Genomic DNA, 115343 nt, shown 5'->3' with positions numbered 1-115343 from the left:
CTCGCGGCCTTGGTCTCGGCGGAGTCGGAGTCGTCGTCGGATATCAGCGCGCCCACGGAGGGCAGGTCGGGCAGGGAGATCGACACCGGCGGCTTGCCGGTGTTCGCGCTGGCCATGCCGCCCGCGCCGACCGCGGCTATGACGCCGACGCCGAGAACGGTGGAGCTGCGGGCGAGTCCGCCGCCGCGCTGCTTGGAGACACGATGCCGGCCGCGTACGGGACGGATGGACTCCGCGGTGGGGTTCCACTCCTCCCACGGGCCCTCGTCGGTGCGCGGTGCGCCGTACACGAACGTGTCGGTGCTGTCGGCGGTGCGCTGGCCAGGCACGGACGGGGCTTGTGGGGCAGGCCGGTTGGACGCCACGTGGGCGTACTCCTTTCCTTCCTTCTCGCCTACCGGGTTAGCTGACGGGTTCGGAGCAGGAAGGTCTCCTACGCGCGTAAACCAGCCGTACTGCTACGGCGGCATACGCCCGATTCACCCCAAGGTGGTGGTTCCCCGGTTCCCTTGTGTGGCCGGTGAGGGCCCCGCGCGGGATTCGGCGCGTGCGCACGGAGCCGCCTCTTGTGACGGCTGGGACGACCGCGCTGTGTTATCGGACGTTAATAGAACCGAGGCCTGATTTCCAAGCCGTTCCGCTTGATCATTAACGTTTTCTGCCGGGACGTACAGGCCATGAACGGCGAAAATCGGGCGAGTTGACCGGCGTTCAGGACCGTAATCGCATCTGACTGTGTGTCAGTTGTTATGCGGAGGGCGTTTGCTCGCTCACCCCTGGTGACGGGCGTCGGCGGTAAACGACTCGGGGCCGGAATCCATGATCTGGATTCCGGCCCCGGGCCTTCAGTAGCGGGGACAGGATTTGAACCTGCGACCTCTGGGTTATGAGCCCAGCGAGCTACCGAGCTGCTCCACCCCGCGTCGGTGTGTCACCAGTGTACGCCATGCGCGGGGCCGGACGCGCCACAGCTTCCGTCCGCCCCGCTGACCAGCGATTTCCAGCCGCTCGGGGACCACCCGATCGAGCCGTGGCCGGTCGCCCGGGTCGGGCGTTCCTTATGAAGAAAGAACGGCTCGGAGACCGAACAGGAGCCCCTCCGTATGATCCAGATCGCGGGACGGACCGAGTTGCCCGAGCCGCTGGTCGCGCTGCTCGTCCACCACCTCGACGTGCCGGTGAGCCGGAGCCGGGTGACCTCGGAGGCCACCTTCGAGAGTCTCGGCATGGACTCGCTGGCCCTGAGGGAACTCGTCGTGGCCGCCGAGGAGGAGTTCGGCGTCGTACTGCCCGACGCGGCGCTGGACCTCTCCCCCGCCTCCACCCTCGGTGAAGCCGCGCGGGCCTTCTGCGATGCGTGCTGCTGCGGCCCTATGTCCTCGGCCGTAGGTCCCCGGCCCTCATTCCCCGGCCCGTCAAGATCAGCCAATGGGCCGATGTCGCCGTTCGGACGTGGGAGCCACGATGTCGGTGGAGGCCTGCCGGAAGGAGTCGGTGCAGGCCTGCCGAAGGGAGCGCATCATGTCGTACCCGGAACACCTCGAGTACCCGGAGCCCCGCTACCGCGGCGACAAGGGTGAAGTGAACGCGGTCTTCCGCCCGGCCGGCACCCCGCCGGACGTCTCCTCACCCGGCGGCTCGACGCACTACCTCGCCACCCATGAGTCGACCGGCGGCGAATTCGGTCTGTACAAGGTGGAGTTGGGTGCACGATCCGCCGGGGCAAAGACCCACTTCCACCGGGCGATGTCGGAGTCCTTCTACATCCTCTCGGGCGAACTGGAGCTCTACAACGGCGAGAAGTGGGTCACGGGCCGCGCGGGCGACTTCCTGTACGTACCGGTCGGCGGCCTGCACGCCTTCAAGAACGTGACCGACGAGCCCATGTCCATGCTTCTGCTCTTCTCCCCGGGCGCCCCCCGCGAGGAGTACTTCGAGCGGGTCGCCGAGATGGCGCAGCGCGGTGGCGAGGAACTCAAGCAGTTCCGCATCCGGCACGACAGCTACTTCGTGGAGGACTTCGAACCCGGGGCCGAGTAGTCCCGGGGCGGAGCAGTGCCGGACCCGAGCACCCCGCTCACCCCGCGTTCAGCTCCGCCAGCGGCAGGGTGTGCTGGGTCTGGAGGACCTTGGCGCGCAGGTAGCGGACGTTGTGGGCGGTCGTGAAGACGCCGGTGGGGACGCGGTCGTGGACGGTGATGCCGAGGCCGCGGAGCTGGTCGGCCTTGTCGGGGTTGTTGGACAGCAGGTCCAGGTCCGTGATGGACAGGGCGCGGAGCATCTGGGCGGCCGCCGTGTAGTCGCGGGCGTCCTCCGGGAGGCCGAGCGCGGCATTCGCCTCGTACGTGTCGAGGCCCTGGTCCTGAAGGGCGTACGCGTCGAGCTTGTTGTAGAGGCCGATGCCGCGCCCCTCCTGGCGGAGGTAGAGCAGCACGCCGCCGCGGGCCGCGATGCGCTCGACCGCCTCGCGCAGCTGGGGGCCGCAGTCGCAGCGGGCGGAGCCGAAGACGTCGCCGGTGAGGCATTCGGAGTGCAGGCGTACGAGGGGGCGGGGGCCGGGATCGCCGAGGACGACGGCGACGTGTTCCTGGCCGTCGGTCAGGCCGTGGAAGGTGACCAGGTCGGCGTCGACGCTGTAGCCGTCGTGGAAGCGCAGCGGTACCCGGACGCGGGCGCGCGGCGCGGCGGCAGGGAAGTCGGGCATACGGGTCTCCGGGGTCATGTGTTTCAGTTTTGAAGCAGCCCTTCGATCGGAGACCCTACGCCATGCTTTAAAGTTGAAGCAACATTTTTATGACCCACCTCATGGGGCCCCATCAGCCGCCCTCACGAGCACGGCGACGACCGCCGCCGCCACGGCACATCCCCCGCCGCGCTGCGCCCCTCATCCCCTTGCAGGGCCTGCGCGATCCCGGTGAAGATCTCCTCCAACTGCCCCACCTGCTCCGGGCTCAGATGATCGAACAACGTCGCGCGCACCGTCTCCACATGCCCCGGCGCCAGCCGCTCCACCACGGCCATCCCCTCGTCCGTCAGCGCGGCCACGCTGCCCCGCTTGTCCCAGCGGCACTCCTCGCGCCGTACCAGCCCGTCCTTCTCCAGCCGGGTGACGGCGTACGTCAGCCGGCTGCGGGTGATCTTCAGCTTCTCCGCGAGATCGGTCATCCGGAGGCGGCGTTCCGGGGTCTCGGAGAGGTTGGCGAGGATGGAGTAGTACAGGTGCGGCATGCCGGCCTCCTGCTGGAGCTGCCGGTCGAGCGCGTCCTCCAGGAGGAGGGTGGCTCCCATGTACGCGCGCCAGGCGCGCTGCTCCTCCGGGGTGAGCCAGCGAGTCGTCATGGCACCAGTGTAGATTTGCTTAAAACTTGAACCAAGCCCGCCGGTCCTCCCCGGTCCACCGGCCCCGAGGTGGAGTGCGCCCATGCCCTACCCCTACGTCCTCCTGTCCGCCGCCGTCTCCCTCGACGGCTACCTGGACGACACCGGCCCCGAACGCCTCCTCCTGTCCAGCCCGGCCGACTTCGACCGGGTCGACGAGGTCCGCGCGTCCGTCGACGCGATCCTCGTCGGCGCCGGCACGATCCGCGCCGACAACCCCCGGCTGCTGGTCAACTCCCCCGAGCGACGGGCGGCCCGGGTGGCGGCGGGGAAGCCGGAGTACCCCTTGAAGGTCACGGTCAGCGGCTCCGGCGACCTGGACCCGACCGCCAACTTCTGGCACACGGGCGGCGAAAGGGTCGTCTGTACGACGACGGAGGGCGCCCTGCGCCTCAAGGAGACGCCCGTCGCGGCGGACGTCGTCGCGCTCGGCGACACCCTCGACTGGCGGGCGCTGCTCGCGCATCTGCACGACGTACGCGGCGTCCACCGCCTGATGGTGGAGGGCGGCGGCACGATCCACACCCAACTCCTCCTGGAGGGCCTGGCCGACGAACTCCAACTCGTCCTCGCCCCCCTCTTCGTCGGCGACCCGTCCGCCCCCCGCCTCTTCGGCCCGGGCCACTACCAGTCCGGACGCCTGCGCCTGGTCGAGACACGGCCCATCGAAGACGTCGTCCTCATGCGCTACGAGCCCACCGCCCCCGGTGCCGGACGGCTGGCCGCGGCGGCCGACCGCCGCTGGCTGGCCCTGGCGTGCGAGCTGGCGGCGCTGTGCCCGCCGTCGGAGACGGCGTTCAGCGTGGGCGCGGTGGTCGTGGCGGAGGACGGTACGGAGCTGGCGCGCGGCCACTCGCGGGAGGGCGGCGACCCGGTCGTGCACGCGGAGGAGGCGGCGCTCGCGAAGATCGCGCCCGGCGACCCCCGGCTGCCCGGCGCCACGGTGTACACCAGCCTGGAGCCCTGCACCCGGCGGGCCTCCCGGCCCCGGCCCTGCGCGCGGTTGATCCTCGACGCCGGGGTGGGGCGGGTGGTGACGGCCTGGCGCGAACCGGACACGTTCGTGGCGGGGGCCGACGGGAGCGGGGTGTTGGCGGGGGCGGGGGTGGATGTGGTGGTGCTGGCCGAGTACGAGGGGGCGGCCAAGGGGCCGAATCGGCATCTGGTGGGGTGAGGAGTGTCGCTCGCATGCTTCGGCCTTCACCGAAACGCCGCGAGCCTAGCGTTCGAGGCATGACAACTGGCACAACGGGCACGCCCGACAGCACTCGTACGACGGGCACGACCGACACGACTCGTACAACTGGCACGCACCGCGTGATCCGCCCCAGCATCCTCTACTTCGGAACCCCGGTGGTCCTGCTCACCACCGAGAACGAGGACGGATCCGTCAACCTCGCTCCGATCTCGTCCGCCTGGGCGCTGGGGCAGCGCGTCGTCCTGGGGCTGGGCAGCGAGAGCCAGACGGTACGCAATCTCGGGGCGCGCCCGGAGCTGGTGATCAGTGTCGCCTCCCCGGAGTTGTGGGAGCGGGTGGAGCGCCTCGCACCGCTCACCGGGGCCGACCCCGTGCCGCCCGGCAAGAGGGCGGTGTACCGGTACGAGCGTGACAAGTTCGCCGCGGCCGGGCTCACGCCGGTGGACTCCGACGTCGTACGGCCGCCCCGGGTCGCCGAGTGCGGGCTGCACCTGGAGGCGAGGGCGGTCGCGCTCACGGCGGGCGGGGAGGGCCGGTTCCACAGCGTCGAGTGCGAGGTGCTGCGCGTGCACGCCGCCGAACACATCGTCGTACCGGGCACGCACCACATCGACCCGGCAGTGTGGAGCCCGCTCATCTACAACTTCCGGCACTATCACGGGCTCGCTCCCGAGCTGGGGCACGGCTTTCGGTCGGAGACGGCGGGGCCGGGGACGGGGCCGGGGATGCGACCGTGCGGCCGGAGCTCCGCGCGCGCCCCCGAATGAGCCCGAACTCCCGCCGGGCGCCCCCGAGTTCCCCGGAGGGGTCCCTGTCCTCCGTGCGTAAAACAAGCGACGCTGCCACCTCAGCGACCCCGCGACGCAGCCGTCGCCGCAGGCAGCGTCCGAGGAGCAAGGAGCAGGGGACGACATGAGATTCCTGGACCGTGAGCGCGCGGCCCTCACCAGGCTGCTGCCGGGGCTCGACGACAGTCTGCGCGCCGTGCCGCTGATGACCCTCGAAGGGCCCGACAGCCCCGGAATCGGGCTGTTCCGCAAGAGCGGAGGTCCCGGGCTGCTCGCACCGGCGGCGCTCCAGGGCCGGGGGGCCTCGGCGCTGGAGGCCGTACGGGTACAGCGCGCGCTCGGCAGCCGCTCTCCCTCGCTCGCCGTGGCGACGACCATGCACCACTTCTCGATGGCCACCCTGGTGGGGCTGAGCGGCACCGGTGAGGGCCTGGAGTGGATGCTCGTGCAGGCCGTCGCCACCGACGACCTGCTGATGGCGTCCGGATTCGCCGAGGGGCGCAGCGGGCACGGCATCCTGTCGCCGACGATGACGGCGACACCGACCCCCGAGGGCCTGCGTGTCAGCGGGGTGAAACGGCCCTGCAGCCTGGCCCGTTCCATGGACCTGCTCACGGCCAGCGTGCTCGTACCGCGCGCGGACGGCGAGGGGGACGAACTGGCCGTGGCGCTGATCCCCGCCGACAGCGAGGGCCTCACCGTGAGCGGCTTCTGGTCCAGCCGCTTCCTGGCCGGAGCGGAGAGCGAGCAGGTGACCCTGGACGGCGTCCTCGTGCCGCCGGACCTGCTGGTGCGGACGGCGTGCCCGCCGGGCGAACGGCTCGACGCGGTGCAGACGCTCGGTCTGGTCTGGTTCGAGCTGCTGATGACCGGGAGCTATCTGGGCGCCGCGAGCGCGCTGGTGGAGCGGGTGCTGCTGAACGATCGGGTGCCGGAGAGCGAGCGGGTCGCGCTGCTGGTCGCGGTCGAGTCGGCTGCGGCGTCGGTCGAGGGACTGGCCCGCCGGGTGGACCGGGGCATGCCGGACGGGGCGTGGTGCGACGGGTCCTCGTCCGACCGGTTGTCGGGCGACGGGTCCTCGTCCGACCGGTCGTCGGGCGACGGGTCTGCGTCCGACCGGTCGTCGGGCGACGGGTCTGCGTCCGACCGGTCGTCGTCCGGCGGTCCCTCGTCCGACCGGTCCTCGTCCGGCAGTTCTGCGTCCGGCGGTTCTGCGTTCGACCGGTCCTCGACCGACGGATCCTCGTCCGACCGGTCCTCGTCCGGCGGTTCTGCGACCGACCGGTCCTCGTCCGGCGGTTCTGCGTCCGGCAGCTCCATGGCCGGTACGTCCGGGAGCTCCACGCCCGACCGCGCCCCCCTCGACGACTCCGCCCTCGCCGAGTCCCTCTACGTCCGCTACGGCGTCCAGGACGCCCTCGCCCGGATCGTGCCGCGGGCGGTCGAACTGCTCGGCGGGCTGAACTTCATGAGTTCCGACGAGATCGGCCACCTCGCCGCCTGCACCCACGGCCTGGCCCTGCACCCGCCGTCCCGCTCCCGGATGACCGGCCCGCTGGCCGCGTACCTGGCCGGCGGCCCACTGACCGTCGCCTGACCGCAGCGACAGCCCGACACAGCCCTGTCCTGCTTCCTTCGCCCCTGTGCCCCTTTGCCCCTTCACCCCCCATTCATCCGACCGAGGGGATCCTTCGCATGCCCGCATCCGACACACTCGACGCACCCAACCGCCCCACCCTCCTCCTCACCGGCGCCTCCGGCGTCCTGGGCCGGGCCCTGATCGAGGAGCTGGCGCCCCGCTACCGCATCGTCTGCCTGCGCCACCGTTCCCGCGTGGCCGACCCACGCGTCGAGGAGGTCCGCGCCGACCTGACGCAGCCGGGCCTCGGCCTGGTCCCGTCCGACCTGGCGCGGCTGACGGCGGACGTGGACGTGGTCGTGCACTCGGCAGCCGCCACCAACTGGAAGGCGGCGCCCGAGGCGATCTGGCGGGCCAACCTGAACGGCACCGCCGCCGTGCTCGACCTCGCCGCCCGCGCCGACGCGCCCGTCCACCACATCAGCACCGCCTTCGTGGCCAACCCGCTCGCCCCGGAGGAGCAGCGGCGCTTCCCGGGCGCCGCCGCCTACCTGGCCTCCAAGACGGCGGCCGAGCAGGTGGTGCGCGAGGCCGCGGTGCCGACGACGATCCTGCGCCCGTCGGTGGTGATGGGCGACTCCCGCACCGGCCGGATCGCGGGCGCCCAGGGACTGACCCGGGCACTGGGCGCGATCGTCAAGGGCCAGGTGCCCGTACTGCCGGGGGCGCCGGACGCCCGGATCGACATGGTGCCGCAGGACGTCGTGGCGCATGCCGTGGGCGAGTTGCTGCGTGCCGGGGTGACCGGCGGCGAGTACTGGCTGACGGCCGGCGACCAGGCGCTGTCGCAGGGCGAGGTCGTCGACGTCTGCCTGGAGTTCGCCGAGCGGTACGGGCCCCGGCCGCATCCGCCCCGGCTGATCCCGCTGGAGTCGGTGCACCGGCTGCTGCTGCCGCTGATCGAGGGGCCGTCGTTCCCGGAGTCACTGCGCCGCCGCTTCCACACCTACGCCGAGTTACTGCTGGTGTTCCAGCGGGCCCTGCCGTTCGACTCCTCGCTGGGCGACGCGCACTGCGGTACGGCCGTGTCCCGGGACGACCTGCGCCGGGCGCTCGTACGCAACCTCGCCGCCTGGTCGGCGGGCCCGGGCGGGCCGCGCCGGGCGCCGCGCGTGTCGTACGGGGCGTCCGCCGCGCGGAGGCTGGCGTCATGACCGTCACCCCGGTCGGCGAAGCGGCCGTGGCGGACCCCTCGTACGTCGCCCGGCTCTACCGCGAGCATCTGGCCGCGGGCCGGGCCGTGCTCGGCGAGCTGCTGGGCGGCATGGTGGAGACGGCGTCCGAGGGCGCCTGGGTGCACACCTCCGACGGCCGCCGCTACCTCGACTTCGGCGGCTACGGCGTGTTCATCCTGGGCCACCGCCATCCGGCCGTCACCGAAGCGGTGCACCGGCAGATCGACGCCCATCCGCTGGCCACCCGGGTCTTCCTGGAGCCGGTCGCGGGCCGCGCCGCCGAGGCGCTGGCCGCCCACACCCCGGCGGGCCTGGACCGGGTGCACTTCGTCAACTCCGGAGCGGAGGCCACCGAGGCTGCGCTCAAGCTGGCCCGCGTCCACGGGCACACCGCGCTGATCAGCACCACCGGCGGCTACCACGGCAAGACGCTCGGCGCGCTCAGTGCCACCGCCAACCCCCTCTACCAGGACCCGTTCCGGCCGCTGCTGCCCGACTCCGTGTCCGTGCCGTACGGCGACACCGAGGCGCTGGCCGAGGCCCTCGCCCGGTTCGGGCCGCGCGCCTGCCTGATCGTCGAACCGGTGCAGGGCGAGGGCGGGGTGCGGATCCCGCCGCCCGGCTATCTCGCCGACGCGGGCCGGCTGTGCCGCACCCACGGCGCCTTCCTGATCGTCGACGAGATCCAGACCGGGCTCGGCCGGCTCGGCTCCTGGTGGGGCGTGGACACCGAGCGGGTCAGCCCCGACGTCCTGCTCGTCGGCAAGGGCCTGAGCGGCGGGGTGGTGCCCGTCGCGGCGATGGTGGCCACCGAGCGGGCGTACGCCCCCTTCTCCCGCGACCCCTACCTGCACACCTCCACCTTCGCCGCCTCGCCGCTGGCCTGCGCCGCCGCGCTGGCCGCCGTACAGACCCTGGACCGGGAGGACGTCGTCACGCGGGCCCGGGCGCTGGGGCTGCGGCTGCTGCACGGCGTGCGCGCCGCCTGCACGCCGTACACCGGCGGCCTGGTCCGGGACGTGCGCGGACGCGGCCTGCTGATCGGGCTGGAGCTGGGCGCCGAGCGGGCGGTGGGCGAGCTGATCCTGGAACTGGTCGGCCGCGGAGTCCTGGTGAACCACTCCCTCAACGCGGGCCGGGTGCTGCGCCTGACCCCGCCGGCCGTCGTCACCGACGCGGAGCTGGGGCTGTTCCGCACGGCTCTGTCCGAGTCGCTGCGGGCGGTGGCCGACCGGCTCGGCTGACCGCTTTCTCTTCGCACGAGCGTTCGAGCCGTCCCGGTGGCGGCGGAAAGGTAACCCCCTATGCGTCATGTGACCGTCACGATGACCGCCCACGACGTCGAGCCCGAGACCGCCTACGAGCGGATCCGGGACTTCCGGCGCTACCCGGACGCCACCGAGACCGTCCGCGAGGTGGTGGTGCACCCGCCCGGCGCCGACGGCACGGTCGTGTCCGACTGGACCGTCCGCTTCCGCAACGGCCTGATGCGCTGGTCGGAACGGGACGCCTTCCACCCCGAGACCCTCACCCTCGGCTTCACCCAGCTCCGCGGCGACTTCGAGGTGTTCGAGGGCACGTGGCGGTGCGCGCCGGGCGAGCGCGGTACGGCCGTCACCTTCGACGCCGTGTTCGACCTCGGCATCCCCACGCTGGCCGACCTCCTCGACCCGGTGGCCGAGTCGACGCTGCGCGGCAACATCGAGCTGATCGCCTGCGGCTTGCTCGGCCGGGTCACGGCCCTGCCGACGGCCACCCCCGTCCATGGCTGAGCGGGTGGCGGCGGCCTCGTCCGTGGTGGGGCCGGTGACCGGGCTCCCGCCCGAGACCGAGCCGGTCACCGGACCCGCGCGCATCGCCGAGCCGGTGACCACACTCCCGTCCAGCACCGAGCCGATCACCGTACCCCCGCCCGAGACCGAGCCGGTCACCACACCCGCGCCCATCGCCGAGCCGGTGACCACGCGCCCGCCCATGACCGAGCCAGTGACCGCACCCTCGTCCATGACCGAGCCAGCCACCACACCCCCGCCCATGCCCCAGCCAGCCACCCCACCCCAGTCGCCAGGCGGTCCGATCGGGCTCGGCTGGGATGCGCTGCGCGATGAGCCCGGCCCCGACACCACGCGTTGTCTCGGGCTGTACGCCAGGCTGGCGGGCGGTGTCGCCGTGGTCACCGCGCTTGACGCGCACGGCGGCCCGACCGGGATGACCGTCTCGGCCCTGACCTCCCTCTCCGCCCGGCCGCCCCTGCTGCTGGCCTGCCTGCGCGGCGGCTCGCGCACCCTGGCCGCGCTGCGGTGGCGCGGCGCCTTCGCCGTCAGCCTGCTGGCGGAGCACCAGCGCGCGGTGGCCGAGCGGTTCGCCGACCCGGCCCTGCCGCCCGCCGCGCGCTGCACCGGCGTACCGCTGCGGCAGGTGCTCGGCCTGCCGGTGCTGGACGAGGCGGTCGGCTGGACGGTGTGCCTGGTCGAGGACGTCCGCCGGTACGGCGACCACCACACCGTCGTCGGCCGCCTCCGCGCCGTCGGCCTCGGCGGCGGCAGGCCACTGGTGTGGCACGACCGTTCCTTCCACACCCTCGACCACGATTCCGTCCACACCCTCGACCACGACTGACTGACGCGACCGACACCCCCTCCCGCAGGACGCCCGGCCCTCAGCACTGCGGCCGGGCGTCCTGCCGCATCCGACGAGTCAGCCCGCCCGTGTCCTGCGAACCCTGAGGAGGCCGTATGTCCCTGCCCCCGCTGCCCCCACTGCCCGGAGTGAACGACGACGACGCGCGGACGGAGATCACCCGCATCCCCGAACGACTGGCCGGTCACGGTACGGCCGCGGGCCACCGGTTCGCCGCCGCCATCGATCCGGCCCCCGCCGAGGACGACTGGGGCCGGCCGCCGGACCCCGAACACCCGTACCCGGTCGTCCTCGCGCACGGCACCCTCGGCGCCCGCGACTCCGTCTGGCGGCAGGCGGTACCGGCGCTGCGGGCGGCCGGCCACCGCGTCTTCCGCCTCAACTACGGCGCACTGCGCGCCCTGCCCGGGCACTACGGACTCGCCGACATCCGGGCCTCCGCCCGCGAACTGGCCGATTTCATCGACCGGGTACTGGCCGACACGGGAGCCGCGCGCGTGAACGTCGTCGGACACTCGCAGGGCGGCATGCTGCCGCACTACTGCGCGAAGTACCTCGGCGCCGCGGCGAAGCTGCACCACGTCGTCGGGATCGCGCCCAGCAACCACGGCGTCACCGTCGCGGGCCTGACCGCGCTGGTCCGGGGGCTGCCCGGGGTGCGGGACACCGTGGAGGCCGAGGTGCTGTTCCGGATCAGCCCGGCGTTCACGCAGCTGCTGCACGACTCGGAGTTGATCCGCGAACTGACCGCCGGCGGCGACACGGTCGCCGGCGTGCGCCACACCGTCCTGTGGTCCACCCGGGACGAGGTGGTGCAGCCGCCCGCCTCCCAGCAGCTCACCCCCGCGGAGCCCGGTCACGAGGTGACCAACCTGTGCCTGCAGGACCTCGACCCGGCCAACCGGGCCACGCATCTGGCGATGCCGTACGACCCCGTCGTCCTCCGGGAGGTGCTCCGGGCGCTGGAGCACTGAGCCCCTGACACGGCACGACACGGCGGTGGGGTGAGACCCGTACGAGGCCTCACCCCACCGCCGTCCCGTAGCCGGGGATCACCGGTCCGTGGCGTCGGTCAGTACGCCGTACACCTGCCCTTCTCGCCGTTCCAGAAGCACACCTGGCCGGTCACGTCGAAGCCGGCGACGCCGTCGGGGTCGATCTTGTCGAAGCGGGGCAGGGGGATCTGCAGGCCGTTGATGCCGTCCCCGGCGAGCGGGCCGGAGGTCACCTGACGGTCCGGCACCGGGCTGCCTTTCCTCAGCTCGCCGTTGAAGTACAGGCCGCCGGCCTCGCCGGTGTTCCAGGTGCCGGTGCCGGTGCCCTCCACGGAGAACGTCGGCACCGGCACGGCGCCGAACCGGCCGACGCCCGTGACGTGGAAGACGATGTCGGTCAGCTGCGGTGCCGCGCCGTTCGGGGAGCGGCAGTCGTGGTAGCCGATGTGGCCGTCGACCGCCGCCTGGCGGACCAGAACGCCGAGCGGCGGGGTGAAGTTCACCTCGGCGTCGAGGCGACACACCAGGTCGGGCACCGGGGCCGCGTGGGCGCTCCGCGCGGGGGCGAGCAGGGCGAGGGCGGCGAGCACGGTGGTGGCGGAGAGCAGGGCACGGCGCTTCAGCGGTGTCTTCATGAGGGGACTCCCTTTCGGGTGGGGATCACGGTGACGGGCCCGGGGCCCAGGCCCCGGGCTCAGGCGGTGGCGGGCCGGGCCCCTGGGCTCAGGTGATGGCGGGCCGGGCCCCTGGGCTCAGGCGGTGACCGGCCGGGCCCCTGGGCTCAGGCGGTGACGGGCCGGGCCCCTGGGCTCAGGCGGTGACCGGCCGGGCCCCTGGGCTCAGGCGGTGACGGGCCGGGCCCCTGGGCTCAGGCGGTGACGGGCCGGGCCCCTGGGCTCAGGCGGTGACCGGCCGGGCCCCCGGGGCTCAGGCGCGACCGGCCGGAGCCCCCGGCTCAGGCGGTGACGGTGCCCTTGCGCAGTACCTCGCTCGCCGTGCCGAGATGGCGGGCGAGGTCGCGGTAGGACTCCAGGACTCCGGTCTCGGTGTACGGGACGCCGCGCTCGGCGCAGAACGCCTTGACGATGGGGTAGGCGTGGCGCAGCGCGGAGCGCGGCATACCCGGGAACAGGTGGTGCTCGATCTGGTAGTTGAGGCCGCCGTAGAAGAAGTCGCCGACCAGCCCGGTGGGCAGGGTGCGCGAGGTGAGGACCTGGCGCTCCAGCCAGCTCCACTCGCCGCCGACCCGGGTGGGCAGCCCCTTGTGGTTGACGGCGAAGGCCAGCCCGAGCAGATAGCCGAGCAGGCCCTGGTGCACGACGAGGAACAGCAGCACGCTCGTCCAGGGCAGCAGCCACAGCAGCGCGCCGAAGAACAGCACCGCGTGCACGGCCATCAGACCACCCTCCAGCCACGGCCGGCGCACCGCCCGCCGACGCAGCGCGATGATCCCGGCGATCCGCAGCACGACCGCCTCCAGGCCCAGCAGCGGGAAGAAGAGATGGCGCTGGTGCGCGGCGAGGAAGCGGGCGAGTCCCTTGCGCTGCTGGGCCTGCTCGGGGGCGAAGACGGCCACGCGGCGCAGGATGTCGGGATCCAGTTCCAGGTGGTTGGGGTGGTTGTGGTGCCGGTTGTGGTGCTGGACCCACCAGCCGAAGCACACGCCGAGCATCAGGTTGCCGTGGATCAGGCCGAGCGCGCGGATGGTCTGCTGCGAGCGGCTGATCTGGCGGTGCCCGGCGTCGTGCAGCAGGAAGGCGAGCTGCTCGTGCCAGATCGCGAGCCAGACGGCCGCGAGCAGCACCTGCCACCAGGTACCGCCGGACAACGCCAGCCCCGCCCAGCCGACGGCGTTCATCAGCCACACCGCCACGATCGCGGCGGCGTACTGACCCTTGCGGGGCCGCATCAGCCCGGCGTCGGTGACGCGCCGGGTCAGTTCGCGGAAATCCTCCTCCGCCGCGCCAGGTTCACGCGGGGCGGAGCCGACAGCCGACAGGTCGGTCATCGCGGTGCCCTTTCACACTCGGAGCCATCGGGAACGCGGGCGTGGGAGGGGCTCACGGCGCCAGCCCCATGTCGGCGAGCCGTGCCCGCTGCGTGGTGTGCGCCCATTCCGCGGCGGTGCGCATCCGTTCCTCCGCCGTGGTGTCGACGAGCCGGCGGCCGGGCCACACCTCGTAGTCGCCCGCGAGGTCCCGGTGCTGTTCGAGGCCCTGCTGGTAGAGCTGCTCACGCCGGAAGGTCAGGTCCTGGACGGGCAGTTGGGCCCACAGCCGGGTGCCGCGCTCGATGAGTGCGGCGATACGGTCGCGTTCGTGCGGGTACCGGCGCAGATGACGGCGGACGATGGTGGTGCCGACCGACAGGTGGCGGATCTCGTCGATGCCGGCGGCGCGTTCGATCTCAGCGGCGGCCGGATCGAAGGGCCGCCACTTGCGCTCGCTCAGCTCCGCCGTGGGGGCGAGGACCCCCTCGACCAGGACGGTGAGCGTGATGACCCCGCCGATGTAGTCCCGCCCGTCGCGCAGCACCTCCAGCCCGAACTCCTCCAGCGGAGTGAGTACGGCGTCCCGGTCGGGGCCCGCCAGGTCCTCCATGGTGCCCTCCACATCGGCTTCCAGGACGCCGAGTTCGAGGAGATGGCCGCGGAAGGCGTAGGCGTGGCGGGCCTCGTCCATCAGCTGGGTGGTGTAGAAGTCCATCCCGGCGAGGTCGGGGGCGTGCGCGACCAGGTGGGAGATCGCGCGGGCCGCCTTCTCCTCGGCCATGGAGCGGAAGGCCAGCTCCTGCATGACCGCCTGCCGCAGCGGGCCCTCGCGCAGCATGTGCTCGGGTACGGCCACGTCCGGGCTGCGGCCCATCGGGTGCCCGCCGAGGGTGCCCTCGGGCACGGCGCGGAACCAGTAGCCGAGGTCGCAGCCCTCCGGCGTCAGCTCGGCGTGCAGCGCGCCGTCGAGCAGGCTGGGGGCGCGGCGCCGGTCGGCCTCCGCAGGAATCTCGGGGGACTCGGCGGTCTCGGCGGGAACGGCGGTCTCGGCGGGAACGGCGGGAACGGACGTACGGTCGACGGATGTGGTCATCTCTGCCTTTCTGATCACGATCGGTACGGGAGTCCCGGCAGCGCTCACACGGCCCTGGTCAGCCGCATCAGCCGCCACACGGCGCCGGGCGTCACCCCGCCCTGGAAGGCGAGGTACTCGGGTTCGATCAGCTGGGGCCGCCACTTGAGCTTGAAGGACTCCTGCGAGGCGGCCGGGTAGATCGCCCGCCCCTTGGCAGCGACCAGCTCCAGACACCGCCGCAGCGCCCTGCTGCTGCGCGCGCCGGCGACATCGTCGGCGAAGTCGCAGGCGTCCGGCCGCAGTTGGACGAACGGCGTGAACCCCAGGTGAAGCCAGCCGCACTCCTCGTCCTGGAACCGGCGCAGGGCGGTGGCGAAGACCAGCTCCACCGTGCCGGGCGGGGCATCGGGCCGACGCCGGGTCAGGTCGTACAGCCATCCCGAACGCTCCCCGAAAACGGGCGAGTACGACACGTAGGCGACGGTCCGTCCGGCGTGCCGGGCGGTGAACAGCCGCCGGTACGGGGCGCCGGGGCCGCCCCGCTCGCCGATGAGGAAGTCCAGCTCCTTCACATGGCGGCCCTTGTCGCGCAGCCACGCCTGGTCCACGCCGTCCAGAGCCTCGGTCACCAGTGGGCTGTCCCACTCCGCGGGCGCCACCTCCCTGACGGTCACGCCCTCGCGGCGGGCCCGGTTGACCATGTTGCGGACCTTGACCATGCGCTGCCCGCCGAGGCCGTAGCCGTCCAGGTGGATGCTGAAGGAGGCGCCGAACTGGTTGACGGTGAACCCGTGACCGGCGTGCAGTGCGGCGGCGGCACGCGGCAGTTGGACCCCGGCCACCCGGCGCCCCTCGTCCGCGGCCCGCGCCAGCAGGGCGCCCAGCAGCCGCTCCCGGTCGGCGGCCGCGCACACGGGCCCGCCCAGCTCGAACAGATGCCGGCGGCCGCCCTCCCGGTAGGGGACGAAGCCGTCGACGCCGTCCGCGCGGAAGCGGCGGTTGCCCGCGTTCAGGGCGAGGAAGGCGCTGCTGTGCCCGGCGTGGCGGCGCAGCAGCTCGTACGCCTGCTCGTCGGTGAGGGACGGGGCGGCCTCGCGGACGCCGCTCACCGGGCCGCCGCCCGGTACCAGGGCACCGTCGCGAAGTCCCGCAGCGCGGACTGGACGGCGGGATGCGGGCGGGGCTCGAAGGACACCGTGAAGGGTTTGACGAAGTTGCCGAACAGGGCGCGGTCGCCGAACAGATGGATCGGCAGCACCAGCAGCGCCCACTCCCAGCCGCTCACCAGCACCCACGCGCCGAGCACGGCGCCCTGCACGGCCAGGCTGTGCATGGTGTTGTACAGCACGTAGTAGACGCGGGAGATGCGCCGGTCGGGGTTGCGGTGGTAGGCGAGGGCGCCGGGCAGGTAGCCGATGACGTCGACGTACAGAAAGAGCAGGGCGGCGACCCACCAGCGCACCTCGTGCAGATGTGCCAGGAAGAACCCGGCGGCCACGAGCAGCCCGCACAGGTACTCCAGGCGCAGCAGCCGGTAGGTGGTCGGCGTCTGGCACAGGTTCCGTCCGTCCACGCCGGTCACCGCCCGCCGGCCGGCCGGGCCGCGGTCACCAGGATCATGCTCCGGGTCTCCAGGCCGGGGTGGGCGGCGAGATGGGGCGCGAAGCGGGCCACGGCGTACGGCAGTCCGAGCAGGTCGGCGACCCGCGCCTGCCAGTCCCGCTCGCCCCACCACTTCTCGGCGTCGGCCAGGTGCCACACCCAGGGCGTGCCGGAGCCGGACAGGGCCTCCAGCCAGGGCCGTACGAAGGGCGAGTCGGCGGCGTCGGCGTTCAGGCACTCCGCGCCGAGGGTGCTGCCGGGCGCGGACAGCTCACCCGTGACGGCGACGAGCCGGTCCACGGCCTCGGGCGGCAGATAGAACAGCAGCCCCTCGCACAGCCAGGCGGTGGGCTGCCCGGCGTCGAACCCGGCGGCGCACAGGGCGCCGCCCCAGTCGGCGAGCAGATCGGCGGCGACAGGCGCGCGCCGCGCGGCGGTGGGGGTACGGCCCTGAAGCACCTGCTCCTTGAACGCGTGCACGGCCGGCAGGTCGACCTCGAAGACCTGCACGCCGTCGGGCCACTTCAACCGGTACGCGCGGGTGTCCAGTCCGGCGCCGAGCAGCACGACCTGACGGATGCCGCGGGCGCGGGTCGCGTCGAGGAGGTGGTCGTCGAAGAAGCGGGTGCGTACGGCGAGCCAGTCCGGCAGCACCTGCTGCAGCAGCCCGGCGCCTGGCGGGGTCCCGGCGTCCCGCGCCCGGGTCAGGAACTCGGCCGCCAGCGGATCGTGGAACAGCGCGTCGGGCCGCTCGGACTCCTGCGCCCGCATCCGGACGGTCCAGAGCGCGGTGGCGGAGACGCCGGGCAGGCCGGTGGGGGTGTTGCCGGTGGGGGTGTTGCCGGTGGGGGTGTTGCCGGTGGGGGTGTTGTCGTCGTACGGGAGGGGCTGGGGCATGGGTGAGGCCCTTCGGAAATGTGGAGGTGAAAACCGGAGGAGCGGGGATCCCGACCCGGATGTGGCGAGGTCGGCTGTGGCGGATCCCGATCCGGATGTGGCGAGGTCGGGGCTGTCGCGCAGCCGCTGATCAGCGCGGCGGCCGGCGTCGGTCGAACAGCAGGGCCGCCGCACCCAGCGCCATCAGCACGGGCGACGGCTTCCAGGCGCGCTGGCCGCCCATCGCGGCCGGGGTGTACGGCTCCTGGACCTGGAGGGCGAAACGGCGGTTCGCGGCGTCGGCGAGCAGCCCGCGCCACTGCTCCGGTCCCGTCGTCACGGCCGCCAGCAGGTCCATCGTGTTGCGGGCGGCCTGGTCGAGGGAGAAGTACTCGCGCAGCAGGGCGACGATGATGCCGCGGGCCTCCGCCTTGAAGACCTCCGCGAGGGCAATGTCCGGGGCCAGGCAGCGCACCGAACCCTCCAGGTTCGCGAAGGACTTGCCGAGCAGGGAGATCGACGGCGCGGAGCCGATGCCGCGTCGGGTCGCCTTCTCCAGGACGGTGGTCAGCGACACCCCGAAGTTGATGTCCTCCAGGGAGGCCGTGGCGACCTTGGGCACGAGTGCGGCCATGTCGGAGGCGAACGCGGGCAGATTGGACCAGGCCGTGACCCGGCCCATCTCGGCCCACGCCCAGGCCAGTCCATGGCCGTCGTTCTGCGCGATGGACATCAGCAGGGGCAGCAGGCGCAGGCTGGTGCGGCGGTCGAGCCGGCCGACCATGCCCCAGTCGATGAGGGTGGCGGGGCCGCCGGGCAGCGCGAAGACGTTGCCGGCGTGCGGGTCGGCGTGGAACATCCGGTCGACGAAGTAGCCCCGGTACATGAACCGCAGCAGATCCTTGCCGATCTCCGTGCGCTCGCGGTCACTGAACGCGCGGCGGTCGAGGTGGCGTACGGAGGCGCCGGGCGCCAGCGACTGCACCAGCACCTTGGGGGTGGCGTGCACCACGCGGGGCACGTCGAGGGTGGGATAGCGGCGGATGTTCTCGCGGGCCTCGTCCATGTTGCGGGCCTCGCCGGTGAAGTCGAGCTCGGGCTCCATCGCGTCGAAGATCGAGTCGAGCATGGCCTCGACGTCGATGACCTCGTTGAAGCGGGGTGCGGTGCGGGCGACGATCCGGGACGCCTTGCGCATCAGGGCCATGTCGGCGCGGACGGTGTCACGGATGCCGGGCCGCTGCACCTTCACCACGGCGGGGCGTCCGCCGGGCAACTGAACCCGGTAGACCTGGGCGAGGGAGGCGGCGCCGAGCGGGCTGGTGGTGTCGACGTCGTCGAAGCACAGCTTCCAGTCCGGACCGAGTTCCTGCGCCAGCACCGGCTCGAACACGGAGAACGGCTGGACATCGACCCGGTCGTGCAGATTCTGCAGCTCGGCGATCATCACCGGCGGCACCATGTCGGGCCGGGTGGACAGGATCTGCCCGAGCTTCACATAGAACGGGCCGAGACTCTCCAACGCCTTCCGCACGGCCCGCGCCCGCCGGACACCGTCCCCTGCGGAGGGGGTCGTCGGAGGCGGAGCGCCCGGATCCTGCCCGGCCCGCCGACGAACCCGCGCCACGTGCCCGACCTCGTCCGCGACGAGGCCACCCAGCACCTTGACCACCAGCCGCAGCCGGTTCCCGAGCGGCGCACTCATGTGCGGCGACCTCCTGAATCGTGACGTTGTGTGGTCGGTCCGACAGGTCCCCGGGGGCCCATCCCGCAGGGACGGCACCGACCGGTTGGGGCGCGGCCGCCACCCGTCACGGCGGCCGCGGAACGTACGGGGTGTACGGGACGGGGTGTGGTGTACGGGACGGGATGTACCGGACGGGATGTACGGCGCGGCTACGTCGCCTTGCGCGCCGCAGGTGTGCGGCCACCGCCGGTGACGGCGCCGGTGACCTGCTGGACGTTCTCCAGCACCTGCACCAGGTTGGCGACCAGCTCGGTGAGCTGGGAGAGCTGACGGGGCAGTTGGGTCAGGCCCTCGGCCATGTCCGTCGCCCCCGACACGGCCGAGGCGGCACCGCCGGCCACCTGCCCGAGCGCCCCGAGCGGCCCCCCGCCGGCGAGGGCGGCCACCGGGTTCGCGGCACCTGCGGCGCCGGTGAGCGCGGCGAGCGGATTACCGACCCCGGCTGCCCCGGCCGCCCCGGTGAGCGCGGCCAGCGGATTCGCGGCCCCGGCCGCTCCGGTGACCGCCGCGAGCGGGTTGCCCGCGGCGCCGGTCAGTGCGGCCAGTGGATTGCCGGCGCCGCCGTGCGCCGCGGCGTTCGCGGCGTTGGCGAGGGCGGCCACCGGGTTGGCGACCCCGCCCAGGGCGGACAGCGCGCTGACGGTGCGCAGCACGTCACCGGGCAGCCCGGTCAGCGCCTGCACGGACTGCGCCGGGCCGAGCCATTCCAGGCCGTCCCGGTTGTCGCTCTTCCGGTCGAGAATTTCATCGAAGGCCTTCTTGGTGCTGTCGGCGATGTCGCCGATGAGATCCTTGATGGTGTCCTGCGTGTTGTTCTTCCCCACGCCCATTGCCTTTCGTCTCGCCAGTCTGCCAACAATTCGAGACAGCCCCTCGCGGAACTTGCGAAACTCACGGAACTCCCGAGCGAGAATTCCATGAAATCCGCTAGGCCGCCGCCCCGTCCAGCGCACGCGCACACACCAGCCGCAACCGCGCCCGGCCCCGAGTAAACGCACCCTCGGCCGCCTTGACCGAAATTCGATGCATACGCGCGAATTCCAGGGTGGAGATGCCCTGTGCCCGGGCGAGCACCACCTGCCGCTCCCGCCCGCGCAGCAGGTCCACCTGCCCGAGGAGCCAGCGCCCGAAGTCCTTGTCGCACACGCCCTCGTCGGGCAGCTCGGGCACCCCCACCTGTACGGCCCGGCGCAGCAGCCGGTGGCGCCGTTCCTGCTCGCGGTAGTGGTCGGCGCACAGCCGCAGCGCGACCGCGGTGAGAAACGGCCCGATCCGCTCGCGGTCCAGGTTGCCGTGCGCGGCGGCCCGCACCATGGCCTCCTGGACGCAGTCCTCGGCGTCCTGCGCATTCGGCAGCCGGCGCCGGACCAGCCGCAGGAGCCGTTCCCGGTGGCCGGCGATCTCGACCCAGGACAATTCCCGACCGGCGTCCTTGTCCTTGCCGTTGTCCTTGGACACCGAAAAACCAGGTGAACGGTGAAATTCTCTGGAGCAATTCACGAAATCCCCTCCGCCCATCACCCGAAAACTGTCCGGCCGACCCCGGGGACAAACGGGCGCATTGGACGTCCACTCATCCGCATGAACCCCATCGAACGCCCCCACACAGGGCCCCACTTCATGCTAAAAATCGAGAACCGAAGCACCTGACGACCCGTTTTCTCAACAGGTTGGCCAACCGCTTATCACTGCGGAAACGTGCCGCCGCCACACAGAAACGTGCCATCACTGGTCAGAGCCTCACCGCGGCTGTGCTGCGGCCCGTGATCAGGAGGACCTGGCCGTCCACAGCCGCGCACACCTGAACGCCGTCGCCGCCGAACCGAACAGCAGGCCCGGCAAGACGCTCGCCCGGGAAACACCGGTCCAGCTCGTCCTCGAGACACCGTTCACCCTCACAGACGCCTCGGGCCACCAGGCCCTTCTGACGCCGGCCACCGGACGCACCCTGACCCTCGGCTTCGACGACGGCACTCGGCTCGCCGGTGCTCGGGGTGATGGGGAGTAGCGTGGTCAGAGGCATCAGAGGCGAGGCGCGTCCCGTGTTCGCTGCCGGATCCCGAACGGGTGGTCCTCATGACCGACTCCGACACATCCCCTGGTCCCCGGCATCTGCCGAGCGGCATCCGTCAGACGGTACGGCCGGGGTGTGCACTGCTCCGGCTGGAAACGACGGCGTCGCGCGAAGGGGTTCTCGACGGGGCGTGGTGGCCGAGGTCCCATGACATCGGTGCGGAGTTGCCGGCGCTGCTGGACGCGCTCGCGGAGCACCTCGGCCCCCTGAGCCGGGTCGGGCTGGACGCCACGGCCTGGGAGGGGCTCCCGACGCGGATCGTCATCGATGACTGCGTGGTGCACGTGGACTCCTTCCCGGTGGGTGATGACACCATCTTGATCACCCGGGGCGACAGGGACCACTTCTCGCTACTGGTCATCCCGCCGGAGGCGACACCCGAGGCCGCTCACGCGGCGATGGCCCAAGCCGTCCTGGCCGGCAATGTCAGCTCTGCGGAGCAGATCCTCATCAATACAGGAGGCGGACAGACGGCGTCGGGCTGATGAGCCGCCCCGTACCGGAGCAGGCTCGGCGGTCCGGTCAACCGCGCCACTCCACCAGGAGCAGCGTCGCATCGTCCGTGGTCTGTCCGCCCCGCGCCCGCTTGAGTGTGTGCGACAGCGCACGCGCCACCGCCCGGACCCCGCGGCCGGTCCTCTCCAGCCCGTTCACCCAGTCGATCAACTGCTCCTCCCCGAACTGCTCCTCGCCCGCCGTGTGCTCCTCGATCAGCCCGTCGGTGAAGCACAGGACGCGATCTCCCCGTTCCAACCGCAGCTCACTGACCTCCGGCTCCGCACCACCAAGGCCCACGGGGAGAGTCGTCGGGCCGACGAGTCGGCGCGTGACACGGTGGTCGCGGACGAGTATCGGCGCGGGGTGTCCGGCGTTGACCCACTGCAGGTCGCCCGTTGTCGTGTCCAGCCGCATCATCTGCGCGGTGACGAAGTGGTCGGCGCCGAACTGTTTCGCCACGGCGTCGTCCATGAAGGCGTAGATCTCCGTCAGGCCGGTGCTCAGGCGGCGGGCGTAGCGGTAGGCGCCGATGGCCACGGTGGCCATCGTGGCCGCGCCGAGGCCGTGCCCCATCGCGTCGATCATGGCCAGGTGGAGGACGTCGCCGTTGAGCGCGTAGTCGAAGCTGTCCCCCGCCACGTCGTACGCGGGCTCCAGGACTCCGGCCAGGGCGACGCGCGGCATGATCATGGCCAGGGGCGGCAGCAGCGCCCACTGGATCTCGGCGGCCACGCTCATCGGTTCACGGCGTCGGGTACGGAAGAACAGGTCGGTATATCCGTGCTTGGTCACCAGCAGGTCGGCCACCAGAGCGGAGAGCCGGCGCAGCATGCGGCGGTCGTCGTCGTCGACCCGGTCCAGCGTCACGGCCAGGACGCCCACCTGGTCGCCGCCGTCGAGCAGCGGCAGGTGGACGCGTACACCGTCGCCCTCGGGCAGCTCGACAGGCAACGCACCGAGAAAGCAGCGGCCCGCGGCGGAATCGTCGATCGCCTGCGGGTCCCCGCCCGCCAGGCCCTCGCCGGGCAGGGGTACGAGCAGGAGTTGGCCGTAGTCCTGCAGCAGGATCTGCGGACGGCGGCCCCCCAGCCGCTCCATCATGTCGGCGACCAGTGGGCCAACGAGGTGGGGCGGAAGCTCATGCGCGCGATCGAGAACCGTCCCCAGGAGCGCTTCCCCGAAGCTCTCGGAGCGGTCCGTGCGCGGTTCGGCCGTCATCCGCTCACCCGACGTGATCTATGCGGACACGGGCGGCGGTGGCCGACGAAAGAGCTGCCTGTCCCATCAGTCCATCATGGGCTGTTCCGCTCCCTGGCGCTCTCCTGGCCGAAGCCGTTCTCGACGCGTGCCAGGATGCGCTGAGCCGACTGCGTGTTCCAGGGATCGGCGGCGGCCGTCAGCAGCCGACCGGCCGTTCCCGCCGGCTCGTCGGGCGGGACGACCAGCAGCTCCCAGCGTCCCACGGTGCCGCACTCCAGGGTGACGGCATGCGCTTCGTCGGCGGCGTCGCTCAGGACGACCTCGATCACGTGGTCGGGCGCCGACACCGTTCCCGGGGCGTCAGGCCACGCAGCAGCACCCACCATGACGCGGGTGACCGTACCGTGGCCGGGGTCCAACGAGCCCACGAGGGCGGGCAACTCCAACTCCAGGACGTCACACCGCGGCCACCATGCTCCGTCGAGCGGGCCGTGGCTGGACTCCGGGGTGAGGCTCAACCGCGCCAGCGGCATCCGGTACGTGTGCTCGTCATCCGGTGGCGTACCTTCGGCGGGCCGTGTGAGGGAGTCCATCGTGTGATCCCGTCCCGGGCAGCGAAGGTGCTGCCCTCGTTCGTCACTCGCCGGGAACGTCGCCGCCAGATCGTGCGCCCGACATGCTCTCGGTGTCTCCCAGGCTACGCCCGGCCTGGGTCCAAGGCCCGAGGCGCCGGTACCGGCCCGTTCTCCGGGAACAGGACCAGCACGCAGGGCGCGCCCAGACCGGGCAGCCCCACCATCTCCCCGCAATTTCGCCAGCCCCAGGACTCGAAGACGGCCTGGCCGGCCTGGTCTGCCGGACGAATCAGGGCGACTCCGAGCGCGGTGTGCCGGTCGGCCAGCAGACGCTGTTGCAGACGGCGACCGATGTCTCGGCGCTGGGCGTGGTGATGCGCCACGACCTGGGTGAGGAGCAGGAACCGGGCACAGCCAGTGAGCCGCTGGACGCTCTCCTGCAACCCCCGCTCCGAACGGGCACCGGGGCCCACCGGGAATCCGAAGGCGCACCCCACCAGCACCGTCGTTTCGGCAACCAGCAACGCAAAGCCGGGCCGCCGGGCGCTGACGGCAAGCCGCCCCAAGAAGTCGCCCCGCTCCCGGTCCGCGTTCGCTGACAAGCCCGCGACGGGTTCCACGGCCAGGTCGGCGATGTCCTCGCTCATGTCCTCCGCCTGCCAGCGGGTCAGGCGGCGGAGACGGATCCCGTCCTTCCCTACTGGTGCACTGGCAGGGTCGCCGCCGCCCTGCTGCTCATCGGCCGACGGAGACGCATCCGGCAACTCACTGAGCAGGGAGGCGGAGCCGGTGACGGCGAGAAGTCGGGTGATCTGCGCGCACGGATGGTGCAGCCGCACGAAAGCATGCACCCGGTCCGCGTGTTGCGACGCCGTCAGGAAAACGTCCAGGCCCTTGGAGTCACAGGAGCCGACGGTGGTGAGATCGACGTCGATGCCGGTCACGCCGTCGCGCAGGCACTTCTCCAGCGCGGCCCGCAGCAAGGGAGCCGTGGCCGGTCCGATCGCGCCGGCGAGCGTGACGAGGGCCCGCTCTCCCCGGTCACGCCGGTGGATGTCCAGGCGCTGCACGACCGTCACGCCGCCCCTCGGCAGGGAAGGGCGATAACCGGGAAGCGTCGCGGAGTTGCTGTGATCGCGGTGGCCATGATGCCGACCCGTCTCCGCGCCGTCCGCTCGGGCGGCCCGGGTTTCGTCTCTCGCCGAGGACGACCCGACAGGAGAGTCGGAGTGCGTGATGCCCTCGGTACTTTCACCGTACGTCGCCGGCAACCGGGATGTGGCGCTGGGCAGACTCATCCGAGCCGAGCACACAGCCGACCCGAGCGCTGCGTAGCAGGTCAGAGGGCGTATCCCTCCCCCGCAACCGGTAGGCCCTGTGGGACTCGAATCCACGACCAATGGAGGACAGCACCCATGCGCATCTCCAGCATCGCCAAGAGCATCGTCGCCGGGGTCGCGGCCGGCACCACCGCCGCCGTCACGGCCGTGCAGGACAACGTCCTGACGACCGGCGAGGGCGTCACCATCGTCCTCGCCGTCCTCGGCGCCTGGGGCATCACCTGGGCCGTGCCGAACGGTCAGGCCAGAAAGGCTGATGACGACGCCCGACCCGGGCGTGTACATCAGCCCAGCGCAGATGTACCAGGAGGTGAGGGGACTGGCGGAAGCGGTCGGCCGGATCGAGACGAAAATCGACGGCATCCTGAACGAGACCAAGGACATCCGCACCGACCTCGCCGACCACGAGACCCGACTCCGCGCCCTGGAAGCCATGCCGAAGACCACCGACATCGAACCCCGCGTCACCACCCTGGAGAAGGGCCGCTGGCCACTGCCCACCATCGGCGTCCTCGGCGGCGTCGCCGGGGCAGCCACCGGCGCCATCGACCTCTTCGTCCGCTGACACCGCGGCCCGCTCTCCTTCGGGAGGGCGGGCCGCTTTCGTCATGCCCGGACCCACTTGTTGGCGCACGCTCTCGCGCTGCTCCGGCGGCGTACCGTGACAACGTGGCAAATGAAGACCTCGGGCGCACCCTCCGTCGCCTGCGCCGGCTGGCCTCCCTGACCCAAGAGGAACTGGCCGCCCGCTCGGGCGTATCTGTCGACGTGATCCGTCAGCTTGAGCAACGCCGCAAGCACTCAGCGCGGCTGCCCACGCTGCACGCCTTGGCCAACGGACTGGGAGTGGAACTGACCACGCTCCTGGGCGATCCGCCCGCAGTCTCCTCAACTGGCGAGAACGATGGACCACGGTTTGTGGCCGTGCGCCGGGCCATCATGCCCGTGCTCTGGGGGCCGGAACCGGAGCCACCAGGGCCAGACTTCACCCTGGACAAGCTTCGAGGGCAGATCGCAGACGGCTGGACGCAGTACCACGCCGCCGAGTTCGACACAGTGATGAAGGCCCTCCCGGACTTGATCTCTGACGCGCGCACCGCCACAGCGTGGGGCGAAGACCACGAGCGCAGCGCGGGTTTCGCAGCCCTGGGCAAAGCACTTCAGCTCGCCGGACACGTCGCGGTGCGTATGGGGAAGACGGACCTTGCGCTGACGAGCCTGGAACGGGGCATAGATGCCGCTCGGCAGTCGTCCGACCCCCTTCTGCTGCCGATGATCGTCAACTCCACGGCATGGGCCTACCAGCGACAAGGTCGCCTGGAGGACGCATTGAGCATCGCTCTCCGCGCCGCCGCCGACATGGTTGCAGCTGGTCATGACGGAACCGCAGACGGGTTGAAGGTTTGGGGTGCGCTCACCATGAGTGCCGCCACGTCGGCCGCACGGAGCGGCGACTACGACCGAGCAGCGGCGATGATGGAGACAGCGGAGAAGGAGGCCGCTCGCCTCTCGGAGCTTCCCGAGGGCGGCGACAACCGCATGGTCAGCGTGTTCAGCCCTTCGTCGGTCCGTATCGAACGCGTCCGACTCGCTGTCCAATACGGGCACCCGCACGACGCGCTGGCGCTCGCCAAGGGGATGCGACTCAGTAAGGACACCCCTCCGTCCTGGCGGACGTGGCTGCTGCTGGATGTCGCCCGCGCCCACACGGACATCGGGGACGCGGCCGGGGCAGTGAAGGCCCTGGAATCCCTGCGCCGGGTGGCACCAACCTGGATGCAGCACCACACATTGGCCGTGGCGATCGTGCGTGATCTGTGGGCGCTCCCCAACCACCCGCCGGGGCTCGGGGCGTTGGCGCAGTTCCTGGGGGTCAACGAATAGCGTCGCAAAACTGGGACGCACCGTCCCTGTCACTCTGTGTAGCTCGACGATTCCATAGCCGGACAGCGCCCCGGCGACCGCGTGAACGGCCCCGGGGCTTGGCCGACTGGTTGGAGTCGACATGGCGCACGGTACCGTCCCCGCCCGCAAACTGTCCGCAGTGCAGCCGCTGGAGCCTGAGCCCGGCGTACTCGTACACCCCGCTTCTGACCGGCGACTGGCCGTCGAGCACTGGTTGCTGTCGACGAAGCCTCGCGAGCGTCACAGCCAGATCCGCGCCGAGTGGAATGAGTACGGCGTAGCCCTGCTTCCCCTCGGCACCCTGTTCTCTGCAGTCCGCCTCCCCGGCGCCCTCATCCAGGCACTGGTCGCGAGCCGCAAGTCGCAGGACATCGACCTGTTCCTTGAGGAGGCCCTCCAGGGCCCGGTCATCTGCGATCCTCGCGGCTCCCGCTACTACGCCCTGGTGCCGGCCAGTGTGCCCCGCACGTGGCGGCAAGCCGTCGACGACTGGCGCGCCCATGCCGTGGATTGCCTGGGCCGTGACGCCTACCTGGGCGTCCCGCGAGTGGACGCCGTCGAGCCGCGCCCCTACGAGTCCTACTGGTCCGTGCCGATGCCGTCGGCGGCCTCGCTGTGCGCGCCGCTGTCGGTCGCGCGAGTCATTGCTGCGGGCGTTCACCGGCTTGCCGAGCTGGCGGCCGCGAGCGACGCGGCGCCCGGCATGTCGCCCTCAGACCACTCCTAGACTGGCGCGGTCCCCGCCACCCCTGCGAGAGGAAGCACCTCATGCGTCCCGAACGGTTCCAGGCCTTCACCCTCGACACGCTCAAGAACACGCCCGGAACCGTCCAGGTGCGCACCCTCGCGGACGCCGGAGACACCAAGCATCCGTTCGTGCGAGCTAACGATCACTACGGCCCCAGAAATGCCGTGAGCCCCAGTCCAGATGCCGTCAGAACTGGGGCTCCGTCGTAGGCCCTGTGGGACTCGAACCCACAACCAATGGATTAAAAGCGGGATCGAATCCTTGCCGGGTGGTACTTGGCCATGCCGCGTGGCGCTGTTCTGCTTGATCAGCGCCACGCGGTATGGGGGCAAGAACCGGCGTGTGATGGCACGTCTCACGCCGTCCGCTCACGCATCGCTCACGCGTGAGGGACGTTCTTACCTGCGGCGGAGGGTCACAGGTAGATCCGTGATCCGTAGCCAGTTGTGCTGGTGGTACTCGGGGCCGACGTACTTGTCGATGGCGGTCAGGTCCTTCTTCACCATGAGCTGCTTGTTGTACGCCGCGACCAGCCGCTTGTTGTACGCGGTCTGCCACCTCGGCCCCGGCGCCTCCGTCCGCGGCCGGCTCTCCGTCGAGAACATGTCGTTGCCGTTCACGGAAGTCTCGGGCACGTCCTGCTCCGCGCCCCATTGCTCGGCGATCTTCCCGCCCTGGAACCGGAAGATGTCGAAGACCGCCTTGCCCCGTTCACCCGGCGTCATGACGACGTTCGAGTGGACGATCACCAGGTCGCCCTCGGACATCACCCGCTTGATGTCGTACTTGACGTCCGGGAACTTCTGGTGGAGGGCCGTACCGAGGTTCTTCAGCGCCTTGGCGCCATCGGGCGCGAGCGGGTTGTGCTGGATGAGGTCCGGGCGGACGTAACGGTCGACGACCTTGGTGTCGCCCCGCTCGAACAGACCCTTGAGGAGGCGTACGGTGACGGCCTTCTGGTAGCTGAGGCGCTCCGCCGCATGCAGCATCGCCCCTGGACCCTTGACGGGCTCTTCGCGCAGACCGGGCTTCAGCTCTCCGGGCAGACAGCCGTCCCTGGCATCACCCGTTGAAGATCAGGAGTCGCGCTGTCCCGCCGCCGCTGTCGACTACTCGGAGGGCTCAGAGGGCGCGGGTTGGCGTGCGGCGTCGTAGCGTTGCTGGGCCACGGTGATCTGCGGTAGCGCGTCTTCCAGTAGCTCGATCACGTCGATCAGCCGGTCGGCGACCTGGGTGCCCAGCGGGGTGAGGCTGTACTCCACGCGCGGCGGGATGGCGCTGTGCTCGTGGCGGTTGACCATACCGTCGCGTTCCAGGGCGTGCAGGGTCTGCGACAGCATCTTCTCGCTGACCCCATCGACGCGGCGCCGTAGCGCGTTGAAGCGGTAGGGGCCTTCCCGTAGCGCCGCCAAGGCGAGGGCGCCCCACTTGCTGGCGATGTGCTCCAGAACCGGCCGGGAGGCGCAGGCGCGGAAGAAGACGCTGGCGGCCCACTGGGCGGTGTCGCCGTCGGAGGGGGTGGGGCTGGGCACGCTCATGCCGGCCAGTCTAGTCCATCCACAACCAACAAGTAAGTACTAGGGAATGGTTGGCGCTTTTCAATAGTTAGTGCTTTCCTGTGGGTGGGCGGCGTTGGGATGGCGTCGCCACACCAGCCCGCAGCGGGGCACGGGAACGGCCCGTCCCCCTGCCCACCGAAGGATTCGCATGATCACCGTCACCGGAGCCACCGGCCACCTCGGCCGACTCGTCGTCTGCCCCACCGACATGGCGACGGCCCGGAGATCGAATCAAGGTGCTGCGCGAGTCACGCGGCATGTCGAGGCCCACCCTCGCGCAGGTGCGGCCGCGGCCCCGAGCAGGTCCTCCAGGTTCGGCTTTCGCTGCGCGTACTCCCAGCGGTGAATGGTCCGGTGGTCCCGGCCAATGCGTTCGCCGAGCTGAACCTGAGTGAGGTCGGCGTTCACACGGGCTTCCCGGGTGCGTGCACCCTCCCGGCGGCGGGGGAGCGCCCAGTCGGGCGTGGGATCGAGAGGCACATGCTCACGTTGTAACGATCTTGCCTCGGTGTCTTTGCCCAGCAGGCAAATTGCATGATCTTGGAGGGGAGCGGGAACCGTACCGGAACACCCCCCTCCGCTAACTGCCGAAGGCGTTGCGGTCCCCCGCGAGGGTGGCCCAGGAGAGGACGCCGGAGGCAGGGACGGGCGGCCGACATTGAGTCGGCCGCCCGTTTCCAACAAGCCCCACTTCCGCTGCACTTCGGTGGAGCTTCGGTGGAGCTAGCGATCATGAAATTATCTCGAAACGGACAGGACCCCAACTCAGATTACGTCTGAGCTGGGGTCCGGCGTGTAGGCCCTGTGGGACTCGAACCCACAACCAATGGATTAAAAGTCCACTGCTCTGCCAATTGAGCTAAGGGCCCAGGCGATGTTGCCTCCCCGAGCATAGCCCGAGGAGGCCGCGTCGCCGATCGGGTATCCGGGAGACGGGGCCGACCGCGTGGCGGACGGGTCCGGAAGTGCTAGGGATCTACCGGTTCGCGAGCCGCCGGCGGCAGCGGCCCGGGCGCGTCACCCCGACCCGCCGGCTCCCGCGCCGCCTCCCTCCCGACCGTCCGCTCATGCCCCGGGTTCAGGAACCAGTGCCGAGCCGACGCCACCCACCAGCCGGCCGCGAAGCCGAGGACGACCAGGACGGCGATGGGGGCGTAGTTGAAGGTCTCCCACGTCACCGGGGAGACCTGCGGGAGCATGAAGAGGATCGTGATGACGGCGACCCAGCCGACGGCGACCACCCCGACCGGACGCGACCAGCGGCCCAGATGCCACGGGCCCCGTTCGAAGGCCTCGCCCTTGCGCAGGCGCAGCAGCGTCGGGATGACGTACGCGATGTACAGGCCGATCACCGCGATCGACGTCACCGCCGCGTACGCCGTGACATTGATCAGGTAGGGCAGGCCCAGGGCCAGGGCGCCCAGCGCGGCCAGCCAGACCGCTGCCACCGGCGTCCGGGTGCGCGGGCTCACCGTGTGCCAGACGCGCGAGAACGGCAGCGCGCCGTCGCGCGAGAAGGCGTAGATCATGCGGCTGTTGGCCGTCACCGACGCCATCCCGCAGAACAGCTGCGCGCCGATCACGACCAGCAACAGCAGTTTGCCCGCCGTGGCGCCCAGCGCGTCGAGCAGGATCTGCGCGGGCGGTGCGCCCGTCGGGGACGTGCGCGCGCCCTCGTACGACTGGATGGCGAAGGTGAAGCCCAGCAGCAGCACGAACCCCGCTATCCAGGACGTCCAGATCGAGCGGACGATCCCCTTCGGGCCCGCCGTCGACGCGTCCCGCGTCTCCTCCGTCATGTGGGCCGAGGCGTCGTAGCCGGTGAAGGTGTACTGGGCCATGAGGAGGCCCAGGAGGACCACGTACACCCCGCTCCCCCAGCCCGTGTTGTTCACGAACTCGCCGAAGACGAACGACGCCGACTGATGGTGATCGGGTACGAAGGTCAGCGCGCCGACGATCAGGGCCACGCCCAGCACGTGCCACCACACGCTGACGCTGTTCAGGAAGGCGACCACGCGCACGCCGAAGGTGTTCAGCAGGCCGTGGAGCAGCAGGATCCCCGCGAAGAGGAGGATCGTCCTGGCCGGGGTGACCTCCCAGCCGAACTGCAGGTTCAGGTACGCGCCGAGGAACGACGCGGCGCCGAAGTCGATGCCCGCCGTCACCGCCACCTGGCCCAGTACGTTGAACCAGCCCGTGAACCACGCCCAGGCGGCGGCCGTCCGCGACGGCGCCAGCCGGTGCGCCCAGAAGTACAGGCCCGCCGACGTCGGGTACGCCGAGCAGATCTCGGCCATGGTCAGCCCGACGAACAGGGTCATCAGGCCGACCGCGACCCAGCCCCAGGTGATCACCGCCGGGCCGCCGGTGTTCATGCCGAACAGGTAGAGGGTCAGGCAGCCGGAGAGGACCGAGATGATCGTGAAGGAGACCGCGTAGTTGGAGAACGCCGACATGCGGCGGGCGAGGACCTGGGTGTAGCCGAGCTGGGCCAGACGTTCCTCGTCCGTCGGCCCGCCACGCAACCCGTCATCTGTCATGCCCCCAGCAATTCCCTCGCCGGGGCCGTGACACACATCACAGGTGTCCCATCCCTCTCAGAAGTCGGCCGATCATTCAGCCGTCGCACAGGCTTTCGGGATGTGAAAAGCGCCGTGGCCCCACCCGGCGAGGGGCGGGGCCACGGCGCTCATGGCTCACGTGCCGCGGAGGTCAGCCGTTGCGCTTCCAGCGCGGCTTGTCCTCGCGGCGCCCGAAGGAACCGCCGCCGCGGTGGTCGTCACGGCGGCCGTACGGGCGCTCGTGACCGCCGGTGCGGAAGCCGGGGCGGTCGCCCTGGCGGTCGCGGTTGAACGGACGGTCGCTGCCACGGTGGCCGCCGCGCTCGTCACGCCGCTCGAAGGGACGGGCCGGACGGTCGTCGCGGCGGAAGCCGCCGCGGTCGTCGCGACGCTCGAAGGAACGGCCGCCACGGTCGCCGTCACGGCGGTCGAAGGAACGCCCACCACGGTCGTTGTCCCGGCGCTCGTCCCGGCGGAAGCCGCCACGGTCGCCGTCCCGGCGGTCGAAGGAGCGGCCACCACGGTCGTCGCGGTCGTCGCGGCGGAAGCCACCACGGTCGTCCCGGCGCTCGAAGGAACGGCCACCGCGGTCACCGTCACGGCGGTCGAAGGAACGCCCACCACGGTCGCGGTCGAAGGAGCGACCGCCACGGTCACCGTCCCGGCGGTCCCGGCGGTCCCGCCGCTCGTACGACGCCGAGGCCCCCGTACGCTCCGGCCGCTCCGGGCGCTCGGTCCGCTCGAACCGCTCCGCGTCCCGCGCCCCCGCCTGCTCCGGCACCGACACCTCGATCACGTCCGGCACCTCGGTCACCTCAGCCGCCTCGGCCACCGCGACCTGCGCCTCGGCCACCGCCGCCTGCGGGTCCTCGCCCCGCTCGCGGGCGACCCGGGCGACCAGCCGGTCGGCCTCCTCGCGCAGCTCGGCGGCGCGCCGCTGCGCCCGCTCCAGCTGCTTGGTGAGCTGGGCGACCTCACGCTCGGCCTGCTGCGCGGCGTTGCCCGCGGACTCGGCCTGCACCTCGGTCATCGACCGGGCGCCGGTGATCTCGGCGACCTCGGGGTCGAACGCGCCGGCGCCCTGGATGAGGTGGCGCGAGGCGTCGACGCCCGCGTCCTCCATCAGGCGGAAGATCTGGCGGCGCTGGTGCGGCAGGGCGAGCGACACGACCGTGCCGGTACGCCCGGCGCGCGCGGTACGGCCCGCCCGGTGCAGGTAGTCCTTGTGGTCACCGGCGGGGTCGACGTTCAGCACCAGGTCGATGCCGTCGACGTGGATGCCGCGCGCCGCGACATCGGTGGCGACGAGGACATTGACGTACCCGTCCTTGAAGTCCGCCAGCGTCCGGGTCCGGGCGCCCTGCGTCATACCGCCGTGCAGCGCCTCGGCCTTGGCGCCGGCGTCGCGCAGCTGCTCGGCGACGCGGTCGGCGCCCAGCTGGGTCCGCACGAAGATGATGGTCCGCCCCTTGCGGGACGCGATGGCCGCCGTGACCGGCGCCTTGTCCTTGGGCTTCACGATCAGGATGTGGTGCGACATGGTCGTCACCGCGCCCTGGGCCGCGTCGACCTCGTGCGAGACCGGGTCGTTGAGGTAGCGGTCGACGAGGGTCTGGATCTCGTTCTCCATCGTCGCGGAGAACAGCATCCGCTGACCGCCCGCCGGGACCTGGTCGAGCAGCTCGGTCACCTCGGGCAGGAAGCCGAGGTCGGACATCTGGTCGGCCTCGTCGAGTACGGCGATCCGCACGTCGTCGAGCGAGCAGGCGCCGCGGTTGATGATGTCGCGGAGCCGGCCGGGGGTGGCGACCAGCACGTCGACGCCGCGCTCCAGGGCGTAGATCTGGTTGCCCATCGACGTACCGCCGCAGACCACCTTCATCTTCAGCCCGAGGACGTCCCCGTACGGCTGGAGCGCGTCCGCCACCTGCATGGCGAGCTCACGCGTCGGCGTGAGGATCACGGCCCGGGGGCGCTTCTTCTCGGTGCGGCCGCCGGCGAGCTGGGCCAGCGCCGGCAGGCCGAAGGAGAGCGTCTTGCCGGAGCCGGTACGGCCCCGGCCCAGGATGTCCTTGCCGGCCAGGGCGTCCGGGATGGTCGCGGCCTGGATGGGGAAGGGGGTGGTCACACCGTTCTGCGCGAGCTTGCGCACGACGCCCTCGGGCAGGCCGAGGTCGGCGAAGGTGAGGTCGGGGGACTGGTCGTCGCCTTCTGCGGGCAGGACGGCGTGATCAGTACTGGCGATAGACATACGTCTGCGAAACCTTCCGGAGTCTCGTCGGCACGCGCCCGTCAACTCCGTGATTCGCACACGACCGCCTCAATGCGGTCCGCCACGGCAAGGGAGAGTACGCGCCACACGGCGCGCTCTGCGGTGGCGCCGGGCAAATGGGATCAAACGATCTACCAAGATACGCACCCACCACCCCGAAAGGCAAACCGGGCCCGTTTCGGCAGGTCGGCGGCCTACCGGCGGCTTGCTTGACGAGGCGCCCCGACCGGCCTCTGCGCGACCCGACCGGCAGCCAAGATCCCAAGCCGGACGGCGCGGCGAGACGCCCCACACCGCCCACACCCCGACGGCCGACCGACACCCCGGCCACCCCTAAGCCGGCGCCCCCGCCTCCGGCGCCGGTTCCCGTTGGGCCAGTTGCGGTCCCGTCTCCTCATGCGCCGACGAAGACGGCTCCGCGGCCGTCGGGCCGGGAGAGGCCGGCGGCTCCGGCGACGGTGGGGGCGGCTCCGGGTCCGGGGTCGTGCGGGTGGGCGTCGGCTCGGGTGGGGGCGGCGGTGGATCGCCCGGCTTGGCGGTGGGGCCGGGCCGCGCCGGTGCCGAGGCCGACGTACTCGCCCCCGGCGCCTTCCCCGGCCCCGACGGCTCGGGCGTCTCACCCGGCGACGCCGAGCGGCCGCCCTTCCCGTCCTTGCCGCGCGCGGGCTCCGCGCCGCCCGCTGCCCCGCCGCCCGCGACACCACCGCCGGACAGCGCGGTCCCGCCGTCGGGCGCCGCGCCGCCCTGCGGTCCCGCCGAGTGCGAAGGCGTGGCCCGGTCGCCGTCGTCGTCACCCACGCTCATACAGCCGGCGGCAGCGGCGACGGCCACCAGGGTGGCGGCCAGGCGGACGGGTACGTACAAGGGGCGCACGGGCAGCCACCTCCGAGGCGGGGTGATGGAGTCAACCTGCCCAACTCCCGCCGCCCACAAGAGGACACGCGCCCCGCTACCCGTATCCCAGCGCGTGCAGCCGCGCGTCGTCGATCCCGAAGTGATGGGCGATCTCGTGCACGACCGTGATCTCGGTCTCCACGACGACGTCCTCACGCGACTCGCACATCCGCAGCGTCGGCCCCCGGTAGATGGTGATCCGGTCCGGCAGCACCCCCGCGTACCACTCCCCGCGATCGGTCAGTGGCGTCCCCTCGTACAGCCCGAGCAGCTCGGGATCGTCGGCGGGCGGTTCGTCCTCGACGAACACCGCCACGTTGTCCATGAGCCGCGTCAGCTCCGGCGGGATCCGGTCCAGCGCCTCGGCGACCAGTTCCTCGAACTCCTCGCGCGTCATCTCCAGCACAGGCCCCATTGTCCGGTACGACACCCTCGTACGAGACCCCTGCCACCATCCCGTACGACCCACTCGGTGCCCGCATATCCACCCGCGCATATGGGCATACGGGACCAATGGCCCGCGTCCCAGCCGCCGTCCGGAACACGATGAGCCGTCTTCGAAGCATCCGCCGCCCCCGCCCCACCGCCGACACCACCGCACTCGAACTCTTCCCCCCACCCGCCAACCGCTGGACCCGAGCCCTGGGTCTCCTGGCCGTCGTCCTGCTGGGCGCCTGGCTGGGGCTGCTGGTGGTGGGAAACGTCCGGGTCCCGGTCGGTCCGATGGACACGACGATGACCCTGCGCCCGTCCGTCACCGGCGGCACGAAGATCAACGTCTCCCCGCTGGGCGCCCTGCACCTGGACAGCCATATCGCCCCGGTCCGCCTGGACGTGAACGTCGACCAGCTCGACCCCGCCCGCTCCCAGGCCCTGGTCGACCGCCCCGAACGCCTCTCCGGCCTCCAGGACGAGGTCGCCCGGGACGTCGGGCACGGCGCCCTCGACCTGGCGATGCGCTCCTGCGTGGCCGTCGTCGCCGGCGCGACCACGCTCGGCCTCGTGGTCTACCGCCGCCCGCGCCGCGCACTCGCGGCCGGCGGCCTCGCGCTCACTCTCCTGGCCGCCTCGGGAGCGACGGCGTACGCCACCTGGAACCCCAAGTCGGTGCTGGAGCCGAGGTTCTCCGGCCTGCTCTCCTCCGCCCCCTCCCTGGTCGGCGACGCCCGCAGCATCGTCACCGAATTCGACGTCTACCAGCAGGAGTTGGCGCGGCTGGTGACCAATGTGACCAAGCTGTACGACGCCACCTCCACGCTCCCCGCGTACCGCCCGGACCCGACCACCATCCGCGTCCTGCACGTCTCCGACATCCACCTCAACCCGGCGAGCTGGAAGATCATCGCCTCGCTGGTGAAGCAGTACAGGGTGAACGTCATCGTCGACTCCGGCGACACCATGGACCACGGCACATCGGCGGAGAACGGCTTCCTGGACCCGATCGAGGACCTGGGCGCCCCGTACGTCTGGGTGCGCGGCAACCACGACTCCCGGACCACCCAGCGCTACCTGGAGGGCCTGAAGAACGTGCACGTCCTCGACGACGGCCGCGCGGTGTCCGTCGCGGGCCTGCGCTTCGCGGGCATCGGCGACCCCCAGTTCACCCCCGACCGCACCAACAAGCCCGGCGCCGAGGCCTCCCAGGAACTGTCCGGCGCCCGGCTGGCCAGCTCCCTGCGCGACCAGCGTGCCGCCGGCACCCCGGTGGACGTGGCCGTCGCCCACGAACCCGAGGCCGCCCGGCAGACGGACGGCGAGGTGCCCCTGGTCCTGTCGGGTCATCTGCACCACCAGGAGATGGAGGTGCTGCCCTACGGCACCCGGCTGCGCATCGAGGGCTCCACCGGCGGCAGCGGACTGCGCGCGGTGGAGGGCGAACACCCGGACCCGATCGAGGCGTCGATCCTCTACTTCGACCGCGACACCCGCCGCCTCCAGGCCTGGGACGCGATCCGCCTGGGCGGTCTCGGCCTCACGACGGCGGAGGTCAGCCGCCATCTGGTGGAGGAGAACCAGCCGGGGGCCACCCGGTCTCCGTCGCCGTCTGCCACCCCGTCCGGGGAGCGCAGTCCGTAAACCGTTTTGGCGATCCCTCCCGCCATCCCATATGCTTCTCACGTCCCCGACGCGCTGAAAAGCGCCCAGGCGGGCCGATAGCCCTCATCGTCTAGCGGCCTAGGACGCCGCCCTTTCAAGGCGGTAGCACGGGTTCGAATCCCGTTGGGGGCACCAGCGAAGACGTACAGAAACCCACTCCTCACCGGAGTGGGTTTTTTGCATGAACCCCGCTGTCTCACGCGTGCTTGCGCAGATGCGCCGTCACCTGCATGCCCACGGCCGGGGACAGCCGCCCGGGCGGTACGTCGAAGCCCAGCTCCCGGGCGAGCGTCGCGCCCCGCAGGTCGAACGCGGCCTCGGTGAGATGAGCCAGCGTGTCCACGGCGGCGCGGGTGCGGCGCAGGCCGGTGACGAAGACGGCGGCCGCGACCGGCAGGGCCGGCCACCACCACACCGCCACCGGCACCGCCAGCAGACCCCAGCCGGCGAGCGCGACGGCCGCGTCCAGTTCGGTGCGGGCGGTGCGCAGGGCGTTCTGCTCGGAATCCGTCAGCACCAGCCACAGCCGCGGCCAGGCGAAGACGACGTCCAGCCGGTACCAGCCCCAGACCCGGACGTCGACCGCGCCCAGCCGGTCCCCGGCCCAGACGGGGTGTGCGGGCGGCCGCAGGGCGACGGCGTTGCGGCGGGCCGCGAGCGCGTCCAGCCGGGCGCTGTCGGCGGCCGACGGCCGGGCACCGACCCGGTCCAGCTCCTCCCGGTACGCCTCGTCGGCCGCCGCCCACCGCGCGGCACGGGCGGCCGTACGCCGCTGCGCCAGCCGGTCGAGGCCGCGCGGCCAGGGCTCGAACCACAGCCGCTCCAGCACCGCCGCCGCCCCTCGGGCGGCCAGCCCGGCGGCGGCCGACAGCAGCGGCAGCACCACGATCACGAACAGCCACACCGACGACACGCCCCGGCCGATCAACGGACCGCCCGGCTCCAGCAGGCCGGTGAGCCGGCCCAGGTCCGCCCAGTGCGCATGCCCCAGCCGGTACGCGGCCGCCGCACCCGCCACGTACAGCAGTCCCGGCAGGACGAGCAGCGCCATCCAGCGCTCGACGTACCTGCGGCCCAGCTCGACCAGTACCGCGTTCATCGCTTCCGCCGCCCGTCAGCCGAACCGCAGCGGGCTGTCGTGCAGCGCGCACACCGGCAGGTCGTCGCCGGGGCGGGGCAGCTCGCCGCGGCGGCACGTGCCCACGGGGCAGCGGTAGCGGCCGTGGGCGACATGCCCGGACTGGTCGACACCGGGCAGGTCGACCAGGCCGCCGGGGGCTCCCGCGCCCAGCGCCTCGGGGGGCACCGTGCGGGCCGTCCAGGACTCCAGCAGGTCCAGCAGGCCCAGGTCCCGCAGCCGGTCGGTGACCGGTTCACCGCGCCGGGCCGCCGCCAGGGTCTCCTCCAGCGCCTGACTGTCGCCGGTCCCCGCGGCGACCGTGCGCAGCGCGGGAAGTTCCCGGCACAGCACGCCGAGCAGCTCCGCCGTCTCCACGAAAAGCTCTCCTCCCCCAGAGAGTTGATGGACCATCATGATGCCCTGAACCAACACCGACAGCGGCGGCCGACGGGGGCGGACCATGCGGGAGGACATCGGCGAGGGCATCGGCGGGAACATCGGCGACGACACCGGCGGAGACATCGGCGGAGACATCGGCTGGGCACGGGCGGAGCTGCTCGTCGAACGGCTCGGGCAACGGCTGGAGTCCTTCTGGACCAACGGCGTCCGGGAAGCGGTGACGGCTCCCGAGGCGGTGGCCGAGGCGGACGAACTGCGCGCGTACGTACTGCGGACCGGGGACGGCGAGGGCGGCGGGCCGCTGTACGTCCTCGACCGGTCCGTGGTGGCCGCGATCGCGCATCTGCACTACGCCCGGTGCCTGGTCATGGGCCCGGACAGCGCGCAGGCCGGGCCCGAGGTACAGCTGACGCTGATGCTGTTCGCGGTGGTAGCCCGGTTCACGCCGGACGCGGTGCCCGACGAGCTGCGGCCGACGGTGGCCACGCTCCCGGCGTTCGAGGCGGAGGACGTGGAGGAGAGCGCCGAACGCGCCCTGGAGCTGCTCCACCGCTGGCAGACCGCGTCGGACGCCGCCGCGCTGGAGGAGGCGATCACCCGGTGGCAGCGGCTCGGGGAGGTACTGCCCGCGTCCCACCCCGGCCGCGCCATGCTGCTGTCCAACCTGTGCGCGGGCCTGCGCTTCCGGTACACGCTGCACGGCAACGAGGCGGACGTGGAGGAGTCCGCCGACATGGGCTTCAAGGCCGTACGCCGGGCCGCCCCCGACGACCCGAACCGGGGGATGTACTACACCAACCTGTCCGGAACCCTGACCCTGCGCTACGCACTCCGGCACGACCCGGCCGACCTGGAGGCCGCCGTCGACACCGGGCAGCAGGCGGTGCGGGTCGCGCCCGAACCGCACGCCCTGTTCCACTCCAACGCGGGCCTCGCGCTGCTGGAGCGCTACGAACGCCACGCGGCGGCCGCAGACCTGAACGCTGCGACCGAGGAATGCCGGGCCGCAGTACGGCATGCGCTGCCGGACGATCCGCAACGGCCGATGTACCTGACCAACCTCGGGCGCGCCCTGGAGAAGCGCTACGTCCGCTTCCGGCAGCCCGCGGACCTGGAGGCCGCCCTCACGGCGGCACGGCAGGCCGTGACGGACTGCCCGCCCGCCCATCCCGGCCGCCACGGCTTCCTGCTGGCCCTCAGCCACATCCTGCGGACCAAGGCCCAGGACACCGGGACGGACGCCGACCTCGACGCCGCCGTGGACACCGCACGGCAGGCGGTGGCCGCCGTACCCGACGCCGGCCCCGACCGGAGCGACACCATCGAGAACCTCAGCCTGGCCCTGCGGCTCAGATACAACCGGCGGCAGCGACAGGCGGACATCGACGAGGCCGTGACGCTCCTGCGGCACACCTCCCACGATGACAACGGCACCCACCACCTCTACAACCTGGCCCGGGTGCAGCTCGCCCGGTTCCGGCAGACCGACGACCCCGCCGACGTCGACGCCGCGATCACCGCCGCCCGGCGCAGCGCCGACGCCGTGGCCGGCAGCCACGAGCAAGGCGTACCGCTCACCCTCCTCGGCGAGGCCCTGCTCGCCCGGGGCACCCGCACGAACTCCCGCCCCGACACCGAAGAAGCGATCACCGTCCTGACCAGAGCCCGGGCACTGCTCGCCGACTACCACCCCACCGCCCTCAGCGTCTGCCTCTCCGAGCTGGGCAACGCCCACACCCGGCGCTTCGACACCACCGCGGACCCGGCCGACCTCGACCGGGCGATCGACGCCTTCCAGGAAGCCATCCGGCACACCCCCGACCACCCGGAACGGGTCGTCGACGAATCCCACCTCGGCGGCTCCCTGCTACTGCGCCACAGCCGCACCAACTCCCCCGACGACCTCGCCGAGGCCCTGGCCTGGAACCGCCGCGCCGCCGACCGGATCACAGACGTCGATCAGGAACACGCAGGCCAAGTGCTGTTCAACCTCGGCCGCACCCTCCAGGCCGTATACCAGCAGAACGACGACCTCACCGCCCTCGACGAGGCAGTACGCCGCCTGGAAGACGCCCTGCGCACCCGGCACCGCAGCCCCGCCGACCGCGCCAAGACGCTGTCCAACCTCGGCGCCGCCCTCCGCGTCCGCGCCGAGCGACTCGGCGGCCGCGCCGACCTCGACCGCGCCGCCGACCTCAGCCGCCAGGCGGTCGCCGCCCTCCCCGCCGACCACCCGGACCGCGCCATCTACCTGTCCAACCTGACGACGACCCTGCTCGCCCGCCACATCTCGTACGGCGCCCAGCAGGACCTGACCGACGCGGTACGGGCCGGCCGGGAATCCGTCGAGGCCACAGCGCCCTCGGACACCACCACCCTCGTCGTCCACCTCACCAACCTCGGCATCACCCTGCGCCGCCGGTACGAGTCGTCGGGCGCCCTCGACGACCTGGACGAGTCGATCGAGGTGTGCCGCGCCGCCGTACGCGCGCTGCCCCCCGGACACGTCGACGAGTCCCTGCACCGCAGCAACCTCGCCGTCGCCCTGATCTCCCGGTACGGACGCACCCGCGTCCCCGCCGACGCCGACGAGGCCGTCGAGGTGGCCCGCGCGGCCGCCGACAGCGTCCCCGACGACCACCCGCAACGCGCCACCCACCTCTCAAACCTGGCGCTCGCCCTGCGCGCCCGCTCCGACGGCCGGAACCAGCCGGCCGACGCCGACGAAGCGATCGACCGCATCCGGCACGCCATCCGCCTCTGCCCCGCCGGACACCCCCAGCGCTCGCTCCTCCTCGCCAACCTCTGCACGGCGCTCCTGGCCACCGAGCGCGACGACCCTGCCACCATCACCGAGGCGGCGAGCGCGGCCCGCACCGCCCTGCGGGCCACACCCCAGGACCACCCACAACGCGCGTCCAGCCTGTCCACCCTCGGCCACGCCCTGATCGCCCGCGCCCGCCTGGACAGCGACCCCGACGACCTGGCCACCGCCTTCGACCTGTTCCGCCAGTCCACCGGCATCACCACCGCCCCCGCGGCGGTCCGCTTCCGCGCCGCCCGCACCTGGGCCGCGGCGGCCACCACCGCCGGCCAGTGGCACGAGGCCCTCGACGCCTACCGCGCCGCCATCGCCGAGCTACCCCTGCTGGCCTGGCACGGCCTGGACCGCCGCGACCGCCTCGACGCCCTCGGCCGCGCGGCGGGCGTGGCCGGCGAAGCAGCCGCCGTCGCCCTCAACACCGGCCGCCCCCACGAGGCCCTACGCCTGCTGGAACAGGGCCGCGGCGTCCTCCTCACCCAAGCCCTGGACGCCCGCGACGACATGACCGACCTGCGGGAACGAGCCCCGCACCTCGCCGACCGCATACGGGAGATCCGCGCCCTGCTGGACCAACCGGCCGCGGACACCCCGGACGCGCGCACCCAGCGAGCGGCGGCGGAACAGCGCCGGGAACTCGCCCAGGAGATGGACGACTTGGTGACCCGCGTCCGGGAGCTGCCCGGCCTGGAGGACTTCCTCCGGCTCCCCTCCCTCGAACGGCTCCAGTCCGCCGCCGCCCACGGCCCCGTGATCGTCGTCAACACCAGCACCGTCCGCTGCGACGCCCTCATCGTCACCCGCACCGACGTCCACACCGTCCCGCTCCCCGACCTCCACCTCACCGAGGACGACGGCCTGATCGACCGCACCGAAACCCTCCTCGACGCCCTGTCCACCATCGGCCGCTCCCCGTCCGACGCCTGGCGCGCCCAGCGCGTCCTCACCCGCACGCTGGCCTGGCTCTGGGACACAGTGGCGGCCCCGGTCCTGGCCGCCCTGCCCGACGACACCCCCACCCCCCGCCGCCTCTGGTGGTGCCCCACAGGCCTACTCACCCTCCTCCCCCTGCACGCGGCAGGCCACTACACACGCCAGAAGGGCCCCTCCCTCCCCGACCACTACATCTGCTCGTACACCACCACCCTCCGAGCCCTGGCAGCCGCCCAATCCCACCCCACGCCTCCCCCCACCCCCCGCATGCTGGCCGTGGACCAGTCCGCCACCCCCGGCCTACCACCCCTCCCGCAGGCAGCAGCAGAAGTACGACGCCTCTCCCACCGCATCCCCCACACCACAGTCCTCACGGGCCGGGAAGCAACCCGCGAGAAACTCTTGACCACCCTCCCCACCCACCCCTACCTGCACTTCTCCGGCCACGGCACCCAGGACCCCACCGACTCGTCCGGCGGCGCCCTCTACCTCCACGACCACGAACAGTCCGGCCCCCTCACGATCACGGACATCTCCCGCCTCCGCCTGACCGACGCCCAGCTGGCCTACCTCTCGGCCTGCGAAACCGCACGGGGCGCCGCGGCCGTCCCCGACGAGGCCGCCCACCTCGCCGGCACCCTCCAGCTGGCGGGCTTCACCCACGTGGTCGCCGCCCAGTGGGCAGTGGACGACGCCTGCGCCCTGAAAGTGGCGGACACCTTCTACGCGGGCCTGACCACCCCCGACCACCGCATCACCCCCGACCGAGCGGCCCAGGCCCTCCACACCGCCGTCCAACGCCTGCGCCACGAGAACAGGGACCCCCTCTGGTGGGCGGCCTACGTCCACACGGGCCCCTGAGGCGGAATTAACCGGTACGGGGCACCATCCACCCTCTGATATGCTGATCCAGCGACATCGGGCACCAAGAAAGTGCAGGTCAGCCAAGGGGAACGCAATCCCCGGCAGCTTTCTTCCACTGGTTTTGGAGACCCACCTCGCCGTGTGCGACACTGTCGTACGCAACAGCCTGGTCCTGTGGAGCAGTTTGGAGTGCTCGCCACCCTGTCAAGGTGGAGGCCGCGGGTTCAAATCCCGTCAGGACCGCTCGGGGTCACACAAACCCCGTGGCTGGGTAGCTCAGTTGGTACGAGCGTCCGCCTGAAAAGCGGAAGGTCGCCGGTTCGACCCCGGCCCCAGCCACCACAGAAACCCCCGTCGAGATCATCGGCGGGGGTTTTCACGTTCCCCGACCGCACCGTAGGCGCTACCGCAACCACGCACACCACCCGCACAGGCCGCCGCAGGCACCCGCGCCTCAGCCCCCGCGGCCGCCCGCTCCCGCAACGAAATCATTCGCGTCGGATTTCCCGGGGATGAGATCCTGGAACCCGTATGTCTACGCTGCCTGCCCTCGCCCCCCGCCTCACCGACCTCTCCCTGCGCGACGCGCACCGGCTCGGGCGCAGGCTCGAAGGTGCGCGGAAGATCCGTAAGCCGGAGGCTCGCGCCGCCGTCCTCGCCGAGATCGAGGCGGAGATCGCGAAGGCCGAGGCCCGTATGGCCGAGCGCCGGGCCCATGTACCCGCGGTCACGTACCCGCCCCAGCTGCCCGTCAGCCAGAAGAAGGACGAGATCGCCGACGCCATCCGCGATCACCAGGTCGTGATCGTCGCCGGTGAGACCGGGTCCGGCAAGACGACGCAGATCCCGAAGATCTGCATGGAGCTCGGGCGTGGCGTCCGCGGCATGATCGGGCACACCCAGCCCCGCCGTATCGCCGCCCGTACCGTCGCCGAGCGGGTGGCCGAGGAGCTGGACACCCCCCTCGGTGAGGCCGTCGGCTGGAAGGTCCGCTTCACCGACCAGGTGAATCCGGACGCCACCTTCGTCAAGCTGATGACCGACGGCATCCTGCTCGCCGAGATCCAGACCGACCGCGAGCTGCGCGCCTACGACACGATCATCATCGACGAGGCCCACGAGCGCTCCCTCAACATCGACTTCCTGCTCGGCTACCTCGCCCAGCTCCTCCCCAGGCGCCCCGACCTCAAGGTCGTCATCACCTCGGCCACCATCGACCCGGAGCGCTTCTCCCGGCACTTCGGTGACGCCCCGATCGTCGAGGTCAGCGGCCGCACCTACCCCGTCGAGGTCCGCTACCGGCCGCTCCTCGAAGAGGACACCGACGACGCCGACCGCGACCAGATCACCGCGATCATCGACGCCGTGGAGGAGCTCCAGCAGGAGGGCAAGGGCGACATCCTGGTCTTCCTCTCCGGTGAGCGGGAGATCCGGGACACCGCGGACGCGCTCATCAGGAAGCAGTACCGCTTCACGGAGGTCCTCCCCCTCTACGCCCGCCTCTCCCACGCCGAGCAGCACCGCGTCTTCCAGCCGCACACCGGACGCAGGATCGTGCTGGCGACCAACGTCGCCGAGACGTCCCTCACCGTTCCGGGCATCAAGTACGTCATCGACCCCGGCTTCGCCCGGATCTCCAGGTACAGCCACCGCACCAAGGTCCAGCGGCTGCCCATCGAGCCGATCTCGCAGGCCAGCGCCAATCAGCGCAAGGGCCGCTGCGGCCGTACCAGCGACGGCGTCTGCGTCCGTCTGTACAGCGAGGACGACTTCCTCGCCCGCCCGGAGTTCACGGACGCGGAGATCCTCCGTACGAATCTCGCCTCCGTCATCCTGCAGATGACCGCCGCCGGCCTGGGCGACATCGAGAAGTTCCCCTTCATCGATCCGCCGGACCACCGCAACATCCGCGACGGCGTCCAACTCCTCCAGGAGCTGGGTGCGCTGGATCCCACCCAGAAGGATCCGCGCAAGCGCCTGACGGACACCGGCCGCAAGCTCGCCCAGCTCCCGGTCGACCCGCGCCTGGCCCGTATGGTCCTGGAGGCCGACAGGAACGGCTGTGTCCGCGAGGTGATGGTGATAGCCGCCGCGCTCTCCATCCAGGATCCCCGCGAACGCCCCGCCGACAAGCAGACCCAGGCGGACCAGCAGCACGCCCGCTTCAAGGACGAGACGAGCGACTTCCTCGCCTATCTCAACCTCTGGCGCTACATCCGCGAGCAGCAGCGCGAACGCGGCTCGTCGTCCTTCCGCCGGATGTGCAAGCAGGAGTACCTGAACTTCCTGCGCATCCGCGAGTGGCAGGACATCTACACCCAGCTGCGTACGGTCGCCAAGCAGATGGGCATCCACCTCAACGAGGACGACGCCCCCGCCGATCGCATCCATGTCTCCCTCCTCGCCGGTCTGCTCTCGCACATCGGCATGAAGGACGTGAAGGACGGCAACAAGAACGAGTACCTGGGCGCCCGCAACGCCAAGTTCGCGATCTTCCCCGGCTCGGCGCTGTTCAAGAAGCAGCCGCGTTTCGTGATGTCCGCCGAGCTGGTCGAGACCTCCCGCCTGTGGGCCCGCGTCAACGCCAAGATCGAGCCCGAGTGGGTCGAGCCCCTCGCCGAGCATCTGATCAAGCGGACGTACAGCGAGCCGCACTGGGAGAAGGACCAGGCCGCGGTGATGGCGTACGAGAAGGTCACGCTGTACGGGGTGCCGATCGTCGCCCAGCGGAAGGTGAACTACGGCCGGATCGACCCGGAAGTCTCCAGGGAGCTTTTCATTCGCAACGCGCTGGTCGAGGGTGACTGGCGCACGCACCACAAGTTCTTCGCCGACAACCGCAGACTCCTCACCGAGGTCGAGGAGTTGGAGCACCGGGCCCGCCGCCGGGACATCCTGGTCGACGACGAGACCCTGTTCGACTTCTACGAGCAGCGCGTCCCCGAACACGTGGTCTCCGGCGCCCACTTCGACTCCTGGTGGAAGCACAAGCGGCAGGAGCAGCCCGACTTTCTCGACTTCGAGCGCGAGATGCTCATCCGCGAGTCGGCGGAGGCCGTCACGAAGGCGGACTATCCGGACTCATGGCGGCAGGGCCCGCTCAAGTTCAGGGTGACGTACCAGTTCGAGCCGGGTGCGGACGCCGACGGCGTCACCGTCCACATCCCGCTCCAGGTCCTGAACCAGGTCACCGAGGAGGGCTTCGACTGGCAGATCCCGGGCCTGCGGGAGGAACTGGTCACGGAGCTCATCCGCTCCCTGCCCAAACCGATCCGCCGCAACTACGTACCCGCGCCGAATTTCGCGAAGCGCTTCCTGGACACGGCCGTCCCCCTCCAGGAGCCCCTCACCTCCACCATGGCCCGTGAGCTGAAGCGGATGGTGGGCGTGCCCTTCACCGCCGACGACTTCGACTGGGCGAAAGTCCCCGACCACCTCCGGATCACCTTCCGGATCGTCGACGAGCGGCGCCGCAAGCTGGCCGAGGACAAGGATCTGGAGGCGCTGAAGCTCCAGCTGAAGCCGAAGGCCCGCAAGGCGCTGTCGCAGGCCGCTGCCGCCACCGCCGAGCGCCGGGGTGGCGAGTCCGTCGAGCGCAAGGGCCTGACCGACTGGACCATCGGCACTCTCAGCCGCGTCTTCGAGACCCGCCGCGCCGGCCAGCCGGTGAAGGCGTACCCGGCGCTCGTCGACGACGGACCGACGGCGAACACCGTCTCCGTGCGCCTCTTCGACACGGAGGCGGAGCAGGCGGAGGCCATGTGGAAGGGCACGCGCAGGCTCATCCTGCGCAACATCCCGGTCAATCCCGCGAAGTTCGCGAGCGACCGCCTGACGAACGCCCAGAAGCTCGCCCTCTCGGCCAACCCGCACGGCTCGATCCAGGCCCTGTTCGACGACTGTGCGATGGCGGCTGCGGACAAGCTGATCGCGGACTTCGGGGGGCCGGCGTGGGACGAGGAGTCGTACCGCAAGCTCTACGACAAGGTGCGCTCCGAGATCGTCGACACGACGGTGCGTACGGTGGGCCAGGTGCAGCAGGTGCTCGCCGCCTGGCAGGCCTGTGAGCGCCGTCTGAAGGCCGTACGCAGCCCCGCGCTGCTGCCGAACCTCCAGGACGTACGCAAGCAGTTGGACGCCCTTGTGAAGCCTGGCTTCGTCACGGAGGCGGGCCTGAGCCGTGTGCCGCACCTGATGCGCTACCTGGTGGCCGCGGACCGGCGCCTGCAGCAGATGCCGACGAGCGTGCAGCGGGACACCACGCGCATGGAGAAGGTCCACGAGATGCAGGACGAGTACGCGTGGCTGCTGGAGCAGATGCCCAAGGGCCGCCCGGTCCCGGCCGCCGTCCTGGACATCCGCTGGATGATCGAGGAGCTCCGCGTGAGCTACTTCGCGCACGCGCTGGGCACGGCGTACCCGGTGTCGGACAAGCGGATCGTGAAGGCGATCGACGCGGCTGTCCCGTAACGGACCCCGCACCCTAAGTGAGTTCGACCCGGCGCCCACGCTCCTGTACAGTCTCTTCTCGCAGCGCAACGCACGAATGGCGCCGCGAAACCTGGTCCTGTGGAGCAGTTTGGAGTGCTCGCCACCCTGTCAAGGTGGAGGCCGCGGGTTCAAATCCCGTCAGGACCGCACAGCATGAGAGCCCGGGTTCTTCGGAACCCGGGCTCTGTTGTGTGCGCTCTACGCCGCCTTGACGGCGTCACATTCGGTCGGTACTCAGAAACCAGGGCAACCCGCCCGGAGGGCCCCCGGAGGTGGCGTATGGCGGCATCGGCGAGGCATGAGACGCGGGCGTTGCTGCGTGCGCATCTGTCGGCCGCGTCGTCGTACCGGCATCTCACCCGGCACTGCCCGGTCTGCCATCGCCTGCTGCGGCTGGCCATGGACGCCTCCGAGGAGGGCGTCAAGGAGGAGCGCCCCTCCGGCGCACACCCCCAGTCATGACTCCATGGTCCCAACTCCCCTACCGCACATAGTCCAGAGGCAACAAGCACCCTGGCATGTGACGGGAGTCACCGCATGAGTTTCTGGAACGGCGGTACTTACCCATCCCCTACAACCGGTCAATTTAATATGTGCAATTGCACCACCCCGGGGAGCCCCCTCACAGCAGCTCCGGCATCCCTCCCCAGACCCGACAGGCCCGCCCACAGCCCAGCCGTCCCGCGCACAAAAAAGATCGCGCTGGACCCGGCGGAGTCCAGCGCGATCGACGACGCACCCTGTCAGCTGTCCGATGACCTCGGGCGAGGGCCCTGTTGGGGCAGAACCCGCGTCGGTTGGTGCTTGGTTTCGGACGCCTCGGCAGGTTGGGGGACCGGCCGATTTGTCCGGTTATTCAGTTGTTCAGGCCTCGCTGCGCTGCTGCGGGATGCCCGCGAGCAGAGCGCGGACCTCGGCCTCGCGGTAGCGGCGGTGCCCGCCGAGCGTGCGGATGGACGTGAGCTTGCCGGCCTTCGCCCACCGCGTGACCGTCTTCGGGTCGACGCGGAACATCGTGGCGACCTCAGCCGGGGTCAGCAGCGGCTCGGCATCAGGGGTGCGAGCGGTCATGAGCGGCCTCCTCGGGAGAACCGAACCTTCTCGGTTCTTTCCTCTAAATTCTGCACCTTGACCCGCGTTGCCCGAAATGGCGGACGCGAGTCGAGTCGGTTATAGGACGAACGGCTTGTCCTCGGCACTACAACTACACCATCTGTCCAGCCGCGTCGGCCAAACCGATGGAATTGCCCTCCCAGGTGTTCATCAGCGACGGATGCCGATGGACCATGCCATAGCGGACAGTCACGCCACTGTGACGATCAGTCACAGGGCGATCAGGAGTCACCAGACCCCCTAAAGCGTGCAATGCGGAGAATCCGCCCATAGTTGAGCACATAGGGACGGACGGAGTCCTCCCCGGACTCCTTGTCCTATTTTGGCATGAGGACGGGCAAGGACCGCAAGAGACGTGTACGTGCGCTCCATCACGCATGTCGCATGCGTCACACACTTGACAGATACGCCCAGATCGGGCCGTAGGTCCGTTGTTGACGCCCCGTAAGGTTCGTAAGGTACGTCACAGAACAGTACGTCAGTTCGCCGAACGCAGGTCCCGCACCGACCGCCAGCGCTCCACCAGCCGTCCGTACGCCTCGCCCGCCGCGACCCCGTCGCCGATGCGCAGCGCCTCGATCCCCTCGGCCACGTCGGCCGCCGAGTGGTCGCCCTCCAGGTCACCGGCCGGCAGGGCGTGCACCAGCCCGCCGTAGTCCAGCTCCACCTGCGAGCGCGGATGGAACTCCTCCAGCCACCGCCCGACGTCCACCAGCCCGTCGATCAGCGGTCCCTCGTCCATCGCGTTCCTGAGCGTGCGCAGGGCGCGGGCCACCCGGCGCCGGGCCTGCACCATGGGCGTGCGGTAGCGCAGCACCGGCGCGGCGTCGTCGGGGGCGCCGGAGCCCTTGTCGTACTCCCGCTCCTCGTCGGAGACGAGGACGAACCAGTTCAGCGGCACATGCCAGGTCGCCGTGCGGATCCAGGGGCGGGCGTCGGGGTTGCCGGCCAGCCAGCGCTCGTAGTCCTGGGTCGCCTGGTGGCGCACCAGCGGGGGCAGCACGGCGTCCAGGAGTGGCGGCGGGAGTTCCTCGGCGAGGTCGCCGAGTGCCTGCCAGCCGCGCAGCCGGGTCCGCCAGGGGCAGATGTGGACCACCCCGTGGGCCTCCAGCACGAAGGCGTCAGGGCTCTCGTGCACCGGCACCGGCACGGGCGGCGTGGGCAGCAAGTCGGCCAGGGAGCGGCGGAGTTCGTCCTGGTACGAAGGGCGGTCCGGGCGGCGCGCGTAGCGCGCCCAGTGGTCCCGCTCCCGCTCCGGGAAGGCGGCCAGCGGCTCGTATACGCGCAGATACGCCGCATACGGAACGATCACCGAGGACACCTTGGGCACGCCTGCTCCCTCCCCCGCCGCCTGCCGGGGAAACCTGCGGAACCCGCCCACAAACGCGCGGGAAAACTATGCAAATCGTCGCACGGACGTACTCCGTGCGGAGGTGATCCTGAGCACTGCCCGTCCGGGGGGCTCCGGAGGCTCTAATCTCATGCTCACAGGCCCCGCCACCCGCACGGAGCCTCGTCCATCGCCGCTTCTTACCTCAGGAGTCACCACCGTGACCGACGTAACCGGCGCACCTGCTGATGTACTGCACACCCTGTTCCACTCGGATCAGGGCGGTCATGAGCAGGTCGTGCTCTGCCAGGACCGCGCGAGCGGCCTGAAGGCCGTGATCGCCATTCACTCCACCGCCCTCGGCCCCGCGCTCGGCGGTACGCGGTTCTACCCGTACGCCAACGAGACCGAGGCCCTCGCCGACGCGCTCAACCTCGCGCGCGGGATGTCGTACAAGAACGCCATGGCCGGGCTGGACCACGGCGGTGGCAAGGCCGTGATCATCGGCGATCCCGAGCGGATCAAGACCGAGGAGCTGCTGCTGGCCTACGGCCGGTTCGTGGCCTCGCTCGGCGGCCGCTACGTCACCGCCTGCGACGTCGGTACGTACGTCGCCGACATGGACGTCGTGGCCCGCGAGTGCCGCTGGACCACCGGACGCTCCCCCGAGAACGGCGGCGCCGGCGACTCCTCCGTCCTCACCGCCTTCGGCGTCTACCAGGGCATGCGCGCCTCCGCGCAGCACCTGTGGGGCGACCCGTCGCTGCGCGGCCGCCGGGTCGGCATCGCCGGCGTCGGCAAGGTCGGCCACCACCTGGTGGAGCACCTGATGGCGGAGGGTGCCGAGGTGTTCGTCACCGACGTGCGCGAGGAAGCCGTACGCCGGGTCACCGAGCGCAACCCGAGCGTCACGGCGGTCGCCGACACCGACGCGCTGATCCGCGTCGAGGGCCTCGACATCTACGCCCCGTGCGCGCTCGGCGGGGCGCTGAACGACTACTCCGTTCCGGTGCTGACCGCTCGGGTGGTGTGCGGCGCGGCCAACAACCAGCTCGCCCACCCGGGTGTCGAGAAGGACCTCGCCGACCGCGGGATCCTCTACGCGCCCGACTACGTGGTGAACGCCGGCGGGGTCATCCAGGTGGCCGACGAACTGCACGGCTTCGACTTCGACCGGTGCAAGGCGAAGGCGGCGAAGATCTACGACACCACGCTGGCCATATTCGCACGTGCGAAGGACGATGGGATTCCGCCGGCCGCCGCGGCCGACCGGATCGCCGAGCAGCGGATGGCGGAGGCTCGCGCGGCCCGCGGATGGTGACGTTCCGCGGGGCTCATCCGTGGGTATGAGCGGTACCTGCCGGTGGACAGTTGGAGAGAACTCTCACTTCGACCGGCGGGTCGTCCGCCAATAAGTGGTTAAAATCGCCACTGACCAGCGAGGACGGGGCGCCTCAAAGGTTCTGGGCACACGCGCGTGCTGCGGGCGACGTACCGTATGGGCGCGGGCTCAGGTACCGTGGAAGCCCTACGGACCGGTCTCTCCACGGAGAGCCCGTGCCGGATCATGAACGCGTGTCAAGACTCTGGGGCCGTCGAGCCCCGTCGTTGAGGGGGTCGAGCCATGGGGCGCGGCCGGGCCAAGGCCAAGCAGACGAAGGTCGCCCGCCAGCTGAAGTACAACAGCGGTGGGACGGACCTCTCACGCCTGGCCGAGGAGCTGGGCGCATCGACGTCGAACACGTCACCGAACACGAACGGTGACCGGTTCGAGGACGATGAGCACGACGACGACCTGTACGCACGGTACGCCGACCTCTATGAGGACGACGACGAGGACGAGGACGACGAGTCCTCGCGCCACCGTCGCGGCGCTTGACGTTGCAGTGAGCATTCACCCGGTCGGTGACCTCGGTCACCGACCGGGTTCTGTGCTGCCCGCAGGGCGTCAGCCGTCGGCGCTTTTAGTTTGAATGTGTGCCCACCAGGGCCGCGCCCGTCGTGTGCTCGCCCCGGTCGGTGATCTCACCGGCGACCCATGCGTCGACCCCGCGGTCGGCCAGTGTCGCCAGGGCCACCTCGGTGGACTCCTCGGGGACGATCGCGATCATGCCGACGCCCATGTTGAGGGTCTTCTCCAGTTCCAGGCGTTCGACGTCACCGGTCCTGCCGACGAGTTCGAAGACCGGCGCCGGGGTCCAGGTGGAGCGGTCGACGACCGCGTGCAGGCCGTCCGGGATGACGCGGGCCAGGTTGGCCGCGAGTCCACCGCCGGTGATGTGGCTGAAGGCGTGCACCTCGGTGGTGCGGGTGAGGGCCAGGCAGTCCAGCGAGTAGATCTTCGTCGGCTCCAGCAGTTCCTCGCCGAGGGTGCGGCCGAGGTCCTCGATGTGGGCGTCGAGGGACAGGCCCGCCTGGTCCAGCAGCACATGCCGGACCAGCGAGTACCCGTTCGAGTGAAGACCGGAGGACGCCATGGCGATGACCGCGTCACCCGTTCGGATGCGATGCGCGCCGAGCAGCCGGTCGGCCTCCACCACGCCCGTACCGGCGCCGGCGACGTCGAAGTCGTCCTCGCCCAGCAGCCCGGGGTGCTCGGCCGTCTCACCGCCCACCAGGGCGCAGCCGGCCAGCACACAGCCCTCGGCGATGCCCTTGACGATGGCGGCGACCCGCTCGGGGTGGACCTTGCCGACGCAGATGTAGTCGGTCATGAACAGCGGCTCGGCGCCGCACACCACGATGTCGTCCATGACCATCGCGACCAGGTCGTGGCCGATGGTGTCGTACACGCCCAGCCGGCGGGCGATGTCGACCTTGGTGCCGACGCCGTCCGTGGCGGAGGCGAGCAGGGGGCGCTCGTAGCGCTTGAGGGCGGAGGCGTCGAAGAGGCCGGCGAAGCCGCCGAGGCCGCCGAGGACCTCGGGGCGCTGCGTCTTCTTCACCCACTCCTTCATCAGCTCGACCGCGCGGTCGCCCGCTTCGATGTCGACACCTGCTGTTTTGTAAGACGCAGCTGCGTAGCTGGCACCAGTTGTCTCAGACATGGCGATGAGAACCTTCGTGTCGTACGGCAGGTGTGACGGGCGCCTACGGGCGGCGGATCGCGTCCGTGGCAGCCGTGGCGGCGGGACCGGCCGCCAGCTCGGTCTCCAGGAGCTGCTTGCCCAGCAGCTCGGGGTCCGGGAGCTCCATCGGGTACTCCCCGTCGAAGCAGGCGCGGCACAGGTTCGGCTTGGCGATGGTGGTCGCCTCGATCATGCCGTCGATGGAGATGTACGCCAGGGAGTCGGCGCCGAGCGAGGTGCCGATCTCGTCGATGGTCATGCCGTTGGCGATGAGCTCGGCGCGGGTGGCGAAGTCGATGCCGAAGAAGCACGGCCACTTCACGGGCGGCGAGGAGATCCGGATGTGCACCTCGGCGGCGCCCGCCTCGCGGAGCATGCGGACCAGGGCGCGCTGGGTGTTGCCGCGGACGATCGAGTCGTCGACGACGACCAGCCGCTTGCCCTTGATGACTTCCTTCAGCGGGTTCAGCTTCAGGCGGATGCCGAGCTGGCGGATCGTCTGGGAGGGCTGGATGAACGTACGGCCGACGTACGCGTTCTTCACCAGACCCGCACCGAACGGGATGCCGGAGGCCTCGGCGTAGCCGATGGCGGCCGGGGTGCCGGATTCCGGGGTCGGTATCACCAGGTCGGCCTCGACGGGGGCCTCCTTGGCGAGGCGGCGGCCCATCTCGACGCGGGAGAGGTACACGTTCCGGCCGGCGATGTCGGTGTCGGGGCGGGCCAGGTACACGTACTCGAAGACACAGCCCTTGGGCTTCGCGTCCGCGAATCGGGAGGAACGCAGGCCGTTCTCGTCGATGGCGAGGAACTCGCCCGGCTCCACCTCGCGCACGAAGCTGGCGCCGACGATGTCGAGGGCGGCGGTCTCGGAGGCGACGACCCAGCCGCGCTCCAGGCGGCCCAGGACCAGCGGGCGGATGCCCTGCGGGTCGCGGGCGGCGTACAGGGTGTGCTCGTCCATGAAGGCGAGGCTGAAGGCTCCCCTGACCTGCGGCAGCACGACCGGGGCGGCTTCCTCGACGGTCAGCGGCTTGCCGTCGGCGTCGACCTGGGCGGCCAGCAGGGCCGTCAGCAGGTCGGTGTCGTTGGTGGCGGCGACCCGGGTGCTACGGCCGTCCTGCTTGGGCAGGTCGGCGACCATCTCGGCGAGCTGGGCCGTGTTGACCAGGTTGCCGTTGTGGCCGAGCGCGATGGAGCCGTGCGCGGTGGCGCGGAACGTCGGCTGGGCGTTCTCCCACACCGAGGCGCCGGTGGTGGAGTAGCGGGCGTGACCGACCGCGATGTGTCCCTGCAGGGAGCCGAGCGAGGTCTCGTCGAAGACCTGCGAGACCAGGCCCATGTCCTTGAAGACGAGGATCTGGGAGCCGTTGCTGACCGCGATTCCCGCGGATTCCTGACCCCGATGCTGGAGGGCGTAGAGCCCGAAGTACGTGAGCTTTGCGACCTCTTCGCCCGGAGCCCAGACGCCGAAGACGCCGCAGGCGTCCTGGGGGCCTTTTTCGCCGGGAAGCAGATCGTGATTGAGTCGACCGTCACCACGTGGCACGCCACCGAGTGTAGGCGAGGTCGACCACTGGTCCGAATTGGGGATACCTGGCGGTAAGGGATCACTGCTCGGCGGTCGCGGTCACCGACTCGCCGTTTTCGCTGGTCAGCGTGAGGGTGCGGTGTTCCAGGCGGTAGCTGACGGTGCCGTCGAAGAGGTTCAGGAGACGCCTTTCGGCTGTCATGAGTGAGGCTTCGCACATCATGCGCGTGGTGGACGCGGGGCCGAGGGTGATGCGGCCGTCGCGGACGGTGGCCTCGGCGTTGAACTTGTTGCAGGTGAGGCGGCCCGCGACGGTGCCCGTGGCCTTGTCGAAGGTGAGGTGCGCCGTGCCCTCGGCGCCCTTGGGGAGGGGCTCGGCGACCCCGTCCGGGCCGCCCTTGCCGAGGGTCGTGACCGTCCACTTCGTCCCGTAGAGCGGGGCCGGCTGCTCCTCCGTCAGGCGGACGGTGTCGCCGGCGTCCGTGGTGAGGGTCAGGCGGTCGCCGCTGACCTCGGTCTTCAACGGGCCGTCGGCGAGAGTGCGGGCGAGGTTCTCCTCGAAGGCCATGGGCTCCTCCTCGCAGGCCATCTCGGTCACCGTCGCGTCGCCGAGCCGGACGCGGTCGCCGTCGAAGGAGGCCTGCGCGCTGAAGTGGTTGCAGCCGTAGTTGCCCTGGGCCTTGCCGCTGTCGTCGATCGTGACGTATGCGTCGGTGGGAGCGGCGTGCTGTGTGCCGTCGACGGTGACGCTGTCGACGGTCCAGTGGACGCCCGTGACGGGCTTGCGGACGTCGGCCGTCGTACTGCCCGCCTGCTCGCTGCCGCAGGCGGCGGCGAGGGGGAGGAGCGCGAGGGCCGCGATGCGGGTGCGCTGCTTCTGCCTGTACATGCCGATTCGACGGGGCGGGTGGGGTGGTTGGTTCCCGTCCGGGGACATCGGCGTCTCAGGACATCAGCGGAAGGAGTCTGCCCAGGTCGGCCCGCTCTCCGCTCGCGCTCACCGTGGCGTTGGTGACCGCGTCCTGCCAGGTGAGGCGGCCGGTCGCGAGCCGGATCCAGGTCAGCGGGTCGGTCTCGACGACGTTGGGCGGGGTGCCCCGGGTGTGCCTCGGGCCCTCGACGCACTGCACCACGGCGTACGGCGGGATCCGCACCTCGGTCGAACCGCCGGGGGCCCTCGCGGCGAGCGCGTCGGCGAGCAGCCGGGTCGCCGCGGCGAGGGCCTGCCGGTCGTACGGGATCTCCAGCCCCGGCACGGCGGCGTTCAGGTCGTCGGTGTGGACGACCAGCTCGACGGTGCGGGTGACGACGTAGTCGGCCAGGGGGAGCGCGCCGGCGCTGGTGGGGAGCAGCCGGGTGCCCGGGTGGGCGTCGAGGTCGGCGAGGAAACGCCGTTCGACGTCGGCGAGGTGCGCGTCGAGGTCGGGGTGCTGTTCGGCCAGGTGGCGGGCGGTGTCGGCGATGGCGGGGGCGTCGGCTGCGATGGCGGAGGGCCAGTCGAGCAGCCGGCCGTCCTGCCGCACGGGCTCGGGCGCACCGAGCAGCCTGCTCACGGCCGCGAGGGCCATCCCGGTGTGCGCGACCAGATCCCGTACGGTCCAGTCACCCAGGCGGGTGGGAAGGGCGAGCTGCTCGGGCGTGAGGACGCGGACGGCCTGTCGCACGTTGCCGAACTGGGCCAGCACGGCAGCGCGGGTCTTGGCGGGGTCGTAGCTGCGGGTGCGCTTCTTGGCCGGGGGCATGGCGGTGAGCCTAATCGGCGCGGAAGGTGCCGGACCGCGCCCCGCTCCCCCGTCATCTCCAGGTGCCACCGAAGCTACGTGAAGGCCCCGCCCTGACAACGGGCGGGGCCTTCACGGTCGTATCGAAGGTACTCAGGCGAGCAGCGCCGGAATCGTCCCCTCGTGGGCCTCGCGCAGTTCCTCCAGGGAGAGTGCGAACTCGCCCTGGACGTCCACCGAGTCGCCGTCGACGACGCCGATGCGGGTGGCCGGAAGGCCGCGCGCACCGCACATGTCGTTGAAGCGGACCTCCTCCGAGCGCGGCACGGCGACGATCGCGCGGCCCGCCGACTCGGAGAAGAGGAACGTGAACGCGTCCAGGCCGTCCGGGACGATCAGGCGCGCGCCCTTGCCGCCCAGCAGCGCCGACTCGACGACCGCCTGGATCAGGCCGCCGTCCGACAGGTCGTGCGCGGAGTCGATCATGCCGTCGCGGGAGGCGGAGATCAGGATCTCGGCCAGCAGGCGCTCGCGCTCCAGGTCGACCTCGGGCGGCAGGCCGCCGAGGTGGTCGTGGACGACCTGGGACCAGGCCGAGCCGCCGAACTCCTCGCGGGTGTCGCCGAGGAGGTAGAGCAGCTGCCCGTCCTCCTGGAAGCCGACCGGCGTGCGGCGCGCCACGTCGTCGATCACGCCGAGGACCGCGACGACCGGCGTCGGGTGGATCGCCGCCTCGCCCGTCTGGTTGTAGAGCGAGACGTTGCCGCCGGTCACCGGCGTGCCCAGCTGCCGGCAGGCGTCCGCCAGACCCCGTACCGCCTCCGCGAACTGCCACATCACCGCCGGGTCCTCGGGCGAGCCGAAGTTCAGGCAGTCGGAGACCGCGAGCGGCTTCGCGCCGGTCGTGGCCACGTTCCGGTAGGCCTCCGCGAGGGCCAGCTGCGCGCCCTTGTACGGGTCCAGCTTGGCGTACCGGCCGTTGCCGTCCGTTGCGATGGCGACGCCCAGGCCGGTCTTCTCGTCGATCCGGATCATGCCGGAGTCCTCGGGCTGGGCGAGGACGGTGTTGCCCTGCACGAAGTGGTCGTACTGCGAGGTGATCCACTTCTTCGACGCCTGGTTCGGGGACGCCACCAGCTGCAGGACCTGCTCCTTCAGCTCCTTGGAGGTCTCCGGGCGGGGCAGCTTGCCCGCGTCGTCGGCCTGGAGGGCGTCCTGCCAGGAGGGGCGGGCGTAGGGGCGCTCGTACGTCGGGCCCTCGTGGGCGACGGTGCGCGGGTCGACGTCGACGATCTTCTCGCCGTGCCAGAAGATCTCCAGGCGGTCGCCGTCGGTGACCTCGCCGATGACCGTGGCGATGACGTCCCACTTCTCGCAGATCTGAAGGAAGCGGTCGACCTTGCCCGGCTCGACGACCGCGCACATCCGTTCCTGCGACTCGCTCATCAGGATCTCCTCGGGGGAGAGCGTCGAGTCGCGCAGGGGTACGTCGTCGAGGACGACGGTCATGCCGCCGGAGCCGTTGGAGGCCAGCTCGGACGTGGCGCAGGACAGGCCCGCCGCGCCGAGGTCCTGGATGCCGACGACCAGCTTCTCGGCGAACGCCTCCAGGGTGCACTCGATGAGGAGCTTCTCCTGGAAGGGGTCGCCGACCTGGACGGCGGGGCGCTTGCTCGGCTTGGCGTCGTCGAAGGTCTCCGACGCGAGGATCGACGCGCCGCCGATGCCGTCGCCGCCGGTCCGGGCGCCGTACAGGATGACCTTGTTGCCCGCGCCGGACGCCTTCGCGAGGTGGATGTCCTCGTGCCGCATCACGCCCACGCAACCGGCGTTGACCAGCGGGTTGCCCTGGTAGCAGGCGTCGAAGACGACCTCGCCGCCGATGTTGGGCAGGCCCAGGCAGTTGCCGTAGCCGCCGATGCCGGCGACGACGCCGGGCAGGACGCGCTTGGTGTCGGGGTGGTCGGGGGCGCCGAAGCGCAGCGGGTCGACCACCGCGACCGGGCGGGCGCCCATCGCGATGATGTCGCGGACGATGCCGCCGACACCCGTGGCCGCGCCCTGGTAGGGCTCGACGTACGAGGGGTGGTTGTGCGACTCGACCTTGAAGGTGACCGCGTAGCCCTGGCCGACATCCACGACACCGGCGTTCTCGCCGATGCCGACGAGCAGGGCGTCGGACTGGGGGGCCTTCTCGCCGAACTGGCGGAGGTGGACCTTGGAGGACTTGTAGCTGCAGTGCTCGGACCACATGACCGAGTACATGGCGAGCTCGGCGCCGGTAGGGCGGCGGCCGAGGATCTCGACGATCCGCTCGTACTCGTCCTTCTTCAGGCCGAGTTCGGCCCAGGGCAGCGCGACGTCGGGGGTCGCGGCCGCGTGCTCGACCGTGTCCAGAGGCGTCCTGCTCATGCGTTGACCAGCTTCTTGAGGATCGAGGTGAAGAAGGGGAGGCCGTCGGTGCGGCCGGTGCCGATGAGCGGCTCCACGGCGTGCTCCGGGTGCGGCATCAGGCCTACGACGTTTCCGGCCTCGTTGGTGATGCCCGCGATGTCCCGCAGCGAGCCGTTCGGGTTGAAGTCCAGGTAGCGGAAGACGACCCGGCCCTCCGCCTCCAGCATGTCCAGGGTGCGCGCGTCGGCGACGTACCGCCCGTCCATGTTCTTCAGCGGGATGTGGATCTCCTGACCGGCGACGAAGTCGCTGGTGAAGGCGGTGTTGGCGCTCTCCACCCGGAGCTTTTGGTCGCGGCAGATGAAGTGCAGGTGGTCGTTGCCGAGCATCGCTCCGGGCAGCAGATGGGCCTCGGTGAGGATCTGGAAGCCGTTGCAGATGCCGAGGACCGGCAGTCCGGCCTTCGCCTGCTCGATCAGGGGCTCCATGACCGGCGAGAAGCGGGCGATGGCACCGGCGCGCAGATAGTCGCCGTAGGAGAAGCCTCCGCACAGCACCACGGCGTCGACCTGCTTGAGGTCCTTGTCCTTGTGCCACAGGGCGACGGGTTCGGCGCCGGCGATACGGATCGCGCGCTGCGTGTCCCGGTCGTCGAGGCTGCCCGGGAAAGTGACGACGCCAATACGAGCGGTCACTTCACGGCCTCCGCGGCGTGCGCCTCGTTGTTGTCCACCCTGACAGAGAAGTCCTCGATCACGGTGTTGGCAAGGAAGGATTCCGCGAGCTGGTGGATGCGGGTGAGCGCGGCCTCGTCGACCGGGCCGTCCACTTCCAGTTCGAATCGCTTTCCCTGACGTACGTCGGAGATGCCGTCGAAACCGAGGCGCGGCAGTGCGCGCTGCACCGCCTGGCCCTGGGGGTCGAGGATCTCCGGCTTGAGCATGACGTCGACTACGACGCGTGCCACTGGCACTCCCGGTGTGTGGTGCTGAGCAGGTTCCTTCAGACTACCCGCACAAAATTTCTACGCGGGTAGAGTTGTAGGAAGCTACGGATCGATGGTCACGGTCAGGCATCGACGGGCTGCGTTCACGAAAAGTTCCAGGAAAGATCCGAGATCCACCCGCGGCAGCTATTGCGTTGGGACACGCGGACAGATTTAGTCGGGCTTCACAATGCTTTGCCGGGCACTGTACAAATGAATTGGCAATAGCCGACACTCGGCATGTCATCGCAGCTGAGCTGGATAGACGGCCGTACGAAGGGACCGATATTCGTGGCGCAGAAGGTCGTGGTCACTCTCTTTGACGACATCGACGGCTCGGAAGCGGCGGAAACGATCGCCTTCGGACTCGACGGCAAGTCGTACGAGATCGACCTGAATGAAGCCAATGCCAAGAAACTGCGTAAGGCGCTCGCGCCGTACGTGGAGGCCGGCCGCAAGCGGTCGAAGTCGGGCAAGGCCTACCGGCAGACGGAGGTCGCCCCCGACCCGGCGGCCGTACGGGCCTGGGCGCAGGCCAACAAGATGGACGTTCCCGCACGGGGCCGCATCCCGAAGAAGGTCTACGAGGCGTTCGCCGCGGCCCAGTGAGCCTCGGTCGACGGTCGCTCACGCGCCCCTCGGAGCAACCGACTTGCACAGCACCCCAGGTGATCAGCTAGAGTCTGGAGCACGCCGAGGGGCGGGGCCGGAAAAGCCCAGCTCACGGAGTCATGCGGGTGTAGTTCAGTAGTAGAACATCCCCCTTCCAGGGGGAAGGCGCAGTGTGCGATTCCTGTCACCCGCTCCAGCATCGCCGTACCGACCACTCTTGTGGATCAGGTAGGCTGGTGCTCGCACCGGTCAGTGAAAGCTGATCGGGAGCAATGCGGACGTAGCTCAGTTGGTAGAGCGCAACCTTGCCAAGGTTGAGGTCGCGAGTTCGAGCCTCGTCGTCCGCTCCATTGTGAAAGGCCCCGGTCGACGACCGGGGCCTTTGACGTGTTCCGTGTTCCCGTGTTCCCCATCTGCCGCAGTTACCCGATGCCTTCTGACATTTGTCATGTGCAGTGATGACATCACGCACTGCTCCCGGGTTTTCGCCGCCGGGATGCTGAAGCCATGAACACGAACGAACACGAGCACGTGATCGAGGTCACCGACCTGAGGCGTGTCTACGGGGGCGGGTTCGAGGCGGTGCGTGGGATCACGTTCCACGTGAAACATGCCGAGGTCTTCGCGCTGCTGGGCACCAACGGGGCGGGCAAGACCTCGACCGTCGAACTGCTGGAGGGCCTCGCGGCACCGGCCGGGGGCCGGGTGCGGGTGCTGGGACACGATCCCTACGCCGAGCGGGCCGCCGTACGGCCACGGACCGGGGTGATGTTGCAGGAGGGCGGCTTTCCTTCGGAGCTGACCGTCGGGGAGACCGTCCGGATGTGGGCGGGCTGTACGAGCGGGGCGCGGCCCACGGACGAGGCTCTGGAGCTGGTCGGGCTCGGCAAGCGGTCCGGCGTACGGGTGAAGCAGCTGTCCGGGGGTGAACGGCGACGGCTGATCTGGCGCTCGCGCTGCTCGGCAGGCCCGAGGTGCTGTTCCTGGACGAGCCGACGACCGGGCTGGACGCCGAAGGGCGGCGGGACACCTGGGAGCTGGTCCGGCGGCTGCGGGACACCGGTACGACGGTGCTGCTGACCACGCACTACCTGGAAGAGGCCGAGGGCCTGGCCGACCGGCTGGCGATCCTGCACGAGGGACGGATCGCGGCGGCCGGGACACCCGCCGAGGTGACGGCGTCCCAGCCGGCCCGGATCTCCTTCGAGCTGCCCGAGAGCTACTTCCTCGGGGATCTGCCCTCCTTGGGTGAGCTGGGGGTCGTCGAGCACGAGGAGGACGGCCGGGTCGTACGGCTGCGGACGCACGAGGTGCAGCGGACGGCCACCGAGCTGCTGGTGTGGGCCCGGGATGCCGGGGTCGAACTGCGCAGGCTCGATGTGCGGTCGGCCTCGCTGGAGGAGGCGTTCCTGCAGATCGCGGGGCGGATGTCGGCTGATCGGAACGAGGAGGTGGCAGCCGTATGACCACGGTCACCGGACGGATGAACGCCCTCGCGCGGGCGGAGCTGACCCTGCTGGGGCGCAGCCGGGCGACCCTCGTCACCGCGGTGCTCATCCCGCTCCTGCTGCCGCTGAGTGTGCGGTCCGCGATCGACGGGATGGATCTGGCGGAGGCCGGGCTCACGGTCGGGACCGTGCTGCTGCCCGCCGCGATCGGGTTCTCGCTGCTCTTCGCGGTGTACGCGGCGCTCACCAGTGTGTATGTGGTGCGGCGCGAGGAGCTGGTGCTGAAGCGGTTGCGTACCGGTGAGCTGCGGGACGGAGAGATCCTCGTCGGGGCCGCGCTGCCGGCCTCCGGCATCGGGCTGGTGCAGTGCGTGCTGCTCGCGGCCGGCTGCACGGTCCTGATGGACCTCGGGGCGCCGCCCGCTCCGCTTCTCGCCGTGGCGGGTGTGCTGTTGGGACTCGTGCTGTGCGGGGCGCTGGCGGCGGTCACGGCCGCGTTCACGAGGACCGCGGAGAGCGCCCAGGTGACCAGCCTGCCGATGATGTTCGTGTCCATGCTCGGCTCGGGCGTCGCCGTCCCGCTGGAAGTGCTGCCCGACCGGCTGGCCTCGGTGTGCGAGCTGCTGCCGCTGACGCCCGCCATCACGCTGGTGCGCGGTGCGTGGACCGGCGATCTGCCGGCCTCCGAGGCGCTGGGCGCCCTGGCGGTCGCGCTGGCCTGGATTGTCGCCGCCGTGTTTGCTGTACGGCGGTGGTTCCGGTGGGAGCCGCGGCGCTGACGGAGGGGAGCCGCGGCGCTGACGGAGGGGAGCCGCGGCGCTGACGGAGGGGAGCCGCGGCGCTGACGGAGGGGAGTGGCGGCGCTGACGGAGGGGAGTGGCGGCAGGTGACCAGGCCGGGGCAGTGGTGGCGGAGGAAGAGCACGCCGGCGAAGGTGGAGACGTACACGCGGTGGTCGTTCCACTTCTTCGCACTGATCGAGGTCGGGGTGTTCGGTCTCCCGCTCCTCGGCCAGGGGCGGCTGCCGCACGCGGTCTGGCTGTTCCTGCTGGTGTGCGGGCACGCCCTGTTCGCCGCGCTGGTCGGTTCCCGGGCGCTGGACTGGACGCGCGGCCTGCGCCCGCAGCCCCTGCGGCTGATGTGGGCGCTCGGAGCGGTCAGCGCGCTGGTCGCGGGCACCCTGCTCGTGCTCGTCGACCGTGGAGTGGGCGGCGATGACACCGCGACCGTGCTGGGCACGCTGTTCGCCGGTCTGCTGGGCTTCGGCGGCGGGTCGATCACGCTCGGCATCCGCAGCCGGCGCCGGGTGCTGGGGCTGGTGCTCGGCTTCTCGGCGGGCACCGGCCTGGTGGTCTTCGCGCTGGGCGGCCCCGCAGTGGTGGCGGTGGCCATGGCGCTGACGGCGCTGGTCGCCATGGGCTTCTTCGCCTTCACCTCCGTCTTCTCCGTCTGGCTGCTCAACGCCGTCTACGAACTCGACGCCGCCCGCGAGACCCGGGCCCGGCTCGCCGTCGCGGAGGAGCGGCTGCGCTTCGGGCGGGACATGCACGACGTGATGGGGCGCAACCTCGCCGTGATCGCGCTGAAGAGCGAGCTGGCCGTGCAGTTGGCGCGGCGCGGGCGGGCCGAGGCCGTGGACCAGATGATCGAGGTGCAGCGGATCGCGCAGGAGTCGCAGCGGGAGGTACGGGATGTCGTACGGGGATACCGGGAGGCCGACCTCGGCGCCGAACTCGCCGGTGCGCAGGGCGTGCTGACGGCGGCCGGGATCGCCTGCGAGGTGTCCGGGGAGGGCGCGGCCGCCGGGCTGCCGGGTGAGGTGCAGTCGGCGTTGGGCTGGGTGGTGCGGGAGGCCACCACCAATGTGCTGCGGCACGGGGATGCCGGGCTGTGCGTGGTGGGACTGCGGATGACTGAGGGGCGGGTGGTGTTGACGGTGGAGAACAACGGGGGCTTGACGATGGAGAACAAGATGGAGAACAACGGGGCTTCCGAGGCCAATGGCAACGGCCCTTCCGGGGCCACTGGTTCGGGAGGGGGGTCCGGACTTGCCGGGCTGCGGGAGCGGTTGGCCGCCGTGGAGGGGACGTTGGAGGCCGGGCCGGTCGGGGACGGTGTGTTCCGGGTGGTGGCGGAGGTGCCGTTGACGTCCGTCGTGCATGAGGTGGCCCGGTGACCGTGCGCGTGCTGCTCGCCGACGACGAGCATCTGATCCGGGGTGCGCTGGCCGCGCTGCTGTCGCTGGAGGACGACCTCATGGTGGTCGCCGAGGCGGCGAGCGGGCCGGAGGCGCTGGCGATGGCCCGGGCCCATGAACCCGATGTGGCCGTGCTGGATCTCCAGATGCCCGGCGCGGACGGTGTGAAGGTCGCCACATCGCTACGGGCCGAACTGCCCGGCTGCCAGGTGCTGATCGTCACCAGCCACGGCCGTCCGGGGCATCTGAAGCGGGCGCTGGCTGCGGGTGTGCGGGGGTTCGTGCCGAAGACGGTCAGCGCGCAGCGGCTCGCGGAGATCATCCGCACCGTCCATGCGGGGAACCGGTACGTCGACCCGGAGTTGGCCGCCGACGCCATCTCCGCCGGGGACTCGCCGCTCACCGCGCGGGAGGCCGAGGTGCTGGAGCTGGCCGCCGACGGGGCGCCCGTCGCCGAGATCGCCGAGCGGGCCGCGCTGTCGCAGGGGACCGTGCGGAACTACCTGTCGTCGGCCGTGTCGAAGCTCGGGGTGGAGAACCGGCATGCGGCTGTGCGTCTCGCTCGCGAGCGAGGTTGGGTATAGTTGCTGTCGCGCCCCGGCGCACTGCGGACGTAGCTCAGTTGGTAGAGCGCAACCTTGCCAAGGTTGAGGTCGCGAGTTCGAGCCTCGTCGTCCGCTCCAGCCAACCCCCCGGTTTCGACCGGGGGGTTTCTTCATGCCCTAGCTCCAGCTGGTGCCCGTCAGGCGCTCGTACGCCTCCACGTACTTGGCGCGGGTGGCGTCCACGACCTGCGGCGGCAGCGCGGGCGGGGGCTGCTCGCTGCGGCGGTCCCAGCCGGACTCGGGCGAGGTCAGCCAGTCACGGACGTACTGCTTGTCGTACGACGGCTGCGCACGGCCCGGCTGCCACTGGTCGGCCGGCCAGAAGCGGGAGGAGTCGGGGGTGAGGACCTCGTCGGCGAGGACCAGGGTGTCACCGTCGAAGCCGAACTCGAACTTCGTGTCCGCCAGGATGATCCCCCGGTCGCGGGCGATGTCGCGGGCGCGGGAGTAGACGGCGAGGGTGGCCTGGCGCAGCTCGGCGGCGGTGTCGGCGCCGACCTGGCGGGCGACCTCCTCGTAGGAGACGTTCTCGTCGTGCTCGCCGACCTCGGCCTTGGTGGCCGGGGTGAAGATCGGGGCAGGGAGCTCGGAGCCGTCGACGAGGCCTTCGGGGAGGGCGAGGCCGCAGACCGTACGGGAGTCGTTGTACTCGACCAGGCCGGAACCGGTGAGGTAGCCGCGGGCCACGCACTCCACGGGCACCATGCGAAGCGACTTGCAGACCAGGGTGCGGCCCGCCCAGTCGGCGGGGGCGTTGTCCGGGAGGTCGGTGCTCAGGACGTGGCTGGGGACCAGGTCGGCGAGCTGGTCGAACCACCACAGGGAGAGCTGGGTGAGGACGCGGCCCTTGTCGGGGATCTCGGTCGGCAGCACCCAGTCGTAGGCGGAAATACGGTCGCTGGCGACCATCACGAGGTCGCCCGCCTCGTTCTGGTACAGCTCGCGCACCTTGCCGGTGTGCAGATGCACCAGGCCCGGAACCTCGGTCGGCTCGGGCTTTTCGACGAATCCGGACACGGTTCCTCCCCGTGGTTCTGTCCAACAGCCCCGATTCTCCCTCACTCGGGGTTGATCAAGGACGTCGGGTCAGTCGCGTTTGCAGATGCGGTCGAGGAGGTTGGCCGTGGCGCGTTGGATCACCGGGTTGACGTGGCCGGGGTGGTCCAGGGCCGGGGACCAGGCGAACGTTCCTGCCGCGAAGACCAGGGCGCCGGAGGGGGCGCGGTAGAGGGATGTCTCCTGGTGCCGGCGGATGCCCTCGCTGTCGGTGTACGGGGAGTGGGCGAGCAGGATGCGCTCGTCGTGGTCGGGGAGCGGGGTGCGCGGGAAGTACCGGTCGGCCTCGCCCGCGACGAGGCCCGCAATCTCGTCGCCCTCGTGCGCGCCGGTGGCCTCCCAGAGCCAGTGACCTGCGTTGCGGACGATCAGCGGATGCGGCTCGGGGACCCGGCCGGCGTACTGGATGCCGATCAGCTGCTGCTCCGGGCGGTCGATCTCCCGCCACAGCACCGGCTTGCCCGGACCCTTGCGCTTGCGGCAGGTCAGAAGGCGGTCCGGGGTGCCGGACGGGGACGGGCCCAACTCCACCTGCCAGTACATGGAGTTGGAGGAGAGGAAGACGAGGGATGTGCCGTTCTCGCGGGCCAGCTCGACCGTGCGCCGCATGTTCGCCGACCAGTACTCGTCGTGGCCCGGGAAGACCAGGCCCCGGTAGCGGGTGGGGTCGACGCGGCCGGCGTGCAGGTCGCGGGCGTCGGCGTAGGCGAGGTCGTAGCCGTAGCGCTCGGCCCAGCGGATGAAGTCGTAGGCGTGGCCCACGTGCAGGGGCAGGCCCGCGCCCGCGTACGGCCGGTCGAAGGAGACCGTCGTCGCGGCGTCGGCCTCGCCGAGCAACCGGCCGTTGTCGTCCCAGGCGTGGTAGAGGCTCGCGCCGGTGCGGCCGTCCTCGGGATAGAGGTTGTACGCCTGCCAGGTGACGTCCGGGAGTAACAGCAGCAGGTCGGCCGGGTGGTCGTCGCGGACCGTGAACGGGACGTGGGAGCGGTAGCCGTCGGCGGTGGTGAGGACGGCGACGTACGCGCCGACGGTCCAGTACGACGGGATCTGCAGGCGCCAGGACAGCCACCAGTGGTGGCAGGAGACCGTACGGTCGGCGGTGAGCGGTGGGGGCTGGACGATGCCGGAGAGGCGGGGGCTGGTGGTGATCTTGGCTGCGCCGTCGCCGCCGTAGTGGCCGATGCGGTAGATGTCGACGGCGAATTCCTGGGGCGGGTCGACGGTGACATGGAAGTCGACGGCCTCGCCGGGGGTGACCGCGCCGGTGGAGACGAAGCCCTTGATCTGGCGGTGTACGTCGTCGGCGGCTCGGGGGCCGCCGGAGCGGGGGGCGGGGACGCGGGGGGTGGCGGTGCCCTGGGTCTGCGTCTGCTGGGCGCCGGAGGTGTGCGGCTGCTGGGCGCCGGGGGCCGGGTCCAGGTACCAGGGGACCACCTTTCCGGTGTCGTCGAAGTACGTCTCGCTGCCGCGCAGCCAGGGGAGCGGGCCCTGGCCGAAGGGATCCGTCACGGCGTGTGCCAGGGCTCCCGAATCCCAGCGGCGAATCTTCTCCGACCCCATGGTCGTTTCCCCTCCCTCGGCGCCGTTTTGTTGTGCTGCTCGCTGTCGTGGTCGGTCGTGGTCGGTGTCGGTCGTGGTCGGTGTCGGTCGTGGTCTGTCGTGGGTCTGTCGTGGGTCTGTCGTGGGTCGCTCGTTGAGCGGCGGGTGCGCTGTGCCGTTCTGCCGTTCGTATGACTGTCTTATGTCGAGCGCGATTGCCACGTGCGTGTTCAGTACCCAGCACATCACATTCCGCACGGACTCCGTCACGGTTCGTTTCGAATTGACCCAAAGCGGAAGCAGAGGCTCCGGACGGAGCCTGGTGGGTGGGGCCCGGGGGGGTGGGGCCGGGGGGTGGGGCCGGGGGTGGTGAGGTCCCGGGATGAGCGGCCGAAGGGCTCAGACGAGTCGTACGGGCTTCTCCGGGCGTATCCCGACCTCGGCCAGCCAGGCTCTCAGCGGGGCCGGGTCACCGTCCTCTATGAGGCTCAGGACTCTGGGGGTGAGATCGGCCGCGCGTTCGCCCTTGACCAGGAGGGACGGGCCGTCGAGCCAGTCCAGGCCGGGGGCGGCGCCCGCGGTGTCCATCGCGGCGCAGCAGACCATCGCGGTGACGTGGTCGGCGAGCAGTTCGCGAGGGGTGCGCGGGGGTTGGAGCGGGAAGAGGGGGAGGGCGCTGTCGTCCCAGAGGGCGTCCGGGGTGGGGGTGGGCGCGGCCGCTCGGGGTGGGGAGCCGGTGGCCTCCTCGCGGGCGAGTTCCGCGCTGAGGCCTGCGGCGAGGGCGGCGCTGCGGGGGTCGGTGGGTGGGGGGTCTTCTGGGTCTGGGGCGATGTCTGGGGCGATGTCTGTGTCGGGGGCGGGGGCTTGGGCTGAGGCTGGGGCTGGGGCTTTGTATGGGGCCGTGTCTGCGGCTGGGGTTATGCCTGCGCCCGGGGCGGAGCCGACGGCTGGAGCGGTGCCTGCGGCTGGGGCTGCGCCTGAGGCGGTCCCTGCGGCTGGAGCTTCGCCTGCGCCTGAGGCGGTGCCTGCGCCCGGGGCGGAGCCGACGGCTGGAGCGGTGCCTGCGGCTGGGGCTGCGCCTGAGGCGGTGCCTGCGGCTGGAGTTCCGCCTGCCCCCGGGGCGGTCCCTGGGGCTGGAGCTGCTGCTTCTGGGGCTGCGGCCGTGCCGGTCTCGGCGTCGGTGTTGTGGTCCGGGGTCGGGGGCGGCTCCGTGAGGTGGTCCGGAACCCGGGACAGGGTCGGGCCGTGGTCGGTGTCGGTGGTCGGGCCGTGGTCGGTGTCGGTGTTGTGGTCCGGGGTCGGGGGCGCTTCCGTGAGGTGGTCCAGGACTCGGGCCAGGGTCGGGCCGTGGTCGGTGTCGCGGGTCGTGCGGCGTACGCCGAGGGTGTCCAGGACGCGGTGGAGGCGGGCCGCGTCGGTGCGCCACTTGCGGTCGACGACCTCGTCCGGGTACTCCTGCCAGTTCACTGGCGACCAGTCGGGGCCGGACTCCGCCGGGCCTCCGTGGAAGAGGCGGGCGGCGAGCAGGGAGGCGGCCTCGTCGACCAGGCCGGGCTCTTCGAGCAGGTCACAGGCGGGACGCTCGCCAAGGCGGGAGGCGAAGCCCTCGGCCAGGCGGTCGCGCCGGGACAGCTCGGTGAGGGCCGCGACGACGCCCGCGTCCAGCCGGGACGGCCAGCGGCCCATCCGCCAGGCGGGCAGCGCGACCCGGGTGAGCAGGCGGTCCCAGCCGGCGTACGCCAGCCCGACCTGTTCCTGCGCGACGATCCGCAGCCCGTAATCCACAGCCTGTGCACGCTCGGCCGCCGCGGCGGCGACCCCGCGCTCCATCTCGGCGGCGTGCTCCCGGCAGCCGCGCAGCAGCAGGCGGGCCAGCCAGCCGACGCCCGCGCACACCGTGCGGACCACGGGGCGGCGGCCCGGTGCCGAGACGACGGCCACCGCGGCGTCCAGGCCCCGCACGAAGCGCCGGGCGGCGGCTATGTCGGGGTGCGCCGAGGGGCCCGTACCTGCGACGACCGGGGCGAGGACCGCGCGCAGTTCGCCGACGCGCATCCACCACAGGAACGGGGAGCCGATGACGAGGACAGGGCTGGCCGTCGTACGGCGAGGGCCGTGCCGGCGTATGAGCCCCGCCATCTCGTCGGAGTCGTCCGCCGGGGTCGGGGGGCCGTGCGCCGGATGGGTGCGGTCCTCCAGCCAGCTGTCGCAGTCCGGGGTGAGTGCTATGGCGGAGGGGGCGGGAACGTCGAGGCGGTCGGCGAGGTCCCGCACCAGACGGTAGAGGTCGGGGGCCGCTTCCTCGCCGATCGGGACCGTCGGGCTCACCGCCGGGCGGGCCCGTACGAGAAGCAGCGCGAAGCCGCCGGCGGCCAGCAGGGCAAGGAGCGCGAGCGCGCTCACCGCCCAGCGGGCGATGTCCCAGCCCCGGCCGACGAGATGGCCGGTGGAACCGCCCGCCAGCAGGACCACGGCGACAGCCGCGGGCAGCACGGCGACGGCCAGCGCGCGGCTGCGGATCCGCAGCACGGCCAGCGCCCGGGAACGCGCGGTCTGCGTCCCCGCTTCCACACCGATACCGGTCATGTCCTGACCTCACCCCCTCCCGTCCTGGCTGTCCTGGCGTTGCTCACTCCCCCACTGTGGCACCCACCACTGACATCGCAATGCCGGTGGGCCAAGTGCCGGAACGCTTGCGCCGCACCCTAGTTGGGGCCCCGGCCCCCGTCAGCCGGATAGGACATCGGTCACTCGATGGAATGGCTTTGGGGAAAGGTGGATGACGGAAAGCAAGGATCAGGCCCCGGATCCAAGGGGTCCGGGGCCTGTGTCGTGCCAGGTCAGGCAGGTGATCGTCAGTGAGCGCCAGCGATCGTGGTGTGGCCTGGGCGGTGTGGGGGGCCTGGTGCAGGCGGTGTACGGGGTGTCGGGCCGTGTGGGTTATGCGCCCGTCGCCGCCTTCGCCGCGATGTCCGTACGGTGCTGGGAGCCGTCCAGGTGGATGCGGGAGACGGCGCGGTACGCCCGTTCGCGGGCCTCGCCGAGGTCGCCACCCGTCGCGGTGACGGACAGGACGCGGCCGCCCGCGCTGACGACGGTGTCGCCGTCGCGCTTCGTACCGGCGTGCAGGACGTAGGCGTGCGGGGCGTCCAGCTCGGCCACCGCGTCGAGGCCGGTGATCGGGTCGCCCGTGCGGGGGGTGCCGGGGTAGTTGTGCGAGGCGACGACGACGGTGACGGCCGCGTCGTCGCTCCAGCGGAGGGGTTCGAGGTTGGCGAGGTTGCCGGTGGCGGCGGCCATGAGGATGCCGGCGAGGGGGGTCTTCAGGCGGGCCAGCACCACCTGGGTCTCCGGGTCGCCGAACCGGGCGTTGAACTCGATGACCCGTACACCCCGGCCGGTGATCGCCAGACCGGCGTAGAGCAGGCCGGAGAACGGCGTGCCGCGGCGGCGCAGCTCGTCGACGGTCGGCTGGAGGACGCTGTGCAGGACGTCGTCCACGAGCTTCGGGTCGGCCCAGGGCAGCGGGGAGTACGCGCCCATGCCGCCGGTGTTCGGGCCCTCGTCGTTGTCGAGCGCGCGCTTGAAGTCCTGGGCCGGCTGGAGCGGGAGGACGGTCTCGCCGTCGGTCACGGCGAAGAGGGAGACCTCGGGACCGTCGAGGTACTCCTCGATGACGACGCGGTCGCAGGCGCGGGCGTGCGCCTTCGCGGCGTCGAGGTCGGCGGTGACGACGACGCCCTTGCCCGCGGCGAGGCCGTCGTCCTTGACGACGTAGGGCGGGCCGAAGGCGTCGAGCGCCTCGTCGACCTCCGCTTCCGTCGTGCAGACGTACGAGCGGGCGGTCGGGACCGCGGCCGCGGCCATGACGTCCTTGGCGAAGGCCTTGGATCCCTCCAGCCGCGCGGCCTCCTTGGAGGGGCCGAACACGGCGATGCCCGCCTCGCGCACAGCGTCGGCGACCCCGGCGACCAGCGGGGCCTCCGGGCCTACGACCACCAGGTCGGCGCCGAGCTGTGCGGCCAGCGCGGACACCGCCGCGCCGTCCAGGGCGTCGACGGGGTACAGCTCGGCGACCTCGGCGATGCCGGCGTTGCCGGGGGCGCAGTGCAGCGCGGTGACGGCGGGGTCGAGGGACAGGGAGCGGCACAGGGCGTGTTCGCGGGCGCCGGTACCGATGACGAGGACCTTCACGGGGTCAGCCTAGCGGGAGCGGGTGGGGGTGGTTTGTGGGGGATGCCGAAGGGGTGGGGGGCGGGGGGTTGTGGGTTTCTCCGAAAGGGGCTCGGAAACAGGGGCTCGCCAAAGGGGCCCCGGAAAGGCGGGTGGAGCCATGCCTGAGTGGTGCGTTGCCGCGGCCCTCGGCGTCAGGCGTCGTCAGGCGTCAGTCGTGGTCAGGCGTCAGGCGTGGTCAGGCGTCAGGCGTCAGGCGTCAGGCGTCAGGCGTCAGGCGTCAGGCGTCAGGCGTCAGGCGTCAGGCGTCAGGCGTCAGGCGTCAGGCGTCAGTCATCGTCAGGCGTCAGTCATCGTCAGACGTCAGTCATCGTCAGACGTTGTCAGTCGTTCGAGAACTCTTCCATCACGGTCGCCCCCAGCTCGCGCACGATCAGCTCCTGGCCGGAGAGGGCCGACTCGTCGAGGTCGGGGTCGTCGTCCTCGGGGATGTCGTCCTCGATGGAGACGGGAGGCGGCTCCGGCGCGGAGGGCGGCGCAGGGGTGGGGGCAGGTGTCGCTGCCGGGGCCGGTACGGCGGTGGGCTGGGCAGGGGCGGCCGACGTGGGCTGCGTCGGCGCCGAGCGCTGGGCGGTCGCAGTCCCGCCGCCGGCGCCTCCCGGCGTACCGCCGCCGTAACCGCTCGCGGTGCCGCCACCGCTGTAACCGCTGGTGGCACCGCCGCCACCGCCGCCGTAACCACCAGGGGTCCCGGCGCCGCCGTAACCGCCCCCGCCGCTGTTGCCCGGCGCGGGCGGAGCCGAGCCGCCGCCCGAGGGGTCGACGACGGCCTCGATCTTCCACTGGACGTTGAACTGCTCGGCCAGTGCCTGCCGCAGTACGTCCTCGCTGCCGCTGCTCGCGAAGTTGTCGCGGGCGCCTGCGTTGACGAAGCCGAGTTGGAGGGTGGTGCCGTCGAAGCCTGTGACCTGGGCGTTCTGGCTGAGGAGGATCCAGGTGAAGCGGCGGCGGTTCTTCACCGCTTCGAGGATGTTCGGCCAGAGGGAGCGGGGGTCGAGGCCGCCGGTCGGGGGCGGTGAGGCCGCCAGGGCCGACGCGGGGGCTGGTGTGGGTGTGGGTGCCGGTGTCGGGGGCGGTGATGGTGCGGACGGGCTGGGGGCCGTCTGGGGGCGGCCGCCGCCGCCCGGAGGTGCGGCCGTGGGCCAGCCGCCGGGGCGTCGGCCGACGCCTCCGGAACCGGCGGGGGTCGCGGTGGGCCAGGCGCCGGGAGTGGCGACCGGACCGGGGGCCGGTGCTGCCGGTGGCGTGGGCGCGGGGGCTGCGGGCGGCTGCTGGGCGGGCTCGCCCGTGCCGGGGGGCGTAGGAGCACCTGGGGCGCCAGGACGTACGTCGCCCCGCTGATCCCCGGGCGCGACGGGCGCACCCTGCCCGGCGGGCGCACCCTGCCCGGCGGGCGCACCGGCTACGGCACCTCCCGCCGCCTCCGAGGTGCCTGCGGCACCGCCGGAAGCGCGCACGGCAGCCCGAGCCGCGGCGGCCCCGCCCCCCGGCGGAACGGCAGCACCCGCACCGGCACCCGCATGCGCGCTCCCATGCGCGTCGGGCCCGGGGACGTACCCCATGGCGGGCGCTCCGGCGCCCGTGGAGAAGTTCACCCCGCGTTCCAGCCGATCGAGCCGGGCCATCACGGACCGCTCGTCCCCGTACGCGGCCGGGAGCAGCACGCGCGCGCAGATCAGCTCCAGCTGAAGGCGCGGGGAGGTGGCGCCGCGCATCTCGGTCAGGCCCTCGTTGACGAGGTCGGCTGCGCGGCTCAGCTCGGCGGGGCCGAAGGTGCCGGCCTGGGCCTGCATCCGCTCCAGCACGTCGGCCGGGGCGTCGATGAGGCCCTTTTCCAGGGCGTCCGGAACGGCGGCGATGATCACCAGGTCCCGCAACCGCTCCAGCAGGTCGGCGACGAAGCGCCGCGGGTCGTTCCCGCCCTCGATCACGCGGTCCACGACCTCGAAGGCGGCGGCCCCGTCCCCTGTGGCGAAGGCCTCGACGACGGAATCGAGCAGCGAGCCGTCCGTGTAGCCCAGCAGGGACGTGGCCATGGCGTATGTCACACCGTCCGCCCCGGCGCCCGCGAGCAGCTGGTCCATGACGGACATGGAGTCACGCACGGACCCGGCACCGGCCCGCACGACGAGCGGCAGTACGCCGTCCTCGACGGGGATGTTCTCCTTCTGGCACACCTCGGCGAGGTAGTCCCGAAGCGTCCCGGGCGGCACCAGACGGAACGGGTAGTGATGCGTACGCGACCGGATCGTCCCGATGACCTTCTCGGGCTCGGTGGTGGCGAAGATGAACTTCAGATGCTCCGGCGGCTCCTCGACGACCTTGAGGAGCGCGTTGAAACCGGCCGACGTGACCATGTGGGCCTCGTCGATGATGTAGATCTTGTACCGGCTGCTCGCAGGCCCGAAGAAGGCCTTTTCCCGCAGCTCACGGGCGTCGTCCACACCGCCGTGCGAGGCCGCGTCGATCTCGATGACGTCGATCGAACCCGGCCCGTTGCGCGCGAGGTCCCGGCACGACTGGCACTCCCCGCACGGGGTGGGCGTCGGCCCCTGCTCGCAGTTCAGACACCTGGCGAGAATCCGCGCGCTGGTGGTCTTGCCGCATCCGCGCGGACCGCTGAACAGGTACGCGTGATTGACCCGGTTGTTCCGCAGCGCCTGCTGCAGCGGGTCAGTGACATGCTCCTGCCCGATGACCTCGGCGAACGACTCCGGGCGATAGCGGCGGTACAGCGCGAGAGACGACACGCATACGAGGTTATAGGCGCCCACTGACAACGAGCCCCGCCCCAGAAACCCCGCCCCAGCACCGAGGCGAACCCGGCCCCCAACGCAAGCGCCCCCCACGCACCCGCCAGAGCCGACCTACCCTTGCTGCCTTCCGGCCCTGGGGGAGTTCAGTCAGATAGCGCCGCGTGAGGGGCTGCGCCAAGGCTACCTGATGTCGGGGGCGGGGAACGAGTTCGCGAGCACTCCTCTCGGTCATGTAATGTTTCCGGCGGAGGATTCGCCTAGAGGCCTAGGGCGCACGCTTGGAAAGCGTGTTGGGGGCAACCCCTCACGAGTTCGAATCTCGTATCCTCCGCAGCCGCCTGAACAGGCGAAACGAGGGGCCCCGCTGATCTTCAGCGGGGCCCCTCGTTGTTGTCCTCAGCCGTCGTTGTCCTGGTTTTTGTCCACAGGGGGCGTTTCCGGGGGTCCCCAGATGGCATCGGCGATCTTCCGGGCCACGTCCTTGAGCATGGCGTCCGGCACATGGAGGTACCGCGCGCGCATGCTCGCGGAGGTGCCCGGTTCCCACCCCATGATCTGATCAATGACGCGGTCCGGGACTCCGAGCAGCATGAGCACGGTGGCGGCCGTGTGCCGGGCGTCGTGCAGCCGGCCATCCCGAACCCCTGCGTCTTCCAGCAGCCGCTTCCAGTCGTGATAGTCCGTGTTCGGGCTCAGCGGGCCACCCAGCATCTTGGTGAATACGTAGTCCGACTCGACCCACAGGTCACCGGCCGCCTTGCGCTCCCGCTCTTGTTCCTCGGCATGAGCCCGGAGCATGGCCACCAGCGGACCGGGCAGGGGCACGGCACGGCGGCCCGCTCGGGACTTGGTGTTCTTGGTCTCGCGCCGGATCTGCACCTTGTCCGGGCAGTACCCCGCCTTCGCCCGGCCGCACGGTGAAGCTTCCGGGCACCCGTGCTTGTACCTGGGCCGCAGACGGTTGCGGCGCAATTTCAGGTACTCGTTGTCCAGGTCGACATCAGACCAGCGCAGTCCGAGCGTCTCGCCCTGCCTCAGTCCGAGCGCAAGCGCCAGCATCCAACGGGCACTGTTCCGGCGCTTGTTGGCTTCGAGCAACAGGCGCTGAACCTCTTCCACGGAGTAGGGCTCTACCTCTGCTTCGTCCTCTTCCACCCGTGGCGGCTTGGCCAACGCGGCAGCATTCTTCGCCGCGTAGCCGCGCCGCACGGCCTCCCCGAGGGCGGTACGGGCGGTGCGGTGGGTCTGGTGAGCCGTACCGGCCTTGCGCTCCCCGTTCGCCTGCATACGGCGGTACAGGCTTTCCAGGTGTTCGGGCTGCAAGCGGTCAAGGCGGTGCTTGCCGACACCAGGAACGAGGTGCACGCGAACGGCGACCTCGTAGCCGTCGTACGTGTTCTCGCTGACGGTCGGCTTGGCGATGTTCTCGACCCAGTGCCATAGCCACTTCTCAACCGTCCACGGCTTTCCGGGCTGTTGCGTCGAACCTTGGTCGCGCTGCTTCTCCAGCTCCTTGACGGCCTCAACAAGCTTCTGGCGCGTCTGGCGCGTCAGGTGTCGGCGGTACGGGGTCCCGTCGTCCTTGTAGCCCATCGGGACGCGGGCGTGCCAACGGCCGTCCTTCCCGAAGTAGATGGCGGATTCGCCGTTGGCGCGGCGGGTGCGCTTTTTCTCTTCTGCCACAGGCAGGCTCCTGTTTCTTGGTGTCGGGATTGGAGACCGGGGCGGCGGGTTGTCCTGTCCGGGAGCCGCCGCCCCGGGCGCCGTCAAGCGGCGTGGTGGGCGGTGCGGAGTCGGGCGACGTACGCGGCCGGCGCGTCGGCGGGGACGCGGCGGAGACGGCCGACGGGTACGGACTCCAGCTCTCCGGAGCGGATGAGCCCGTAGCACGTGGTCCGGCCGATGCGGAGTCGGCGGGCGGCCTCTTCGACGGTGAGGAGAACCAACGTCGGGTCGTCGTCGGTGAGCGTCGTCGGGGTTCCGTGGTCGTTCAAGGCTTGCTCCTCGTGAGGGTGTGAGTTCGCGGGGAGAAGCCGCCGCACAAACCGCGATATCCGCAGAAAGCCCGGTCCCGGCCGATGACCTGCGGTGATGCGCGGTGCGGGCGGCGGCGGGGCGTGGTCGCAGAAACCCGCGATATTCCGCGAAAATCAGCGGGACCCGGCGGGCAGCGCCGGCCGGTGGCCCACGTCAGGGGTTTGTGCGGAATATGGCGGGATTGCGCGGCGGGACCCTGCCGGACGGTGGGCAGTGGTCCCGCCGCTGGTCAGCGGCCATGCCGGGGGTTTATTGCGGTTTTGCGGTTTGTGCGGGCGGGGTTGTGAGCGTCGGTGTGCTCACCGGCCGAAGCGCCGTACCTGTGGGTGCACCAACAGGCGGGGCGCGGGGGGCCTGCCTCGCCGGCCGGTGCGCTCCGGCTGGTAGGTCCGCACGTATCCGTGGTCTTCCAGCAGGGCGAGGGCAGGTTCGAGGTCGGCGACCGTGGGCACTTCCGCGCGGGACATGGCGGTGAACAGGTCCCGGCGGCTGACGTCCTCCCATTCGTTGTCCCTCAGCGCTTCAAGCGCGCTGCGGGCGCGGCTAAGCACGGGATCGGCGCCCATGGCGTCGAACACGGCGAGGGCATGGGCGGTGTAGTACTCCCCCAGCTCGATGGCCGCGTTCATGGTGGCCTCGGGGACCGGACGGGCGTAGCCGTCGCCCAGGTGCTCGGCGAGGTGCAGTAGCGCGGCCATGCGCGCGGTCGCTCCGGCCAGCTTTCCAGCCCAGTTGGAGATGTGGCCCAGCTTGCCGCCGCGCGCCTTGAGCATCGGTTCGACCCGTTCCTGATAGGCGATCAGCGCCACGTCCGCTTCCGGCGTGAGCTGGATGACGGCCGGGTCCGTCCACTCCGCGAGGGACAGCGTCAGGCCGACGACGTTGGACGCGTACTTGGCGGCCGTCCCCTCGGGGATCGGGTCAGTGATGATCTTCCGCTCACCGACCCGTGAGACAGGCAGGGAGTACAGGAAGCGGGCCAGCAACCCGCGTCCGTCGAACCCCTTCACCTTGCCGATGTCCCGCAACACGTCCGGCTGCACGGCGAGGCCGATAGTCAGGGCGGGGGCGTCGATGTACTCGCGGCGGGTCTGCCGGTTGACCCTCAGCCGGTCCCCGGCATGCCCCTTGAGGAACACCTCCATGTTCGGGGCGCCGGAGTACCGCCCCGCGATGATGTCGAAGATCCCGCCCTCGGCACTCATCACCGACAGCCGGCCGCCCTGTTCCGCCATGAGCGAGGTGACCGTCTCGGGGGTGGAGTCGTCGGCGAGCAGCACTGGTTCGGCGGGGACGGTGAGCGTGTCGGCGGTCTGTGCGAGGCCGACGGCGATGGCCACCATCTCATCGCGCTTGTCCGGGTCGGCGGACGCGGCTTTGGCGGCGGCCTTGTCGGCCGCTTCCTTGGCCAGACGGGCGGTCAGCTCCGCCTCGACGATGACCGGCTTCATGGCCGTCTTGAGCTGCTTCTCCGCCTCGTACAGCGGGTTGGTCAGCAGCGCGAACACGGCGGACTTGCGGTTGGCGGGCGGGAGCGCCACCACGGTGTAGAGGTTGGTGGGCTCGCGCCAGTTGCCCCGGACGTGGACGACGGACCGGCCGCCGGCCGCCGTAGCGAGCACGGCGAGGGCGATGGATCCGGCGAGGTCCGCCGGGGTCTGCGTCTCCTCCGCGACGGCCGTCACGAACTCCCGCAACCAGGTGGGGAAGACGCGGGCGGGGAACGGCGGACGCTCGCGCCGGCCGGTGAGGGGAATGGGGTCCTCCCACACCTCCGGCGCCGTCTCGCCCTCGCCGGGCGGTGCTTCGAGGGTGGACAGTCCGGCCCACAGGTCGGGGTTGTCCACATGCTGTGTGGTCATGAGGCTGTCCTCCCTCCGGGGGTGGTCGACAGCGGGTCAGGGCCAAGAGCAGAACGGACGCCCTGACGGGCGGCGACCCTTCGGGCGCCTACGGCCGCCCGCGGCGAGGGCTGTACGGCGCACTGCAGGCTGTTCATGGCGTTACAGGATGGTTTATTCATGCCGCCAGCTCTCCGGCCGTCTCAAGGCCGTTGATGACCGCGCGGCGGGCGTAGGTCTCGGGGACGCCGACCGAGACGGCGGCGGCCACGATCTCTTCCGCGATGGCGTCCAGTCCGCACGGTCCGGGGCACTGCGCGTGCTGGGCAGCGAGGAACTGGGCCACCCCGAACGTCTGTGATCCGGCGCCGGATTCGGTGCGGGCGCGTACGAGGGCGAGGCCGCGTTCGAGGCCGGTGCGTACGTAGCGTTCGGTGTGGCGGCACCCGGTGGCCACGGAGCGGTTCCAGGTGGCGCGCGCGGAGACGGAAGACACCACCCGCCCCGCCGCCGGGGTGGTGTCTTCCCTCACGGCCAGGCCGCGGACGGCCGACGGCAGCGCCGTCATGCGCCCGGTGCCGGATCCAAGCCACCGGGCGTAGTTCATCAGCGACTTGATGTCGACACCGGGCCGGACCCCGTTGGACGACCGCATGGCGCCCCGGTAGATCCAGTGCTCACCCCGGGTCGTCGGCACGGTCCGGGTCGCGGGCAGGGTCTCACGGGCCCACGCCACGGCCGCCGGGGTGTCGAGATCCACCACGGTAAGCCCGGCCCCGCCGGGGTGGTAGGCGACGGCCACGGCGTGCCGCCATGCCGCCGTCCACTCCGGGGAGGTGATGACGCTCGGGTCGGTGGTTGCCGCCGCCCACGCGTGGCAGGGGGCGAGGCATCGGCAGGTTCCCGCGCGCTTCATGTTCGGCCGTCCGCCGCACGCGTTGTCCGCGCACGCGCGGCAGTTGCCGAACGGCACCTTGCCGTGCCGTAGGGGCAGGACCGGGACTCCGGCTGTGGCCAGGGTCAGGGCGGTGCGCAGGTGACTCCCGTCCGGGAGGTTCCCGGCGAGGAGGAGCCGGGTCTTGCCGTCAGGTGCCATGCTGTAGGTCTCCTGTTCTGCTTGGTCGGGATAGGGAGACCGAGGGCGGCGGGTTGTCCTTGTCCGGGAGCCGCCGCCCTCGGGCGTAGCTAGTGGTTCTTGGCCCAGTGGGCGTATTCCTGGCGGACGTAGCCGCGCGGGTCGGCGGCGGTGGCCGGGTGCTCCGGCCAGTACGAGGCGCCGTGGTAGTCGCCCTCGCCGTCCCTGTCGTGCGCGATGAGCCGGCGGGCCGCTTCCGTGGCCACCTCGGCGGCGTCGCCGCTCAAGCCGTCTTCCTCGTCGCGCAGCGCGATGCGGTCCAACAGCGCGGCCTTGCGGAGCCAGTACTCCCGGCCCAAGCTCTCGCCGAACGGCTTGTCGGCGGCCGTTCCGGCGGTCCATCCGATCTCGCGGACCATGCTCGGGGCCAGCGCGTACGCCTCATCCGGCGTCGGCCACAGCCCCGGCTCGGGGCGGTGGTCGGCCGTGACGTACAGGCGCCGGCGCTGTCCGTCGCGGGTCGGGTAGTCGCGCACGATGCCGGTGGCGAACGCGGCACCGAGTGCGGTGGTGATGCGGTCGGCGTCGGCCGGGTCGCAGATGACGCGGATCTCGAACACGTCTCTCCTCTCGGGATTCAGAACGGGGGTTCGTTGCTGTAGCCGTCGGGGCCCCACGGGTCGCGGCCGCGGTCGTGCCGGTACAGCCACCGGGGCACGCGCGGCAGGGGCAGCAGCGTCCAGCGGCGGGACTCGTTCCAGCAGTGGCAGGGCTCCCAGTCCGTACCGGCGTACTCGCCGTTGTGGTCGCCGTAGTCGTGCTCGATGCCGCCCAGTCCCTCGCAGTTGGAGCAGTCGGGGCGGGGCGTGTCGGTCAGGACCAGGGACCGGCGGGGCCAGTTGGCGACCTGAATGCGCAGTCGGGGCACGTGGATTGGCCTCCTGTCAGCCGTAGAACTTGTTCCGCTTGATGACGGCCTTGCGGATGTTGACCGTGGTCCCGCCGCCGTGGCCGCTCGCGCTGAGCACCTGCACGGCGACCCACCCGCCGAAGACGACGGCGGCGAGGACGATGAGCTGAGTGATGAGCGCGGTCAGGGCGGTGATGAACGCGGTCAGCAGGAACAGCCCGCCGCACACGGCGAGGAACCCCACGCCCCCGAGCGCGATGTTCACGGCCGCGCGCGAGACCGGCGGCTTGGTCGCGACCCGTTCGGGCTTGGCGGGCTCGATGGCGTAGCCGGTGACGACGCGGCCGTCCGGCAGGACGACGCTCGCCACGGCCGGGATCGCCCCCGGCTGCACGGGCACGAGCGGCGCGGTGTGCGCGGGCGTGATCGGGGCGGGGTGGTGGACTTCCACGGCCGCCGTGTCGGGCCCGGCCGGGCGGCGGTAGGCGGTGGGTTCGTTCACGTGCTGGTCTCCTTTCTAGCGGCCGATGTCGGCGAGGGCGCCGGTTACGGCGGTGACAAGCTGGTTGACGGTGTCGCTCGCGCCGGTCCCGGCGAGGTAGAAGCCGAAGAGCGCGACGACGACGGCCGCGCCGGCGCCGACCGCACGGAAGCGCAGCAACAGCAGGACGACGGCGGCGAGCAGCAGCACGAGCGGGATGGTGATGACCATGGAGCCTCCCGGCGGGGTCAGCGGGTGCCGGCGCGGTAGGTGCGCGCGGTGCGGTTGTAGATCCACCGGCCGACGCGTATGCGCTTGCCGGTGGCGTGGCAGCGGCGGCAGTCCTTGCCGCGCTTGAGTCGTCCCTTGCGGTCGGTCTTGAGTTCGTGACCCATGCCAGCGCACTTGCGGCAGTCGCCGAACGGGCTCAGCCAGCACTTGACGCTGTAACCGAGCGTGACGGTGAGTAGGCAGGCGATAGCGAGCAGAGGAAGGCTCATCAGATGCCTCTCAGAGGGGGTTTGAAGGGTTTCCGCAGGTCGGCCGCTAGTCGCTAGCGTCCTGATCAGGGGCGGTTTTGGTCGCTAGCAGGGTCGCTTGCGCAAGCGACAGCCGGTGCTTGCGCAAGCGACCCTGCGGGACCTATCCGGCGTCTCGGTTCCTGTTGCGCTCCGTAATCGCTGCGGCGATGTCGTCACGCTTGATGCCGCGCTTGTTGACGACCTTGCCGTCTACGCGGCGGCTGATCTGTTCCGTGGCCACGCCGAACGGCTTGAGCGCTGCGGTGAGCGCTTCGGCCTTGGGCTTGGCGTCCAGGTCGGCCCACGGGCCGTAGACCTCGGGGCGCAGGTCGGCGAGGCGGTCAACGATGGTCTCGGACCACACCTTGGCCTCGCCCTTGCCGAGCACGGCCGCCACGTCGTCCAGGATCGTCGCCGATGTCTCCGGCGCCGGGGCCTCGCCCACCGCGTCGCCGGTCAGCGTGCCCTCGGCCTCCCGCAGGGCGGCGGCCCTGGTCAGGATGCGTTCGGCGTCGCGGCCGTCGGCGAGGTAGGTGCGGACGATGCCGGAGTCGTCCGACATGCCCTTGAGGATGCCCACGCCCTTGTGGGAGCGCAGCAGCTTGGACGCGTCCAGACCTTCCGAGTAGGAGCCGGCGCCCAAGACGACGTCGGACACCTGCCAGGAACCGACCCGCAGGGAGAAACGGGCCTGGTGCTGGTCCCGCAGCTCCGAGGGGCACGCCTTGTCGTCCGGCTTCTGCGTCGCGATGAGTACCGGCACGCCGACCGCCGGGGCGACCCGAACGAGGTAGACCAGCAAGGACAGGATCTCCTTGCCGTGCTCGGGGTGCTGCAAGTACTCCTGCACCTCATCGACCACGACCAGCGTGAGAGGCATGTTGAGCTTCTTGTCCCGGCTGATCTCCGGGGTGAGCTTGCCCTCCGGGCAGATGTGCAGCGGCAGTTCGGACAGCCGGTGGTACCGGTCTTCCACGTCCGCCTTCAGCTCCCGCAGCGAGGTCAGCAGGTGCACCACCGGGTCGTACCCGTTCTTCGGGACGATGCCGAACCCGATGCGGTGGGCGACCTTGGTGAAGTTGCGCCAGTCCGGCGAGGCCTTGCCGTCGAACACGTACAGCCTGACGTACGGGTCCAGGGCGGCGGCGAGGGCGATGGTGCGCGCGGAGAACGTCTTGCCCTGCCTCGGGACGGCGCCGACCAGCATCGACAGCCACACCATGGTGGCCATGACCGGGTTGCCTCGCTCGTCCACGCCCCACGGGAACGGCTTCCAGAAGTCGACCCGTGTCGCCCCGAGCAGGGGGGTCTTGCCCGACGGGACGGCGAGCGGGTCACGGTCGGCGATCCACATCGACACCCGCCGCGCGCTCGTCTCGTCCTTGTCGAGGAAGAGCTGAGTGGGGGCGATGTCGATACCCGAGGCGAGGCGTTCGTGCGCCTTGACGGCGTCCGCGAACGTCTTGCCGTACGGCAGGTCGACGACGACCCGCCACCCGTCACCGTCCCGGCCGATCGGCCTCGGGAAGGCAATGCCCTGGTCCTTGATGGTCAGGTTGGCGGCCTCGAACGCGCGGGTGATGATGTCCGAGGACAGCCGCCGCTTGCGGAAGGTCACCTTGGCCATGTCGATCAGCGGTCGGTCCGCCGGCGCCCCGACCGCCCCGAGCGTCGTCGTGAGGGCGGCGAGGGACAGCAGGAGCAGCCACGACGGGGCCATGACGTACAGGGTCAGCGCGGCGGCGAGGCCGATGAACCCTGCGATCGTCGCGACGATGCCCCGCAGTCTCACGCGGTCGTTGCGCTGCCGGGAAAGCTTCAGGTACTCCGCGGCGTCCTCGGCCGCCACGGCGGCGAGCCGCAGCGACTTGCCCTCCGCGTCGAACACCCACCGGCCGATCGCGGCCGACCACCGCCACGCGCCGCGCGGCGAGTACCACAGGATCTTCGGGGTGTAGATGCACGGCAGGCGAACGGCGTGGTAGCCGATCACGGTGGAGTAGTGGCGGACGGCCCACTTGCGCACGGCCTTGCGCTGGTCAGGGAGCTTCACCCAGTCCGGCAGCACCGGCATACGGGCCTTGTCCTTGGCCTCCATCCACTCACTGACCGAGGGCGGGTAGGCCTCGCGGGGCGGGTCGACCGGGGCGCCCTCGGTCAGGTCGTGGGCCTCGGGGTCGTCGGCGTCGTCGGGGAGTTCGGCCTCCCACTCTCCCGGCTTCACCTCGCCCTCGCCGGGGGCGGCGGCCGGATCGGTCTTCTTGGTGAGCGGGAACGGCAGCACGGCGGCCGTCTGCTCGTCGGTGCCCTCCGGCTCGTCCGGGGGCGGGAACACGGGGTTTTCCGTCACGATGTATCCGCTCCTTCGCGGGAGTCGAAGGGTCCGGCCGGCTTGCTGTGGAAGGTGGGCGGCCGGACCCGGGTTTCGGGTGGTTCAGGCAGCGCGCTGTTCCTCGGGATAGGCGCAGGTCACGCAGGTTCCGAGCGAGGTGGGGATGACGTATCCGGCGTCCCTGCCGCACTCGGGGCAGCGGCGGCGGGCGCGCATCATGGCTTCGTGCGCGCGCCACATGCCCGGCGTCATCGGGCGCACCGGGCGGGCGAGGTCGACGCGGTACAGGTACGCGGTCAGCGGTTCGCGCCGGCGACGCGGCCGGAGGATCTGTGCCGCCACGTCCTGACCACCCGGCCGCAGTCCCCGCTTGCGCAGTTGGCGGCGGGTGGCCAAGTCGTCCGGAGCGCAGCGCCACGGGTAGGTGGGGATGCCGAAGCGCTCCCCGGCCGGGTCGAAGCAGTCGGCGAGGGTCAGCCGCTTCACGCGGCCCTACCGCCGGTGGCCTTGCGCTCGGCAAGGATGGTGTCCCGCAGCATCCGCGCGTTCGCCGGCGAGGTGTGGAGTTCCCGGCGGATTCCCTCGGCAGTGACCTGCCGGTCGGGCCAATCGGCCGTCGCGGTCCGTGCCTCATCGAGCAACTGAGCCGCCGTGCGCTTCGGTCGGGGCGACCGTGCCGCGTCGGGAACCCGCCCGGTCGCCCGGCGGGGTCGGGGGGAGTCGGCCGCCACCGCCCGCCGCTTGGTCGACTCGACCGGCGCCGGATCGGCCTTGACCGGGTCGACCGGCGAGGGGATCTCGGGGACGGGCTTGAGCGGCAGAGCCGACTTCGCGAAGTCGACCGGCACCGGATCGGGCACCGTCAGTCGAGTCAGGACGACCGACGGCGCCGGGGTCGATTCCCGCAGATCAGCCGTAGACCGATTCCTCATGGCCTCGGTAGATTCCTCCGCATTTGTGATCCCGGCGAACATGGCCGACAGCGCCGCGTCCGCGCCGATCGTCACCCGATCGCGCTGCACGTCCAGCAGCCTCGATCCCAACGCCGCGTCACCGACGCCGACCTTGCGGGCCAGACGCCACGACTTGCGCTCCGACCGCTTCTTGACCCGGTCGTCCGGGTGGTTGGCGGCACGGGCGCGGTGGTAGGCGAGGGCCTGAACGACGGCGGCGGCCTTGCGCTCCGACTCGGCGTCGCGGCCGTCGGTGTGGACGACGATGCGCCGGGCGAGGAACGCCATGCCCTCGGCGGACACGCACATGCCCATGGGGGTCACGGCGTAGATGACGGTCCGGCCGGCGTCCGGTCCCGCCATGGCGGCCATGACCGACGCGGCGGCGGGCAGCGCCCACAGTCCGACCCGGATGGGCCACGGCGAGGACTGTCCCAGCATGGTCAGGCCCAGCAGTACCAGGCCCAGAACGGCGGTCGCGCCCTCACCGGCCGCCACCGCCCCGAGCGCGGTTCCCTCGCCGTAGGCGTGGCCGATGTTACTGAACGTTCCGATGCCGCCTGCCACGCCGGTCAGCAACATGGGCACGAACGCGGCCGTGAGAACGACCTTCTGTGTCTTCGTCAACGGCTTGCGCGTCTCGCTCATGCCGCTTCCCCCGTCCCCGGCCGGTAGCCGCGAGCGGAGCGCAGGAACGGCACCGTGCGGGTCAGCGCGTCGGCGTACAGGGCGTCCCAACCGGCGATCTCGTCACCGGCCTCGCCCATCGCGACCAGGTCGGCGAGGATGTCACGGGCCGCGTCCTCACGGGCCGCGCGCTCCGCCGGCGTCTCCGGCTTGAGCGGGCCACGGAACAAGTCGATGTCGATACCGAGCGCCAGTTCCGCGAACTCCGCGTCGCTCACGGCCTCTTGACCGGCGACGAACGTGCGCATACGCATGGTGGGTCTCTCCTCTGACTGCGTCGGGATAGGGAGACCGGAAGCGGCGGGTTGTCCTTGTCCGGGAGTCCGCCGCACCCGGAATGAGGGCCAACACCGCAGGAAGCGGCGGGCCAAGCACCCCGGGCGGAATCTGATTCCGCGCCCTCGCGGCTGGTTACCGGGGCTGTCGAAGTGGAATCGAGGACTTCACCGGATGCCGTCGCCACGGCCGCCCGGTCCCGACCCTCGACTGTCGGGGCGCCCTATTCGCACTGCTCGGCGCCAGCAGAACGACCGTGAACCGGGCGGGCCATCAGCAGGACACCGGCGCCGGCGGCGGTCGTCGACGGTCATCACCCGGCCGTCGCGGGGACGGGGTCTGACCCCGTCAAGCTCAAAGCACTCTGTTGAGTTCTCAACCAACCGGCGCTTCCTTCGTACTGGCCCCTGCGGGCTTTCCTCCGGGCGCTCCACGGACGACACACACCCTGTTGCGTGGTGTGTATTACCTACCACTCACGTTGGCAGAAGGATTCCGCGCCGTCAACCCGTGGCTTTCGACTCGGACCCGCCGGCCTGTCCCGTGCGGTGGTGGTTCAACTGTCCCCAGACGGCGAGCACTTCGGGAGCGTGTACTTGGGGGTGCACTCGTGCACTCCTACGTGCAAACCCTCTGCACCCCGCCCCTGACCTGCGTAGAGTGACGATGAGTCAAGCTGGAACTACGGCCGCTATCTGGGGGTTCCATGGCAGACCCGAACGCCAGACTGGCCGCGCTCATGCAGGAAGCCGACTTCTCCCACAAGTCGCTTGCTCGCGCGGTGGTCGCCGCTGCCGCTCGGTCAGGTGAGGACATCACCTGTGACCACACGTACGTGACCAGGTGGCTCAAGGGCTCCATCCCGCGCGGCAACATGCCGCAGTTCATCGCCGACGCGATCGGGCGCAAGCTGGGGCGTCAGCTCACGATCGATGACATCGGGATGGGCGACGCGGCAGTGTCCGCCGTACAGCCCGAGCTGGGGCTTGACTTCGCGGACAAGCCGGAGAGCACAGCCAAGACCGTCGCCGACCTCTGGCGTGCCGACCTGGCCGACGCTGAGACGCTTGTTCGGGCACTGCCCGATTCCGCGGCTTGGAACGCCGCGTCCCTGCGCTGGATCGTGGCCCCTCCGGACGGAGAGCTGACACGGACGGGCAACCGTGCGGTCGGCGCCGTGGACGTGGACATGGTGCGCTCGACAGCCGACGCGTTCAGCATGCTCGACGGCAAGTTCGGCGGTGGCCACGCCCGGCGGGCACTGATTCAGTACCTGCACACGGATGTCCGGCCGATGCTCGACGGGAAGTACTCCGACGACGTGGGCAGGCAACTGCACTCGGCCGTGGCGGAAGCGCTCCTACTCGCCGGTTGGATGTCGTACGACAGCGGCCTTCACGGCATCGCTCAGCGGTACCTCATCCAGGCACTACGCATGACGCAAGCGGCCGGTGACAGGCTTCTCGGCGGAAGCATCCTGTCCGCCATGAGCCATCAGGCCACGTTCCTGGGGCGGTACCAGGACGCTGCGACGCTCGCCCGTGCCGCGTACACCGGTCCGGGTCCTGCCCTGGGGCCGACCATGGCCGCACAGTTCCGCGCGATGGAAGCGCGGGCACTGGCCCGACTCGGGGATGAGCGGGGCTGTGACCTCGCCCTTGTGGAGGCGGAACGCAAGCTCAGCCAGCGGACGGCCGACAGCGACCCGCCGTACATCGCGTACTTCGACGAAGTGGAGCTTGCAGCAGAGATAGGTCACTGCTTCCGCGACCTGGGGCGCTCCGTTGAAGCCGCGGAGCGGGGCGCCGGCTCCATCTTCGGCGACGGTCTGAACAACCGGAGCGACTTCTTCGCAACGATGGTTCAGGCTGAGGCATACATCAACCAAGGGGAAATCGGCCGTGGGTGTGATATCGCCCTGAGCGCGCTGCGACTCGGTGAGGGGTTGAAGTCGGCGCGCTGCGTCCAGTACGTCCGGGAGTTTCAGGGGCGTGTCACGGACGGAATGAGGCGGGCCACGGAGTTCCGTGCATTCGAGGAACAGGCCCGTGGATTCCGCCTCTGGCAACAAACGGTGTGACGCCCCAGACGGCCAAGATACTCACTCGATGACTTCGTCATTGGCCACAGCGAAAACGAACGTCTCGATATCTTCGTTTTGCGGGGGAATGCGAGTCGAATGCCGAGCAGCCCACACCCTGTAGTAGCGCGCAACTCGGGTTCGAAGCGTGGACTCGTCTGGTTGCTCAGAATCTAGGACGAGCACCACCTCACCGGGCGGCCCGACTGGCTTGACCGGCCTCGCCAAGGCGTCGAAGCCTTCATGGAAGTCATCCGCACTTTCGATTAGCTCACCCGTGAGGGCGAGATCGTGGATGACGTGCATGCTGCCGTCCTCTTCGAATACGAGAACTGGACCTTGGGGGGTAGTTGATTTCTCGGCCTTCATTCGCACCTTGCCGTCTTATTCTGGTACTGGCGGTCTCACTGGCTTGGAGTTACAGCTTCGTCCGCGCCGATCTTGTTATGACGAAGCCACTGGTTATAGCGCCAAGCAAGAGCATCGCCGTGCGGCATCTTTTCCAGCTCTAGGCGCGGGTTGGTGATACCTAGGCGGTCAATATTGGGCCCGCCAGGCAAGGTGTGCACCTCACAAGTCTTCGGATGAATTGCGAACAGGTGAGCGTCAAAGGCGCGATGAAGTGCTACGTTCATCGGCAAGCCGTTCAAAGGATGAGAGCTGCCACCATCAGCGTCACCGCGAAGATGAGCGCCATCGATCATCTCTGGAACGTCAGTACCGGTTAGTGGGCACCTGGGGCCATAGCGCTTAATCACTTCTAGCTTGAAGCGCGGCTGATCCGGGCGAACTTTGACTGAGCGGTTTTTGCGGTGACTTCGGTTCCCCTCTAGGTTGAAGGGGATTTCGTCCGACTGATCTCTGTCGATGATGCGACTTGGCGCTTCCTCAGCGAAGGAGACTAGGAAGCGCTGAAATTGGTCGTCCCATCCAGCAACCCATCCGAGTAGTACTCGGCGAAGCTGTCCAACCTCACTGATCGCGAAAATAGGTAGTTCAAGATCGGCAGCAACCTTGACTGCCTTAACTTCAGCCGCGTCATGTCCTTTCCGTCGAGTGACGGGGTAGTGGTACAAGGCGCTGTCTTCGTTGAACTCATCTGGGTAGTCTTGACCAGTGTGTTTTAGGGCTACTGCCACTCCGCCCGCACGGATCTTTTTTGTACGGTTCGTGTCTACCCAAACACCCTGCTGCCCTCCGTATGCTCCAACATCTCTGACAGCACCAGCAGACAACAGCCCCCTTTTATCCGCGCGGGCAACAAGGTTTGCCCAAACAGCCATTCGCCAAGCAAATTCCGCGTCCCGCGTTGTTGTTTCACTGCTCAGTACAGTGAAGCCAAGATTTCGAAGGATAGGGTTTGCACCGGCTTCCCCTCCGTCGAACTCATGATTAGCTAGGGGCCCTTCGCCCTCATATTGATATCCGTAAGCAGCACCGACGATCGATTTGGCGTCATACAGCTTCTTATTGTGTTGCACGTAGAACTTGCTTGACGCGCCGAACTCATACTTGTCGCGAAAGTCCGGACCGCCAAGCACGTCAAACTCTTCCATGGCGCTTCGCACGGCCGCCGCATCCGTCAGGTTGCGAATCCTCATCTCTAGCCCCCCTTGGCCAGTGTAAATGCGTGGTATTCCCTCGTGGGATACGGGACCGGTCCTGCCGGTCCCGTGCCCTGGCATCGCACTAAGGGAACCCCTAGAACGGTGCCCAGTTTTGGCGCGAACCGCCTGAGCGTAGAGTCTCTACTCGCTTCTCGACCTCTTCGGCCGCGCGCGGATTGGCGCCGGCATTCTGCGAGAGCCACGTGACCATCAGCAGTTCGCGGATGCTCCGGAGAACGGTGTACCCGGACCATTCCCGCACGTCGAACCCATAGCCGGCGACGAAATCGGCGTACTCGGCTTCTGTGTGCCAACCGAAGCTGTCGTAGTACATGGCGGTCTGCATGAGGTCCCACTCTCGGGGGCCCGTGACGAACCCGTCCAGGTCGATGACCTTTGGACGACCGGCCGCGTCACGCAGAACGTTGCCGACGTTGAAGTCACCGTGCAGGTGACCCGCCGGAAGCGCGAACCGGAGACGGCCGTACTCGGCCGCCAAATCGTCGGCCATGGACCGGAGAAACGCACGGGTGGCGTCCGGAATGGCAGCACGCTTCAAACGCTGCGCGACCTTGTCAAAAGGCTGAAGGGGCGGGAGCGAAAAAGGCGGCGGCTCCAAGTCGTGAAGCCGCCGCAGCAGTCCGCCCATTTCTCCCGTACTCGCGTACGTGTCGCCGTCGGCGAGACCTTCCCAGAACGTCACCGGGTGGCCCTGAACGACGACCGGCTGCTCTGCCGCCGTGACGAGTCGCGCCGCAGGATACCCCTTGGCCGCAAGCCATTGCGCTGCGGCCACTTCCCTCCGCACGGACGTGAGCCGATCGGGACTCCGGCCGACCCGGGAGACAATACGGCCGCCGTCCACACGGAACACCGCGTGGTCGCCAAACCGCAGCATCTCGATTCCGTCCGGGTCCACGTCCGCGACCTCGCACGCCTTACGCAGGATGGCGCCCGCCGCGTCAGCGTCGAACTCGGTTCGTTCGGTCGTCGTCATGCGGTCTGAGTCCCCCGTCCCCCCGGCAACGCACGTACTTCCCGCCCTCTCGCGGCACCCTTGCCGATGAGTCCTTGCCCCTCCATCTGCGCAATGGCGGAACGGACGGCCGTCCGCGACGCTCCGAACCGCTCGCACAGCTCCTTCTCGGTGGGGAAGCGGTCACCGACCCTGACCCTGTCAGCCCGCAACAGGTCGGTCACCTTCTCGACCAACGGCCGGCGGTCGCCGGTCCCTGCCACGAACCACCCGGCACCCTGTACCGACTCGATGACGCCCTCTGCCTTGAGCGCAGCAAGCGCCCGCTCGATGGTGCTGCGGCTCACGCTGTACTCGGTCACGAGTACCGACTGAGACGGCAGTGCCTCAGTGATCTCGCCCTTCCTGATCTTCTCGCGGAGAGATTCCGAGACCTCCAGGTACGTACCTCGCGGACTGCCCTGCGGCACGTGGCCTCCCCTTCCTCGTCCTCGCCGGCGTCGCGGTGGCGCCTCACGGATTCAAGTTTTCCACGTCCAAGCAACTGACCGATGGTCTTGCCTACGGCACCGAGGACCATTCCTACAGGTGGATCAAGTGTTCTATTTTAGAGGAACTCACACACGTTTTGTCGCGCTTTGCCCGTTGACTTGCCGTCGTCACCGTCTACAGTGGAAAGCACACGGACGGTCGTCTGCTGGTCGGAAACGTCAGCACCCGCCAAGGGCGGCTCAAGCCGGCCGACGTGTTCACAGGGCCGCTACCCACGGGTAGGCGGCTCTTGTGTTGTTGTTCCACGGATGCATCTTCAGGCCGTACGACGTGAGCGGTGCAGCACCGCGGCGATACAGCCGGGGACTCAGCTCTTGCAGGTAACGCGGCTCCGTGTTGCCGAACCGATCTTCATTGAAGGCCGCGTACGTGGCCGAGGCGGCAAGGTCAGCGCACTGCAACATCTCGACTCGCGACGGCTGATCGAGACGCCCACCCTTGGGATCAAGAGCCTGCCATGCGATCCGACACTCGTACGGATTCTGAGCCTGCAGGATCGATTCGTACTGGCGAAGCTTCGCCAGCTTGAAGCGCACCACATGCGCAAGGGTGTACTCCAGGATCGATCCGGAGTCGCGCGCCAGCCACGACAGGCGCTCCAGCAGAAAGCGAAAGGTGTAGAGGTACGCCTGATCGTCGTCGAGACGGGTCGCCCCCGCCGGCAGATGCCTCTTGCAGACGACAACACTGGAGATGGTTGCCCAACTCTGCGCCGCGAGGGACTTCGCGGCGTGGAGCCGATCGGTGTGGGACTTGAAGTTCTGCCAGTGCAGGACATCCCCGGGGCGTCGCCGCAGGTCCGTGCGAAGTCCGGCGAGGAACGCAGCAGCCTGCGGCAGGTCGCCGTCCGCCACGACAACGGCCGACATGACAAAGTGATCGCTCGACTTCTGAGAACGAGACCGCTGACCGGCCTCATCAATGAACGCATGCAGCTTCGGCAGCGCCACCCCACCGGCGGTCGCGGCCTGAGGATGGCCCGACACTGTTGACACTCTGACTCCCTCCGTTCCCGGTCTTGACGACGACTCCGTTGTGCAGCGAGGCCGTCATGACGGGGGACGGGAGTTCGTTGCGCACCGTGAGGAGATCGTGGCACGTGACGAGCCGTCAACCAAGGGCGTTATCCACACCCCTTGGGGGTAACACACATAGTTCTGTTGATAAGAGGTCATTTTCTGTGGATAGGGTTGTGTGTAACTCCCGACAGCCTGTGCACAGATCTCACACATGGTCGGGTGCGCAACCCTCTGACGTGCGGACTTTCTGTACACGACCTGTGCGCAAGAACTTCTCCTCCACTCGTACCGCCAGAGGTGGTCGGGCCCGGGCCAAAGCCTCGCGCCAAGTAGCCGTCGCTCGCACCTAGGTCACGGACGGGCCTTAACTCCCCTCTACTACTCCCCGTTCGACACCGTTCGTTGTCCTGGTCCTTGTCCAGTGCGCTGACGGCCGCCACCGTTCACAGCCGTACGCACACCCCTTCTGACCTGCCCCGTGAACCTCTACGAACGCCCCCGGACGGCCGCGCGGACAGTTGGAAAGCGTGTTGGGGGCAACCCCTCACGAGTTCGAATCTCGTATCCTCCGCAGCCGCCTGAACAGGCGAAACGAAGAGCCGAGCCACGCACGTGGATCGGCTCTTCGGCGTGGACCGGTTGCATTTTTGGTTGCGTTTACAGCAGGCATTCAGGACATCTCGGCGAACAGTCAGGCGCACGCTCCCGCATGGAAGGCTTGACGTCGAACCCAGTCGCGTACCCCCGCGACCATCGCCTTCTGGAGTTCGGCGAGGCAGTCCAGGGTGCGCGGGGAGTCCGGGCAAGGGATTCGGTCGGGCGTCTCGCGCCGAGTCACGTCCGCAGTTGACGCGAACCACAAGCCGCCAGCGCTCGCTGGAGGAACTTGCCCACATGCGGCATCCGCTGATCACGGGAATGCGCCATTCTTGAACCGGCGCCGAGACTCCGGCCCGCTGCGATACTCCCTGGCGCAACGAGGTGTACACCGCGTGAAGTCCCGATCAACGCTGGCGACATGGCTGGGCAGCCTCGACGGCTCTCGTCTGGCACGTGTGCTCGGAGTGCGCAAGGACGCCATGTCCCCTCCGGAGCCACGCTCGGTGGGGGAACTGGCGGACCGCCTTCAGCGCCCGGGATCGGTGGCACTGGTCCTGCCGCGGCTCGCGCTGCCGCACCTCCAGGTGGCCGAGGCGCTGGCGGCGCTGGGTGCGCCCGCGTCGCGCGAAGCCCTGGCGGAGCTGCTGGGGGTGGCGGACGAGGCAACCACTCGCGAACTGGACGCCGTACTGGAAGTGCTGGCCGATCATGCTCTGGTCTGGCCGGACGGCGCGGGGAAGCTCCGCATGGCCGGACCGCTGCGCCAGGTATGGGACGCGCCCCTGGGACTGGACGCTCCGCTGGAGCAGCTGCTCGCGGGCGCGACCTCCGACGAGCTGCGCGGCATGCTGGCGGCACTGGGCGTGAAGCCGCCGGGCGCCAAGCCGCAGCGACTGGCCGCACTGGTGGAACACCTCAGCAACGCGGAACACGTTGTCTCGGTGGTCGCGAAAGCCCCTGCGGCGGCCAGGAAGCTGCTCGAACGCCGAGCGGAGGGTGAGCCAGGGCAGCCGCAGTTCATCGTGTTCGGCACTCCCGGACCCGGTCTCGAACCGGGCGAGCGATGGGCGCTGGACCGAGGGCTCCTGGTCGTGGACCGTCACGGCTACGGTCCGGCCCGTATGCCGGCCGAGGTGGCGCTCGCGCTGCGCGGGCCGGGCTGGCATGCTCCGTTCGAGCCCGTCCCGCCTTCCGCACGATGGGCGTCTGTCACCCCGGCAGAGGTGGACCGCGAGACGTCAGCCGCGGCCACGGTGTTCGCTTCGCACGCCGCTTCGGTCCTGTCGGCGTGCTCCGCGGCCGCGCCGGCCCGGCTGAAGTCCGGCGGGATCGGTGCGCGTGAACTGGCCCGGATCGGCAAGGCCGCCCAGGCCGATGACGCCGTCGTGCGCCTTGCTCTCGAGACCGCTCACGCTGCCGGGCTCCTGGGACGGGACGGCGATCGCGTGGCGCCCACCGACGCGTATGACGCCTGGGCGCGACAGGAACCCCCGGAGCAGTTCGCCGTACTGCTCCAGGCATGGCGGAACCTGCCGCTCACCCCGACACAGGCGCGTGACGGGGACAACAAGGCGTTTCCCGCTCTCGCGGGAGCACCGCCCTGCAACGGCTGCGTACAGGCCCGCCACGGGCTGTTGGACGCAGCCGCACATCTTCCGGCAGGGCAGGGCATGGCGGTCACGTCGGATCTGGGGCCCCTGATCGCCTGGCACCGCCCGCTCTCCCACTCGTCGCCCCCGGACGGAACACCGTTCGCCACCGTGATCCGTGAGGCCGAAATCCTCGGCGTACTCGCTCGCGGTGCCCTGTCCGCCTTCGGCATCCACCTGCGGGCCGACGACACGAAGGGGCTGGGAGCCGAATGCCGGCGGCTGCTGCCCTCGGCCACGGCGACGGCACGGATCGGCGCCGACCTCACCGCCGTCGTCGCCGGCACCCCGTCCGCGCGGCTGGCCTCGCTCCTGGACCTGGTCGCCGACCGGGAGACCGGCGGCGCGGCATCAGTGTGGCGGTTCAGCGCCGGCAGCATCCGCCGGGCACTGGACGCCGGCCGTACCGGCGAGGACATCACGGCCGACCTGGCCGCTGTCGCCGCCGGGCCCCTGCCGCAGCCGCTGTCGTACCTGATCACCGACACCGCACGTGGCCACGGGCGCGTACGCGTCGCCCCCGCCGCCTGCGTCCTCCACAGCGATGAGCCCGCGCTCCTGGCCGAAATCGCCGCCCACCGCAAGCTCGCCAAGCTCGGGCTTCGGCAGCTGGCGCCGACGGTGCTGGTCAGCCGCAGCCCGCTCGACACGACTGTCGCCGCACTCCGGGCCGAGGGATACGCCCCCGTCGCCGAGACCGCCGAGGGCACGGTACGGATCGAGAAGACCCGGCCGCAGCGGGCCGCCGCTCCTGTGCCGGCTCCGCGCGCAACGGGCGCAAGGGGCGGTGGCCGGATCGCTGCCACAGGCGTGGTGAAGGCAGCCGCCGCAGTCGACCCGGGCGTCCTGGCGGCCCAGCTGCTGAAGGCCCCGCCGACGCCTCCCGAACCCGCGCCGTTCGACGGAGGAGGGGCCTTCGCCACGGACACCGAGGAGATCGTCGCAGGGTGGGCGAAGCACCTGCCGTACAGCGACGTCCGTCAGCTCGCCCATGCCGTCGATACCGGTGAACCCATCACCGTCGAGTACGTCGCCGCCTCGGGGAACAGGACGGTGCGCACTCTCAGCCGCCTCATGCTCGACCCGCCCTACCTGGAAGCCTGGTGCCACCTGCGAGACGACGAGCGCGTTTTCACCCTCTCCCGCATCCACAGCGTCATGAGTCCCATGCCCGAGTGAGAGCACCGGGCAGCGATCAAACGACGAGCCCGTACCGCTCGTGGCGGTCTCCCGCAGCGGGGTCGGTTGTTCCGGCCTTCAGGCGGTGTACGGCCCCGAGGAACTGCTCAGCGCTTGGCGCAGAGTGTGAGCAGGAAGGTCTCGGTTCCGGTCGGGCCGCCCCGGCGTCCGGTCAGCGGGTGGCGAGGAGTTCGAGCGTGTCGATCACGCGGTTCGAGAAGCCCCACTCGTTGTCGTACCAGGCGACCACCTTGACGTGGCGGCCGTCGACGCGGGTGAGGGCCGAGTCGAAGATGGACGAGGCCGGGTTGCCCGTGATGTCGGACGACACGAGCGGGTCGTCCGAGTACTCGAGGACGCCGGCCAGCGGCCCCTCCGCCGCGGCGCGGTACGCCGCCAGCACGTCGTCGCGCGTCACGTCGCGGGCGACGGTCGTGTTGAGTTCGACGATCGAGCCCACCGGAACCGGCACGCGGATCGAGTCGCCCGACAGCTTGCCGTCGAGGTTCGGCAGCACGAGGCCGATCGCCTTGGCGGCGCCCGTCGTGGTCGGGACGATGTTGACGGCGGCGGCGCGGGCGCGGCGGGCGTCGCGGTGCGGACCGTCCTGCAGGTTCTGCTCCTGCGTGTAGGCGTGCACCGTCGTCATGAAGCCGTGCTCGATGCCGGCGAGATCGTCGAGCACCGCCGCCAGCGGCGCGAGCGCGTTCGTCGTGCACGAGGCGTTCGAGACGATCGTGTGCACGGCCGGGTCGTACGCGTCGGTGTTGACCCCGAACGCGAGTGTGACGTCGGCGCCGTCCGACGGCGCGCTGACGAGTACCTTCTTCGCGCCGGCGTCGAGGTGGGCGCGGGCGGCCTTGGCCGAGGTGAAGCGGCCGGTGGCCTCCAGGACGATGTCGACGCCGAGTTCGGCCCAGGGCAACTGCGCCGGTTCGCGTTCGGCGAGCACCGTGATGCGACGGCCGTCGACGACAAGTGCGTCCCCGTCGGCGGTCACCGGGCGACCGAGCCGGCCGGCCGTCGTGTCATAGGCGAGCAGCCGGGCGAGGGTGGCGGGCTCCGTGAGGTCGTTGACGGCGACGATGTCGAGGTCGCTGTCGCGTTCGAGCAGGGCGCGCAGCACATTGCGTCCGATGCGGCCGAATCCGTTGATCGCGATGCGAGTCATGAGTGGTGTCCCTTCGGTCCCTTTGGGTTCGCCACCAGCGTCGCGTGCGGTATTCACCTGTGACAGCGGCGTGATCGCCACGGTTCAAAAGGATCGCGCCAGGCAATCGCCCTACTCGCCGCGGGCGAAGGTGCGCCGGTACTCGCTCGGCGTGGTGCCGAGGATGCGCTGGAAGTGCAGCCGCAGATTCGCACCGGTGCCCAGACCGACCTCGGCGGCGATCTGCTCCACGCTCCGCTGCGAACGCTCGAGCAGCTCACGAGCCACGTCGATGCGGGCGCGCATGACCCACTGCATCGGCGTGTACCCCGTGTCTTCGACGAAGCGCCGCGAGAACGTACGCGGCGAGACCGCCGCATGCCGGGCGAGCACCTCAAGGGTGAGGGGCTCGCCGAGCCGGCACAGCGCCCACTCGCGGGTGGCGGCGAACCGCTCGCCGAGCGGTTCGGGGACGCTGCGCGGCACGTACTGCGCCTGACCGCCGCTGCGGTAGGGGGCCGCGACCAGGCGCCGGGCCGCGTGGTTGGACGCAGCCACCCCGAGGTCGCCACGCAGAATGTGCAGGCACAGGTCGATGCCCGAGGCGGCGCCGGCCGACGTCAGCACGCTGCCCTCGTCGACGAACAGAACGTTCTCGTCGACCTGGACGAGCGGATGCTTCGCCGCAAGCGTCCGCGAGTAATGCCAGTGCGTCGTGGCGCGCCTGCCGTCCAGCAGGCCCGTGGCGGCGAGCGTGAAGGCGCCCGTCGAGATGGCGGCGAGCCGCGTGCCCCGAGCGTGGGCGGCGATCAGCGCGTCGACGACGGCCTGCAGCGGGTCGTCGCGGTCCGGGAACCGGTAGCCGGGGATGAAGACGATGTCGGCCCACGCGAGCGCGTCGAGTCCGTGGGCGACGTAGTACGACAGGCCGTCGGCGCCGGTCACCAGACCGGGTGCCGCCCCGCACACCCGCACCTCGTAGGGCATGCTCGCGCGGGTCGTGAACACCTGCGCGGGAATGCCGACATCGAGCGGCTTCGCGCCCTCGAGCACAAGGACGGCGACGCGATGCAGGCGGGAGGACGGCACGGGGACAGGGTACGAGGGGGTGTGGGCCGGCCCGTTCGCCCTGACCGCCGGCGCGGCACCCGGAGGAGCACGGCTACGCGGTACGGCACCTGAACGGCGAGGAGACGGTGGGAGGACTGGACGTGTGTCCTGTCACTGGCTGCTCTGTGGGCTGTAGGGCTGGAGGAGCTGGTCGACGGGCGCGTAGTCGTCGGTGAGCAGTTGGGCGTCGCCGATCCAGGAGGTGAGGTCGTCGCCGGTGACGATCTTCCAGCCGGTTTGCCGGGCGTCCAGCGCTTCCTGGGTCGCGCGGAGGTCGACTGGTCGGCTGGAGGCGACTACCACCAGATTGCCGCCCTCGGGGGTGGCGGTCGGGTCGAGGCCGATATCGGTGGGTTCGCCGACGAGGGCGACGTGCTCGAAGGTCTCGCTGAGGGTGGCGGCTTCGGCACGTGCGAAGGCCAGATCACCGTGATCGATGAGGTTGGCGACGTACAGGCCGTCCTCGTCGAGCACCCGACGTACGTCGGTCATCGCTTCCACCGTGGTGAGGTGCCACGGCACGCTGACGCCCCCGAAGGCGTCGCCGACGACGAGGTCACGGCTGTCGGCGTCCAGTCGCCGCAGGCCGAGCCTGCCGTCCTCGGTGCGTACGTCGATACCGGCTTCCGAACTCAGACCGAGTTGGTCGCGGTTGATGCGCACGACCCCGCTGTCGATCTCGGACACCAGGCTGCGCGTCCCGGGCCGCGTGGCCGCGAGGTAACGGGGAAAGGTGAGCCCGCCGCCGCCCAGGTGGTGGGCCACAAGCGGCTCACCTTCGGGGAAGGCGGCATCGACCACCGACGCGATGGCGCGTACGTACTCGAACTCCAGGAAGGTCGGGTCGTCGACGTCGACGTAGGAGTGCCGCAGGCCGTCCAGAACGAGGGTGCGGCCGCCGTCCCGGTCGGGGTCGGCGACGACCCGTGCGCAGTGGTACCTGGTCTCCGTGTCGCAGCCACCGGGCGCGACCGTGGTGGCGAGGCCGCCGGCGACGACCACGAGTGCGAGGGCAGGGGTGCCGCGCCACCCGCGCGTTCGCCACTCGACCACCGCCGAGCCGACCACCAGCAGCGTTCCGAGGCCGATCAGGATGCCGCTGACCGGCAACCGCGATACGAGGACGAAGCCGGTGAGGACGGTGCCGACGATGGCGCCCACGGTGCCGACGCCGGACAGCCGGCCGACAACCGTTCCGGTCTCGGCGAGGCTGGTGAGACGCAACTTGGTCACGATCGGCGTCACCGCGGAGAGCAGCGCGCCCGGCACGAGGACGGTCAGCGACGCGATGAACAGGAGCGTCGCCGGTGCCCACTCCGCAGCGGTGCGCAGCACGGCGGGGGTGAGCGCCACGACCGCTCCCGACACCCCGAGCGAGGGGCCCAGGAGCCGACGTGGATCGACCTGGTCGGCGATGCGCCCACCCAGCCAGGAGCCGAGGGCGATCGCGGTGAGGGCGATGCCGATCACCATCGTGCTGGTCTCAAGGGTGAGGCCGAGGTAGGGGGCCAGCAGCCGCAGAGCGACGATCTCAACCACCAGGACCGCGGCCGACGACCCGAACACAAGCACGGCGGCGGCACGGGGACCCAGGCCGTGGTTGCTCGGCGTGTCCTCGGCGACAGGCGAGGAAGACGATCCGGTCACGGGCGACATCCTTGCATGCGACCCATCCGCAGACAGGAGTTGTGCGGACGGCGCCGACCGGCGCACCTACGGGGCAGAGGCGTACATGAGCCGCTCTTCCAGCTCCCCGGATGCGCCGCCGTCCGCTCGCTGGATCAGGTGGTTCATGGCTTGTCCGTGTTGGCCTGTGCGCGACATGCGGGCAGGTGCCCCGGTGGAGGGCGCCGCAGTACGGGGGGCAGGCCGGCGGCGTCCGTCGAGGCCGAGGAGGGGTCCGATGGGCAACCGTGAGGCGGACGGCGGGCTTGGTGGTCTGCTGGAGGGGGCCCTGCGCAGCGCCGGAGCGGTTTCGCGCTGGCAGGTCCTGAGGGACGAGTCGTGGTGCCGCGTCGTGCCGTGCGACGGCGCGCAGCGGGAACAGGGCTGGAAGCTCCATGTCTCGGCGACGCAGGTGTCCGCGCCCGAGGTGCTCGAAAGGGCACTGAGGGTGCTGCTGAGGGAGGATTCCGCTTTCAAGTTCGCCAGTTCCGTGGCCCGGGTGGCCGCTTTGAACACCCGTGGCACGCCACGGGGCAGCTCCGGGAAGTTCATCACGGTTTATCCCCGCTGTGACGCTGCCGCGGTTCGTATCGCCGATGCACTTCACCGCTCCACGGCGGGGCTGGCCGGGCCGCGCATCCTGTCCGACCACCCCTATGCGCCGGACAGCTTGGTGCACTACCGCTACGGATCGTTCGTCGGTCGCCGCCAGTTGTCGGCACAGGGCCTCTTCGTCGACTTCATCTACGACCCCGAGGGCAATCCCGTGGAAGACCGGCGGACCGGGCAGTACCTTCCGCCTTCCTGGGCGGTGTCGCCGTTTCCCGTCTTCGGTGCCCCACCCGGCGGCTCGACCGCGTCGGGCAGCGGTGCCCCGGTGCTCGGCGGGCGCTTCGCCGTGCGGGAAGCGATCCGGTACAGCAACAAGGGCGGTGTCTACCGGGGCACCGACACCCGCACGGGGGCCGCTGTGGTGATCAAGGAGGCCCGGCCGCATGTGGAAGCCGATGCCTCCGGGTGGGACGTGCGCGACTGGCTGCGCACCGAGGCCGAAATGCTGGACAGGCTGCGCGAACTGAACCTGTCCCCAACGCCGTTGGCGGTGTTCGAGCACGGCCGGCACGTCTTTCTGGCCGAGGAGGAGGTGCCGGGCATCCCCTTGCGCCGGTGGGTGATCGACCGATTCCTCAACACCGGCTGGCGGCAGTACCGTTCCGACGCCCTCGACATGGTCGCCCGGCTGGTGGACCTCGTGGCCACAGCCCATGAGCACCACTGCATCGTGCGGGACCTCACTCCTGGCAACATCATGGTCCGGCCGGACGGCACGCTGCGGCTGATCGACCTGGAACTGGCCGTAGTCGAGGGGATGACCACCAGACCGACGTCCCTGGGCACGCCGGGCTTCAGCGCTCCGGAACAACTGCGCGGCGCACCGCCGGCGCCGACGGCCGACTACTACAGTCTGGGCGCCACCGCGGGATACGTCCTGACCGGGAACGTGCCGCATCTCCTTGCCGACGAGCCGGCCACCAGGTGCGTGGACCAGCGCAGGGCCGCCTGGCTGACGGCCTGCGCCGAACGGCTGGAGCTGCCTGCGAGCCTGGTGACGATGGTCCTCGGGCTGACCCGCGAGGACCCCGCGAAGCGCTGGGACCTGTCACGGGCGCGCACCGCGCTGTCCTCGCCCACCGCCCTGCCGGGTCACCAGGGCGCGGTACCGGCCGCGAGGGCGTACCGGCAGACCAGCGCCGACAGGGTGGGCGTCGAGCAGCAGGACCAGGATCCGGTCACCGCGCTCGTCGATGGTCTGGTCAGCTCCATCAGCCCGGACGACAGCCGGCTGTGGCCCGTGTCGACCGCGGTCGGAGAGGCCGATCCGTGCGTCGTTCAGCAGGGAGCGGCCGGTGTCCTGGCGGTGCTCACCCGGTACTTCGAGCTCACCGGAGACCCCCGTCTGCCGGAAGTGATCTCCGCGGCGGGCCGGTGGATCCTGAGCCGGGCGGGCACCGGCCCCGCCCGCCCGGGCCTCCACTTCGGCCTTCCCGGCATCGCCTGGGCCCTCTGTGACGCAGGGCGAGCCATCGACGACCAGCATCTGATGGACCGCGGCCGTGAGTTGGGGCTGGCGCCGCTCGAGTCCTGTGCCGGCCACGACATCACCCACGGCACCGCGGGCAGCGGACTGGCAGCACTCCACCTGTGGCTCCACACCGGCGATGAGCGCTTCGCTCACCGCGCCATCGAGGCCGCCGACAAGCTGGCCGCCTCAGCGTGCCGCGACGCGGACGGGGTCAGCTGGCCGGTGCCCGCCGAGGCCGGCGGGTGGCCGACGGGAAAGCCGTACCTCGGCTTCGCCCACGGAACCGCGGGCATCGGCTACTTCCTCCTTGCCGCCGCACTCCTGTGCGAGCGCCCCGAGCACCTGTCTCTGGCCGTCGAGGCCGGTGACAGCCTGCTGGCCCACGCCGTCCTCACCGGCACGTCGGCCCAATGGCCCGTCCAGGCGGGAAAACCGCCCACCGCACCGTACTGGTGCCACGGAGCGGCAGGCATCGGCAACTTCCTCATCGGGCTCCACCAAGTCACTGGGGAATCGCGCTTCGCCGACCTCGCCCGCCGCGCCGCCCAGGCCGTGGCCGAGCACGCCACGCGTGGCCCTCTCACCCAGTGCCACGGGCTGGCCGGCAACGCGGACTTCCTCCTCGACATGGCCGACGCAACGGGCGAGGACTTCTACCGCTCCACCGCCCGGGACATGGCCGGCATCATCCTCGCCCAGCGGACATACCGGCACGGCCGGATGGCTTTTCCCAACGAGTACGGCGAGACCTCGACGAGCTGGAGCGACGGCACCAGCGGCGTCCTCGCGTTCCTGCTGAGACTGCACCACGGCTCGCCCCGGCAATGGACCGTTCCCCTGCAGACCCGGATCCGCCGCAACAGCACGGAGTCCACCACGGAGTCCACAAGGGTCGGCACACAGACGCGGCGGCAGACCACTGCCGTCGTCCCACAACAACGCCAAGGAGTCACTCAATGAACGACCACGACATCCAGCTGCTCGCCGAGCTGCACGCGCTCCCCGAAACCGACCCCGTGGACAGTGCCGGCGAGCAGTTCGCCACGTGCGCCTGCGTCGGCCTGCTCACACTGCTGAACACCATCTGCGTCGGTAGCACCTGGTGACCCCACAGCGCCCGACGCAGGACGCGTTTGCCGGCCCCCAGGCCGGCAAACGCCCACCGGCTCAGTGGGCGGGCTCGTCCGGGTGGAGGGCGTCCAGGATGAGCGTGAGGCCGAAGGTGAACTCGTCGGCGTAGTCGTAGCCGGGCTTGAGGACGTGCTCGGTGGCCAGTTCGGTGAGGTGGGGGTAGGCGTCGGCGGGCATGTCGCGCAGGATGGCGCCCGTGACCTCGTTCAGTTCCGCCGCGCCTTTGAACGGCAGGCGCAGTTCCTGCAGTACGAAGCCGTACAGGTAGCTGTCGATCAGCGAGACGGCGTGCGCGGCCATCGGGACGGAGAAGCCCGCGGAGCGCAGCGCTCCGATGACGGCGTCGTGGTGGCGCAGGGTCGCGGGGCCGGGCTGGGAGCGGGAGTCCATCAGGCCGATGGCCCATGGGTGGCGCTTGAGGGCGGCGCGGGCGGAGACCGCGCGATGGCGCATGGCGCTCTTCCAGTCTGTGTCGCAGCCCGTGTCGCAGCCCGTGTCGCGCGGTGGCAGGTCGATCTCGGCGAACACCGCGTCCACCATGCCGTCGAGGATGTCCTCCCGGCCCGCCACGTGGTGGTAGAGCGACATCGCTTCGACGCCCAGTGGTTCGGCGATGGCCCGCATGGTGAGCGAGGCCGAGCCCTTCTCGTCCGCGACCGCCATCGCGGTACGGATCACGCGCTCGCGACTGAGCGGGGTGCGCGTCGACACCGACGCCCCGCGCCGGACCCTGCCCTTGCCTGCCTCGCGCATCCAACCTCCTTGAAGCCCCCTTGACCGCCTTACAGCATAAGGCTACCTTGCCTTACAACATAAGGTAGACATCCCGGCGGAGGGGCTGCGCCATGGGCACGGATCGGGTCAAGAAGGTCTGCATCGTCGGGGCTTCGGGGAAGCTCGGGCAGTACATGGTCCGGCACGCGCTGGACCGCGGCTACGAGGTGGTCGGCGTCTGCCGGGAGCGCAGCGTGCCCAAGCTGGCCGCGTTCGAGGGGCGGATCACCGTCGTGCCCGGGCCCACCGACGATCCGGAAGTGATCCGGCGTGCCGTCGCCGGGTGCGACGGGGTGTTGACGGTGCTGGTGCCCTGGGGCGTGCGGCAGTACGCGTCAGGCACGGCGCAGGCGGTGCTCGATCACGCGCCGCCGGGCGCGCGCCTGGTCTTCTCCTGCGGCTGGCACATCACGCGCGACGGGAAGGATCGGTACTCGCGGTGGTTCACGCTGGGCGTCCGGGTCGCCGCCCTGCTGGGCAAGCTCGTCCGCGCCGTCGAGATCGACGACCAGGTGGAGGCATGCCGGCGGATCTTCGCCAGTGACACCCGGTGGACCGTGGTGCGCGGCAGCAGCCTGGAGGAGGGCGAGAGCCAGGGCCTGCCCGTGTGGAGCCGGCACGTGGGAGACCCGGTGCTGGCCAGCAATCTGACGCGCCGGGTGGACTTCGCGCTGTTCATGGTGGAAGCGCTCACCGACGACAGGCTCGTCCGGGAGGCACCGGCGATCGTCGGCTGCCGAACACCCAGCGCCCTCGCCCACAGCGGCGGCGGTCCCCACCACCACGCCCAGTAGCTGCGCCGACTCACTGGAACCGCCGCAGCACCATCCTGACCGTCCCGTCCCGTTCCGTCGTCTCTTCCGTCAGGGTGAAGCCCTGGGCCGCCAGGGTGTCGGTCGTGAGGTGGTAGGCGTGGCGGGCGGTCAGGCGGGACAGCCAGTGGTCGTCGTGCTTCCGGCGGTCGTACTCGCTGATCACCGCCCGGTAGCGGCCGTCCTCCTGGTGCAGGAAGCCGAGGTCGTTGGAGGCCCGGCCGATGTGGGCGCGGCGGACGATGACGTGGGCGCGGTCGGAGCGCACGTCGCCCTGGTAGCCGTACAGCGGCTGAGGGGTGTCGTGGAGTTCCACCTCGCCGTAGCCCACGTCCGCGAGCGCGGCGCGCAGGGCGTCCGGGTCGGTCAGCTGCGTGGTCATGGTGGTGAAGTGCGACATGGGGTCTCCGTAGGTGGTTGGGCGGCCGATCCGCGGGCGCCTCAGTGGCCGAGCGGTTCCAGCGGCACGACGAACTGGCGTTCCGCCTCCACCGCCTCGTCGAAGGACGCCGACTGCGCGCGGCCCTCCCGCATCCAGGACCGCAGCGCGCCGATCGTCTCCCGCTGGGACACCGACAGCGGTACCTGGCGGGCCAGCGCGGTGAGGATGTCGTCGGTGGTGAACTCGCGGTCCTGGTGGAAGCCGACGTACATCGCGTCCACGATCGTCTGCTCGATCTCGGCGCCGACGTACCCCTCGGAGCGTGCCGCCAGCCGCGCGATGTCGAAGTCGCCCGGCAGCCGCCGGCGTTTGCGCAGGTGGACCGAGAAGATCTCGGCGCGTTCCTCCGCGGTGGGCAGGTCGAGGAAGAAGATCTCGTCGAAGCGGCCCTTGCGGAGCACCTCCGGCGGCAGGCTGGAGACGTCGTTGGCGGTGCCGACCACGAAGCAGGGCGCCGTCTTCTCCTGCATCCAGGTCAGGATCGTGCCGAACACGCGGGTGCTGGTGCCCGAGTCGCCGCCGCCGTGGGCGAGCGCCTTCTCCATCTCGTCGATCCACACCACGCACGGCGCGACCGTCTCGGCGAGCCGGAGCGCCCGGCGGGTGCGTTCCTCCGCCTCGCCGACCAGCGAGCCGAACAGGGCGCCGACGTCGAGCCGCAGCAGCGGCAGCCGCCACAGTCCGCCGATCATCTTGGCGGTCAGGCTCTTGCCGGTGCCCGGAATGCCGATCAGCGCCATGCCCTTGGGCGCGGGCAGGCCGTAGTCCCGGGCCTCCTGGGTGAAGGCGCGCTCCCGCAGCCGCAGCCACTGCTTGAGTACGTCGAGGCCGCCCACGTCGTCGGGGGTCTCGTGGACCGGGTAGAACTCCAGCGCCTCGCTCTCCCGGATGACCTCCTTCTTCTCCCGTACGACGGCTTCGATGTGCCGTTCGTCCAGGGCGCCGTCGCGGACGATGGCCTTGGCGTAGGCGCGGCCGGCCTGGGCGGCCGTCATGCCGAGGGCCGCCTGGCCCAGCTTCTCCCGCCCGGCGGGCGTGAGGCCGACCTTGATCCCGGGAGTCCTGGTGAGCCCGCCGAGCACGCCGTCCAATTGCGCGGCGTCGGGCAGCGGGAGTTCCAGCACTTCCGTCTCGTTGCGGAGCTCTTCGGGGACCGTGCGGGTGGGGGAGATGACGACGATGGACTTGCGGGTGAACTTCAGCCGCTGCGCGGTGTTGCGCAGCTTCCGCTTCACCTGGGGGTTGGACCAGCAGTCGTGGAAATCCTTCAGTACGAAGGTGATGTCGCCGTCGGCCTTCTCCACCTGCTCGATCACCGTCAGCGGGTCCTTCGCGACGGGCAGGTTGCCGGGCTTGCCGCTGAGCACCTCGAACCCGTCCGCCAGATCCCAGGCGAGGCAGGGACGCCGGCCGCGCTCGCAGACCTCGGCGATGGCCTTGAGCGCCCGTTCCTCCTCCAGGGTGACGACCACCACGAGCGTGTAGCGCGCCCGCAGGAAGAGATCGAGCTCCCCCTCGAAGCCCGAAACGGGGCCCATACCGTCGTACTCCTTCTTCACTCGCCCACCTCCAGCGGGTCGATGCCGGTGAGGGTCAGCCGTCCGTCGGGGTGGATGACCACCTCAGCGTCCGGGACCGCGTCGAGATCGTGCGGCGTGTACCGGTCGCCGAACAGGTGCAGCGTCTTGTTGGCGGAGCCGCGCAGGCCCCGGGCGATGCGCCGCCCCGCCTCGTACCGCCCGGCGAGCAGGACGTCGACGCGGTCGCGCAGGGCAGCCAGCTCCGGCATCCGGGCCACCTCCGGCCAGCGGTACCCGGTGAACAGGACGGCCGACAGGGAGGTCTCGGCGCGGATGCGGCCCAGCAGCCGCAGGACCGGTTCGCGCTGCTGAAGCGGCTCGCCGCCGCTGATCGTCACGCCCTCGATGCGGTCGCCGAGGCCCCGGATGCGCTCGAACAGGTCGTCCACGGGCGTCTCCGCGCCGCCCCGTGCATGGGTCTCGGGGTTGAAGCAGCCGGGGCAGCCGAGCGTGCAGCCCTGCACCCAGACCACGGCGCGGACGCCCGGGCCGTTCGCGGCGCTGTACGGCTCGAAGCCGTGGATGCGCAGCCCCCGCTGTGGCCGGTTCACGAGCCCGGCCCGCGCCGCAGCTGTTCCTCGTTGCGCTGCTGTATCACCGCCTGGGCCTCGGCGGTCAGTTCGCGTTCCACGATCCGGCCGCCCAGCGCCTTCTCCAGGTCCTCGGTGAGGTCGAGGCAGCCCGCGCCCGCCACCCCGCGCACCTCGATCCTGGTGGTGCCGTCGGGTGCGATGAACACCTCGACTTCCTGCAACTCCATGTGCGTCTCCCTGTATCGGTTTCACGACATCGGTTTCACGACCTACGTCAGCTTCACGACGGGGTAGTCGCGGTGGGTGACCCGCCCGCTGACCAGGTCGTGCGCGGTCAGCAGCAGCCGCTTGTTGGCGTCGATGCCGAACTCCACGCGGAACCGCGCCTGCCCGGCGGACGCGGGCGGCTTGGCGTGCAGGAACATCGGGCTCTGTTCGTTGATCCAGAAGCGGTTGCGGGCGTCGTCGTCCTCGGCCGAGATCTGCCGGACCCGCCAGGCGCCCGACGGGTCGCACACCAGCTCGGTCCCGCCGCCGGCACCGCCGGGCCGGTGGCCGCCGAGTTCGTAGATGGCGATGCCGAGTTCACGCTGCCCGTCGTGGGTCGCGCGGACCGTCATCGTGTGCACCGGCTCGGTGGTGGGGTAGGCCGTACCGGCCTTGACGCAGGTGCGGTACTCGTACCGCCCGCTCTTGCGGTCGAACCAGCGCACCGCGTAGTCGTGCTGGATGTGGTCGTGGAAGGCCGTGCCGGCGGCGAAGGCCGCGGCGCCTCGGGCCACGGCGTCCAGCGGCCGGTCGCTGAGGACCCGCTCACGGCCGAAGATGCGCTCCAGCGTCCGGCGCACCGAGGGGATCAGGCTGCTGCCGCCGACCATCAGCACCGCGGCCAGGTCGTCCTCGTCGTAGCCGCGGGTGGCGGCCGCCCGCAGGGCACGGCGGACCACCCGGTCGATACGGGAGTACAGGTCCCGCCGGTCCAGCAGGTCCTCGAACGACACCACGCGCTCGCCGGGGGGCTCCGGGCCGCTGCGGATCAGGTCGATGCCGAGCACGGCCCCGGTGTCCGGGTTCATGACGCTGATCTCGGCGCGTTCGCGGCCCGGCTCGGACAGGGCCTCCTTGGCGCGCTCGCACTCCACCAGCAGGGCCCGGCTGAGCCGGCGGACGTCCTCCTCGCCGTCGTGGCGGCCGCAGCGCGCCAGCAGTTCCTCGTAGATCCACTGGTCGATGGTGGAGCCGCCGATGTCGTCGCCCGCCTTGCCCAGCACCCGGCAGTACCGGCCCGAGCCCGCGCGGTCGTCCTCGTCCTGGACGCGCACCACGGCCGCCTGGACCGTGCCGCCGCCGAAGTCGAACATCAGGTAGGCGTGGCCGGGCCGGATGTGCGCGCCGTAGCCGAGCGCGGCCGCCGACGGCTCGTCGATCAGCCGGAAACGGGGCATGCCCGCCCGCTCGGCCGCCTCGGCCAGCCAGTCCTCGTAGTGCTCGAACGACTCGACGGGGGCGGTCAGGGCGATCTCCTCGCCCTCGGTGCCCGCCTCGACGGCGGCGAACGTCAGCACGGTGGACAGGAAGTCGTGGCCGGCCTCGGCGGGCGACACCTGACGGCCGTTCACCGTCATCTTCTGCGGGCTGCGGTTGGAGACGTAGCGCTTCATCCAGCGGAAGGTGCCCGCCGCGTGGTACTTGCCCGCCGACAGCACCTGGTCGCCGAGGAACTGCCGTCCGTCCTCGGCGTAGTGGATCAGCGACGGCACCACCGGCACCCGGTGGGCGCCGTGTCCGAGCAGCCGCCCGTAGTCGGGGATGCCGACGGTGACGCCCTGGCCGGTCCCCTCGTCCCAGACGGCCACGACCGTGTTGCTCGTCCCGAAGTCGACGCCCAGCCGGCCCGCCATCAGTGCTCCTCCTTGTCGTCGCTTCCGTCGCGGACGTCCACACCGGCCTTGCGCACGATCCGCCCGTCGCAGGACAGCCCCACCACCCGGACCAGCACCGGCTCTCCCGGCGCCGGTGCCACCGCCGCGCTCAGCGGCTCGTGCAGATCCGGGTCGAACGGCTGCGCGGCGCCGGGCTCGCCGACGGTGTCGACGCCCACGTCACGCAGCAGCCGCAGCAGCCGGGTGCCGACCTCCACGACGTCACCGGTGCGCAGCTGCGCGGTGCCCGAACGGTGCAGGTGCGCCTGCGTCGACAACTGCACCAGGGGCGAGCCGATTGTCGTGACCAGCTGCTCCAGGTCGGCGCGGGTCCGCTGCCGGGCGCCCTCCTCCGCGCCCGCGCGGGCCCGGGCGAGTTCGGCGCGCAGCCGCTCGACGGTCCGGTCGCGTTCGGCGATCTCCAGCCGGGCCTGTCTCAACTCGCTGCGCAGTCGCAGGGTTTCGTCCGTCCTTCCCGGCAGCAGCCTGCGCAGCATCCGGGTGGCCTTCGTCATGGCGCTCACCGCCTCCCCTTCCGTTTGCGCCGGGGCCGGTGCGGGGTCCGGTTGGGGTCCCGCGCGGTGCCCTCGCTCACGTCGTCGCTCAACTCGACGTCGTGCGCCGCGGCCTGGTCGTCGTACGACGCGTCGAGGAGTTCGACGTCGTGCCGGTGGCGCCACCGGACGAGTGCTGCGATCAGGTCGAACCAGGCGCGTTCGGCCGAGGTGAAGCGGTCGTACGACCCCCTGAAGCGGCGTATCCGGGCGGGGTCGACCTCGCCGAGGGGGGTGCGGACCAAGGCGTCGAGCTGCGAGAGTTTGCGGGTCCACCAGAGCATGCGCCCGTCACTCGATCCGCTGGCCAGGAGCGAACCGTCGGGGCTCACCGCCAGGGCCTCGACCGTGCCGCGGTGGCCCCGGAGTTGCCCGGCCGGCTCGCCCGACGGCAGATGCCACAGCCGTACGACGCTGTCCTGGCCGGCGCTGGCGAGCAGCTTGCCGTCCGGTGTCATGGCCAGCGCCCGGATGAGCTGCGTGTGCCCCCTGAGCACGCCCGCGGGTTCGCCCGAGGGCAGGTGCCACAGCCGGACGGTGCGGTCGTAACCGCCGGTGGCCAGCAGCGAACCGTCCGGGGTGATCGCCAGGGAGCCGACATGGTCGGTGTGGCCCTCCAGGGCGCGGATCGGCTCCCCGCCGGGCAGCCGCCACAGACGCAGATTGCCCTTCTGGCCGCCGCTGACGAGCATGCTCCCGTCCGGCGTCACGGCCAGGCACGGCACCCACAGCTCGTCGGCCTTCAGGGTGGTGGTCCGGGTCAGCCTGCCCGAGGACACGCGCCACAACTGCACGTTGGGGCCGTAGCCACTGCTGGCCAGCAGATCGGCGTCCGGGGACAGCGCGACCGCCAGGAGATTGCGGCCCAGCACCACGTTGCGCTTGGCCATGGTGTGGGAGTACTCCCCGATCACGCTGCGCGAGCGCAGGTCCCAGACCTTGATCCCGCCGCCCAGGTCTCCCGTGATCAGCAGCTTTTCGTCGGGGGTGGTCGCCATCGTCAGGACGCGCTTCGAGCCGCTGAACGCGAGCGGCCCCACCGGTGATCCCGTGGGGACGTGCCACAGCAGTGCGTCGCCCCTGCTGCTGCCGCTGATCACCTGTTCGCCGTCGCGGGTCACGGTCAGGGACTGGATGTCGGAGAGCGAGGAGATGACCTGTGCCTGCCGCTCGCCGAACGGGGTCGTGCCGGGAAGTTCCGCGGCGCAGGCGCGTCTCGCCAGCCGCACCAGCTCCTGGTAGCCGGCCGGGTCCGTGTCGGGCAGTCGCCAGCGGGCGTCCCCCACCATCCGGATGACCGCCGCCGCCCGCGCCGCCGGGGCGTCGAACGCCAGCCGCCACAGCTCGTCCCACCGCTGCGCACCCGACAGCGTCTGGACCACCGCGTCCCACTCGATGTCGGACACCCGTCCGGCCTGGCGCACGGCCCCGTCGGCGACCGCCCGCACCCACTCCAGGCGTCCCCCCGCGCGCGCCTTCTCGGCCAGCCGCCGCCGCAGCGCCGCCTCGGCCCCGGCGTGGACGCCGCGCAGCAGGCTCCCGTCGAAGTCGAGATCGGCGTACCGGTCGAACTCACCGGCCAGGAACAGCGCCACGGCATGCCGGCCGGGGTCCGAGGGCGCCCGGGGCGCCCGCGCCAGCAGGCGGGCGAGGACCTCGTCGCCGGTCGAGAGCATCACGTCCGCCACGGCGTCGATCGCGTCCTGCTCCTGGACGCCCTCCAGGGCGCCGCGCGCGATCTCGCCGACGACCGGGTCCGAGGAACGTACGAGCGCCTCGGCGAGCACGGCGGCCGCGGCGGCCGTGCCGAGCGTGGACAGCTCCTCCGCCGCCCGTCGGCGCCGTCGCGGCCCGAACATCTTGGAGGTGTCCGTGAGTCTGGCGGTCAGCCGGTCGAGCCGGGGATCACTCATCCGGCCACCTGTGCGGTTTCCATGCTGCCTCGCGTGTCTCGCAGGTCAACGTGTCCGCCGCCCACTGTGACCCGGCTCGCTCGGGACCGGTCCCGAGGCGGGCCGCACCCGGCCTCGTCAGGAGTCCCCAAGGGGACACCACAGCAGGGACAGCGTCCGGGCCGCACCCGGCCCTCGTCAGGAGTCCCCCGGCTGGCAGCGCGGGCACCACACGGTCGTCCGGCCCGCGACGCGGGACCGGCGCAAGGGGGTGCCGCAGCGGGGGCAGTGCGGGTCCGGGTCGTCGCGGTGGCCGGTGAGCCAGGAGTCGCGCGGCGGTACGCAGCCCTCGGTGACCGCCGAGCGCAGGGTGCGGCGCATCTCGGTGTGCAGGCGGCGGCGGTCGGCCTGACCGAGATCGCTCGCCCGGACGGTGGGGCGCAGCCGCGCCCGCCACAGGATCTCGTCGGCGAGCAGATTGCCAAGGCCGGCCAGGACGGACTGGTCGATGAGCGCGGCCTTGAGAGCGCCGCGGCGTGCGGTGAGCGCGGCCTCGAACTCCTCGCGGTCCACCGCCAGCGCGTCGGGGCCCTGACGCTCCCGCAACCGTTCGACCTCGGCGTCGTCGGCCAGCCACAGGCCCTGGAGCTTGCGCTGGTCGCGGAAGCGGAGCTGGCGGTCGCGGCCGACGGTGAACAGGACGCGGTCGTGGGGTGCGGCGGCCGCGTCGGGGTGGTCGCAGACCAGTCGGCCGGTCATGCCGAAGTGCAGCAGGAGGGTGTGGCCGCCGCCGGTGCGGGCGAGCAGCCACTTGCCGTGCCGTTCGAGCCCGGTGAACCGGCGGCCCTCCAGCGCCTCGCGCAGCCGTCGCGCGCTCACGCCGTGCAGGACGCCCGTGTCACGCACGTCGACGCGCCGGATGACCCTGCCCTGCGCACAGGAGGCGAACACCCGCCGGAATCCCTCGACGTCCGGCAGTTCCGGCACGCTCCCCATTGTTCCCCCGGCGGCACCACCCGTCCTGACGGATGGTGCCGCCGGGGGATGCCTGACCGGATGGCGCCGCCGGGGTGCCCTCAGACCCCGCGCGGCTCCCGTACGACCACCGTCTCCCCCGCCGGCACCGTGACCGACCCGGGCGCCTGCTTGCCCGTGAGGAGTTCCGTGGCGTCGGACGCCACGGCGACCTCCGCGGCCGCGTCGGTGTGGTTGATGAGGAAGAGGTAGTCGGCGTCCCCGCCCCGGCGCAGGACCGCCTCCACGCCGGGAGCGGTCTCGCGCACCGGCGCCACGCCCGCCTCCGTGCGGATGCGGTCCAGGAGCGCGGCCAGGGTCTCCGGGTCGGGAAGCGTGGCCACATACCAAGTCGCCCCCGCACCATGGCTGTTGCGGGTCACCGCCGGTACGCCGGTCAGCGGGCCGGACGTGTACGACGCGACCGGCTCGGCGCCGGACAGGCGTACCCGCTCCGACCACAGGGTCCCCGTACCGCCCCCGCTCAGGCCCACCGACTCCCCCGGCAGCAGCGGAAACACCTCGTCGGTGCGCACGCCCAGCGCCTCCCGGAACGCGCCGGGGTAACCGCCGAGCCGGACGTGGCAGTTCTCGTCGACCGCCCCGCTGTGGAAGCCGACGGCCAGGGTGCCGCCGCGCTCCGCGAAGGCGGTCAGGTTCGCCGCGCCCGCGTCGTCCACCAGGTACAGGCTCGGGGCCAGGATCAGACGGTACGGCGACAGGTCCGCGTCCGGGCGTACGAAGTCCACCGCGACGCCCGCGCGCCACAGCGGCTCGTACCAGGCGCGCACCAGCTCCTGGAAGCGCACCTGCTCGCTCGGCTGGGACGGCAGTTCCACCGCCCAACGGGCGTCCCAGTCCCAGACGATGGCCACTTCCGCCACGCCTGTGCTGCCCCGCACCTCCGCCAGCGCCCTCAGATCGGCGCCCAACGCGACCACGTCACGCCAGATCCGGCTGTCCGTACCCGCGTGCGGAAGCATCGCCGAGTGCCACTGCTCGGCGCCCGCCTTGGCCGCCCGCCACTGGAAGTACGCGATGCCGTCCGCGCCGCGCGCCACATGCGCCAGGGCGTTGCGGCGCAGCTCGCCCGGGCCCTTCGCGCGGTTGACCGGCTGCCAGTTCACCGCGCCCGTGGAGTGCTCCATCAGCAGCCACGGTCCGCCCGCCAGCGAGCGCATCAGGTCGCCGCTGAGGGCGATGTCGATCTGCGACTCGGGGTCCGCGGACTGCAGGTAGTGGTCGTTCGACAGCACGTCCAGGTGCGGGGCCCACCGCCAGTAGTCCAGCGCGTCGAAGTTGTACATCACCATGAAGTTGGTGGTGGCGGGGATCGACGGGGCCGCCGTACGCAGGATGTCCCGTTCCGCCACGTACAGCGAGAGCAGCTCGTCCGAGCAGAAGCGGCGCCAGTCCAGCTGGTGGGTGGGGTTGGGGACCGCGCCGGTGGCGCGCGGGGGGAGGATCTCGTCCCAGTCGTAGTACCACTGGCTCCAGAACGTGGTGCCCCAGGCCTCGTTCAGCGCCGCCAGGTCCGCGTAGCGCGAGCGCAGCCAGCCCCGGAACGCCTCCGCGCTGGTGTCGCAGTAGCACTCGGCGTTGTGGCAGCCGTACTCGTTGTGGACGTGCCACATCGCCAGCGCCGGGTGCCCGGCGTAGCGGTCGGCGATCGCGCGGGTGATCCTGAGGGCCGCCCTGCGGTACGCCGGGCTGCTCGGGCAGAACGTCTGACGGCTGCCGTACGACAGCCTGCGGCCGTCCCGGTCCACCGGGAGCGCCTCGGGGTGCTTCCGGAAGAACCAGGCCGGTGGGGCCGCCGTCGGGGTGGCCAGGTCGGCGGCGATGCCGTTCTCGTGCAGCAGGTCGAGGATCTTGTCCATGCGGGAGAAGTCGTACTCCCCCTCGGCCGGCTCCAGCAGCGCCCAGGAGAAAATGCCGACGCTGACCATGGTGACCCCGGCCTCGCGCATCAGGCGCATGTCCTCGGCCCAGACCTCCTCGGGCCACTGCTCGGGGTTGTAGTCACCGCCGTAGGCGATGCCGGGGAGCTTGAGCTCGGGCTTCATCGGTCACCTTCCAGCAGGCGGCGGGTGGTGGCCACGCCCCACTCGTCCAGGGACAGCAGGCGGTCGCTGGAGGCCATCAGGCCGCCGGTCGCCTCGACGTGCGCCGCCCAGCGCTCGCGGGTCTCGACGGCCGGGCGGGCCATCAGGCAGTCGGGGTCGTTGATCCAGAGACGGCCGTGCTGCCACTGCCGTCCGGCGCCGGTGAACTCGGCGGGGTCCTGGCCGGGCTGGCTGTAGTCGTCGGCCTCGGGGCGGCGGTGCGGTGCCGTGTCCGGGCTGACCCGCATCGCGTCGAACAGGCCGATGGACGGGAGGATCGGCGCGCCGCAGCCCAGCAGATACGCCTCGGCCCCGATCGCCTCGCGGATCAGCTCGATGCCGGAGCGGTACGCCGTCAGCGCGTCCACGTCCGCGTGCCGTACGCCGTCCAGGGCACCCGCGTAGAGGAAGTCGACCTTGAAGTAGTCGTAGCCCTCGGCGCGCAGGGTGCGGAAGACCTCCGTCAGGTACGCCGCCGCCCCGGGGTGGGTGGTGTCCAGGACATGCAGGTCGTGGCCCCAGTTGACGCCCGCGTGGAGGAAGCCGCCGGTCGCGTCCTTGACCAGCCACTCCGGGTGCTCGGCGGCCAGGGCGCTCTTCGGGTCCACCAGGAACGGGGCCGTCCAGATGCCCGCCCTGCGGCCCCGGGCGCGGATCGCGTCGGCGATGCCCTCGCGGGAGCGGAAGCGGCCGGAGAGGGTGAGCCAGTCGCCGAGGGCGCTCTGGTAGCCGTCGTCGATCTGGACGACGTCGATGGGCAGGTCGAGGGTGTCCATCGCACGGAGGTTCTCGTGGATGTCGTCCTCGGTGACGGCGGTGAAGTACTCGTACCAGGAGCACCAGACCGTGGGGGCGGGGCGGGGGGCGTCGAGGCCCAGGGCCGAGGCCCAGTCGGCCAGCACCGACTGGATGTCCGCGCCGGTCCACTCCTTCACCGGGCCGTTCGCGCTCACCTCCGCGATGCCGTCCGCGACGGCCAGCCGGATCGACGGGACCTCGCGGGTCGGGTCGGCCGCCGCCCACAGGCGGACCGGTGTGCCGTCGCCCGGGTCCAGGGCGAGCAGGCCCTCGCCCTGGAAGGTGCCCTCGGGGACGGTGACGCCGGGCCGGTAGCAGACGGTCGCCCAGTTGGCGTTGGTCGGGCGGTACGGCCGGTCGGTGAGGGCGTAGGCGCCGCTGGGGCTCCAGGACTGCCAGCCCTCCTCGTGGACGCGGGCTCGGGTGACGTCCACGGGCACGAAGGCCAGCGGCGTGAAGGGGTGGTACACGGTGGTTCTCTTTCGAAAAGGCCCGGCAAGACTCGAAAGGGCTGGGTGTCAGCCCTTTTCGAAACGGGTTGTCAGCCCTTGTTGGCGCCGAGCGTGAGGCCGCTGACGAACTGCCGCTGGAGCAGGAAGTAGACGATCAGCGTCGGGATCGCGGTGAGCAGGGCGCCGGCGGCGACCAGGTTGGGGTCGGTGAAGTACTGGCCGGAGAGGTTGTTCAGCGCCGAGGTGATCGGCATGTTCTCGCCGGTGGAGATCAGGACCAGGGCCCAGAAGAAGTCGTTGTAGATCCAGATGGACAGCAGGGTGGCCAGCGCCGCCATCGCGGGCTTGCACAGCGGCAGGGTGATCTGCCAGTACAGCCGCCACACCGACGCGCCGTCGACCAGCGCGGCCTCGGTCAGCTCGTGCGGGAGCATCTTCATGTAGTTGCTCAGCACGAACGCGCAGAAGCCCGACTGGAACGCCACGTGGATGAGCACGAGCCCGAG

100 protein-coding genes, 10 tRNA genes, 1 other RNA gene, 1 pseudogene and 1 riboswitch (2 of these 113 cut by a window edge) are annotated in these 115343 nt (G+C 70.9%); of the genes and pseudogenes, 38 read left to right on the top strand and 74 right to left on the bottom strand.

The genetic code is table 11. The features are described 5' to 3' along the window. Nucleotides 1–365: the 5' end (the start) of a M23 family metallopeptidase gene (locus HJD23_RS22210; RefSeq protein ID WP_171134063.1), read on the bottom strand. 685 nt of this gene lie to the left of the window's left edge; 365 of the gene's 1050 nt are visible here — the first part of the coding sequence; its start codon is at nt 363–365; the stop codon falls past the left edge of the window. Nucleotides 366–376: 11 nt separating this feature from the next. Further along, nucleotides 377–556, bottom strand: a riboswitch (cyclic di-AMP (ydaO/yuaA leader). Nucleotides 557–849: 293 nt separating this feature from the next. Further along, nucleotides 850–923 (bottom strand) — tRNA-Met (locus HJD23_RS22205). Nucleotides 924–1103: 180 nt separating this feature from the next. On the opposite strand from HJD23_RS22205, the gene HJD23_RS22200 reads away from it, so the two are divergent. Both HJD23_RS22200 and HJD23_RS22195 read left to right on the top strand, forming a co-directional pair. Beyond that, nucleotides 1104–1580 carry a phosphopantetheine-binding protein gene (locus tag HJD23_RS22200; RefSeq protein WP_171112075.1) on the top strand — a complete coding sequence of 159 codons (477 nt, stop codon included), beginning with the start codon at nt 1104–1106 and terminating at the stop codon, nt 1578–1580. Next, the gene (locus tag HJD23_RS22195) at nt 1522–2040 is read left to right on the top strand and encodes a cupin domain-containing protein (RefSeq protein ID WP_171112076.1); all 519 of its coding nucleotides are present in this window, start codon (nt 1522–1524) and stop codon (nt 2038–2040) included. Before HJD23_RS22200 ends, HJD23_RS22195 begins: the two co-directional genes overlap by 59 nt. Nucleotides 2041–2077: 37 nt before the next feature. On the opposite strand, the gene ribA is transcribed toward HJD23_RS22195, so the two are convergent. Continuing rightward, nucleotides 2078–2704 (bottom strand): GTP cyclohydrolase II, encoded by a 627-nt coding sequence (gene ribA / locus HJD23_RS22190; protein ID WP_171118524.1) that lies wholly within the window; start codon nt 2702–2704, stop codon nt 2078–2080. 122 nt (nt 2705–2826) lie between these two features. Then, nucleotides 2827–3339 (bottom strand): MarR family transcriptional regulator, encoded by a 513-nt coding sequence (locus HJD23_RS22185; protein WP_171112077.1) that lies wholly within the window; start codon nt 3337–3339, stop codon nt 2827–2829. A gap of 82 nt (nt 3340–3421) precedes the next feature. On the opposite strand from HJD23_RS22185, the gene HJD23_RS22180 reads away from it, so the two are divergent. From HJD23_RS22180 to HJD23_RS22140, 8 genes are all read left to right on the top strand, one after another. Further along, complete coding sequence (locus tag HJD23_RS22180; protein ID WP_171112078.1) at nt 3422–4552, top strand: dihydrofolate reductase family protein; 1131 nt, start codon at nt 3422–3424, stop codon at nt 4550–4552. A 143-nt stretch (nt 4553–4695) separates the two neighbouring features. Then, nucleotides 4696–5343: a flavin reductase family protein gene (locus tag HJD23_RS22175; RefSeq protein WP_240980992.1), complete on the top strand. Its 648-nt coding sequence runs from the start codon at nt 4696–4698 to the stop codon at nt 5341–5343. 145 nt (nt 5344–5488) lie between these two features. Continuing rightward, nucleotides 5489–6961, top strand: coding sequence for a hypothetical protein (locus tag HJD23_RS44005; RefSeq protein WP_240980784.1), 1473 nt, complete (start codon nt 5489–5491; stop codon nt 6959–6961). A gap of 98 nt (nt 6962–7059) precedes the next feature. Beyond that, nucleotides 7060–8157, top strand: a complete 1098-nt coding sequence (locus tag HJD23_RS22160) for an SDR family oxidoreductase (protein WP_171112080.1) — start codon at nt 7060–7062, stop codon at nt 8155–8157. Then, on the top strand, nt 8154–9422 hold the full coding sequence (locus HJD23_RS22155; RefSeq protein ID WP_171112081.1) for an aminotransferase class III-fold pyridoxal phosphate-dependent enzyme: 1269 nt from the start codon (nt 8154–8156) through the stop codon (nt 9420–9422). The genes HJD23_RS22160 and HJD23_RS22155 overlap by 4 nt, the downstream gene beginning before the upstream one ends. Nucleotides 9423–9482: 60 nt before the next feature. Beyond that, nucleotides 9483–9950, top strand: coding sequence for an SRPBCC family protein (locus HJD23_RS22150; protein ID WP_171112082.1), 468 nt, complete (start codon nt 9483–9485; stop codon nt 9948–9950). Nucleotides 9951–10212: 262 nt separating this feature from the next. After that, the gene (locus tag HJD23_RS22145) at nt 10213–10797 is read left to right on the top strand and encodes a flavin reductase family protein (protein WP_171118526.1); all 585 of its coding nucleotides are present in this window, start codon (nt 10213–10215) and stop codon (nt 10795–10797) included. Between the two features lie 116 nt (nt 10798–10913). Further along, on the top strand, nt 10914–11792 hold the full coding sequence (locus HJD23_RS22140; RefSeq protein WP_171112083.1) for an alpha/beta fold hydrolase: 879 nt from the start codon (nt 10914–10916) through the stop codon (nt 11790–11792). Between the two features lie 98 nt (nt 11793–11890). Here HJD23_RS22140 and HJD23_RS22135 read toward each other — a convergent pair whose 3' ends face one another. The 9 genes from HJD23_RS22135 to HJD23_RS22095 form a co-directional block, all read right to left on the bottom strand. Beyond that, nucleotides 11891–12448: a hypothetical protein gene (locus HJD23_RS22135; protein ID WP_171112084.1), complete on the bottom strand. Its 558-nt coding sequence runs from the start codon at nt 12446–12448 to the stop codon at nt 11891–11893. A gap of 320 nt (nt 12449–12768) precedes the next feature. After that, complete coding sequence (locus HJD23_RS22130) at nt 12769–13821, bottom strand: acyl-CoA desaturase (RefSeq protein ID WP_171112085.1); 1053 nt, start codon at nt 13819–13821, stop codon at nt 12769–12771. A gap of 52 nt (nt 13822–13873) precedes the next feature. Continuing rightward, nucleotides 13874–14896: a VlmB-like protein gene (locus HJD23_RS22125; RefSeq protein ID WP_232108161.1), complete on the bottom strand. Its 1023-nt coding sequence runs from the start codon at nt 14894–14896 to the stop codon at nt 13874–13876. 44 nt (nt 14897–14940) lie between these two features. Further along, nucleotides 14941–15987: a DUF2156 domain-containing protein gene (locus tag HJD23_RS22120; protein WP_171112086.1), complete on the bottom strand. Its 1047-nt coding sequence runs from the start codon at nt 15985–15987 to the stop codon at nt 14941–14943. Further along, the gene (locus tag HJD23_RS22115) at nt 15984–16451 is read right to left on the bottom strand and encodes a hypothetical protein (RefSeq protein WP_171112087.1); all 468 of its coding nucleotides are present in this window, start codon (nt 16449–16451) and stop codon (nt 15984–15986) included. Before HJD23_RS22115 ends, HJD23_RS22120 begins: the two co-directional genes overlap by 4 nt. 5 nt (nt 16452–16456) lie before the next feature. Next, nucleotides 16457–17377, bottom strand: coding sequence for an SAM-dependent methyltransferase (locus HJD23_RS22110; RefSeq protein ID WP_171112088.1), 921 nt, complete (start codon nt 17375–17377; stop codon nt 16457–16459). A gap of 130 nt (nt 17378–17507) precedes the next feature. Then, nucleotides 17508–19061, bottom strand: a complete 1554-nt coding sequence (locus HJD23_RS22105; RefSeq protein ID WP_171112089.1) for an AarF/UbiB family protein — start codon at nt 19059–19061, stop codon at nt 17508–17510. A gap of 191 nt (nt 19062–19252) precedes the next feature. Further along, entirely contained in the window at nt 19253–19927 is a 675-nt protein-coding gene (locus HJD23_RS22100; RefSeq protein ID WP_171111887.1) for a hypothetical protein, read from the bottom strand. A gap of 103 nt (nt 19928–20030) precedes the next feature. After that, the gene (locus HJD23_RS22095; protein WP_240980783.1) at nt 20031–20561 is read right to left on the bottom strand and encodes a sigma-70 family RNA polymerase sigma factor; all 531 of its coding nucleotides are present in this window, start codon (nt 20559–20561) and stop codon (nt 20031–20033) included. A 618-nt stretch (nt 20562–21179) separates the two neighbouring features. On the opposite strand from HJD23_RS22095, the gene HJD23_RS22090 reads away from it, so the two are divergent. Then, nucleotides 21180–21662: a DUF5994 family protein gene (locus HJD23_RS22090; RefSeq protein WP_171112091.1), complete on the top strand. Its 483-nt coding sequence runs from the start codon at nt 21180–21182 to the stop codon at nt 21660–21662. Nucleotides 21663–21699: 37 nt separating this feature from the next. On the opposite strand, the gene HJD23_RS22085 is transcribed toward HJD23_RS22090, so the two are convergent. The 3 genes from HJD23_RS22085 to HJD23_RS22075 all read right to left on the bottom strand — a co-directional run bounded on the left by HJD23_RS22085 (nt 21700) and on the right by HJD23_RS22075 (nt 24529). Then, nucleotides 21700–22893: a PP2C family protein-serine/threonine phosphatase gene (locus HJD23_RS22085; protein ID WP_171112092.1), complete on the bottom strand. Its 1194-nt coding sequence runs from the start codon at nt 22891–22893 to the stop codon at nt 21700–21702. A 74-nt stretch (nt 22894–22967) separates the two neighbouring features. Then, complete coding sequence (locus tag HJD23_RS22080; protein ID WP_232108162.1) at nt 22968–23468, bottom strand: DUF5994 family protein; 501 nt, start codon at nt 23466–23468, stop codon at nt 22968–22970. Between the two features lie 104 nt (nt 23469–23572). Then, nucleotides 23573–24529, bottom strand: a complete 957-nt coding sequence (locus tag HJD23_RS22075) for an STAS domain-containing protein (RefSeq protein WP_240980782.1) — start codon at nt 24527–24529, stop codon at nt 23573–23575. Between the two features lie 517 nt (nt 24530–25046). Between HJD23_RS22075 and HJD23_RS22070 the strand changes: the two genes are divergently transcribed. From HJD23_RS22070 to HJD23_RS22060, 3 genes are all read left to right on the top strand, one after another. Next, entirely contained in the window at nt 25047–25355 is a 309-nt protein-coding gene (locus tag HJD23_RS22070; protein ID WP_171112094.1) for a hypothetical protein, read from the top strand. 104 nt (nt 25356–25459) lie between these two features. After that, nucleotides 25460–26674, top strand: coding sequence for a helix-turn-helix transcriptional regulator (locus tag HJD23_RS22065; protein WP_171112095.1), 1215 nt, complete (start codon nt 25460–25462; stop codon nt 26672–26674). Nucleotides 26675–26795: 121 nt separating this feature from the next. After that, the gene (locus HJD23_RS22060; RefSeq protein WP_171112096.1) at nt 26796–27422 is read left to right on the top strand and encodes a hypothetical protein; all 627 of its coding nucleotides are present in this window, start codon (nt 26796–26798) and stop codon (nt 27420–27422) included. A 419-nt stretch (nt 27423–27841) separates the two neighbouring features. Here HJD23_RS22060 and HJD23_RS22055 read toward each other — a convergent pair whose 3' ends face one another. The 8 genes from HJD23_RS22055 to HJD23_RS22020 all read right to left on the bottom strand — a co-directional run bounded on the left by HJD23_RS22055 (nt 27842) and on the right by HJD23_RS22020 (nt 35138). Beyond that, a complete protein-coding gene (locus HJD23_RS22055) occupies nt 27842–28432 on the bottom strand; it encodes a nuclear transport factor 2 family protein (RefSeq protein ID WP_171112097.1) in 591 nt (196 codons plus the stop codon). 120 nt (nt 28433–28552) lie between these two features. Then, nucleotides 28553–28981 (bottom strand): helix-turn-helix domain-containing protein, encoded by a 429-nt coding sequence (locus tag HJD23_RS22050; RefSeq protein WP_171112098.1) that lies wholly within the window; start codon nt 28979–28981, stop codon nt 28553–28555. 252 nt (nt 28982–29233) lie between these two features. Further along, on the bottom strand, nt 29234–29482 hold the full coding sequence (locus HJD23_RS22045; RefSeq protein WP_171112099.1) for a helix-turn-helix transcriptional regulator: 249 nt from the start codon (nt 29480–29482) through the stop codon (nt 29234–29236). Nucleotides 29483–29798: 316 nt separating this feature from the next. Then, nucleotides 29799–29871: transfer RNA gene (locus tag HJD23_RS22040), tRNA-Lys, on the bottom strand. 99 nt (nt 29872–29970) lie between these two features. Next, nucleotides 29971–31545: an amino acid permease gene (locus tag HJD23_RS22035; RefSeq protein WP_232108163.1), complete on the bottom strand. Its 1575-nt coding sequence runs from the start codon at nt 31543–31545 to the stop codon at nt 29971–29973. 172 nt (nt 31546–31717) lie between these two features. Further along, on the bottom strand, nt 31718–33817 hold the full coding sequence (locus HJD23_RS22030; protein WP_171112100.1) for a DEAD/DEAH box helicase: 2100 nt from the start codon (nt 33815–33817) through the stop codon (nt 31718–31720). A gap of 354 nt (nt 33818–34171) precedes the next feature. Beyond that, nucleotides 34172–34711 carry a hypothetical protein gene (locus HJD23_RS22025; RefSeq protein ID WP_171112101.1) on the bottom strand — a complete coding sequence of 180 codons (540 nt, stop codon included), beginning with the start codon at nt 34709–34711 and terminating at the stop codon, nt 34172–34174. 76 nt (nt 34712–34787) lie between these two features. Next, nucleotides 34788–35138 carry a metallopeptidase family protein gene (locus HJD23_RS22020; protein WP_171112102.1) on the bottom strand — a complete coding sequence of 117 codons (351 nt, stop codon included), beginning with the start codon at nt 35136–35138 and terminating at the stop codon, nt 34788–34790. 107 nt (nt 35139–35245) lie between these two features. Here HJD23_RS22020 and HJD23_RS22015 point away from each other — a divergent pair, with 107 nt between their 5' ends. Both HJD23_RS22015 and HJD23_RS22010 read left to right on the top strand, forming a co-directional pair. Continuing rightward, entirely contained in the window at nt 35246–36808 is a 1563-nt protein-coding gene (locus tag HJD23_RS22015) for a metallophosphoesterase (RefSeq protein WP_171112103.1), read from the top strand. An 80-nt stretch (nt 36809–36888) separates the two neighbouring features. Further along, nucleotides 36889–36964, top strand: a tRNA-Glu gene (locus HJD23_RS22010). A 61-nt stretch (nt 36965–37025) separates the two neighbouring features. Here the strand turns inward: HJD23_RS22010 and HJD23_RS22005 are convergent. Beyond that, nucleotides 37026–37928 carry a hypothetical protein gene (locus HJD23_RS22005; protein WP_171112104.1) on the bottom strand — a complete coding sequence of 301 codons (903 nt, stop codon included), beginning with the start codon at nt 37926–37928 and terminating at the stop codon, nt 37026–37028. Nucleotides 37929–37943: 15 nt separating this feature from the next. Continuing rightward, complete coding sequence (locus HJD23_RS22000; RefSeq protein WP_171112105.1) at nt 37944–38324, bottom strand: hypothetical protein; 381 nt, start codon at nt 38322–38324, stop codon at nt 37944–37946. Nucleotides 38325–38409: 85 nt separating this feature from the next. Here HJD23_RS22000 and HJD23_RS21995 point away from each other — a divergent pair, with 85 nt between their 5' ends. The 6 genes from HJD23_RS21995 (at nt 38410) to HJD23_RS21970 (ending at nt 47919) form a co-directional block, all read left to right on the top strand. Then, complete coding sequence (locus HJD23_RS21995) at nt 38410–42963, top strand: CHAT domain-containing protein (protein WP_171134062.1); 4554 nt, start codon at nt 38410–38412, stop codon at nt 42961–42963. 171 nt (nt 42964–43134) lie between these two features. Further along, nucleotides 43135–43209 (top strand) — tRNA-Asp (locus tag HJD23_RS21990). Between the two features lie 22 nt (nt 43210–43231). Then, nucleotides 43232–43308, top strand: a tRNA-Phe gene (locus HJD23_RS21985). A gap of 189 nt (nt 43309–43497) precedes the next feature. Continuing rightward, the gene (gene hrpA, locus HJD23_RS21980; RefSeq protein ID WP_171117721.1) at nt 43498–47436 is read left to right on the top strand and encodes an ATP-dependent RNA helicase HrpA; all 3939 of its coding nucleotides are present in this window, start codon (nt 43498–43500) and stop codon (nt 47434–47436) included. Between the two features lie 93 nt (nt 47437–47529). Further along, nucleotides 47530–47604: transfer RNA gene (locus HJD23_RS21975), tRNA-Asp, on the top strand. A gap of 132 nt (nt 47605–47736) precedes the next feature. Then, complete coding sequence (locus HJD23_RS21970; RefSeq protein ID WP_171117719.1) at nt 47737–47919, top strand: DUF6274 family protein; 183 nt, start codon at nt 47737–47739, stop codon at nt 47917–47919. A 402-nt stretch (nt 47920–48321) separates the two neighbouring features. Here the strand turns inward: HJD23_RS21970 and bldC are convergent, their stop codons facing one another. Beyond that, a complete protein-coding gene (gene bldC, locus HJD23_RS21965) occupies nt 48322–48528 on the bottom strand; it encodes a developmental transcriptional regulator BldC (RefSeq protein WP_003949541.1) in 207 nt (68 codons plus the stop codon). 520 nt (nt 48529–49048) lie between these two features. Further along, the gene (locus HJD23_RS21960; protein WP_171117717.1) at nt 49049–49900 is read right to left on the bottom strand and encodes a hypothetical protein; all 852 of its coding nucleotides are present in this window, start codon (nt 49898–49900) and stop codon (nt 49049–49051) included. Nucleotides 49901–50120: 220 nt separating this feature from the next. On the opposite strand from HJD23_RS21960, the gene HJD23_RS21955 reads away from it, so the two are divergent. Both HJD23_RS21955 and HJD23_RS21950 read left to right on the top strand, forming a co-directional pair. Beyond that, nucleotides 50121–51221 (top strand): Glu/Leu/Phe/Val dehydrogenase, encoded by a 1101-nt coding sequence (locus tag HJD23_RS21955; protein WP_171117714.1) that lies wholly within the window; start codon nt 50121–50123, stop codon nt 51219–51221. A 303-nt stretch (nt 51222–51524) separates the two neighbouring features. Continuing rightward, nucleotides 51525–51779 carry a DUF3073 domain-containing protein gene (locus HJD23_RS21950; protein WP_171117712.1) on the top strand — a complete coding sequence of 85 codons (255 nt, stop codon included), beginning with the start codon at nt 51525–51527 and terminating at the stop codon, nt 51777–51779. Nucleotides 51780–51864: 85 nt separating this feature from the next. On the opposite strand, the gene purM is transcribed toward HJD23_RS21950, so the two are convergent. The 7 genes from purM to purS form a co-directional block, all read right to left on the bottom strand. Beyond that, nucleotides 51865–52947 (bottom strand): phosphoribosylformylglycinamidine cyclo-ligase, encoded by a 1083-nt coding sequence (gene purM / locus HJD23_RS21945; RefSeq protein WP_171117710.1) that lies wholly within the window; start codon nt 52945–52947, stop codon nt 51865–51867. A gap of 43 nt (nt 52948–52990) precedes the next feature. Continuing rightward, nucleotides 52991–54517, bottom strand: coding sequence for an amidophosphoribosyltransferase (gene purF / locus HJD23_RS21940; RefSeq protein ID WP_171117709.1), 1527 nt, complete (start codon nt 54515–54517; stop codon nt 52991–52993). A 61-nt stretch (nt 54518–54578) separates the two neighbouring features. Further along, nucleotides 54579–55388, bottom strand: coding sequence for an META domain-containing protein (locus HJD23_RS21935; RefSeq protein ID WP_171117707.1), 810 nt, complete (start codon nt 55386–55388; stop codon nt 54579–54581). Between the two features lie 55 nt (nt 55389–55443). Continuing rightward, on the bottom strand, nt 55444–56241 hold the full coding sequence (locus tag HJD23_RS21930; RefSeq protein WP_171117705.1) for a maleylpyruvate isomerase family mycothiol-dependent enzyme: 798 nt from the start codon (nt 56239–56241) through the stop codon (nt 55444–55446). Between the two features lie 132 nt (nt 56242–56373). After that, complete coding sequence (gene purL / locus HJD23_RS21925; protein WP_171117703.1) at nt 56374–58632, bottom strand: phosphoribosylformylglycinamidine synthase subunit PurL; 2259 nt, start codon at nt 58630–58632, stop codon at nt 56374–56376. Then, nucleotides 58629–59309: a phosphoribosylformylglycinamidine synthase subunit PurQ gene (gene purQ, locus HJD23_RS21920; RefSeq protein ID WP_141312904.1), complete on the bottom strand. Its 681-nt coding sequence runs from the start codon at nt 59307–59309 to the stop codon at nt 58629–58631. The genes purL and purQ overlap by 4 nt, the downstream gene beginning before the upstream one ends. Continuing rightward, a complete protein-coding gene (purS, locus tag HJD23_RS21915; RefSeq protein WP_171117701.1) occupies nt 59306–59581 on the bottom strand; it encodes a phosphoribosylformylglycinamidine synthase subunit PurS in 276 nt (91 codons plus the stop codon). The genes purQ and purS overlap by 4 nt, the downstream gene beginning before the upstream one ends. Before the next feature lie 309 nt (nt 59582–59890). Between purS and HJD23_RS21910 the strand changes: the two genes are divergently transcribed. From HJD23_RS21910 to HJD23_RS21875, 8 genes and pseudogenes are all read left to right on the top strand, one after another. Next, complete coding sequence (locus HJD23_RS21910) at nt 59891–60208, top strand: Lsr2 family protein (protein WP_141312900.1); 318 nt, start codon at nt 59891–59893, stop codon at nt 60206–60208. A gap of 124 nt (nt 60209–60332) precedes the next feature. Continuing rightward, nucleotides 60333–60407: transfer RNA gene (locus HJD23_RS21905), tRNA-Gly, on the top strand. Nucleotides 60408–60485: 78 nt separating this feature from the next. Then, nucleotides 60486–60561: transfer RNA gene (locus tag HJD23_RS21900), tRNA-Gly, on the top strand. Between the two features lie 157 nt (nt 60562–60718). Continuing rightward, nucleotides 60719–61677 (top strand): annotated as a pseudogene (locus HJD23_RS21895) (ABC transporter ATP-binding protein). Continuing rightward, nucleotides 61674–62438, top strand: a complete 765-nt coding sequence (locus HJD23_RS21890; RefSeq protein ID WP_171117699.1) for an ABC transporter permease — start codon at nt 61674–61676, stop codon at nt 62436–62438. The pseudogene HJD23_RS21895 and the gene HJD23_RS21890 overlap by 4 nt, the downstream one beginning before the upstream one ends. Before the next feature lie 107 nt (nt 62439–62545). Further along, the gene (locus HJD23_RS21885) at nt 62546–63835 is read left to right on the top strand and encodes a histidine kinase (RefSeq protein WP_171117697.1); all 1290 of its coding nucleotides are present in this window, start codon (nt 62546–62548) and stop codon (nt 63833–63835) included. After that, nucleotides 63832–64440 (top strand): response regulator transcription factor, encoded by a 609-nt coding sequence (locus HJD23_RS21880; protein ID WP_141316514.1) that lies wholly within the window; start codon nt 63832–63834, stop codon nt 64438–64440. Before HJD23_RS21885 ends, HJD23_RS21880 begins: the two co-directional genes overlap by 4 nt. Before the next feature lie 23 nt (nt 64441–64463). Continuing rightward, nucleotides 64464–64539, top strand: a tRNA-Gly gene (locus HJD23_RS21875). Between the two features lie 39 nt (nt 64540–64578). Here HJD23_RS21875 and HJD23_RS21870 read toward each other — a convergent pair. The 6 genes from HJD23_RS21870 to ffs form a co-directional block, all read right to left on the bottom strand. After that, nucleotides 64579–65478, bottom strand: a complete 900-nt coding sequence (locus HJD23_RS21870) for a phosphoribosylaminoimidazolesuccinocarboxamide synthase (RefSeq protein ID WP_171117695.1) — start codon at nt 65476–65478, stop codon at nt 64579–64581. A gap of 69 nt (nt 65479–65547) precedes the next feature. Beyond that, nucleotides 65548–67077, bottom strand: a complete 1530-nt coding sequence (locus HJD23_RS21865; RefSeq protein ID WP_171117694.1) for a N,N-dimethylformamidase beta subunit family domain-containing protein — start codon at nt 67075–67077, stop codon at nt 65548–65550. Between the two features lie 378 nt (nt 67078–67455). Continuing rightward, nucleotides 67456–69642 (bottom strand): hypothetical protein, encoded by a 2187-nt coding sequence (locus HJD23_RS21860; RefSeq protein WP_171117692.1) that lies wholly within the window; start codon nt 69640–69642, stop codon nt 67456–67458. Between the two features lie 354 nt (nt 69643–69996). After that, nucleotides 69997–71250: a phosphoribosylamine--glycine ligase gene (gene purD, locus HJD23_RS21855; protein ID WP_171117691.1), complete on the bottom strand. Its 1254-nt coding sequence runs from the start codon at nt 71248–71250 to the stop codon at nt 69997–69999. Nucleotides 71251–71612: 362 nt separating this feature from the next. Beyond that, nucleotides 71613–74039, bottom strand: a complete 2427-nt coding sequence (locus HJD23_RS21850) for a DNA polymerase III subunit gamma and tau (protein WP_171134061.1) — start codon at nt 74037–74039, stop codon at nt 71613–71615. Nucleotides 74040–74120: 81 nt separating this feature from the next. After that, nucleotides 74121–74219, bottom strand: an RNA gene (ffs, locus tag HJD23_RS21845) — signal recognition particle sRNA small type. A 72-nt stretch (nt 74220–74291) separates the two neighbouring features. On the opposite strand from ffs, the gene HJD23_RS21840 reads away from it, so the two are divergent. Then, nucleotides 74292–74376 (top strand) — tRNA-Ser (locus HJD23_RS21840). Between the two features lie 65 nt (nt 74377–74441). Here the strand turns inward: HJD23_RS21840 and HJD23_RS21835 are convergent. From HJD23_RS21835 to HJD23_RS21775, 13 genes are all read right to left on the bottom strand, one after another. Then, nucleotides 74442–75728 carry a site-specific integrase gene (locus HJD23_RS21835; protein ID WP_171119179.1) on the bottom strand — a complete coding sequence of 429 codons (1287 nt, stop codon included), beginning with the start codon at nt 75726–75728 and terminating at the stop codon, nt 74442–74444. Nucleotides 75729–75811: 83 nt separating this feature from the next. Then, complete coding sequence (locus HJD23_RS21830) at nt 75812–76039, bottom strand: helix-turn-helix domain-containing protein (protein WP_171117689.1); 228 nt, start codon at nt 76037–76039, stop codon at nt 75812–75814. Nucleotides 76040–76381: 342 nt separating this feature from the next. Beyond that, a complete protein-coding gene (locus HJD23_RS21825) occupies nt 76382–77929 on the bottom strand; it encodes a YfjI family protein (protein ID WP_171119177.1) in 1548 nt (515 codons plus the stop codon). A 172-nt stretch (nt 77930–78101) separates the two neighbouring features. After that, nucleotides 78102–79019: a bifunctional DNA primase/polymerase gene (locus HJD23_RS21820; protein ID WP_240980780.1), complete on the bottom strand. Its 918-nt coding sequence runs from the start codon at nt 79017–79019 to the stop codon at nt 78102–78104. Between the two features lie 89 nt (nt 79020–79108). Beyond that, nucleotides 79109–79618: a hypothetical protein gene (locus HJD23_RS21815; protein ID WP_171117687.1), complete on the bottom strand. Its 510-nt coding sequence runs from the start codon at nt 79616–79618 to the stop codon at nt 79109–79111. Nucleotides 79619–79635: 17 nt separating this feature from the next. After that, nucleotides 79636–79926, bottom strand: coding sequence for a hypothetical protein (locus tag HJD23_RS21810; RefSeq protein WP_171117685.1), 291 nt, complete (start codon nt 79924–79926; stop codon nt 79636–79638). Between the two features lie 16 nt (nt 79927–79942). Next, on the bottom strand, nt 79943–80410 hold the full coding sequence (locus HJD23_RS21805) for a hypothetical protein (protein WP_171117683.1): 468 nt from the start codon (nt 80408–80410) through the stop codon (nt 79943–79945). Nucleotides 80411–80425: 15 nt separating this feature from the next. Further along, the gene (locus tag HJD23_RS21800) at nt 80426–80620 is read right to left on the bottom strand and encodes a hypothetical protein (RefSeq protein ID WP_171117682.1); all 195 of its coding nucleotides are present in this window, start codon (nt 80618–80620) and stop codon (nt 80426–80428) included. A 17-nt stretch (nt 80621–80637) separates the two neighbouring features. Beyond that, complete coding sequence (locus HJD23_RS21795) at nt 80638–80889, bottom strand: hypothetical protein (protein ID WP_171117681.1); 252 nt, start codon at nt 80887–80889, stop codon at nt 80638–80640. Between the two features lie 142 nt (nt 80890–81031). Then, nucleotides 81032–83260 (bottom strand): cell division protein FtsK, encoded by a 2229-nt coding sequence (locus HJD23_RS21790; protein ID WP_171117679.1) that lies wholly within the window; start codon nt 83258–83260, stop codon nt 81032–81034. 84 nt (nt 83261–83344) lie between these two features. Then, nucleotides 83345–83728, bottom strand: a complete 384-nt coding sequence (locus HJD23_RS21785; protein WP_171117677.1) for an RRQRL motif-containing zinc-binding protein — start codon at nt 83726–83728, stop codon at nt 83345–83347. Continuing rightward, nucleotides 83725–84843 carry a conjugal transfer protein gene (locus tag HJD23_RS21780; protein ID WP_171117675.1) on the bottom strand — a complete coding sequence of 373 codons (1119 nt, stop codon included), beginning with the start codon at nt 84841–84843 and terminating at the stop codon, nt 83725–83727. The genes HJD23_RS21785 and HJD23_RS21780 overlap by 4 nt, the downstream gene beginning before the upstream one ends. Beyond that, the gene (locus HJD23_RS21775) at nt 84840–85130 is read right to left on the bottom strand and encodes a hypothetical protein (protein ID WP_171119173.1); all 291 of its coding nucleotides are present in this window, start codon (nt 85128–85130) and stop codon (nt 84840–84842) included. The genes HJD23_RS21780 and HJD23_RS21775 overlap by 4 nt, the downstream gene beginning before the upstream one ends. Before the next feature lie 734 nt (nt 85131–85864). On the opposite strand from HJD23_RS21775, the gene HJD23_RS21770 reads away from it, so the two are divergent. After that, nucleotides 85865–87238: a hypothetical protein gene (locus HJD23_RS21770; RefSeq protein ID WP_171117674.1), complete on the top strand. Its 1374-nt coding sequence runs from the start codon at nt 85865–85867 to the stop codon at nt 87236–87238. A gap of 21 nt (nt 87239–87259) precedes the next feature. On the opposite strand, the gene HJD23_RS21765 is transcribed toward HJD23_RS21770, so the two are convergent. The 5 genes from HJD23_RS21765 to HJD23_RS21745 form a co-directional block, all read right to left on the bottom strand. Continuing rightward, complete coding sequence (locus HJD23_RS21765) at nt 87260–87607, bottom strand: hypothetical protein (protein ID WP_171117672.1); 348 nt, start codon at nt 87605–87607, stop codon at nt 87260–87262. Nucleotides 87608–87642: 35 nt separating this feature from the next. After that, a complete protein-coding gene (locus tag HJD23_RS21760) occupies nt 87643–88839 on the bottom strand; it encodes an HNH endonuclease signature motif containing protein (RefSeq protein WP_171117670.1) in 1197 nt (398 codons plus the stop codon). 100 nt (nt 88840–88939) lie between these two features. Continuing rightward, the gene (locus HJD23_RS21755) at nt 88940–89842 is read right to left on the bottom strand and encodes an aminoglycoside phosphotransferase family protein (protein ID WP_171117669.1); all 903 of its coding nucleotides are present in this window, start codon (nt 89840–89842) and stop codon (nt 88940–88942) included. Beyond that, the gene (locus HJD23_RS21750) at nt 89839–90291 is read right to left on the bottom strand and encodes a GntR family transcriptional regulator (protein WP_171117667.1); all 453 of its coding nucleotides are present in this window, start codon (nt 90289–90291) and stop codon (nt 89839–89841) included. The genes HJD23_RS21755 and HJD23_RS21750 overlap by 4 nt, the downstream gene beginning before the upstream one ends. 279 nt (nt 90292–90570) lie before the next feature. Further along, nucleotides 90571–91368: a DUF3800 domain-containing protein gene (locus HJD23_RS21745; protein ID WP_171117665.1), complete on the bottom strand. Its 798-nt coding sequence runs from the start codon at nt 91366–91368 to the stop codon at nt 90571–90573. Nucleotides 91369–92384: 1016 nt separating this feature from the next. On the opposite strand from HJD23_RS21745, the gene HJD23_RS21740 reads away from it, so the two are divergent. Then, nucleotides 92385–94820: a helicase C-terminal domain-containing protein gene (locus HJD23_RS21740; protein WP_171117663.1), complete on the top strand. Its 2436-nt coding sequence runs from the start codon at nt 92385–92387 to the stop codon at nt 94818–94820. Nucleotides 94821–94992: 172 nt separating this feature from the next. On the opposite strand, the gene gap is transcribed toward HJD23_RS21740, so the two are convergent. The 3 genes from gap to HJD23_RS21725 form a co-directional block, all read right to left on the bottom strand. Further along, nucleotides 94993–95991 carry a type I glyceraldehyde-3-phosphate dehydrogenase gene (gene gap, locus HJD23_RS21735; protein WP_171117661.1) on the bottom strand — a complete coding sequence of 333 codons (999 nt, stop codon included), beginning with the start codon at nt 95989–95991 and terminating at the stop codon, nt 94993–94995. A gap of 111 nt (nt 95992–96102) precedes the next feature. Further along, entirely contained in the window at nt 96103–97059 is a 957-nt protein-coding gene (locus tag HJD23_RS21730; protein ID WP_171117659.1) for a helix-turn-helix domain-containing protein, read from the bottom strand. A 132-nt stretch (nt 97060–97191) separates the two neighbouring features. Then, nucleotides 97192–98727, bottom strand: coding sequence for a fused MFS/spermidine synthase (locus HJD23_RS21725; RefSeq protein WP_171117657.1), 1536 nt, complete (start codon nt 98725–98727; stop codon nt 97192–97194). 256 nt (nt 98728–98983) lie between these two features. On the opposite strand from HJD23_RS21725, the gene lanL reads away from it, so the two are divergent. Both lanL and HJD23_RS21715 read left to right on the top strand, forming a co-directional pair. After that, nucleotides 98984–101788 carry a class IV lanthionine synthetase LanL gene (lanL, locus tag HJD23_RS21720; RefSeq protein ID WP_171117655.1) on the top strand — a complete coding sequence of 935 codons (2805 nt, stop codon included), beginning with the start codon at nt 98984–98986 and terminating at the stop codon, nt 101786–101788. After that, entirely contained in the window at nt 101785–101934 is a 150-nt protein-coding gene (locus HJD23_RS21715; protein ID WP_171117653.1) for a VenA family class IV lanthipeptide, read from the top strand. Before lanL ends, HJD23_RS21715 begins: the two co-directional genes overlap by 4 nt. Before the next feature lie 61 nt (nt 101935–101995). Here HJD23_RS21715 and HJD23_RS21710 read toward each other — a convergent pair whose 3' ends face one another. Continuing rightward, complete coding sequence (locus HJD23_RS21710; RefSeq protein ID WP_197973492.1) at nt 101996–102622, bottom strand: TetR/AcrR family transcriptional regulator C-terminal domain-containing protein; 627 nt, start codon at nt 102620–102622, stop codon at nt 101996–101998. Between the two features lie 182 nt (nt 102623–102804). Between HJD23_RS21710 and HJD23_RS21705 the strand changes: the two genes are divergently transcribed. Next, nucleotides 102805–103527, top strand: coding sequence for an NAD(P)H-binding protein (locus HJD23_RS21705; protein ID WP_171117649.1), 723 nt, complete (start codon nt 102805–102807; stop codon nt 103525–103527). A gap of 10 nt (nt 103528–103537) precedes the next feature. Here HJD23_RS21705 and HJD23_RS21700 read toward each other — a convergent pair whose 3' ends face one another. The 11 genes from HJD23_RS21700 to HJD23_RS21650 form a co-directional block, all read right to left on the bottom strand. Beyond that, complete coding sequence (locus HJD23_RS21700; protein ID WP_171117648.1) at nt 103538–103945, bottom strand: DUF1257 domain-containing protein; 408 nt, start codon at nt 103943–103945, stop codon at nt 103538–103540. Nucleotides 103946–103986: 41 nt separating this feature from the next. After that, nucleotides 103987–105525: an AAA family ATPase gene (locus tag HJD23_RS21695; protein ID WP_171117646.1), complete on the bottom strand. Its 1539-nt coding sequence runs from the start codon at nt 105523–105525 to the stop codon at nt 103987–103989. Between the two features lie 17 nt (nt 105526–105542). Next, nucleotides 105543–106118, bottom strand: a complete 576-nt coding sequence (locus HJD23_RS21690; RefSeq protein ID WP_171117643.1) for a 4Fe-4S single cluster domain-containing protein — start codon at nt 106116–106118, stop codon at nt 105543–105545. Further along, complete coding sequence (locus HJD23_RS21685; protein WP_171117640.1) at nt 106115–106327, bottom strand: DUF2997 domain-containing protein; 213 nt, start codon at nt 106325–106327, stop codon at nt 106115–106117. Before HJD23_RS21685 ends, HJD23_RS21690 begins: the two co-directional genes overlap by 4 nt. 42 nt (nt 106328–106369) lie before the next feature. Continuing rightward, nucleotides 106370–108001 carry an Hsp70 family protein gene (locus tag HJD23_RS21680; RefSeq protein WP_171117638.1) on the bottom strand — a complete coding sequence of 544 codons (1632 nt, stop codon included), beginning with the start codon at nt 107999–108001 and terminating at the stop codon, nt 106370–106372. Continuing rightward, the gene (locus HJD23_RS21675) at nt 108001–108546 is read right to left on the bottom strand and encodes a hypothetical protein (protein ID WP_171117637.1); all 546 of its coding nucleotides are present in this window, start codon (nt 108544–108546) and stop codon (nt 108001–108003) included. The genes HJD23_RS21680 and HJD23_RS21675 overlap by 1 nt, the downstream gene beginning before the upstream one ends. Beyond that, entirely contained in the window at nt 108543–110489 is a 1947-nt protein-coding gene (locus tag HJD23_RS21670) for a WD40 repeat domain-containing protein (protein ID WP_171117634.1), read from the bottom strand. The genes HJD23_RS21675 and HJD23_RS21670 overlap by 4 nt, the downstream gene beginning before the upstream one ends. 177 nt (nt 110490–110666) lie before the next feature. Further along, nucleotides 110667–111455 (bottom strand): DNA-formamidopyrimidine glycosylase family protein, encoded by a 789-nt coding sequence (locus HJD23_RS21665; protein ID WP_171117633.1) that lies wholly within the window; start codon nt 111453–111455, stop codon nt 110667–110669. Nucleotides 111456–111544: 89 nt separating this feature from the next. Beyond that, nucleotides 111545–113548, bottom strand: coding sequence for a beta-galactosidase (locus HJD23_RS21660; RefSeq protein ID WP_171117631.1), 2004 nt, complete (start codon nt 113546–113548; stop codon nt 111545–111547). After that, nucleotides 113545–114855, bottom strand: coding sequence for a glycoside hydrolase family 36 protein (locus HJD23_RS21655; RefSeq protein WP_171117628.1), 1311 nt, complete (start codon nt 114853–114855; stop codon nt 113545–113547). The genes HJD23_RS21660 and HJD23_RS21655 overlap by 4 nt, the downstream gene beginning before the upstream one ends. A 71-nt stretch (nt 114856–114926) precedes the next feature. Further along, on the bottom strand, nt 114927–115343 hold the end of the coding sequence (locus HJD23_RS21650; RefSeq protein WP_171117627.1) for a carbohydrate ABC transporter permease. 507 nt of this gene lie beyond the right edge of the window; only the last 417 of its 924 coding nucleotides appear in the window; its start codon lies off the right edge, out of view; the stop codon is at nt 114927–114929.

This window comes from Streptomyces sp. Z423-1 (genome assembly GCF_013009255.1).
Taxonomy (GTDB): Bacteria; Actinomycetota; Actinomycetes; order Streptomycetales; family Streptomycetaceae; genus Streptomyces; species Streptomyces gossypiisoli.
Note: the sequence above shows the minus strand (reverse complement) of the source record. Positions and strands in the feature narration are given on the sequence as shown.

What these genes read in the sequence shown, in the direction of transcription:
- HJD23_RS22200 (WP_171112075.1), top strand. Translation starts at nt 1,104, where the DNA reads ATGATCCAGATCGCGGGACGGACCGAGTTGCCCGAGCCGCTGGTCGCG.
- HJD23_RS22195 (WP_171112076.1), top strand. Translation starts at nt 1,522, where the DNA reads ATGTCGTACCCGGAACACCTCGAGTACCCGGAGCCCCGCTACCGCGGC.
- ribA (WP_171118524.1), bottom strand. Translation starts at nt 2,704, where the DNA reads ATGCCCGACTTCCCTGCCGCCGCGCCGCGCGCCCGCGTCCGGGTACCG.
- HJD23_RS22185 (WP_171112077.1), bottom strand. Translation starts at nt 3,339, where the DNA reads ATGACGACTCGCTGGCTCACCCCGGAGGAGCAGCGCGCCTGGCGCGCG.
- HJD23_RS22180 (WP_171112078.1), top strand. Translation starts at nt 3,422, where the DNA reads ATGCCCTACCCCTACGTCCTCCTGTCCGCCGCCGTCTCCCTCGACGGC.
- HJD23_RS44005 (WP_240980784.1), top strand. Translation starts at nt 5,489, where the DNA reads ATGAGATTCCTGGACCGTGAGCGCGCGGCCCTCACCAGGCTGCTGCCG.
- HJD23_RS22160 (WP_171112080.1), top strand. Translation starts at nt 7,060, where the DNA reads ATGCCCGCATCCGACACACTCGACGCACCCAACCGCCCCACCCTCCTC.
- HJD23_RS22155 (WP_171112081.1), top strand. Translation starts at nt 8,154, where the DNA reads ATGACCGTCACCCCGGTCGGCGAAGCGGCCGTGGCGGACCCCTCGTAC.
- HJD23_RS22150 (WP_171112082.1), top strand. Translation starts at nt 9,483, where the DNA reads ATGCGTCATGTGACCGTCACGATGACCGCCCACGACGTCGAGCCCGAG.
- HJD23_RS22145 (WP_171118526.1), top strand. Translation starts at nt 10,213, where the DNA reads ATGCCCCAGCCAGCCACCCCACCCCAGTCGCCAGGCGGTCCGATCGGG.
- HJD23_RS22140 (WP_171112083.1), top strand. Translation starts at nt 10,914, where the DNA reads ATGTCCCTGCCCCCGCTGCCCCCACTGCCCGGAGTGAACGACGACGAC.
- HJD23_RS22135 (WP_171112084.1), bottom strand. Translation starts at nt 12,448, where the DNA reads ATGAAGACACCGCTGAAGCGCCGTGCCCTGCTCTCCGCCACCACCGTG.
- HJD23_RS22130 (WP_171112085.1), bottom strand. Translation starts at nt 13,821, where the DNA reads ATGACCGACCTGTCGGCTGTCGGCTCCGCCCCGCGTGAACCTGGCGCG.
- HJD23_RS22125 (WP_232108161.1), bottom strand. Translation starts at nt 14,896, where the DNA reads ATGACCACATCCGTCGACCGTACGTCCGTTCCCGCCGTTCCCGCCGAG.
- HJD23_RS22110 (WP_171112088.1), bottom strand. Translation starts at nt 17,377, where the DNA reads ATGCCCCAGCCCCTCCCGTACGACGACAACACCCCCACCGGCAACACC.
- HJD23_RS22105 (WP_171112089.1), bottom strand. Translation starts at nt 19,061, where the DNA reads ATGAGTGCGCCGCTCGGGAACCGGCTGCGGCTGGTGGTCAAGGTGCTG.
- HJD23_RS22090 (WP_171112091.1), top strand. Translation starts at nt 21,180, where the DNA reads ATGACCGACTCCGACACATCCCCTGGTCCCCGGCATCTGCCGAGCGGC.
- HJD23_RS22085 (WP_171112092.1), bottom strand. Translation starts at nt 22,893, where the DNA reads ATGACGGCCGAACCGCGCACGGACCGCTCCGAGAGCTTCGGGGAAGCG.
- HJD23_RS22080 (WP_232108162.1), bottom strand. Translation starts at nt 23,468, where the DNA reads ATGGACTCCCTCACACGGCCCGCCGAAGGTACGCCACCGGATGACGAG.
- HJD23_RS22070 (WP_171112094.1), top strand. Translation starts at nt 25,047, where the DNA reads ATGACGACGCCCGACCCGGGCGTGTACATCAGCCCAGCGCAGATGTAC.
- HJD23_RS22060 (WP_171112096.1), top strand. Translation starts at nt 26,796, where the DNA reads ATGGCGCACGGTACCGTCCCCGCCCGCAAACTGTCCGCAGTGCAGCCG.
- HJD23_RS22055 (WP_171112097.1), bottom strand. Translation starts at nt 28,432, where the DNA reads ATGCTGCATGCGGCGGAGCGCCTCAGCTACCAGAAGGCCGTCACCGTA.
- HJD23_RS22050 (WP_171112098.1), bottom strand. Translation starts at nt 28,981, where the DNA reads ATGAGCGTGCCCAGCCCCACCCCCTCCGACGGCGACACCGCCCAGTGG.
- HJD23_RS22035 (WP_232108163.1), bottom strand. Translation starts at nt 31,545, where the DNA reads ATGACAGATGACGGGTTGCGTGGCGGGCCGACGGACGAGGAACGTCTG.
- HJD23_RS22030 (WP_171112100.1), bottom strand. Translation starts at nt 33,817, where the DNA reads ATGTCTATCGCCAGTACTGATCACGCCGTCCTGCCCGCAGAAGGCGAC.
- HJD23_RS22015 (WP_171112103.1), top strand. Translation starts at nt 35,246, where the DNA reads ATGGCCCGCGTCCCAGCCGCCGTCCGGAACACGATGAGCCGTCTTCGA.
- HJD23_RS22005 (WP_171112104.1), bottom strand. Translation starts at nt 37,928, where the DNA reads ATGAACGCGGTACTGGTCGAGCTGGGCCGCAGGTACGTCGAGCGCTGG.
- HJD23_RS21995 (WP_171134062.1), top strand. Translation starts at nt 38,410, where the DNA reads ATGCGGGAGGACATCGGCGAGGGCATCGGCGGGAACATCGGCGACGAC.
- hrpA (WP_171117721.1), top strand. Translation starts at nt 43,498, where the DNA reads ATGTCTACGCTGCCTGCCCTCGCCCCCCGCCTCACCGACCTCTCCCTG.
- HJD23_RS21970 (WP_171117719.1), top strand. Translation starts at nt 47,737, where the DNA reads ATGGCGGCATCGGCGAGGCATGAGACGCGGGCGTTGCTGCGTGCGCAT.
- bldC (WP_003949541.1), bottom strand. Translation starts at nt 48,528, where the DNA reads ATGACCGCTCGCACCCCTGATGCCGAGCCGCTGCTGACCCCGGCTGAG.
- HJD23_RS21950 (WP_171117712.1), top strand. Translation starts at nt 51,525, where the DNA reads ATGGGGCGCGGCCGGGCCAAGGCCAAGCAGACGAAGGTCGCCCGCCAG.
- purM (WP_171117710.1), bottom strand. Translation starts at nt 52,947, where the DNA reads ATGTCTGAGACAACTGGTGCCAGCTACGCAGCTGCGTCTTACAAAACA.
- HJD23_RS21935 (WP_171117707.1), bottom strand. Translation starts at nt 55,388, where the DNA reads ATGTACAGGCAGAAGCAGCGCACCCGCATCGCGGCCCTCGCGCTCCTC.
- HJD23_RS21930 (WP_171117705.1), bottom strand. Translation starts at nt 56,241, where the DNA reads ATGCCCCCGGCCAAGAAGCGCACCCGCAGCTACGACCCCGCCAAGACC.
- purL (WP_171117703.1), bottom strand. Translation starts at nt 58,632, where the DNA reads ATGAGCAGGACGCCTCTGGACACGGTCGAGCACGCGGCCGCGACCCCC.
- HJD23_RS21890 (WP_171117699.1), top strand. Translation starts at nt 61,674, where the DNA reads ATGACCACGGTCACCGGACGGATGAACGCCCTCGCGCGGGCGGAGCTG.
- HJD23_RS21865 (WP_171117694.1), bottom strand. Translation starts at nt 67,077, where the DNA reads ATGGGGTCGGAGAAGATTCGCCGCTGGGATTCGGGAGCCCTGGCACAC.
- HJD23_RS21860 (WP_171117692.1), bottom strand. Translation starts at nt 69,642, where the DNA reads ATGACCGGTATCGGTGTGGAAGCGGGGACGCAGACCGCGCGTTCCCGG.
- HJD23_RS21820 (WP_240980780.1), bottom strand. Translation starts at nt 79,019, where the DNA reads ATGGCACCTGACGGCAAGACCCGGCTCCTCCTCGCCGGGAACCTCCCG.
- HJD23_RS21800 (WP_171117682.1), bottom strand. Translation starts at nt 80,620, where the DNA reads ATGGTCATCACCATCCCGCTCGTGCTGCTGCTCGCCGCCGTCGTCCTG.
- HJD23_RS21795 (WP_171117681.1), bottom strand. Translation starts at nt 80,889, where the DNA reads ATGAGCCTTCCTCTGCTCGCTATCGCCTGCCTACTCACCGTCACGCTC.
- HJD23_RS21780 (WP_171117675.1), bottom strand. Translation starts at nt 84,843, where the DNA reads ATGAGCGAGACGCGCAAGCCGTTGACGAAGACACAGAAGGTCGTTCTC.
- HJD23_RS21775 (WP_171119173.1), bottom strand. Translation starts at nt 85,130, where the DNA reads ATGCGCACGTTCGTCGCCGGTCAAGAGGCCGTGAGCGACGCGGAGTTC.
- HJD23_RS21770 (WP_171117674.1), top strand. Translation starts at nt 85,865, where the DNA reads ATGGCAGACCCGAACGCCAGACTGGCCGCGCTCATGCAGGAAGCCGAC.
- HJD23_RS21765 (WP_171117672.1), bottom strand. Translation starts at nt 87,607, where the DNA reads ATGAAGGCCGAGAAATCAACTACCCCCCAAGGTCCAGTTCTCGTATTC.
- HJD23_RS21760 (WP_171117670.1), bottom strand. Translation starts at nt 88,839, where the DNA reads ATGAGGATTCGCAACCTGACGGATGCGGCGGCCGTGCGAAGCGCCATG.
- HJD23_RS21755 (WP_171117669.1), bottom strand. Translation starts at nt 89,842, where the DNA reads ATGACGACGACCGAACGAACCGAGTTCGACGCTGACGCGGCGGGCGCC.
- gap (WP_171117661.1), bottom strand. Translation starts at nt 95,991, where the DNA reads ATGACTCGCATCGCGATCAACGGATTCGGCCGCATCGGACGCAATGTG.
- lanL (WP_171117655.1), top strand. Translation starts at nt 98,984, where the DNA reads ATGGGCAACCGTGAGGCGGACGGCGGGCTTGGTGGTCTGCTGGAGGGG.
- HJD23_RS21715 (WP_171117653.1), top strand. Translation starts at nt 101,785, where the DNA reads ATGAACGACCACGACATCCAGCTGCTCGCCGAGCTGCACGCGCTCCCC.
- HJD23_RS21710 (WP_197973492.1), bottom strand. Translation starts at nt 102,622, where the DNA reads ATGGCGGTCGCGGACGAGAAGGGCTCGGCCTCGCTCACCATGCGGGCC.
- HJD23_RS21705 (WP_171117649.1), top strand. Translation starts at nt 102,805, where the DNA reads ATGGGCACGGATCGGGTCAAGAAGGTCTGCATCGTCGGGGCTTCGGGG.
- HJD23_RS21700 (WP_171117648.1), bottom strand. Translation starts at nt 103,945, where the DNA reads ATGTCGCACTTCACCACCATGACCACGCAGCTGACCGACCCGGACGCC.
- HJD23_RS21695 (WP_171117646.1), bottom strand. Translation starts at nt 105,525, where the DNA reads ATGGGCCCCGTTTCGGGCTTCGAGGGGGAGCTCGATCTCTTCCTGCGG.
- HJD23_RS21685 (WP_171117640.1), bottom strand. Translation starts at nt 106,327, where the DNA reads ATGGAGTTGCAGGAAGTCGAGGTGTTCATCGCACCCGACGGCACCACC.
- HJD23_RS21680 (WP_171117638.1), bottom strand. Translation starts at nt 108,001, where the DNA reads ATGGCGGGCCGGCTGGGCGTCGACTTCGGGACGAGCAACACGGTCGTG.
- HJD23_RS21670 (WP_171117634.1), bottom strand. Translation starts at nt 110,489, where the DNA reads ATGAGTGATCCCCGGCTCGACCGGCTGACCGCCAGACTCACGGACACC.
- HJD23_RS21660 (WP_171117631.1), bottom strand. Translation starts at nt 113,548, where the DNA reads ATGAAGCCCGAGCTCAAGCTCCCCGGCATCGCCTACGGCGGTGACTAC.